Here is a 115,343-nt window from a genome sequence, read left to right as displayed (position 1 = left end):
TGTGCTGACTCTGGTGTTTTTGATTGTGGTGTCAACTATTCCGCCGATCGGCAATTACGTGAAAACTCCTGTGGGCGTGGTGACGCTGATTTCGCTGCTGGTGGCGCTGATTCCGACAACGATCGGCGGTTTGCTGAGCGCGATCGGCATTGCTGGGATGGATCGCGTCGCTCAATTTAACGTGATAGCGACTTCTGGGCGCGCCGTGGAGGCTTGCGGCGACGTGAATACGTTGATTTTGGACAAAACCGGGACAATCACGCTGGGGAACCGTTTAGCCGAGGAATTCATTCCGGTAAACGGTCATTCGCTGCAAGAAGTGGCGCAGGTGGCGCTGACTGCGAGCGTGTTTGACGACACGCCAGAGGGAAAGTCGATCGTCCGTTTGGCTCAAAAATTGGGCGCACAGGTGGAGTTCGATCGCGAAAACGCTCAAGGATCTACCGGGCTTGATTTTTCGGCTAAAACGCGGATGTCGGGCACGGATTTGCCGGATGGTACGGAGGTGCGCAAGGGTGCGGTGGATGCGGTGAAGGGTTTTGTGCGATCGCGCGGCGGCAATATCGGCTCCGATCTCGATGAAGCTTACGAGCGAGTTTCGCGGCTAGGAGGCACACCGTTAGGCGTTTGTCAAGGCAACGACATTTACGGGATTATCTATTTGAAAGATATCATCAAACCCGGAATTCGCGATCGATTTGACCAACTGCGAAAAATGGGAATTCGCACCATCATGCTCACCGGAGACAACCGAATTACAGCATCAGTAATTGCCGACGAAGCAGGCGTTGACGACTTCATCGCCGAAGCAACTCCCGAGGACAAAATCGAAGTAATTCGCAAACAACAAGCAGAAGGCAAATTAGTTGCAATGACGGGAGACGGAACCAACGACGCACCCGCACTAGCCCAAGCAAACGTCGGACTTGCGATGAATTCCGGAACCCAAGCCGCGAAAGAAGCTGCAAACATGGTGGACTTAGATTCTGACCCCACAAAACTCATTGACTTAGTGACAATTGGCAAACAATTGCTGATTACTCGTGGCGCGCTAACCACCTTTTCGCTAGCCAACGACATCGCCAAATATTTTGCAATTATTCCGGCAATGTTTGCCCCAGTTGGCGCTTTAAACATTATGGGTTTAGCCAGCGGTCAATCCGCAGTTCTGTCCGCATTAATTTACAACGCTTTGATTATCCCCGCTTTGATTCCGCTAGCACTAACCGGGGTTAAGTTTCGACCGTTGAGCGCCAATCAACTGTTGCAGCGGAACATTTTAATCTACGGATTGGGCGGAGCCATAGCACCGTTTATCGCCATCAAAATTATTGATGTTTTCATTGCTGCGATCGGGCTAGCATAGAAGTTCGGCAGCGGATTTTGTAACGGATTTAACGGATAAAATGGAGAATCAAAAAAAAGAACATCAATCAAAAGATACTTGCTGCAATTTGTCAAGAGATTTAATTTGAAAAATAGGAGTAATTATGAAACGAAACGATTTGCTGAATAATGTTTTGCCGAGGAATTTTCTAGAAACAATTGAGTTAGGACAAATGCTTTGGCAGCGCCACCCAATCCCGGTGCAACTATTTCTGGTAATGTGCTTTAACTTGATAATTGCACCCGCTGTTTATGCGGCTGCGGATGAAGGTTTGACGAAAAAAGCTGCCTGGGGTTTAAGCCTTTTGGGTTTAGTAATCGTCGGACTCGCAGTTTATTTGTTTGTCGTAATTTTTCAGCCAGAAAGATTTTAGAAAAATATCTGCATTCCGACTCTTAGAAACCGGGTTTTGTACCTAATCTGCGGGCTAAAACGAAATATTTTCGCAAAAAACCCGGTTTCTGGGCTCCAAAGACATCCGTTACATCCGTTACATAATCCGTTGCCGAACTTCCTTCATTGAGGTAATTTATGAGAGAATTAATCAGAGCAATTCGCGTGACTTTAGTTTTGTGGGGAATCACGGCAATTATCTATCCCTTAATCCTGCTAGTAATCGGTCAAGTTGCCTTCAATTCCCAGGCAAACGGCAGCTTAATTACTCAGCAGGGAGTTGTAGTCGGCTCCTCCTTAATCGGTCAACCTTTCAGCTCGGAAAAATATTTTTTTCCCCGCCCCAGCACGACAAATTACAGTAGCTTTCCGACCAAAGATTACGACCCCACAAAGGCAGAAAATACCACTCAAAGAACGGGCGTTTCTGGAGCTAGCAACATTGCTCCTAGCAACTCCGATTTGCTGAAGCGAGGCAATGAAAAAGATGGTTTTCAGGGAGTACAAGTTGAATTAGCCCGCCTCAACCAAGCTGGTATCAAACCGACTGCCGATTTAGTCTACACTTCTGGTTCTAGTCTCGACCCGCACATTAGCGTAGAATCAGCTAGGGTGCAAATTGAACGGGTAGCAAAAGTGCGATCGCTAAATCCCAATCAAGTAGAAATGTTGGTAGCCAAAAATACAGACGGCAGATTTCTCGGCATTTTCGGCGAACCGGGAGTTAACGTCCTCAAACTGAATTTGGCTCTTGATGGTTTATAATACTCAGTAGTCAGTAGTCGGTAGTCATTAGTCAGTTGTTATTGGTTATTGGTTATTTGTTATTTGTTATTTGTAGCAACTGCCAACTGTCAACTAACAACTGCCAACTGCCAACTGCCAACTGTCAACTAACAACTGCCAACTGCCAACTGCCAACTGCCAACTGTCAACTAACAACTGTCAACTGCCAACTGTCAACTGCCAACTGTCAACTGTCAACTGTCAACTGCTATGATTCACTCTAGCCAACTTCCCCACAATCCAGACGCAGTTTACGCCCAACCGAACCGCGGTTACGATCGCACCCGGCGCCGGGGAAAGCACAAAATATTTATCGGGATGGCCCCCGGTGTCGGCAAAACTTTCCGAATGCTAGAAGAAGGCCACAGACTCAAATCTGAAGGCATTGATGTCGCCGTCGGACTGTTAGAAACTCACGGGCGGAAAGAGACAGCAGCTAAAGGCGAAGGACTAGAAATAGTGCCGCGCAAACAAATGCTGCGTGGCGAAAAAATGCTCACAGAAATGGATACAGAGGCGGTGATAGCACGCCGCCCTCAACTAGCTTTAGTAGACGAATTAGCTCATACAAATATTCCCGGTTCTCTGCGAGAAAAACGATATCAAGATGTCGAAGAAATTCTGAATGCTGGCATTGATGTTTTCTCCACGCTCAATATTCAGCACATAGAAAGTCTTAACGATTTAGTAGCCAGAATTACCGGAGTTATAGTGCGAGAGCGAGTACCCGATCGCATCCTAGAAGCTGCTGATGAAATAGTCGTGATCGATGTCACACCGGAAACTTTAGAAGAAAGGTTGTTAGAAGGGAAAATTTATGCTCCCGAAAAAATTGAACAATCATTAAAAAACTTTTTCCAGCGCCGTCATTTAATTGCTTTGCGAGAACTCGCCCTGCGAGAAGTCGCAGACAGTGTTGAAGATGACGCAGCAACCTTAAAAGGTCAAGTTTGCAACATTCACGAACGAGTTTTAGTATGCGTCTCCACTTATCCCAATTCCTTGCAACTGCTGCGGCGGGGCGCGAGGCTTGCTAACTACATGAATGCCCCATTTTATGCTGTGTTTGTTGACGATCCAGACCGATTTTTAACAAAAGCAGAAAGCTTGCACGTTGAAACTTGTCAGAAGCTTTGTCAAGAATTTAACGGGGAATTTTTGCGAGTAAACGGCAATAAAATAGCCAAAGCGATCGCAGATGTAGCCAAACAGTATCGGATTACTCAAATTGTGATCGGCGAAAGCCAGCAATCCCGCTGGAATTTGCTGCTGCGGGGCTCGTTGACTCAAAAGTTAGTGCGATCGCTCAAACACGTAGATTTGCACATCATCGCTACCGAAAAAAGTGGGGTTCCTAATTAGTCAGTTGACAGTTGACAGTTGACAGTTGACAGTTGTCAGTTGTCAGTTGTCAGTTGTCAGTTGTCCGTTGTCCGTTGTTAGTTGTCAGTTGTCAGTTGTCCGTTGTTACAAATAACAAATAACAAATAACAAATAACAAATAACAAATAACAGATAACAAATAACAGAGAACAGATAACAGATAACAGATAACAAATAGATATAACTTTCGGAGGATAGCAGACTCTAGCTTTCGGTGGATGTGCCTGAAGCTTTTACCTGTCAAGATCGCACGTGTTAAAGCTGATTAAAAGTGCGATCGCTATGGTACATCATTACATTCTCAACTTGCTAGTGATTGGCATCCTCCTGCTCACCGTCACCTTGGGCTCCGGATGGATTTCGCGATTGCCGGTATCTTATGCCTTAATTTATCTAGTTGTCGGTATCGGATTGGGGCCCTACGGCGTCAAGCTGATTGAATTGCGCCCCGAAGCTCAATTTTTAGAAAGACTTACAGAATTTGTAGTTATTGTTTCTCTGTTCAGTTGCGGCTTAAAAATGAATCGCCCGCTGCAACTTTGGGCATGGAATTCGACAGCGCGGCTGATTGGTTTTCTAATGCCAATTTCAATTTTTGCTGTTGCGGCGATCGCTCATTGGTTTGTGAAATTAGATTGGGGCCCTGCGATTTTACTGGGAGCAATTCTCGCTCCCACCGATCCAGTTTTAGCCTCAGAAGTTCAGATAGCTGATATAGAAGATCGCGATGAATTGCGTTTTGGCTTAACATCGGAAGGCGGGTTAAACGATGCTTTAGCTTTTCCCTTTGTTTATTTTGGCATTTATGCGATCAAAGATAACAACTGGCCGAACTGGTTTTCTCAGTGGGCAGCAATTGACTTGCTTTGGGCGATCGCCGCAGGTATCGTGATGGGCATTTTAGTAGCTAAAGCAGTCACCTGGATCGATTTAAGACTCCAACGCTACAGACCGGCCGACGAATTAATGGAAGATTTCATCGCCCTCAGCACAATTCTGCTCACCTATTCCCTCACAGAAGTAGTCAACGGCTACGGATTTCTGGCAGTTTTTGTAGCAGGAATTGTGGTGCAGGGCAGTTACCGCGACCCCGAAAAACCGCTTTCCCAACTGCATTTTACCGAGCGCATAGAAAAGTTAATGGAAGTAGGAACAATTTTAATATTGGGTTCCATGTTGCGCCTAGAAGCTTTGGTGGCACATGGAAGCTACGCCCTTTTAATAGCTGGATTGTTAATCTTTTTCATCCGACCTGTGGGAGCTTGGATCAGTACGATCGGCAGTCGTTTGCATCCGGCTAGCAGGTTGCTGTGCGGTTGGTTCGGCATTCGGGGCGTCGGTTCAATCTATTATCTTACCTATGCTTTTGGTCACGGTTTAAAAGGCGAAACAGCCGAAAAAATTGCCTGGATAACCTTTACTACAATCGTGATTTCTGTGATTGTCCACGGCATTAGTGCCACCCCGTTAATGAACTGGTACGAACGCCGAATTAAACCTAAAGTACCCGATTTAATTTAATTTAGCCACGCATCCTATACAGATTGTCTGCGATATTTGTAGGGACACGGCACTGCCGCGTCCTTACCCAGATTTGCCGCTAAACAGGTTTCACCCCAACTAATAAAGCGAGTTCCCGCCACTTCCAATAACAGTCTACATCATCAAAACCAATTTCTCTAAACCAGCCCAGTTGTGTTTCCACATCCAGCAATTTATTAGACGGATCGTCGGGCGAATCGCTAATACCCAGCGCCTCTCGAAACTTCTCATGTAAAGCCTGTGTTGCGGACGCTACGTGCTCCAAATTGCCAAAAATGCCTCCGGGTTCCAAAAGCTCGAAAATCTCGGCGTAAAGCGAACGTTTGCGATCGTCCTCAACATGATGAATCGCAAAACTGGAAACGATCGCATCAAACCGGCCCAAATCCGGCAGATGTTCGTCAAAATTGTGCTCGATTACCGTGACATTTTTGTCATCAGCAAAGCGAATGCGGGCTTTTTCCAGCATTGTCGGCGAAAAGTCGATCGCCACACATTCAACATTCGGGCGATCGCACTTAAGCAAACCCAACAACCGTCCATCACCCGTACCTACATCCAGAATCCGCTTCACAGTTTGCGGCACTTCCTCCAACAAAACCGCTTCACCTTCCGTGCGGTGAGGAATACCATCAGCCTTAGCGAGATACCACAAAGCGTGTTCCGCCGAACTCCAAAGATTCACTTGACTCATAATTTTTTAACTCTCATAAACATCGCCATTTTTGCGAGTAAAAACCCAACCATTCTCGTTAGATTTAGCAACTAAATCATCATCGGGGTAATGGACTTCATCATCAGGAGTGCGATCGCCAATTTCCAGATAAACAACATTAGCATTCGAGCGGTTAACCAAATGATGCCCATCAGCATCACCCGCCGGAAAACCCGCCGCCATACCAGGTTGCAGCACTTCTTCACCCGAATCAGAAATCAAAGTAACCTCCCCTTCCAGAACATAGACTAACTCATCTTGACGAGAATGCCAATGTCGGAGAGCAGAACAACTTCCCGGCGCCAGCCGCACCAAATTAACCCCAAAATTCAGCAAACCCGCAGCATTACCCAAACGTTTTTTCACTCTTCCCGCCACCGCATACTGGAATTCTTGGGGATAATTCGAGCCTGTACTGTCCGGCACATTTTCAGGATTGATAATCATATAACACTCCTTCCAGCAGTTGTGAACTCTTTATCTTCTTTCTCTTCCTTCGCGTCCTTAGCGTCTTCGCGGTTCGTTATTCCAAAGGTTTCAAAGTAGTAGGATTTTCCCGAATCGGCTTAATGAAACGACTAAGGCTAAATTAGCCCCCAATCCTAAAATCCAAGCCGCCCACAGAGCAACAATTCTAATTTCTGCTTTCATTGCTACAAAACATAGTTTAATTTCAGCTAATCACAATTTTATAACCGCTGCCAGCCGCCAGTCAATTTAGCATCCTACCTCCGACAGTTGCCCCAACTCATTAAGAATGTGTTATAAATATTGAGATTCATTAAGAAATATTGCTCAAATGCTCCTTTCCCCCTCTGGCGCCAGCAAACTCAAAGAATCTTTAAAAGAAAAAGTATTCTTCGGGAATGAGCCAACCCCCGAACTCATAGCCATCTTACTGATTTACTTCGTCCAAGGCATTCTCGGACTAGCTCGTTTAGCCGTCAGCTTCTTCCTCAAAGACGAACTCGGCATGAGTCCCGCCGAAGTCTCAGCAATGCTGGGCGTCGTCGCCCTACCTTGGATTATCAAACCCGTGTTCGGCTTCATGTCCGACGGTTTGCCCATATTCGGCTACCGCAGACGGCCTTACATCGTCCTCTCCGGGCTGTTGGGAACCTCAGCGTGGGTTGCCCTCGCAACAATTGTACACACGCCGTTAGCCGCTACAGGGGCGATCGCCCTGAGTTCCCTTTCCCTAGCAGTCAGCGACGTAATCGCCGACTCCCTAGTAGTCGAAAGAGCCAGAAAAGAAACCGTTGCCGACGCCGGTTCCCTGCAATCATTATCTTGGGGCGCATCAGCCCTCGGCGGACTAATTACCGCCTACCTCAGCGGTTCCCTGCTGCAACACTTCAGCACCCATACCATCTTTTTAATCACCGCATCTTTCCCGCTCATCGTATCAGCAACAGCCTGGTTAATTGCCGAAGAAAAAACCAACAAAAGAACCGACTTTGAAACAGTCAAAGACCAAATAAAACAACTACGGCAAGCTATTACTCAAAAAGTAATTTGGCTGCCCACCGCCTTTCTCTTCCTTTGGCAAGCGACCCCAAGTTCCGACTCCGCCTTCTTCTTTTTCACCACCAACGAACTAGGCTTTAAACCAGAATTTCTAGGTCGAGTGCGCCTCGTTACGAGCATTGCAGCCCTCGTCGGCATCTGGCTATTCCAGCGCTTCTTCAAAACAATTCCCTTTCGAGTAATTTTCGGCTGGTCAACAGTCATTGCAACTGCCTTAGGCATGACTACGTTATTATTAGTAACTCATGCCAACCGAGCATTAGGAATTGATGACCAGTGGTTCAGCATCGGAGACAGCCTGATCCTAACAGTAATCGGACAAATCGCTTATATGCCCGTGCTGGTACTCTCCGCACGATTGTGTCCGCGAGGTGTCGAAGCAACCTTATTTGCTGTGCTGATGTCAGTCACCAACTTAGCCGGACTTATTTCCTATGAAGGCGGTGCAATTTTGACTCACTGGCTCGGAATTACCGATCGCAATTTCGACAACCTCTGGCTGCTAATAGTCATCACCAACCTGTCCACACTGCTGCCCCTCCCCTTCCTAAATTGGCTGCCCGCAGACAGTACAGAAAGCGGCGATCCAAACTACCAACAATCTCTCCCAGTATTAGAACCAGAACTGGGCTGTACCAAACCCGGCGGACAGCATTTCATGCCCGAATACTTTCCCGACTTAGTACCGACATCAATTCCCGAAACCCGCACTGTTGACAGTTGACAGTTGTCAGTTGTCAGTTGATAGTTGTCAGTTGATAGTTGTCAGTTGTCATCAGCTAGAGGGAAGAAGGAAGAAGAAAAAAAAATCCCCATCTCCCCATCTCCCCATCTCCCCCTCTCCCCTTCCCCCTCTCTCTCAGCGCCCTCTGCGGTTAAATCAATAAAAGCTTATTCCACCCATGCAAAAACTACAAATTTCCCAACCTCAAACAGCCGCCCCAAACTTATCATACGATCGCAAAGACTGGCAGCGCGGCTACGAATCTCAACCCAACGAAGCCGACTACTGGATTGACGACATAGAAGGCGAAATTCCCGCCGGCTTGCAAGGCACATTCTTTCGCAACGGGCCCGGATTATTGGATGTCAACGGCCAGCGCATCCACCACCCGTTTGACGGCGACGGGATGGTTTGTGCGATCGCAATTACTGAAAGCCGCGCCCATTTCCGCAACCGATTCGTGCGTACTGAAGGCTACCTCGCCGAACAAAAAGCCGGAAAAATCCTGCACCGAGGCGTATTCGGCACACAGAAAGCCGGAGGCTGGCTAGCCAACATCTTTGATGTCAAAATCAAAAACATCGCCAACACCAACATCATTTATTGGGGCGACAAACTGCTAGCACTCTGGGAAGCAGCACAGCCCTACAGACTCGATCCCCGCAGCCTAGAAACCCTCGGATTAGACACCCTAGACGGCATCTTGGAACCCGGTGAAGCCTTCGCAGCCCACCCCAGAATTGAAAAAGGGAAAAATGGAGCAGGAGATAGATTAGTCAACTTTTCAGTCAAGCCCGGTTTGTCGAGTACAATTACCATTTACGAATTCGACGAAAGCGGCAAACTTTTGCAGCGTCACGCCCATGCAATCCCGGGTTTTGCCTTTTTGCACGACATGGTAATTACCCCTAATTACTGCATATTCTTCCAAAATCCCGTCAGCTTCAATCCCCTACTTTTCCTGTTAGGATTTCGGAGTGCGGCCCAGTGCATTCAATTTTCGCCAAACAAGCCCACGCAAGCAATTTTAATTCCCCGCAACGGCACTGACGACGTGAAGATATTAGAAACCGAACCTTGTTTTGTCTTCCACCACTGCAACGCCTGGGAAGCAGACGGCGAAGTTTTTGTTGACTCAGTTTGCTACGCATCATTTCCAACTGTAGAACATGACGGCGATTTTATGGAGATTGATTTTGACAGCATTCCCGCCGGAGAATTGTGGCGATTTCAGCTCAATTTAAACGAGAAAACTGTCAAGCATCAAGTTGTTGAAACTCGGTGTTGCGAGTTTCCAACTTTGCATCCAAATAATGTCGGACAACCTTACCGATATCTTTACATCGGCGCGGCCGATTCTCCCACCGGGAATGCTCCTTTGCAAGCTATTCTTAAAGTAGATTTCCTGACGGGAGAAAGGCAAGTCTGGAGTGTCGCACCGCGTGGCTTCGCGGGGGAACCGGTGTTTGTTCCCCGTCCCGATGCTGTTGCTGAGGATGACGGCTGGCTGCTAGTTTTGATGTATGATGCAGCTAATCATCGATCGACCTTAGCGATTCTAGATGCCAGCGACATCACCAAAGGCCCCGTAGCGCGCCTACATTTAAAACAGCACATTCCCTACGGTTTGCACGGCAGTTTTACACCAAACGTACTGCTTCCTATCGGTTCGTAGTACGTTCGTAAGAGTCGGCAATTAAAATCGCGACTAGACAAACAAAGTCCGCCTCTTACACGGTGCCCAGAAACCGGGTTTTTTACGAAAATACTTGCTTACTACCCGAAGTATTGGTAAAAAACCCGGTTTCTTTAGTCTTTGTGCATAATTTCTGAACAATTAAATACATAAAATATCCATAATTAATGCAAAATGTCAACCAACTTAATATCAAAAAAACACTTATTTTAATTTGCAGCATCGCCGTAAGTTTGGCAATTATCTTATCTATTTACTCTCACAATGCTAACGCCCAAGAGCCTTACAAACCCTCTCCAGACAGCACTGTAGCCCCCAAAGGCTTGGTTGAGGTCAAAATGACGGTAATTGGAGTAGATCCCATTAAGAATGAATTAGAAACCCGTTTGCAGTTTGAACTCAAAGGTATCTATAAAAAAGGGCCAACTTACCCGGCTCAAGACTTGTTAATGACAGTTAACGGCGCAAATGTAGAGGATTCGGAAATTACCTTTAAAGAAGGCAAACCGATGATGGTTCCAGCATTAAAGTTCAACTTAGTCAAGGGAAAAATTAACAATTATCCGTTTGACAGGCACATTGCTAAAGTAGCTATTTCGCTCGACCCGCTGGCTTCGATTGGTAAAAAGTTTGCTCCGTTTGAACTAAATCCAGTGCCGCTGGAATTTAAGTTTAATGCCGATGTTCCCGGTTTTGACATCAGTTATATGCCGATGGAAGAGAACTCGTCTATCTTTATCTATATCGATGTTTATGCAACTCGCTCGGTTCCGGTGAAATTCTTTGCCTTAGTGATTATTGTCATCATGTGGGTACTTTCAATTATGGCGCTCTTGCTAGCATTGAAAGTGATGCAATCTGGCAAGTTGCCGGAAGTGGGAATGCTGAGTTGGACTGGTGTGATGCTGTTTGCTTTTCCCGCTATTCGCAATGCTCAGCCGGGGGTGCCGCCAGTGGGAACTGCTAGCGATTTCCTGTCGTTTTTTTGGACAGAAATTATTGTGGTGGTGGCGTTGGTGATTATCGGTAGCTGTTGGTTGAAGCGGTATCATCCGCCGATTGAGTGATAACGGGAATTGGGAATTGGTAATGGGTAATGGGTAATGGGTAATGGGTAATTGGGTAATGGGTAATTGGGAAGAATCAACCGGGCATCACATCACAACGAATGACTAATGACTAATGACTACTGACTACTGACTAATGACTACTGACTACTGACTACTGACTAATCTCAATTTTTTACCTGCAAATTCTCAATATCCTTAGCGGGTACGCCCAAGCCGCGCAAGATAGTAAAAGCAATAATTCGATATCCCGACGGATTGGGGTGAACTCCATCGGCTGCTAACAAATTCAGAGTTTTTCCGGCGTGTTTTTGATAGGTGCCGATTACTTCCCGAAACGGTGCATTTAAATCGATAAACAAGCACTGGTTTTGCTTCGCAATTTCTCGCATCGCGGCAACATATTCTTGCAATCTGCGATTTTCTGGGCCGTCGAGAATCTCGCGGATGGGAGTAGGAGAAAGCAGCACGACTCGAATTCCGGCGGCTTTTGCTGCCAGTACCATTTGAGTTATTTTGTCTATATATTCTGCCAGAGGTACCCCCGCTGCTAAGTTGCCTTGCGGATAAAACTGAAGCTTTTGGAAGTCGAAGAAAGCGTGCCAAACGTCGTTGACTCCGGCGTTAATCGTGACTAAATCTGGCTTTTTGTCGATCGCATCTTTCTGAAAACGCGCCTGCATATCTGTCGCCTTGTTGCCGGAGATGCCAGCGTTGACGATTTCGATTTTACGATCGGGATACAGCGCATTTAGATAGCGTTGCAGCAGCCAAACGTAACCTCCGGGATATTTCGCGGCTTCGGTGATGCTGTCGCCCACCGTCACAATTTTGCGCTTGCCGGCGAGCACGTTTTGGATTTCGGGCGGTGGACTAGCTTCGGATACGGGTGTTGTAAACACGGGAAATAACGAGTGAGGAATGTTGAAGGCAATAATAGCAGCAATTACGGCGAGGGCAATTCTGACTAACAGTTGCCTTAGCGGGTTTTTGGGACGGGGCGATCGCACATTTGGAGACATTGCGCAGTTTGTATTAAATTGATACTTGAGGAAATTGTATGATGAAACTACAACAGTTATTACAATCCAAGCGTGAGGATATCCTGGCGGTGGCGCTGCGACATGGGGCGTTTAATGTACGGGTGTTTGGTTCGGTGGCGCGGGGTGTTGTCGATGAGAGTAGTGATATTGACCTTTTGGTGGATTATGATTTACATAAAATTTCGCCTTGGTTCCCAGGGGATGCTCTTGATGGATTTGCAAGATATACTAGGTTGTAAGGTAGATATTATGACGGAACAAGGATTAAGCCGTTTGATTAAGGATCGGGTTTTTGCGGAGGCGAAATATTTCGTCAATTTTAGTTTAAAGGAGGCTGTATGATGACTTTACAAGAAATTATTGATCAGGTTCAAAGTTTATCAATAGAAGATCAGGATCAGTTGTTTGAGTTAATCCGTAAGCGACGGGTCGAGAATCGGCGGGCTGAAATTTTGGCGAATGCTCAGGAAGTGATGGAAGCTTTTAAGAATGGGACAGCAAAGAGGGGAAGCGTTGATGATTTGATCGCAGATTTACTAGGAGATGATGATGGAAGTTGTCTGGAGTAGTGGATTTAATCGGTCTTTTAGGAAGATCACAAAGAAAAATCCACAATTAAAGGCTCAAATTGCTAAGGTGTTAAGGCTATTGGCAGATGATCCATTTACGCCATCTTTGAAGTCTCACAAGTTAGGAGGGGAGTTAGCCGGATTATGGTCTTGTTCTGTTGCATATGATTGCAGAATAATTTTTAATTTCTCTGAAGATGAGGAATTGTTAGAAATGGTGATTCTATTGGTTGATATTGAAAGCCATGATGAGGTTTATTAATATGTAGCTGCGCCTTGACCCTATGCCCTACGGCTCCAAGCCCCTTGATTTCGATTACGATAGAAACAGGACTTACGCATTTCAAAGTAATTCTTTTTTGCCCATGAGTTCCGACCTAGTTCCCCTCCTTCCCAAAGTATCACTAGAACGCCGCGCCGGTGCCTTCTGCATCGACGCGATCGCCGTTTGGCTGCCCAGCTTGCTTCTCGGCACTAATCCGATCGCCCAAACCATCTTTTTTGTCCTCCTGTGGTTGATAATGCGTGTAGCCATCGTCAGGAAAAACCAAGGTCAAAGTCTCGGGCGGTGGGCCCTGGACATGAAAATTGCCGATACCAGGTTCCAACGGACTCCGGGCTTCCAAGAATTGTGCAAGCGCGAGGCATTGCTGGGCATTTGCGCCGCCCTAGCCTTTGCGGGTGTAGGCGGACTCACATCTACCAACGCCGCCGTCTTGCTGCTGATGCTGCCGCTGGCGATCGACTGTAGCGTCGCCTTCACCGACAGTGACAGGTTTCCCCAAGCTTTTCACGATCGACTCAGCGGGACGATGATCGTCGGAGCCCGTCGCGGCTACTCCCTCGACATCAAAGTTAGAAGATTGCTTGACCAAGTGCAGAGCAATGTGAGAAGATAATAAATTGTGTTTAAATTAGTCGAAATTTATTTAGAATTATGGCTAAAGGCGTCCGCATCATAATTACCCTAGAGTGTACTGAGTGCCGAACCAACGCGAGCAAACGCTCCAAAGGCGTGTCTCGGTACACCACCTCCAAGAACCGCCGCAACACGACGGCGCGGCTGGAACTCAAAAAGTTCTGCCCCCATTGCAACAGGCACACTGCCCACAAAGAGATCAAATAGTCATTAGTCATTAGTCATTAGTCATCAGTCATCAGTAGTTGGCAATTGATATTGACCCGCGAACAGCAGATAACTAACAAATGCTTTCCTGACGGCTAGCAACTAACGGCTAATAACTAGGAACTAACAGTTAACAGTAGTCAACAGTCAACAAAGAACAAACCATGACTTATTTTCGCCGGCGCGTTTCGCCAATCAAACCAGGAGACCCGATCGACTACAAAGATGTCGATTTGCTCAAAAAATACGTCACAGAACGCGGTAAAATTTTGCCCCGCCGGATTACCGGTTTGACCGCAAGACAGCAGCGCGACCTGACCCGTAGCATCAAAAGAGCAAGAATTGTAGCTTTGATGCCCTTCGTAAACCAAGAAGGTTAAGCAGATTTTGGATTTTGGATTTTAGATTTTGGACTGGAACCTCAGACTTGCGCGAAAACAACGTCTTTCTGCCATAAAGAATGCAGCGAAATTATCGCGAAATCGGCTTGAGAGTCGCTCAGGCGCAAGTCTCGTTCAAAAGTCAAAAGTTAAAAAAAAAATAAAAAGCGCAACTTTTTAAAGTTTAACTTGCACAATTGACCAGAAAAATTGCCAACATCCAAAATCTAAAATCGTAAGAAAAGAAACTCGATAAGTGGCAACAGTAAAAATCCAAAATCTCAAACATAAAGCTGGCAAGTGGAGAAGGGAACGTTAGTAGAATTTAGAGTGCACGGCGACCGCCGTCTGGCAGTTGCCGATCGCCCCGACGGCAAGAAAAACTGGGTTGTCGTAGACGAAAACGGTCAACCGCACAGCATTCCGCCCAAACAAATCAGCTACGAAGCAGTCGGAGAAACTTACAAACCCTCCGATATTTCCAAATTTCTTAAAGAAGTAGAATCTTACTCAGATCCGTCGAGTCTAGAAGTAGCTTGGGAACTGCTAGTGGGCGACGGAGAAAATACAGATCCGGAATCCCTGGCAATGTTGCTATTTTCCGATCGCACAGCGGCCCAGTGCTACGCTGCCTACTGTTTGCTGTCAACTGATAAACTGTATTTCAAACAAAAGGGCGATCGCTACGAACCACGATCGACCGCCCAAGTAGCCGAAATCAAACACCAGCAAGAAGTAGAACAGCAGCGACATCAAGAATCCCAAGGATTTTGGGATCGAGTTAAACAGCGGCTGGCTGGGGAAAATAATCTAGATTGGCTTCCTAGCGATCGAACTCGCCTCGATGCCCTAGAACGCTTTGCCACCCTCGGAGAAGAAGCAACTCATCGCACGCCGGCATTAGAAACTTTAGCCAGCTTACAACGTCCCGAAAACCCCGAAGCGGCATTTGGCCTCCTAGTTGATCTCGGCCTGTGGAGTCCCCACGAAAACCTGTTTTTGCGGCGCAGCCAAATTCCCCTACAACTCTCGGCAAAGGTATTAGAAGTGGCCGAAAGCTGCCTAGAAAATCCCGCAACCGACTCCGAAACAGATCGTCTCGATTTAACTCACCTCAAGGTTTACACGATCGACGACGAAAGCACCACCGAAATCGACGACGGCCTCAGCTTAGAATTCCTCGAAAACGGCCAGCAGCGACTGTGGATACACATCGCCGATCCCACCCGCTTGCTTTCCCCCGGAGACGAACTCGACCTCGAAGCCAGAAAGCGTACCACTACAGTTTATTTGCCCACGGGCATGATCCCGATGTTTCCCCCAGCTTTGGCAACTGGGCCGATGAGTTTAATTCAAGGTAAAGAGTGCAGCGCCCTAAGCTTTAGCGTCACCTTAGACGAAACAGGCGCCGCCCAAGATTACAGCATCCACATCAGCACGATCAAACCCACCTACCGCTTAACCTACGATGACGTAGACGAAATGCTGGAGTTGGGAATCGAAGCAGAACCGGAAATAAGCGCGATCGCATCTGCGGCCAAACTGCGCCAAAAATGGCGGGAAGCCCAAGGTGCAATCAGCATTTTCATGCCCGAATCGGTGATCAAAGTCAACGGCGACGAGATCAAAATCCACGTCATCGACGACTCCACCGCCAGACTGCTAGTAGCCGAAATGATGATTTTAGGTGGGGAATTAGCCGCCCGCTACGGTCAAACTCACAGCCTACCAATTCCCTACCGCTATCAGCCCCAGCCCGAACTCCCCCCAGAGGAAGAACTGCTAGCCGTGCCCGCAGGCCCCGCCCGCGCTTGCGCCGTGCGCCGCTGTATGCCCCGCAGCGAAATGGGTCTGACCCCCGGACGGCACGCAGGCTTGGGTTTAGAGTCCTACACTCAAGTTACGTCTCCCATCCGCCGCTATACCGATTTGCTGACTCACTTCCAAATTAAAGCCCATCTGCGGGGCGAACCCCTACCTTTCTCAGCCCAAGAAATACAGGATATTGTGATGTGTCTGGGCACCGCAGTTAGAGAAGCCTCTACCGTGGAACGCCAAACTAACCGCTATTGGGGATTGGAATATTTGCGGCGCAATCCTGATGAAGTTTGGGAAGCTTTGATGCTGCGCTGGTTGAGGGAAGATAGCAATCTTGCTTTGATTTTGCTGGAAGAGTTGGGTTTGGAATTGGCGATGCGATTTGGTCGATCGATCGAAATAGGCGATCGGCTAGAAGTCAAAGTCACTCACTGCGATCCGCGATCGGATGTGATTAACTTCCAAGAAGTGATTCTTGAAGCGGCACAATAGGATTTTAGATTTTGGATTTTAGATTTGGGATTTTGGATTGCCAAAATCTTAGTGACAGGAGTTATGTGCTTGTGGCTAGAAACGAATAAGCTTAAGTTAGCAATCTAACCCGAATTTCATCTTACGAACTTAGGGGAGCCCACTCTTCAACCCGCCTCCGCGGGTTTTGTTTCTGTAGGGGCGGTTTCAACCGCCGTCTTAACTAAAATCTAAAATTTAAAATAGCCAAATGCCCAATTCAATTAATCAAGTTCAGCCGCCGCTGGAATTCATACCCCCAGCCTACAATCCGCTAGTCGTCCGGGTTTGTCAGCAAATACTCCCTTGGTGGCTGCGATTTAAGACGAATATCAGCCACATTCAAGCCGAAAACGTCGATACTCTCGCCGAACTATTCCACCAATTTCAAAATCAGAAAGTTCGCTTCTTGCTAGCCTTCCGCCACCCCAACTCAGACGATCCCTACTGTTTGGGACAACTAATTTGGAAACTCGTTCCCCAGGCGGCCCGCGCCAAAGGCATTCCCCTGCAATTCCCCGTACATTCGCACTTTATTTACGATCGCGGAATTCCGCTGTGGGCCGGTTCTAGCGTCGGTTGGCTGTATTCTCGCCTCGGCGGTACTCCGATTGTGCGCGGCAAGATCGATCGCGCTGGATTGCGATCGGCCCGCGATTTATTTGCCAATAGCCAATTTCCGATCGCCGCCGCCCCAGAAGGCGCCACTAACGGTCACAATGAAATAGTTAGCCCCCTCGAACCGGGAATTGCTCAAATGGGCTTCTGGTGCGTTGAGGATTTGCACAAAGCCGGACGGACTGATGAAAAAGTGTTAATTGTGCCGATCGGCATTCAATACCGCTATGTCAATCCACCTTGGCAACCCCTAGAAAAACTTTTAACTCAATTAGAAATAGATTGCGGACTACCAGCCCTAGAGCGCACCGATCTCGCCGATTTAAACGCGGCAAATCCCGCTCCCACAAACCAAAATCACCAATTCCAATATCTGCGCCTGATTCGACTTGGCAGCCATTTGCTAGGAGTAATGGAACAATTTTATACCCGTTTTTACCATAGAAATTTTCACCCAAAAGCATCTGCTGTAACAGCATTATCAATTCCAGAAACAACTGCAAATTATTCTGGGAATGAGCAGATAATTCCTCGACTTACAGCACTGTTAGATGTAGCTTTGCAAGTAGCAGAAGAATATTTTAACTTGAAGCCCAAAGGCAGTTTGATAGACCGCTGCCGCCGTTTGGAACAAGCAGGCTGGGACTACATTTATCGAGAAGATATCAAAGATATTGCAGCACTTTGTCCTTTAGAAAGAGGATTAGCCGATCGCCTCGCTGAAGAAGCAAGTCTGCGAATGTGGCACATGAGACTTGTCGAAAGTTTCGTCTCCGTCACCGGCAGGTACGTCCAAGAAAAGCTGACCGCAGAACGTTTGGCAGAAACCACTTTATTGCTGTGGGACGTACTGACTCGGATCAAAGGCGGAAATCCTTTCGGCCGCCCTTCTTTGGGCAAACAGCGGGTGCAAATGACCGTGGGCGAACCGATATCCGTGGGCGATCGCTGGCAGGGATATCAAACCAGTCGCAGGTTAGCAGTTGCCGAACTCACTCAAGACTTGCAATCAGCTTTAGAACAGATGATTAAATCTTAAATTAGGCAGATCGGCAAGCAGTTCGAGAACAGAGGGAAGAGAGAAAAGGGAAGCAGGAATATAGAAGCAAGAAGCCGGAAGATATCTTGCCTTTCCGTTCCCGCTCCGTTTGTGCTTCGTGAAGCAAACAAGTTGTTATCAGCTTGAGGAAGATGTATAATAAACCCCTAATATCAGTCCCGGTTAATCATTCATAATAAAGTTGTTCGCTCTCCGTCCTTGAGGATTTTGAGGAGTTTAATGCTCACTACAAACTTAATTATAATTATTGAACCGGACTAGATATAACAATAAATGCTTGATAATTAACCACCGAAAATAACCGATGAATAACAAACCTATCGATTTGTCTACTAACTCAATTAAGGTAAAACTCCTGAATTATTTAGCCCAGGAATTGCTTACCCCACTCACTTCCGTCATCGGCATGGCGAGCGTATTGAACCAAGAAATTTACGGCCCATTAACCAGCAAGCAAAAAGAATATATCGACGTGATCCAAGACAGCAGCCAGTCTTTGCGATCGCTAGTTGAAGAAATTTTGGGACTGGCAGAACTTGATGAATCCGCTTTCACATTAAAGCGAACCGCAGTCGATATAGAAAGTTTGTGCCAGCAGGTTGTGACAAACCTGTTGCAGGCGGCAAGTAGACGAGAGCAAGAAATTAATTTGTCGATGGGGCCCGGGCCGCGCATCTGGTTAGCCGATAAAGATAAAGTTCAGCAAATGCTGCACCACTTAATTTTTAGCATTATTCAATCTGCTGGAGCAGGCAGCGTGATTCGAGTCCACGTTTCTCGGAAAGAAGATGGTATCAATATCGGAGTTTGGGTTTTTCATCCTTGGTTGGGAGAAAGTTTGCCCCATGCTAAACTCTACTCCGACTACTTGCTGAAGGTGGGATCGGCTAGCGGTGCGCGATCGAACTCCGAAACCTGCTCGGGGGATCTCGAATCGCAACTCCCGAGACAGACACAGGACTCCCAGCGATTAACGCTGGCATTTTCTGAGTTGGCGGCTTTGGTTGCCCAAAATGCCGCGGATAGCGCCCCAGTGTTAGCTGGTTACGGGGCAAGGGAACGCTTGGGGCTGCTGCTTTGCTGCCAGTTGGTGGAAATTCAAGGCGGCCAACTCTCGATTCAGGGCACTCCGGAATCTGGATATCGCTACGTGCTCTGGCTCCCGTGCATCAATGCTACGGAGTTGTTGGAAGGCTAAAAGCGGTTGATAGTTGACAATTGGCAGTTGACAGTTGATGGTTGATGGTTGTTATTGGTTACTTATTATTGGTTACTTGTTATTGGTTACTTGTTTGACAGCCAATAACGAATAACGAATAACGAATAACGAATAACGAATAACGAATAACAAATTTAAAGAAATGAATTCAGTTTGGCAACAGTTAACTATGGCAAATTTGCCGCTCTCTCAGTGGCAAAGTGGCAGTTATTTATTGAATTGGGCGATCGGCAATGCACGCAGTTGGCGGCAGAGTAGCTGGCTGATGCAGTGGGCTGAGCCCCTGGGTTTTGGTTTGCTGGCCTTGACGTTTGGTATGGGCCCGTTTGTGAACAATGCCCTGGTGGGGGTGTTGATGGGGGCTGGCGCTGCATTTTGGCTGCTGCTGACTGTTTCGGACGATCGCGCGATCGTCCTCACACCCATTCACTTGCTGGTACTTTTGTACTGGGGCATTGCTACCGTCGCCACCGCCATGTCGCCCGTCAAAGCCGCCGCTTTTACCGGTTGGAGCAAGCTAACGCTGTATTTGCTGTTTTTTGCGCTGATGGCGCGGATCTTGCGAGATCCCCGCTGGCGATCGTGGTTAATTGCCGTATATTTAAATGTCGCTCTAATTGTCAGTTTCTACGGCGTGCGCCAGTGGATTGATAAAGTGCCGCCATTAGCTACTTGGAACGATCCGACTTCTACTCAAGCCAATCTCACCCGAGTTTACAGTTTTTTGGGCAATCCAAACTTGCTCGGTTCCTATTTGCTGCCGGCAATTGCCTTCAGCGCCGCCGCACTTTTTGTGTGGAAAGGATGGGGAACCAAACTTTTAGCGCTGACGATACTGGTGGTGAATTGCGCGTGTTTGCGCTACACCGACAGCCGGGGTGCTTGGATCGGTTTTGTGGCTCTGCTTGTGGTGTTTTTAGTGCTGCTTTGGTACTGGTACAGCCCTTTGATGCCTAGGTTCTGGCGGACTTGGGCGCTGCCGTTAGGGTTAGGAGGTTTGGCTGGGGCGTTAATTTTGGGAGTGGCTTTGGTGGAGCCTCTGCGCGATCGAATTTCGAGTATGTTTGTCGGCCGCGGTGACAGCAGTAACAATTTTCGGATTAATGTTTGGACGGCGGTGACTCACATGATTCGCGATCGGCCAATTATCGGCATTGGGCCGGGAAACACTGCTTTTAATAAAGTTTATCCGCTTTATATGAAGCCAAAATTCACTGCTTTGAGCGCTTATTCCGTGCTGTTGGAAATTACCGTAGAAACTGGTTTTATCGGTTTAATGTGTTTCCTGTGGCTAATGACTGTTACTGTCAATCAAGGTTTGTCGCAGATCAAAAAAATGCGGGACGCGCAATTTAACAGCTCTAACTCGCAGGAAGCATCCCCAAATCTTAAATCAAATCAGGCGTTTTGGTTGATTGGGGCGATCGCAACTTTAGTCGGCATGATGGCGCACGGTTTTGTCGATACCGTTTGGTACCGACCAGAAGTTAATATGCTGTGGTGGCTGATGGTGGCGATTATTGCTAGTTTTTACAGAAATTCTCAGCAGCAGCAAGATTCAGCTTTGACTGAGGGCGAGTAGAGACAAGTGCTGGCGGGGTTTTCCCCCCGCCCGATGCGGGTACTAGCCAGAGAGATGCTGTAAATGGCGGTACCAGGTGGCTGTAGGAAGAACCCAATTATCAATAGTGATACCAGTTCAAAAAAAGAATGCAGCTTTATACAAGCTGCAAACCATCATAGTCATAAGTCATTTCCAATTCTTCAATTCTTTAATCTAAAATCTCAAATGGTATAAGGTGCGCAGTGCGCACCTACATAACACTACAACATACTACATACCTGTTGGTGTAAAGTGCTGATGTCGCACTCTAAAAAATTTCTTGAAAATAACTCTTATTGTTCGCTCTCAGAAGGCATGACGAATCCCGGACACGGATAATAACGGCCTCTATCTCTGCACCACTGCTGTCGATACGACTGATTCGAGTCGAACAGCGTTTCGACTGATTCATTCAGTGTGGGTTTAACAGTCGCAGGAGTTGGCAGTGCTGTTGAGGCTTGACTTAGCTCCAGTACCGTTATAATTGCCAGTATGGTTGATGAAAGCAAAACTGTGCGTTTCATTTATTTGTTTTTTCCTCTTTTAATCGTTGACGTGCCATTCCTATCCATATATCCTCATCGAATTCTTGAGAATCCGCATACTTTAGACAAATTTTCCACTGCGGTAGCGCTTCCTTCGTCTTTTTCATCCCTTCTAGGGCTTGCGCTTTTAAGCAGTAAGTTGCTGGTCTTTCACTATCAAGTTTAATCGCTGCATCCAGATGTTGCAATGCCTCTGAATATCTACCCTGTTTCAGCCGAGCCCATCCTAAATTTTTGAGTAAAGAATATTTTACTGGCTCGTCCTTAGCAAATTTCAAGCCTTGCAACAGCAAGTGAACGGCAGCAGGATAGTTTTTCTTCTCAATTATATACAATCGAGCCAGATTGCTGTAAGCAGCCGGCATACCTAGTTTGGCAGCTTGCAGATATTTTCCTTTGGCGCATTCTAAATCTTGCACCTCTTCGCAAAGCCATCCCAAATTGTAAAGAGCTGTTCGGCTTTTGGGGTCTATGGAGAGCGCTAAATCATATGCTTGTTGAGCATCAGCCAATCGATTGGCTTTGTAGTTCTCAAAGCCCCTATTGTTAAACAGCGATGCGAGTTCCGGTAACCCAAATTGCCAGCCGCCCAAGCCTACTGTTAATATCAGTATGAGGGCCGCCCACTTGGAATGATTATGTTTTTTTTCTGGCTCTTTCATAACATTAAAAATGTTAGCTAATGGTGTCGTTTTTAGCATATTTCAACTTTAGAGTTGGGTGATATTTTAGTTGCGAGATTTAATAGCCACCCTCATGGCATCATCATCTTACGAAATGAAGGAAGGCTTGAGCCCTTTTCTCATTTCTGGTTTGCAACTCCACAGCCAAATGTTTGCTTAATGCTGCGACTACGTAGATGTATTCGAGCATAGATTAATTCTTCGTGAGACTCCACAAGGAATCCGGATATTTTCAGGAAGAAGCAAGAAGGAAGGAAGCCGGAAGCCGGAATCGTGAGGCGAGAAGCTGGAATGTTGACGCTCCAATAAGTAATAATACTTAGTCTGGGCGGGCGACAGTATGTATCTGCAAGCTCTTGTGCAAACAAACATTTGCATACTTGGGGCGCTGCTCAGAGCAACGGCTCACAATAGTTTGATTATTTTTTTAGTCTCTACGGTAGTATCAGAGCGCACCAATTGAGTTTGCAGGCTGCGCTCTGATAGCACTGGTTAAGGTGTTGAATTTGAACCGGAGAAAAATCAGAAAACTGCTATTTCACGTTATAACTTTCAGACTGCAATCAAGAACAATTGCTTTGACGAGCAATGTGAATTCATACTCAACTTCAGCAACGCCTAAAATTGCTTCATCGCGCGCTGCATATCCCGGTTGTCTTCGCGTTTCTTCAAATCTTCGCGCTTGTCGTACAATTTTTTCCCTTTACCCAAACCGATATCAAGCTTTACCCAGCCGCCTTTCAAATACATTTTTAACGGCACTAAAGTCAAACCTTTTTCTTCGACTTTGCCGATTAATTTGCGGATTTCTTGCTTGTGCATCAGCAATTTGCGGGTGCGGCGCGGTTCGTGATTAAAATAGTTGCTAGCACTTCTCCAGGGGGAAATATGAACATTGATCAGCCATATTTCGCCGTCCCGAACTAAGCCATATCCGTCCCGCAAATTGGCTTTTCCTTCTCGAATAGATTTGACTTCGGTTCCCTTCAACTCGATGCCCACCTGATATGTCTCTATAATTTCATAGAGATGGCGCGCTTGTCTGTTGTCGCTAAGAATTTTGTACCCTGGACTTTTTTCGCTCATTTTTACCTCCGCTAAAATCATTATAACGCTAGCATTTCTGTAGAGAAAATAGAAGCTTGACAAAACTTAATTTACAGGTCTAGGCATTACCAATTTTGCTGAGCTAAGATGTCAGCAACCTGAATGTCAAGCGGTATCATGCAGCGCACGAATAGTCCAGATTCTAGAATTTCAGATTCTGTTACTCCCCCTCAGGCGGTTAATTTGGTTTGGCTGGCTCCTTTTTTACTGTCGCTCGCTTGGTTTTTAGCCAATATATCTGCTGTTAAGTGGCTGTTAGCCTCGTTTGTGGAGATACCGACACCGTACAAGATAGTAATTGGTTCTCTGATTGTAGCATTAGTAGTGCGATCGCTCAGTCAGGGCGATCGCCCGCCCGCATTTTCGGCAAACTTCGTTTTGAGGCGCTATCCGCTGCTATTGATGTTGGGTGCGAGTGTTTGCTCGATCGCAATTCAGTGGATAATTGAGATCCCACAACTTACCGTACTGCTATTTATTCTCGGAACTTACGGGCTGTACGGCTTGTTTACCCAGGCGAACGTTTGGCAAAAAAACTTGCCAATTGCCGGCTTGCTGGCTGGTATTTTACCCTTCAACACTCAGTTTAATAACGGATTGGGCTTGCCGGCGCGAGTCATAACTGCTCAGATAGTAGAACAATTGCTTTCAACCCTGCACGTTGGCGCTATTTCTTCCTACGATATCATCGTCTTGGAAAACGGCATCGCTCACGTTGACGTGCCTTGCAGCGGCATTAAAACCCTATTGGCGGGGACGCTATTTTTGCTAGCTGCTACCTGGTTAGAAAGCCGCAAATTAAGTTGGAAATGGCTAGCAATATGCGCTACCAACTTCTTAATCTTAGTATCCGCTAACGCTTCGCGGGTTGCCGTGTTAGTGCTGGTTGCTCAAGTTTGGCAACAGCCAACCTATGCAGAAATCCTGCACGTACCCCTGGGAATTGTCGGTTTAGTTTGCGCTTGTTTTTTAAGTTGGTTGATGCTGCAAAAAATTCCCAAACTTCCAGCAACCCAACCAATTGATTTTGACTCGCAACGGGATGCAGAAATTCTCAAAAATCAGCCTCTGGCAAAACCAGGACTAATTGCAGTCGTGGCTGTTTTGGCAGCATTTTCTCAATTGTATCATGTAGAAAGTGACAAATTAGCGATCGCCCCGCTGAAATTTCCGCAACAAATCGTATCCGAAGCAATCCCGCTGAATCCCAGCGAACAAAAATTCTTTGGCAATTACCCAGACACGCAAACACAAAAAAAGAGATTTGTGTCAGGCAACTTGCGCGGTTCCATGCTCACAGTAGCCAGCACCTCTTGGCAGACTTATCACGCACCAGAGCTGTGCTTTGTAGCCAGCGGCATCCCCGTCAATCGCATAGAAAAAAAACAGCTAACTCCTGCCGTAACTGCCCGCTGGCTATCTCTAAAAGACAACCAACTATCCGCAACCTACTGGCTGCAATCTTCCCAACAAACTACCGACAACTTCTTGTCGCGCATCCGCAGCGACATCACCCACAAAAATCATACTTGGGTGCTAATTTCCATTCTCTTTGACAGTTCCGTAAACCCAGAAAGTCCCGAAATCCAAGACTTCGCGACTACTGTACACAACACCGTCAATAATAGCTTAACAGCAGGAAAAAATGAAGAAATTAAAACAGGCATTTAATATAATTTTTCAGTCAATCTTTTGGCTGTGGAATTTGACATTTTTGTCAATTGTTTATCTGGGAATTTTGCCCTACCTAGCAATCCCGTTAGTGCAAGCCACAATAGACGGAATTATCCCCCTTGAATTTTCATTAACGCTAACAGCATTGATAGCAGTGCCAACAATATTTACCGTAGTCGGAGCAAGGCGTTTTAGAAAGCAACCGCTACAGCTAATGCGCTTGTTTTACGGAGTAGAAGCACCCTTATTTTTGCTCTGTTCAATTAGGTTATTCTTGCTGCGGGAACTGAATCCAGCTAGCTCGCAAATTATCGCTACAATCGTTTTGTGCATCGCAGCATTTTTTGTAGAAATGCTGTACGGCTATTTGGGAAAAAAAGCAAACCTTCAAGATACCTCAACACCTCAAGAAAATCCGAAAAAACCGCACCATTTGACTAGATTCATTGGAGAAAAGCCCCGTGCATGGATACAGTTAGGATTTCACAGCTTAATGCTGCTAGTTGGCATTTGGGCGGCAACCTTGCTAATGTTTTACGCACTACCAGTCGCTACTGTGACAATAGTTGGATTTTTTAGTTTTACCTGGGTGAAACCACTGATAGACTCCCTGGCATACAGTTCGTTAGAGATTATTTGGTGGCTGCCATTATACTTAATAATGTTTGGTTTTACCTCCAGCTTATTCGTGGCAATGCCTTCGCTTTACGGCTTTCTCTACATCCAATCTGGACGAAAAATATTACACAACTTTGCTTCCCAATACGGCAAAAATCAGGCAATCATGGGAAGCTTGGGCGTGATGGCAGCTTGGCTGGCAGTTTTCGCAGCTTTGCAGCAGCAGCCGCAAATTCAAGCATTAAAAATGCTGGCGACTCCCGCAGCGAATGAGACTGCACGTCAAACTTTATTAGCCAAGTCTGATATGATTCGATCGGGCTTAGTTAACGCTTATTTATCTCCTTACCGCTACCTCAGCACTGTGGGAGAAAATAACCACATTTCTGAGATTTACAAAAATACTTTGAGTTTGCCAGATAAATCGGCTAAAGTTGTCCAGAACAGCTACAATTATTTAATGTCGCCGTTTTTGTATCAAGGCTATAGGGCTGATGTTGAAAAAGCGGAAAAACTCTATGCTGGATTCTTCGATACCGAAATTCAAAAAGGCGACGCAGCAGCAGTAAAACACGCGGTACAATCAACATCTAACCGCGAAGAAGCTAAAGCAGGTTTGCTAAATGTCAATCAGGAAAAAGTATGGTTGCAGTCGCAAGAAGTTACAGTTAAAGAAAACGGCGATTGGGCTGATGTTCAACTCTACGAAGTTTACAAAAATCAAACGCCCAACTTGCAAGAAGTATTCTATTACTTTTCGCTGCCGGAAAGCGCCGCAGTCACAGGAGTTTGGCTGGGCGATACTGGCGATTTGAAAAGACGTTTTGCATTTACTGTGTCGCCCAGAGGTGCCGCCCAGCAAGTTTACAACCAGCAGGTGAGAGAAAATGTAGACCCGGCTTTGCTCGAACAAATTGGCCCGAAACAATACCGCTTGCGAGCTTTTCCAATTCCGCCTAAACGAGAGTTTTCGCGCACGCAAACTGACGCACCAACGGAGATGAATCTGTGGCTGACTTATAAAGTCATGCGGCAGCCGCAGGGTTGGGCGATGCCGAATTTAGCTGAAAAACGCAATATTTTTTGGAATCAAAATACTCGCCGAGTTATAGCGGGAAAAGAGATTAAGTACAGCGGGAAGGAGGCAAAAGAAACTTGGTTGCCGGGATTTGTGCCAGCAGTTTCGCAGCAGAAACTAATACCGCGTCTGACGAATTTGCCTGGAGGAAATACGATTTCTGCTAAGCCGCTGGTTGATGCAAATTACTCGCTACCCGAGGGCAAAAAGTTTGCAGTGATTCTGGATACTTCCCGCAGTATGGCGGGAGAAATGAAGGAGGTTAAGGAGACTTTTGAATGGTTGAAAGCAAATAGTTTAAAAGCAAATACGGTTGATTTGTATGTGGCGAGTGCAGCGGGGATGCCGCCGAAGTTGGTGGAAGATTTGCGGAGTTTTGATGTAGGAAAGTTAATGTTTTATGGTACGCTCCAACTTAAGGATATTCTGCAACAGTTTGCGAAGTTGCGCGGCGATCAAAGTTATGATACTGTATTCTTGGTGAGCGATCGCCACAGCTACGAGTTATCGGACGATCGCAAAAACACCGTTTCTCTAGCTGCACCCCTATGGACAGTGCATCTGGGAGGCTTACCACCCGGTTATGACGACGCAACTTTAAAGGTGATTCAAGATAGCGGTGGCGGAGTTTCTACCGATATCACAGAGGCGATGCAGCGAGTGGCGACGACAGCAGCATCGGGTAAATCTGTAGTTAATGTTGTTGATGGCTATGTTTGGAGTTACAGCAAAACTCCGAAGGTGGCGGCAGGGGTTCCGAAAATCACAGATGATCAAAATGAAGGTTTTAAACCGATAGCTGCGCGGCAGTTAATCACCGCACTTAGCAAAGAGAAAAGTTCCAATCAATTGACTCAATTGGATGCAATGCACTCGCTAGCTAAAACCTTTAAAGTCGTCACGCCTTATTCTTCGATGATTGTGTTGGTTAATGACGCGCAAAGACAGCAGCTAAAGGCGGCGGAAGCTAAAAACGATCGATTTGAAAGAAAGGTAGAATCTGGTAAGGAGGAGTTGACGAAACCTAGCAATCCTTTGAATGTTTCTGGGGTTCCGGAACCGGAAGAATGGCTGCTTTTGGTGGTTGGGGCGATCGGGCTTTTGACCGTTTTCTTCCGTCAGCGGCGCGCGAAAGTGATAGGTTGAGGGTGAAAAGTGCGATCGCCCAGGGACTCAGAAACCGGGTTTCTTCACCAAATCTCGGTGAGGATGTCCAAATTCTCGCAGAAACCCGGTTTCTTGCCTTCGCGCAAAGACTCAGAAACCGGGTTTCTTCACAAAATCTCGGTGAGGATGCCCAAATTCTCGCAGAAACCCGGTTTCTTGCGATCGCCCAGGGACTCAGAAAACAAGTAAATTATGACTAATCGATATCGACAAAAACGATCTCGCCCTCAATCTTTACCGGATAAGACTCCAGGGAATCGCTGGGTGCATTCAAACACTTACCAGTATCTAACATAAACCGATATTTGTGAAACGGACAAGTAATGATGCCGTTATTTACTTTCCCCATGTCGATCGGATATTCTAAATGAGTGCAAGCATTGCGGTAACAAGTGACATTTGCGCCTTGGCGATTCAAAATCAGCGAAGTATCCTCAACTTTTACCTTCAATACACCCCATTCGGGAATCTGATTTAGCGCTGTTATTTCTACCCACATATGATTTTTTGCTTTAAATAAATTATGACAGACTGATTGGCGATCCTGAAGTGCTATTATACTGATAATTTGTCACTCAAAATTCAAATTATGGCAAAATTACCAAACCAAACTATCAGCACTATTTTCAGATTGCAACAGCGGTTAGTTGCACTTCTGGATACAGCAACAGCAGCAGAATATTCCCTCTTACAGCAATTTGGCGAAACAGAGGAAACAATGCCTGAGTTAGAAGCAATTGATAATGTTAACGAACGCCTGAGAATTCCCTACAACCGTTTGCACAGAATCTTGCAACAGGTGGCAGAATCTCAACCAGCAGCAACACCCGATGTGCTAGACTTTTTGTATAGGACGATAGACCAGGGAGAGGCAATCGCCGATGCCTCAGAAGCCAGTATTCAAGAAATTAAAAGGAGTTGGAACCTGCCATGACTCAACAGCCCAGAATACCAGATTTAGAGACAAGACAGCAAAATGTTGCTAGGATGCGAGAATCTTGTCGCCTGCTTGATGTTTGGACGCTAAAATTAGATGAAGTCCTCGCAATGTTAGAAGCTGATAATCGCCGTCAGCGACAGGAACGTTTAGAGGGCAAATATCGGTGAGTGCAAGAAAAGGTAGCCGAGTCATAAATTACGTTGGCGATGCTTACATTTATTAGATTGAGTGATTAGGTTCAATCTGAAATATTTGTTTTCAACCAATTCACAAAATCAGCAAATGTCATTTCTTCCGTTAACACTAACTCCCGTTTATTCTCTAAATGCAGGTGAGGAACATTTTCACCTGCATATTCTGCCCCAATCCTGCCATACTTGAGCCGAATAGCACGGGGGTCAGGACTATTGTCAAAACCAGCTTCTACGCGATCGCCTTCTAAGACATAATACCGATATTTTCGTACTTCATCGCTGAACAACTCTGTAATCAACACCCGATAAATCCTATATTTAGCCTCAAGCCGCAAAATAGCCCTTAAGGGTGTCACATCATTAACATACTTTACCCCTTCAAAAGTAGCTTGAGCAAGGGCAATTACATCAGCAAAATATTCTGTAACTTTCGCGTCCAATCTCCTATCCCCTTATAGCAAAATTCCCAATCGGCTAAGTCAATCTCCCACAAATTATTAACCTTCGATTCAAGATTTATGATAAAAACTTCATCTTCAGAAACTCGCTGGTTAAAAGCGAGATAATCCATGCCATAAGTAGCCTGATACTGACCATTTCTTTGTCGAAGTTCAGCAAGTTTCGTTAAAATCTGCTCGATGGTATAGCGTTGGATTGCCAAATCCATAGCCGCCTGCAAATCACCCAAAGCACTCAACACTTCAACATATTCATCTTTGATTGATACTGTCACCATAATCTGACAACTGCCTCAATAAATTTATTTCGTACTTTGAACTTCCAGCGACTTAATCATTATCAAATTATAGTAACAAGGAATAAAGAGGAATAATAAGATTAACAGTCCTCTTAAGCGATCGGCAAACTGTCCAATGTCTCCTAGTCCAATGTCTCCTACGGATGAATCTGACTCAAAATCACCCGCAATCTGTCATAATCATCCTTCAACAAAACACTTAAATTCCTCCCAGCTTCCACCAACCAAGATCGATCGCGCATCCGCAACTGATAAATCTCCCGAATCGTCGCCGCTATCAGCGCATCCACCGGTGCATTCGTCACTCCCAGCAGCGTCCTCAAAAAATCCAACTGCACCGTAAAATCAATCATCTCATGCGGTTCGCAGCGATAAACCGCCTGGTGAATTTGTGGCGGGCGCGGCGGCAAATACTGATAAATTGTACCCCTCGATGGGCCGTGGCCGTTCAACCTTTCCGGCGGCTTCTCAAACCCCACAATCGCTACTCGAAACTCGGTTTTGAGCATCGCAAAAATCTGCGGTTGTTCTTCCCGCAACTCTTCCAGCGACAAACCCAAGGCGCGAGCTCTGTGCACGGAGTCGATCGGGCTAGTGGTAGCATAGTAAACCACGCCGTAGATTTGATTTTTTGACTCTTCATCTTCCGCCTTCACCCAACTCCCAAAAGGCGGCATCACCGGAAAACTCAAGTCATCCGGTTCCAAACATTGAGCTAAAAACTCCGTAGTTGCCGTCTCAATGACTTCAGCAATGCGATCGGGATGGCGTTCTTTGGTTGCAAACTGGGGTAAAGGTAAACGCATAGTTTAGTCAGTTGACAGTTGACAGTTGACAGTTGACAGTTATTATTTTTGAATCTCTCCCAATAATCAGTAACCAATAATTACTGACTACTGACTACTGACTATTGACTACTGACTAATTACTATTTCGCGCGGCCAGCCGTAGCATCCACGAGATCCAACTGCGACAGGCGGAACGTGATCAGCTTGTCCCAATTGCCACCTTCAAACAGTACCGCGACTTTCCCGTCGGTAACTCGCTGCACAAGTCCTTGAAAGCCGTAGTAAATCTCGCCCTTATCTTTAACTCGAACTGCCGAACCTGGAAAAATCATAATTGTTTCAAAGTTAAGTTTGACTGTTTATAGTTTACCGTTTCTGGTTTCTAGTTCCCAAGTAGAGCTTGGGAACTAAGCCAATCTTCGCCAACAGCAGACAAAGCTGGGAAACGAAAGTTTGTGAGACTTCTCCCACAAACTCTTGTGGGGCAGGCCGGAGAGTCTGCCCTTGACGAACTTTTGGATGAGATGTCTATTAGGCTAGGGCTGCTACAGAAACTTTACCAGCAATCCGACCCGCGATCGCCCGCAACTCCCTAGCCGAAGCAGAATCCGGTTGCCCCACCACAATTGGCACACCCGAATCACCACCTTCCCGCAACGGAATTTCCAGCGGAATGCGGCCTAACAGCGGCACTCCCAACTCAGCAGCCGTCCTTTCCCCGCCGCCGGAACCGAAAATATCGTACTGCTTGTCGGGCATATCCGGCGGCACAAAATAACTCATATTTTCCACAATTCCCAACACCGAGACTCCCAACTGTTGGAACATCTTCAATCCCTTGCGGGAGTCCAACAAAGCCACCGTCTGCGGCGTCGTCACAATCACCACACCAGCCATCGGCACCGCTTGCGCCATTGTCAACTGCGCGTCTCCTGTACCCGGAGGCATATCGACAATCAGATAGTCTAAATCGCCCCAATTCACCTGATACAGGAACTGCCGGATGATCCCGTTCAACATCGGGCCGCGCCAAATTACAGGTTGGTCTTTCTCAATTAAAAACGCCATCGACACCAATTTGACGCCGTAGTTGAATGCGGGTTCGAGGCTTTCCCCACTTTTTCCGTCCCTAACCATGACTTTCGCGTCACCCAAACCCAACATATTCGGGTCATTGGGCCCATAGATATCGGCATCCAGCAAACCGACTTTAGCGCCGGTTTGCGCCAGGGCTACAGCCACATTTACCGCCACCGTGCTTTTGCCGACGCCGCCTTTACCGCTGGAAATTGCGATAATATTTTTAACGCCTTCAATGCCTTGCCGATCGACCATTCCTTTCTGCTGCGGAGTCTCGGCTGTCACCTCCACGGTCACTTTTTCCACTCCCGGCAACTGTTTGACCGCTTTTTGGCAATCTTCAACAATAAATTCTCGCAGCGGGCAAGCAGGCGTTGTCAGCACTAAAGTAAAACTGACGACACCGCCGTCAATTTTGATGTTACGAATCATGTTCAATTCCACCAAACTTTTTTGTAGTTCGGGGTCTTGCACAGGTCGCAGGATTTCTAAGACTGAACTAATATCGAGTGTATTGGGCATTGTGTTCTCCACCATAGCTCTGCAATTTTGTCAACGAATTTTCGATCGCAGGTTTAAGTATATTTTTGTTGCTATTTTTTAATGTAACTTCATTGCGATCATTTGCAGACCTGCGGTGGCATAATTACAGGACTACTGGATTTGGGAATCATCGCCCATCTAAAACTCAAATCTGACAACAGAAATTTTATGACAGTTTCTACAACACTTAAAACCGCCACTTCCCCGTTTTTGCCGCCCGCTGACTCTAGAGCTAGAGTCAGCAAATTTATGAAAAGCCTACAAGACGAAATTTGTCAATCCCTCGAACAGCTCGATGGGGGTGGCAAATTTAAAGAGGATTCTTGGGAACGCTCCGAAGGCGGGGGCGGACGTTCTCGCGTCATGCGCGAAGGCAATGTGTTTGAACAAGGGGGAGTCAATTTTTCCCAAGTTTGGGGCGAAAGTTTGCCTGCTTTGATTCTGGCCAAGCACCCAGAAGCTGCCGGTCACGATTTCTACGCCACTGGTACTTCGATGGTGCTGCACCCCCGCAATCCCTATTTGCCTACGGTTCACCTGAATTTCCGCTATTTTGAGGCGGGCCCGATTTGGTGGTTTGGCGGCGGTGTCGATTTGACTCCTTATTACCTGTTGGATGAGGATGCAGCTCATTTCCACAAAACTCTGAAAGCAGCTTGCGACAAACACCACTCGGACTATTATCCGACTTTTAAACTCTGGTGTGACGAATATTTCTACCTCCCGCACCGCCAAGAAACCCGCGGCATCGGCGGTCTGTTTTTTGACTACCAAAACGCTCAAGGCCCGCTTTACCGCGACCAGAATGTCAAAGGGAAAGCTGCTGAGTACAGCAAGAATGCCGGACACCCGGAACCCAGAAGCTGGGAGTCGCTGTTCGCCTTCGTACAGGACTGCGGCCGCGCATTTTTACCGGCTTACACCCCGATTGTGGAAAAGCACCGATCGAAAGCATACGGCGATCGCGAGCGCGATTTCCAACTTTACCGCCGCGGTCGTTACGTTGAATTTAACTTAGTGTACGATCGGGGCACGACCTTTGGCTTGCAGACCAACGGACGCACCGAATCGATTCTGATGTCCCTGCCGCCTTTGGTACGCTGGGAATATTGTTTCGAGCCAGAACCCAACTCTCCAGAAGCTGAACTATACTCAAAGTTCTTAAAACCGCAAGATTGGGCAAATTGGATGCCTCAGCAGTCACCGACCTGAGTTAAACTACTGGGAAAGTAACCACCGCGATAAATAGTAATAAATTTGAGGGAAGGGTCAGTGATTCATATTGATCAAAAAACCCACACGCTTCAAGACGGTACAACAGTTATCGTCTTAGCACCGACAGGACGGTTGGACATCACGACAGCTTGGCAATTCCGCCTCAAGTTGCAAGAGTGTATTTCCAAACTCAGCCGCCATGTCGTAGTGAATCTTGGTCAGGTTAACTTTATAGATAGCTCTGGTCTGACCTCGTTGGTTGCAGGTATGCGCGATGCGGATAAAGTTAAGGGCAGTTTCCGCATTTGCAATGTTCATCCAGAAGCCAAACTGGTGTTTGAAGTCACCATGATGGATTCTGTCTTTGAAATCTTTGAAACCGAAGAAGAAGCTCTAGAGGGGGTGCCGCGCGCAAGTTAAGCACTCCTGCTTGTATAGATTGCGGTGTAAGGGCAATTTAAGCTTGAGACTCGCCCAGCGCGCAGGAACCCAGCAAAATAATAGGAAGCAGGTAAAGTCTTGCCTGCTTCCTTCTGCATTCCTGAAAAATTTGAGAAGACCGGGCGGTTGAAACCGCGTCTACACAAACTTTCACGTGCCTCCGCAGGTTGAAGAAGACCGGGCGGTGAAAATTACGTGATCTTCTTCTTTAGTCCGCGGAGGCGGACTTTGTTTGTCTAGACGCGGTTTCAACCGTACGTCTGATCTTTGTTTGTCTAGACGCGGTTTCAACCGCCATCTGATCTGATCCCAAGCGTATTGGCCAATATCTCAGAAGCAAAATCCTGACGCTTCACAAATCTAAAAGGGCCCATTAAAGCTCCCCAGATAGCCTTGCCTGTCGTGGGGCTAATTCCTTTGTCGTAGCTCAGAAATTCCTCGTCTGCGGCTTCAAATCCCAAGTCTACTTGGTAATTTTGCCCATCGTAGGTAAAGCCGCAGCGACTCCCCGCAGGCAGAGATGCTCGAAAGCGATAGCGATTTGAGCCTAAATTTTGCACCGCAATGCCGAGGGTGCAGCCCGGGAGGAGTTGGATTTGGTCGCTAGTTAGCTTTTCGAGCAACTCCCGATCGCGACCGGCTCCTTTGACGGCTGCAATGTCCTTAAACATATAATACTGAGCTTCTATCTCTCCGGGCGCTGTCTTCACCTGTCTCAGTTGCACTATGCGCGGGCGGTAGGGCTTGTCTAGTTCCAGAATGTTCGCTTGTTCGGCAAACAGGGCAATGCTGGGCTCGGAAAATAGAGGCACGGGCAGGGGTCTTTGCCACATACGAAGGTGTACGTACCAAGCTGGGTCTGCTAGCGCTTGTTCCCGATTGTCAAATTCGCCCGCCATGTACTGGGCTAAAGCTGTTAATTCAGGAGAAATTTTCATGTTTGTTTGATTTTTGAGGGTTTTAGCTTGACAATTAAAAAATATTGTGCTAACAGAGAGCAGAGTCGGCAAAGTCACAAGATTAGATGTTTGACCGATCCCGGCTAAGGTATGATTGTAAAGATACTTGGCTTTTGTCCTGGTATTGCGACATATTAATTGTTGCTGCCGATCGCCCGCAAAATCTTCTCCATAAAATTTTGCCTCGCTGTCTCGGCGGCACAGCTAAAAAAACTGGCAATTTTTGTTAGCCCGATCGCCGATCGACTCCCACGATTTTACTCACGCCGCGCCGTCCCATGCCGCTGCTGCAAAATTATTTATCTATAAGACTCAGGTGAACAATAACCGTACTGTTTCAGATACTAAGCGTAGTTTCTATACGATTCACACTCGACCGATCAACTCAATTTACCGACGAGTGGTGGAAGAGTTGATGGTAGAAATGCACTTGCTTTCGGCGAATGCCGATTTTCAATACGACCCGATTTATGCTTTGGGCGTGGTGACAGCTTTCGATCGATTCATGCTCGGGTACGCCCCAGAAGCAGACAGACTTTCGATTTTTAACGCTTTGTGCAAGTCCCTAGAAGACGATCCCGATCGCTACAAACATGACGCTCACCGCTTGGAAAGCTTGGCAGGCCGACTTTCCGGCTCGGAGTTGCTGTCGTGGCTCGATCGCTCCACCAGCTTTGAAGATGCAGGAGATTTGCAAGCGTCTTTAGGGGCGATCGCCGGCAACGCTCAATTTAAGTACAGTCGCTTATTCGCGATCGGCTTATTCTCGCTGTTAGAAAAAGCTGACCCCGACATGGTAAAAGACCAAGCAACTCGCAACGACGCGATCGCCAAAGTCAGCGCGGCATTGCACCTGCCTGAAGACAAAGTTAGCAAAGATTTAGATTTGTACCGCAGCAATTTGGAAAAAATGGCCCAAGCGCGAATAGTGCTTCAAGATGTCATCCAAGCGGAACGCAAAAAACGGGAAAAGCGAGACACCACCAAAGTTACCGCCAGCCCGACTGCCGACTCTTCTGACAGCAGCAATTAATCGTTTGAAGGAAGAAGGAAGAAGGAAGAAGTTTTTTATTAAATAAAAAAATACAAAACTTCTTCCATTTAAATTTTTGGTTCTTGAATTCTGACCAAGAATTTCTTGATGGTACAAGCCCCCGGATTGATCCGTGGAATCAATCCAAAATGTAAAATCTAAAATCCTCAAGCCCCCGCATTTATCCGTGGGGTTAATCTAAAATCTAAAATCTAAAATCTAAAATCGATTGACAGATACCTTCTGCCTTCAGATAAATAATGTTGGTGGCTCAAAAACTAGAAATCCCGCTTTCTCAAGAGAGCGGGATCGACTTAACTGGCAAAGTGAGCGGTTGGTGGCGGTACTAAGGCTGCTGCTCAAAATTAGTGGCGTTAGCTTGCAGCCAAGTGCTTAGCTGTGAAAGAACTTCGTTTCCAGAAGACTTTCCCAAAGCTGTGGGGTTTGGGGTATCTGGCCTGTCCAAGTTGCGGGCGATCGCGGAGTTGACTTCTTTGGAAATCAAATCGTGAAGTTGCTCTTTCGCCCTAGCCCTTTGAAAGTGAGCTCCCTCTTCCGTAGTAGCGTACAGAGGTGGCAGCCTATTTAAAGCATAAGCCGCAATATCTCCCACATCCAGACTCAGGTCGCTCGTCGCCTCAATTTCAGCCACCCTAGCGATCGCATCGCTCAGCACCAACTCTTCCATCACGTTGATGAACTGTTTGCGCGGCAGAACCACAACTTCCCCGGTCAACAAAGCTCCCATCAGGCGATCGAGAGCCATGTACTCTTCGATCGACAATTCCGAAGCCGTATTGCAGATCCGTCCCACCTCAGCTTCCATAGACGGCGTTAAATAGCCATCTTGCAAAGCCTGTTCCACAATTTTTTCAATACTCATATATGCTTCCCGCTCAACGGCATCATTAATACAGTTTTGTTTTGTAAAGACGCGATAGCTGGCGTCTGGAGATTCGAGTTTTGAGTGCCGAGTTGAGAATTTTCATACAAATCCTAACTCAATACCGATCGCCCAGAAAAGTTATCAGCAGACCCCAGCCACAAACTTACCCCATAATTGACGGCTTTATTCATCAAAATCGGTAAAATTTACTACTCAACTCCCTGAAGCCGCCAAGGTACCGGATCGACGGACTGCCCGTGCACGTAAAGTCCCCAGTGGAGGTGAGGGCCTGTCGAAGCCCCCGTAGACCCCAAAGCACCGATTACTTGACCGGCTTTCACGAAATCGCCTTCCTTGACATCAATCCGGCTCAGGTGCATCAAAATACTTGCTACCCCTTGACCGTGATCGATACCGACGACATTCCCGTGGATTTTGAACCCTTGGGATTCGCGTCCCACCAGAGACACCCGACCGGCGGCCGGTGCGACTACAGCAGAACCGTAATCACCGGCGTAATCGACGCCGCGGTGGTAGTAGTCTTTAGCAAATACTCCATTATAGTACCGGCGTACCCCGTAAATAGTGGTAATTTCGCCGGAGTTGGGGCGCAACAATTTGCCATCCCAGAATTTTTGGGGTGTCACCAGTGCTTTAAATGCGTCTACGCGATCGAATTCGGCATCTGTACCTTCGGAGTCTTTACCCGGGGGTAGCCAGATCGACTGAGTGGGAAAATCTCGATCGCGCACCTGCACGCTCAACTTCTGCACTTGTCCGTCGCCTGAGACTTGAAGCAGGCGGGCACCGGGTTTCTCTAGCGGCGTCGTCGGTACCAGGGCCCGAAAGCGGCCGTTGCCGATCGCAAACGCGGGGTAATTTTGCTGCTGTACAGAAACTTTGGGAGTTTCCCCGCCCTTAGCGTCAACCTGAATGATTACTGACAGCGTATCTCCCAGTTCGGGATTTGGTGGCGTCACCACTACCTGCAAAGCTTGCACCGGCAGGGCAAAACTCAGAAAGCCCGCCACAATTGGCGCGATCGAACTAGCCTTCTTATGGTTTGCTGTGAACTGCCACCACCGCTTTACCAGGCCCGCAACTATTTGGGTACTTAGCCCGCAGTTACCTGGATTCACACTCATTGTCATAGTTAGCTGTCCTTAACCTTTGTCTAGCTGAGATATTTTAACTATATAGAAACCGAGTCATTTTTTTTGACTAAAAGCCAAGTTCGGTCTCTAGAGTCCGAAGACAAAAATAACCAGTCAGCTAGAGATTCACTTCACCGCACACGACATCATTAAAACCCAACCTACATCCAGAATTAAGCAGTCATTTTGAGGGAGCCAGAGCAGCAATATAATTAAGTGTCGCAAACTTAAATCTTGATTTTTGGCCGAGCCGGGAATTCTTAGAAAAAAACACAAAACTCTAAAACTAATTATCCAGTATAGCGGGTAAATCGGCTGGTTGGGCTTGACTAAAAACGATTTTAACTAATCTTTTTTTGCCGCGAGTCGATCTCTGAACGTACAGCGCGATCGAACCGCCTCTCGACACTCATGCGATCTAGGTGAAACACTACCACCAATCAAGCAGCAATGCGCCGATCGACTTGCCAGAGGTTAATCTTTTTTTGCACAGTTTAACTGCGTTCTCTCGGAAAATAGTTGGTTCTATAGTTGCAGTTGCCCTTGCTCCCCAACAGCAGCCAACTGGTCAAACACAGTCAACTCATTAGATACTATAATATAACTTTATAATTTTTTCATAAAGTTGTGCAAGAAGACTTCCGACTGATCGTTGACTTAGTTCTAGTTCTCGCTGCTGCCGCAGCAGGAGGACTCTTTGCATCGCTGTTGCGACAGCCGGTAATTCTCGGCTATCTCCTGGGAGGGATCGTAGTTGGGCCCGCGGGTTTGGGGCTGATTAAAGAATTAATTCAGGTAGACACCCTGGCAGAATTCGGCGTTGCTTTTCTGTTGTTTGCCTTGGGAGTTGAGTTTTCTTTCGCCGAGCTCCAAAAAGTTAAAGCGATTAGTTTGGGCGGTGGGGGCTTGCAAATTGTGCTGACGATCGCCATTACTACTGCAATTTCCTTGGCTGTAGGCTGGGTAGAATCGCCCGCTCAAGGCGTGTTTTTAGGAGCGATCCTGTCGCTTTCCTCGACAGCAGTTGTACTCAAGTGCTTGATGGAGCGCAATGAAGGCGGTACTTCCCACGGGCAAGTCATGCTGGGAATATTAGTAGTTCAAGATTTGGCATTGGGGCTAATGCTAGCAGTTTTGCCGGCGCTCAACCAGCCCGCAGAGGCGATCGGCATGACGGTAGCGTGGGCCCTGCTGCGGATCGGCTTATTTGCTGCCGGTGCTGTAGTCGCGGGCATTTGGCTCGTCCCGCAATTGCTGCGCTACCTCGCAAAAACAGAAAGTCGGGAACTGTTTTTGCTGGGAGTTGTGGTTTTGGCTTTAAGCATTGCCCTGCTGACAGAATATTTGGGTTTCTCGATCGAGATGGGCGCCTTTGTGGCGGGTTTGATGATTTCCGAGGTGGAATATGCCGACCAAACTCTAACTTACGTTGAGCCTTTGCGAGATATTTTTGCATCCTTATTTTTTGTCACCATCGGAATGTTAATCGACCCGGTGTTTCTCTGGAACCATCTAGAATTAATTCTGGGACTGGTATTTCTAGTATTTGTCGGCAAATTCTTGATAATAACGCCCATCGTCCGACTATTTGGCTATCCGCTAAAAACAGCATTAATCACAGGTTTGGGCTTGGCTCAAATCGGAGAATTCTCCTTTGTGCTCGCTAGTTCCGGCCAAGCCTTGGGACTGGTTTCGCGAGACGTTTATCTGTTAATTTTAGGAACGACAGCAGTCACTCTGGTACTGACGCCGTTTGTATTGAGAAGCGTGCCGCAGTTATTCAATTGGGCGGAAAATTTCGGGCCTTTGCAGCGCTATTTTGACGAAACATCTCAACCTGTGGAAATAGCTGAAAATTTGCCGGAACAAAATCATGTTGTGGTTTGCGGCTACGGGCGAGTTGGCAGAACTTTAGTCAAAGTGCTGCAAAGTCGCAACTGTTCAGTTGTGGTGATCGATGAGTCGGAAAGCAGAATTCAAGAGTGCAGAGTGCTAGGAATTCCCTACGTTTACGGGAATGCTGCCAGCTTGCACGTCTTGGAATCTGCGGGGGTGGAACGGGCCGCATCAATGGCGGTGACGCTTCCCGATCCTATGAGCACTCGTTTGTGTCTGAAGCGGGCTTTAGAATTAGTCCCGGATTTGGATATTGTGGTGCGGGCTAACAAAGATAAAGACATTGAACTGCTTTACCAACTGGGCGCATGGGAAGTCGTGCAGCCTGAGTTTGAGGCGAGTTTAGAATTGTCTTCCCACTTGCTGGCTGGGATGGGAGTCTCGGCAATGGCGATCGGGCGAGAAGTCCAGCAAATTCGCAGCAGCCGCTATCTGGAATTGCGGCCGCGACGCGAACAAGAGGCGGTTTCGCGGGATTTGAAAGTGGCGGTTCGAGATATGAACAGCGAGTGGTACAGTTTGCCCGAAGGTGCTCCGATCGCCGGCATGACTCTGGAAGAAACTAACTTGCGGCAGTTGACAGGGGTCAGCGTGATGGCGATCGTCCGCGAAGATGGCGAGGAAATTGATTATCCTAACGGGAAGGCTGCTTTGCTGTCGGGCGATCGGGTTTTGGTAGTCGGAGAACCGGAAGAACTTGTCAGTTTTGAGTTGCTGGCGAAGGGGGAAATTGCCGTTCCGCAAGGCGACAGTTCTTGTCAGTGGCTGAGGCTGCCAGAAAACAGCCCTTGGGCGGGCCAAAAACTCTCAGAGGTAGATTTGCTGACTCAGTATGGGGTGCAAGTGCGGGCGATCCGCCGGGAAGGGAAGTTTACTCGCTGGCCGGACGGAACTACTGATTTGCAAGAGGGCGATCGTTTGCTGCTGTGCGGTGGTTTATACGAGTTCGGCTTGATGCAGCGGACGGCCTCGCCTCCGGTGCCGCAACCTGCCTTAAAGCTGCCTTTTGTTACCGCACAGGTTAGCGAAAAGCTGTTTAGCGATTAGTCATTAGTCATTAGTCAGTTGACTGTTGACTGTTGACTGTTGACTGTTGACTGTTGACTGTTGACTGTTGACTGTTGACTGTTGTCAGATGTTGAAGGAATAGGGAAGAAGGAATAGGGAAGGAGGAATAGGGAAGGAGGAATAGGGAAGGAGGAAGATTTTTCCGATCTCCCAGTCTCTCCCTCTCCCCATCTCCCCCTCTCCTCACCCGTTGGGTTTGATATAGGCAATTGCCGATCGCGAGATCAGAATTTGTGTTTCTGAGGCATCGAGGAGGCAAATGCAGCTATGATCCTGCCAAAAAATTCTGCCCGCTAGCAAGTCGCCGGTCATGAGTTTGATTTCTACCTGTTCTTTGTCTTTGATGTAGCTTTGTATTAGGCGAATGCTGGGCAATCCTGTCTCAAATTCGGACATACTGGGAAATGGGTAATTTGGTCATCACATTATCTAATAGTCCTGGGGGCACTCGATCGGTCAGAAACCGGGTTTTTTTACGAAAATACTGGATCGAAGCCTGGAATACCGATGAAAAACCCGGTTTCTTTGGTATTGCGTAAGTCCTGTCTAATCAGTTTTAACCAAAAGAGGTTTGTTTTTATGCCGATCGAGTTTGCGAAGTATCACGGACTGGGCAATGATTTTATTCTGATTGACAACCGCCACTCGTCAGAACCAGTTTTAACACCAGAACAAGCTGTGTCCATGTGCGATCGACATTTCGGGATCGGCGCAGACGGCGTGATTTTTGCTCTTCCGGGTCAAAACGACACTGACTATACGATGCGGATTTTTAACTCCGACGGTTCGGAACCGGAAATGTGCGGCAACGGGATTCGCTGTTTGGCTAAGTTTATCGCCGATTTGGAAGGTGAGAAGGCGAAAACTGAGTATCGCATCCACACTCTGGCGGGTGTGATTAGCCCCGAATTGCGATCGGATGGTCAAGTCAAGGTGGATATGGGACTTCCCCGGCTGCTGGCTGCGGAAATTCCGACAACTTTGGCTGCACCGGATGCCAAAGTTATAGATGTGCCGATCGAAGTTGCTGACAAATCTTGGTCTGTTACTTGCGTCAGTATGGGCAATCCTCACTGCATTACCTTTGTAGACGATGTTTCGGCTGTTGCTTTAGAAACTGTCGGGCCTGTGTTCGAGCACCACCAAGCCTTCCCGCAGCGTACAAATACGGAATTTATTCAAGTTATACGATCGAACTACGTAAAAATGCGGGTGTGGGAAAGAGGCGCAGGTGTTACTCTAGCTTGTGGGACTGGTGCTTGTGCTGCTGTGGTGGCTGGGGTGTTGGTCGGAAAGTGCGATCGGACAACTGCCGTTGAACTCCCCGGTGGCGTTTTGGAAATCGAATGGGCAGAAGTTTCTGGGCGGATTTATATGACTGGGCCGGCACAGCGAGTATTTACTGGTTGTCAGTAGTCAGTTGACAGGTGACAGTTGTCAGTTGACAGTTGTCATCAGTCAGAAAGAGTTTTTTGTGGAATTGACAAACAAGGAAAATTATTGAATTCAAAATTTTTCTTTAATTATGAAGAATGCTCAATGACTAATGCCTTGTGCCTTCTGAAGTCATTGGCTGAAAACTGATTACTGATGACGGATAACCAATGACTAATGACAACTGTCAACTGTCAACTGACAACTGTCAACTGACAACTGTCAACTGACTAGAATCTAAAATCTAAAATCTAAAATTTACTAGGTGGATGTGCATGGCTGGAGGTATTTATCTGATTCAGGACGACGACAGGCTGGTAGAAATGATGGAACAGCCCTACGACTCGGAAGACCAGTTACAAGACTTGCTAGTAACTTATCCTAACTTGATCGCCGGAGACCAAATCGATCGCGCGACGGCGCGCAGGTGGCTGTTAATTTCGCGGGAAGCAGCAGTGCCCACCGAGGAGGAAAGTGCCGTTCAATGGTCGCTGGATCATTTGTTTATCGACCAAAATGCAGTTCCTACTTTGGTGGATGTCAGGCGAACTCCGAATGCTGCACTCCGGCAAAAAGTTTTGGGTCAGTCGATCGACTATGCTGCTAATGCGTTGGTTTATTGGCCGATCGATTCCATTATTGCTCTGTTTGAAGCTAATTGTCGCGATCGGGGTCGCGATCCAGAACAGATTTTTGAAGAGTTTCTCGGTGCGGATGCTAATGAAGACCTATTTTGGCAAAAGGTTAAAACCAATTTGCAAGCGGGTAAAGTTCGCCTAGTATTTGTAGCTGACGAGATTTCCGCTGAAATGCGCCGAGTTGTCGAATTTCTCAACGAACAAATGGACCCGGTTGAAGTTTTAGCCCTGGAAATTAAGCAATATGTGAGTGAAGATGGTTTGAAAACTTTGGTTCCCAGAGTCATCGGTCAGACATCCGAAGCACAGCAGAAGAAATCCAATGCAACGCGCGAAAGAAGGCGCTGGGATGAATCGTCATTTTTTGCGGAAATCAAAGCTAGACGGGGCGCGGACGAAGCGCAAATGGCAAGAGAAATTTACCTTTGGGCGAAAGGTCAAGAACCCGAAGTTCAAATCCAGTGGGGAACGGGGGACGCCTACGGCGGTTTCGCCGCCCAATTGCCTCAAAAGGGCAAAAAACCATATCAGTTATTCACTGTAGATATTGCTGGCAGAATGGAGATTTCTGCTGACAATTACGGTTCCCGGCCGCCATTTAATGCAGAACAAAATTGGCTGGAATTGAGAAATAAGCTGAGTTCTATCGGTCTGTCGCTGCCTACAGAACCTGGGGAAAGAAGGTCGCCGAGTCTCGCTTTGTTTACTTTGCAAGATGAATTTGCCCTCCAGCAAGTTATGGAAACTTTTAACTGGGTAGTTGACCAAATTAAAAGCTTGTAGTCATTGGGAATTGGGCATTGGGCATTGGGCATTGGGCATTGGGCATTGGGCATTTAAATTAGACATCGACCATATTTCTTGTGGAACAGGCATCCTGCCTGTTCAAAACTGGCTTTTCTGGAGATGTCTATTGTATATTCAGGGCAGGCGGGACACCCCACAAGACTTTGATTCTTTTTTGATATACAATTTAAATGCAGAGCAGCTTATCACCAACAACTAACCAATAACCAATAACCAATAACCAATAATTAATAGCGAATGTTGGCTTGTTTCAAACGCCGCAATGCTTCTCCAAGTCGATCGCAATCTGCAATCAAACTAATCCTCACATATCCTTCACCACCAGGCCCAAAAGCATTACCAGGAGTCAGAACTACACCCGTTTGCTGCAAAACATTCAGGGCAAAATCAGTCGAACTCATGCCGCGAGTACAAGGAACCCAAAGATACATTGCAGCCAGAGGTTTAGGAATATTCCACCCCAATTCTGCCAATCCTGCAACCATAAAATCGCGACGAGTCCGGTAGCGTTCCTGCACTTCGTGCAAGTAACTGTCGGGCAATTGCAGCGCTGTTTCTGCTGCTGCTTGCAAGGCGGAAAATATGCCGTAATCTAGGTTAGTTTTTAAGGTGCGTAAACCTTGAATTATCTTGCTATTTCCTACTACAAAACCAACACGCCAGCCAGCCATATTATAGGTTTTAGACATCGTGTGAAATTCGACACCGATTTCTTTGCCACCGGGAATTTCTAATAAACTTGTCGGTTGATAGCCGTCAAAAGCTAACTCCGCATAACACAAATCGTGAACCAGCAAAATTTGATGTTTGTGCGCGAAAGCCACAATATCTTTGTAAAATTCGCGGGGTGCCGTCGCTCCGGTCGGATTACTGGGATAATTAAAGTAGAGAATTTTTGCTTGTTCAGCTACGCTGTCGGGAATGTCGCCTAAATCAATTACCCAGTCGTTTTCTGGTTTGAGGATGATGTTGTGAACTTTGGCACCGGCGATAATCGGGCCGCGAAATAATACCGGATAAGCGGGACTTGGTACTAATACTAAGTCGCCGGGATTGATATAGGCGATCGCAAAATGTGCTAAACCTTCTTTAGAACCCAATAAAGGTAATGCTTCGCTTTCTGGATCTAATTCAACATTGTAGCGGCGACTATACCATTTAGTAATTGTACGACGAAAACTGGCAGTTCCTTCAAACGGTGGATAGCCGTGATTTGCGGGATTTTGGATAGCTGCGACGGCGGCTTCTACTACTGGTTGAGGAGTGGCACCGTCGGGGTTTCCCATTCCTAAATCTATTAAATCTAGTCCTTGTTCACGGGCGCGGGCTTTGAGTTCGTCGAGACGGGCAAATACGTAGGGCGGTAGTGTTTGCAACCTGTCAGCAGGGCTAATCCAATCCAATGTCATTTGTTGTGTATCAGTTATTAGTTGTTTTCCGGGTTCGTAGTCAGGACTTCAGTCCTTTCTAGCACAATACGGTTTAGTTAAGTTAACAATGTTTATTCCCCGGAGATCCCCCTAAATCCCCCTTAAGAAGGGGGACTTTGAGAGCTTTCTTGTCCCCCCCTTCTTAAGGGGGGTTAGGGGGGATCTGTCTTAATGGAACCGTATTGCTTTCTAAAACAGTTTTTTTCAGGACTAAAGTCCTTACTACAAACTGTTTTAATTCTTGATTCTCAATTCTCCCACAGGTGCGGTAGTAGAAACCATCGCCGCCATTAATTGTTCGGGAACGACTTTAAATGGCAGTCTGTGGATGTCGGAATTGGGATTGCAAGCTATTTCGGCGGCGCGCTGCAATTGTGTGAGGCTAACGTCTCCGAGTCCGAGGTTGTCTAAAGTTTGAGGTAATCCAATCTCGGCGTAGAATTTTAGCAGTTGCTGTCTCGCGGTGGCCGCGAGTTGATTATTTTGCAGCATTTCTTCTAAGCGTAGTTGCACTAAAATACCGTAGGCGACTTTTTCGCCGTGCAATGTGCCGTGACTTGCTAATAGATGAGTTAGACCATTGTGGACGGCGTGGGCGGCGACGGTACGACATTGGGCTCCGCCAATTCCGCCGATTACTCCTGCTAGCAAGACGACGGCATCTGTGACTTCTTGCCAGGTTTCGCTACCAGGTTCTTTGAGGGCGGTGGCTGATTTTTGGAACAGGATATCGCGCAGGATTCTAGCTTGTTGGACTGCGGCAATGATCATTGTTTGTTCGGAGTGTCCGCTGCTGACTGATGCTTCGTACCATTTGGCGATCGCATCTCCGATTCCTGCTACTAATGTCCGCTGCGGTGCAGTTTGAATTAAGCCGTAATCCAGGATTAATAAGTCGGGACATCTGGTTAATGTGACATCGTATTGGAACGCACCTTGTTCGGAATAAATGTTAGAAAGGGCTGTCCAAGCGGCGCAGGTGGCTGCTGATGTGGGTATTGTGACGATCGCCATTTTGCACTGATGGGCGACGAGTTTGGCTGCATCCAAAGCTTTGCCGCCGCCGATACCGATGATGAAGTCGGCTTGATGGGTTTGGACGGCTTCGCGGAGGGTTTCGAGGCTGATTTCGCTGCAATCTTTGCCGTAGGCTGTGTGGGCGGATTGTAGCTGCTGCTGTTCGAGGATTGGTTGCAGGTAGGGTTGGGCGGCGGCGAGGGAGTTGCTACCGCCGACGATGAGGGGCCGCTTTCCGAAACGGGCGATCGCATCTCCGGCTTGTGCAAGGGCTTTTTGACCCCGCAATACACAGGCGGGAGCAATTGTCAAGGAGTAAATTGCAGTTGTGGCGGTAGTTTTGGTGCTTTGGGTGTGAGTCATCGAACCACTCGATAAGTGACGGGAATGTTTACTGTAACAGGATTCCTGGATTTCCTAGGATAACTCTAACCTGTGTTGGGCGATCGGGTAAGTTTTGTAAAGTTTTTATTAAGTATTGTGGTTGGGGTGGGCTGGGGGAGTTGAAGGGCGATCATGAGTATTCACGCAACTGTAGACTGCCAATTCGCTCGTTTTAATGATGTATATTGGATAGTGCTGAAAGGACAGATGCTTTGTTTCAGCATAACAATTGTAGATTGAGGGGCTTTACACTGTTTGATGCGTTCTTTGTCGATCGCGATTCTCAGGAAAAGAGCTAGTCACGATATGCTCTGCTTTGATACCCGCCTCAATCAGTGATTGGCTTAAACCTTCCTCGAAATTATCCTCTTCAATTACAACTTGACGATCGACTAAACGAGCATGAAACAGAATCGTGTCAATCCAGCGCTGTTTATCCCAGCCTGTCGCGAGAATCAGAAAGTGACCCGAATCGACATCACAGACGGGGTAAAGCTCGATCGCCTGTAAACTGGGTTGGGCGCGAGTTGCTTCTTGCAGGGTTTTTTTGAGAATGTCTGCATAGCTTAATGAGTTATCCATTGGAGAATCACCTCTTGACTTGGTTCGTAAACTAATAAATTGATTTTATTTCGCTGGACGGCTAGCTAAAGAATTGGTTTTTGAAAGTGCTTAATTAGGAAAGAACAGCATAAACCTTGATTAAGAAAAGGAAAGTCTAACGGGAAGTAAGAAAGGGTTGACATACATGAGCAACTTGAGGTATTTTGTAATTATATGATGTATTACACTGCATCTGCAACACAATTATAGGTTAGCTGGCTTCGGTTACAAGTGTTGGTTAACTAAGCTGCTAGTTTTTCATTTTAACTCGTCGGAGTCGTTTTTATATGCTGCAAAGATTATACGTACATAACTTCAGATGCCTAGAGAATTTTGAATTGATTCTCAAAGAGATGTCATCCTCCCTTTTGATTGGGAAAAACGGTGCTGGTAAATCGACCATTGCCTCTGCATTGGAAGTGCTTCAAAGCGCTGGTCGAGGCATCAATAGAATGCGCGACCTTGAGGACAAGGGTCTGATTGGGCCAAAAGATTTTAATCGAGGAAGATCTGATGTTCCAATTCGATTTGAGATAGAAGTATTACTGGACAAGAAACTATATAAATATATCCTTGCATTGGAATTACCAGAAAACTTTAGAGAGCTTCGAGTTGTTGAAGAGCAATTGTTAATTGCAGGAAATCCAATTTACTCTCGCAAGGAAGCCCAAGTCACTCTTTACACCAGCCCCAAAAATCTTGAAGCTCAGTTTCTAGTAGATTGGCATCTGATTGCCCTTCCTGTTATTCAGGCGCAATCAGCAACCGATCCGCTGCGTATTTTCAAGAGTTGGCTTGCAAGCATGATTATTTTAGCTCCGATTCCAAGTTGGATGACTGGAGAATCTACCGGGGAAACTTTGGAGCCAAAACGAGACGGTTCAAATTTTGGAGAGTGGCTCTCTGGTTTACTCAGTCGCTACCCCGCCGCTTATACACAGACTGACAGATACCTCCGAGAAGTTATGCCTGATATTCAGGATTTTCTGAATGAACAAATTGGTAAAGACTCTAAAAGTATGGTTGTTCGGTTTGAAGCAAAGAGTGCCAATCTGAGTGTTGACTTTAAAGACTTATCTGATGGAGAGAAATGTTTTTTTCTTTGTGCTGTTGTGTTGGCTGCTAACAAATACTATGGGCCACTTTTTTGCTTTTGGGACGAACCAGATAACTATCTTTCCCTGTCAGAAGTTGGGCATTTTGTTACGTCACTACGACGCTCATTTAAGGATAACGGTCAGATTGTAGTGACCTCGCATAATGAGGAAGCAATCCGAAAGTTTTCAAATGAAAACACCTTTGTACTCGATCGCAAAAGTCACCTAGAGCCAACCTTAGTTAGGTTGCTGGGCGATCTACCTATCAGTGGCGATCTTGTAGATACTTTGATTCGTGGCGACATAGAATTATGAGAGTGAATAAGTATCAACCCCATCTTCTTGTGTTGCCAGAAGATGATGCTAATCGCCAAATCGCCAACGGATTCATTCTCAACTCAAACATTAATGAACCTGCCATTCAAGTTTTGCCGATTGCTGATGGTTGGGGGAAAGTTGTGGATAAGTTCAAAGAAAACCATATCTCTGAAATGCGAAAATTCTCAAAAAGAATGATTGTCTTGCTTATTGATTTTGATGAAAATTACGAAGATAGGTTGAGTTATGTAAAGAAGCAGATTCCCGATGATTTAGAAAATAGAGTATTTGTGCTAGGGGTATTATCTGAACCAGAGAAGTTAAGGAGCAATCTTGGAAATAATTTTGAATGTATCGGAGAAAATCTTGCGAAAGATTGCTCTAACAACACGAATGAATTATGGGGACACCATCTTCTCAGGCATAATAAAACTGAGTTAGATCGGATGATTTTATCTGTTAAGCCATTTCTGTTTAATTAAGTCATAGCAGATTCTTGGAGTTACATTAGTGAGCAACAAATGCTCAAATTTTCGGTGAAACACGATCGATCGCCCTTTTCCCATATCCCAGAAAAATACAGCCATTCAAATCAGAAAAAACACGAATACCCAACGCTGACTAACCATCGCCTTGAACCTCAATAGTATAACTGTAGCCCTGTTCAGTCAGAAACAGTTGGCGGTGTCGCGCAAAATCCTCCTCGCAAGTTTGTAGCGAGACTAATGTATAAAAATTCGCAGTATGTCCATCGGATTTAGGGCGGAGAATTCGTCCGAGGCGCTGCGCTTCTTCTTGGCGAGAACCATATTTACCCGATACCTGAATCAACACATCGGCATCGGGTAAATCGACGGCAAAGTTGCCCACACGAGATAGAATTAATCCGGGAATCTCTTTGTTACGGAATGCTTCGTATAGCCGATCGCGCTCAGCCTGTTTTGTCTTCCCCGTAATCAGTGGTAATTGGGTAACTAGGGCGATCGCATCCAACTGTTCCAGAAACTCACCAATAATTAAAATACGGTGTCCCGCTTCCTTTTGCAACAAACTTTGCACCACATCCAACTTACCCGGATTTTCCGCAGCAATCCGAAACTGATTGCGGCGGGGCGCTAGGGCATATTCCATTTTTTCCGCCTCATTTTGGGCGACGCGAATTTCGGTACAATTGGCTGTAGCAATAAATCCCTGTCCTTCCAATTCCCGCCAAGGTACGTCATAGCGCTTGGGGCCAATTAGCGTGAAAACATCCCCTTCTTTCCCATCTTCGCGAATCAATGTCGCAGTCAAACCTAACCTGCGTCGCGCTTGTAAGTCGGCGGTAATCCGAAATATCGGTGCAGGTAATAGATGCACTTCATCGTAAATAATCAGTCCCCAGGATTGCGCGTTAAATAACTCGAAGTGGGGGAATTCATCATCTTTAGTCGATCGATAACTGAGCATTTGGTAAGTCGAGAGAGTTACAGAAGCCGTTTTTTTGCTGTTGCTGCTGTACTCGGCGATCGCATCTTCAGTTAAACTCGTTTTGTCCAATATTTCCCTGCGCCACTGGTGCACCGAAGTCAAACTGCTGGTGAGGATCAATGTTTTTTGCTGTACCAAACTCATCGCAATCATCCCCACAATCGTCTTACCAGCCCCGCAGGGTAGGACGATCGTACCGCTGCCGCCTCTAACCTCTCCGCTCTGATAGAATGCTTCTACTGCTTCCTTTTGATAGGCACGCAAATTAAAGGGTAAGTCGCTTCCTAAAGTTCGATCGCGCAACGTAATTGCCAACTCCGCACCTTCGACATATCCGGCTAAATCTTCCGCCGGATAACCCACAGCTAACAAAGCCTGTTTGAGTACACCGCGATTCCCCGCATCAACTTGAAAACAAAGATCCGAAATCCGCTTACCTAACAGCGGTTTTACGCGCTCATCCCGCACTAGCAACTCCGTCAGCGGGCGATCGGCAATCCGCAGTTGTAAATCGGGATTTTCCGCATCAATCCTTTCAATTACCGTCAATCCGTAGCGCGTACCAAGCAGTGCAATTTCCTGCGCTACCGACTCAGGAATGTCATATTTAGCATACTTTCGCAAAGCTGCGATCATTAATTCAACTAACATTCCCGCCGCCCGCGCATTCCACACGCTTAAGGGCGTAATCCGATAGGTGTGGATGTGTTCGGGACTTTTGATTAATTCGGCAAAGGGTGCGATCGCTTCTCGTGCTAGTTGTGCTGTGGGGGCGTGAACTTCTAGTAAGATCGATCGATCGCTCTGGACGATTAAAGCATTTTCAGCAACATAACTCATAAATAGTTGATAGTTGACAGTTGATAGTTGACAGTTGGCAGTTGACTGTTGGCAGTTGATAGTTGATAGTTGGCAGTTGATAGAAGGAAGAGGGAAGACGGAAGAAGTTTGGTAGAAAATAAATGTTTGGTTTATTTGCTCCAGTCTATGTCAAAGGTGCGTCGCGATCGAGATTGTATATCTTTTTTAGGGATTTATCGCCAGCGACGCACCCTACAAATACTATCTCTTAAAACTCTTGTGGGGTGGGCATCTTGCCCGCCCCAAATCTGCAATTCTAAATGCAGCAACAGCTTATTTATCGCTCTGGGGTAAGACGTAGCCCATCTGCCGCAGGGCGGTGCGAAATTTAGTTTCCTGGCCCAATTGAACTGCTAAAGTGCGATCGCCCGCCAACTGACAGAATTTTTTGGTACGGGAATCATTCGCAATCAGCAATGCTAAATGGGCGGTAGTACACTCGATCAATTTTACAGTGCCTAAATCTTGCAAACTATTCGATCGCTCTGTAACATCGGTGAGAAATTGCTGTACAGTTTGTGGTAGCGGTTCAATGCTCCTTGCTTCTAAAAACTCTGTAAACTCTGCTAGCGGATATCCGTTTTCAATTGCTGCGAAGATTTTTGGTCGATCGAGCCGCCACACAACATCCGAGACTTTTTTAGTATAGATATCGAGGGCGATCGCATCCGATGTCTCGACACCATCTCCCGCCGCAATAATTTCTAGATTAGGCAATACCCGCAGCGTTTGACGGATCGCAATTGCTGGCGGAGTGTAATTGTCAGTCAAGCCTAAACAGTAAGCCCCCAAACCCGTCAGGCGAAAAGCGATTAAGCCATCGTAGCGGCTGAGGAATTCCAAATCGTCGGTTCCCCAAAGATCCTCATAATCGATCGGTACCAGGCACGGATCGACATAGCCAACATCAATCATTCCCAGAGTAGCAGCATACTCAAACAAAAAACAGCGCATATATCGTTCTTGCAGAATATACCAATCGTAACTGCCCAAATCTCCTAAGTTCCCATACCCAGCTTCAGAAATATACAGATAGTAGGGTTCCTCCGTCACTTCAAACTCATGCCCTGTTGCCAGCATATAACTGCTAAATGCGTCAAACAGAATCCACTTGCCCACAGGACATTGTGACAGAATAGAGGCGATCGCATCTCTCCGATCCGCCACCGCCGTCATCCCGTTTGCGCCCCTGCCAGTTTGTCCTTTAATCGCATCAATGCGGCGAAATTCATCAAAAGTTTTTGTCTTTAACCAGCACTTCCATGCTGTTTGTAAACCTTTTGCGGGTGGTTCTTGCAAGGCTTTCAGTCCCGCTTTGGTCAAAACTAGCTTTTTGCCCGATCGTTCGGCTAACTTGCTCCCTTGGGCGATCGCAGCCCAAGCAAAGGGCTTGATGTTACCAATCTCGCCAAATATCTCACCATCCTCTAGGGCAGCTTTGCGCTGTGCATCGTTATAAAAATCGCCTCCTTGCAATACGGCGGCGATCGCTTTCATGGTTGTGGCACTAGGTAATGAAGTTTTCTCGCTGACAGCAACTTTGCCCGACTGAATCAGACGCAAAACTGCTGCAAAATCCTTTGGGGCTGCCAGTTCCATTTCAAACACAGTCACAGGCAGTTCCCATTTTTCTATGTCTGTTTCGCCTGTACTGTAGTTGTATTTTTCGGCGCTAACCTCAATACTATTTGGTAGCGTGTCGCCAACCAGATTTAAGCTCGTTTCTTTAGGTTTTGGAACGAACCTCAGCAATTCTTCTTCGAGATCGTCGGGTATCGTTCTGCCATATAAAAATAACCGTAGTAGCGATGGTTCTTGTTGGTATCCATAGCGATCGCTCTTACCCCAATCTGGTTCTTGTCCGTATTTCGCCCTAAACACATGAGGATGATAGTAACCGTCCTGCCCATGTATAACTTCAGCTACGGCCGCTTTCTGAATGTCGTCTAATTGCATCCAAACTTGCTTAAGGTTCTGTCCCTGCATTTGCTCTTTAATGACAGCAACAAGGTCAGCTTTACGGGTTACTTTAGTATTGTCAGGTAACAGTGCCTTGAGCTTTTTTAAATCGTCAACAATTATTCCTTCGAGTGCCTGTTGGAGTGTAATGATATCATCTATGATTGGGTAACGCGGCATGATTTTTGGTAATGCGCCCGCTTCAAAATTGTTTTTGCCACCCAAATATAACAACTTTACGGGATACAAAACTTTAACTTTTGTTACAAAATGAGTGGGTCGTAGGGTGCGTCGCCACAGAAAATCCCTCGCCTTGCATATCGACAATCTCATAGCGACGCACCTGGGTTCTTCAAGAACCCGTATAAACAAACGCAATACTTATTTGGGAGCAAAAATTTGTAAAAATTGTATATGCTGTTGTGCGTTTAAATTGTATATGACTTATGATAAATTTAGGAATATAGCTAATCTCAAGGAAATAGCAATGCTGACTAAACAAGATTGGGACTGGTTAGCAGTGTGTTCTCATTATCAAACGGCTGTCACAGTCCAGACACTTCTCAAAGCAGGAAAATCTATGGAAGCAACCGCAGGCTTAGAATCTCTAATTGAAGCAATGGGAAGAACCGAAAGACGAGCATTAAAAAGCCAGTTAATTCGTTTAATGCTTGATATTATTAAATGGAAATGTCAACCTCAAAAACAAAGTTCTAGCTGGGCTATCAGTATTCTCTCCGCTCGCCGGGAGATAGAAGATATTCAGGAAGAAGTTCCTAGTCTGAATCGTGATGCTGTTGAGTCTATTTGGGGTAAATGTTTTCAAGCAGCCGTGAAAGAGGCTGAAATCGAAATGAGGAAAGTTAAATGTCACTTAACATCCCTTTCTTGGTCTGAAGTTTTTGAGGATGAATATACTTTGTCTGATGACCTATAAAGTTGAGATTTTGCGTGACAGCAACCGGGTTTCTCAACCCAACCTGTTTACTTATGATAAACTTATCATAAATTTAGGAATATAAGCAATATCCAGGAAATAGCAATGCTGACTAAACAAGATTGGGACTGGTTAGCAGTGTGTTCTCATTATCAAACGGCTGTCACAGTCCAGACACTTCTCAAAGAAGGAAAATCTATGGAAGCAACCGCAGGTTTAGAATCTCTAATTGAAGCAATGGGAAGAACAGAAAGACGAGCCGTAAAAAGCCAGCTAATTCGCTTAATGCTTCATATTATTAAATGGAAAGTTCAACCTCAAAAACGCAGTTCTAGTTGGACTATTAGTATTCGTTCTGCCCGTCGAGAGATAGAAGATAGTCAAGAGGAAATGCCGAGTTTGAATCGTGATTTTCTTGAGTCTATCTGGGAAAAATGTTTTCAAATCGCGGTGAAGGATGCCGAAGATGAAATGGGTTTAAAATGTCACTTAACATCCCTATCCTGGTCTGAAGTTTTTGAGGATGAATATACTTTGTATGAGGGCGATTTATAAAATTAAAAGCCCTACCATTTAATTCTCAATGGCATATTTGGCACCATAAAATCACCCGGTTCAATAGTCGTCATACAGTCCTTCGTCTTCGGATGCGTAGCCTTTCAAAAAAGCATCGTGGCTGCGAGTAATAACTGGGTCAATTAAATAGTCTTCCCCGTCGAGTACAAAAAACTCTGTTAATTGGGCAGCGGTTAAATCATGTTGGGTTGTTATCTCCACAGACGGTTCTAGTATTTTAGGGGATTCTAATAAGACCCTAAGAAAATCCATTAACGATCGCTTGGGATGCGGTGGTTATGTTGGCGAAATACTAGACTCAGAACTTTCATTTGGTGACTGTTTTACTTTTTGTCCTTGTACTAAGAATTGCACAAAGTCAAGCACTTCCTGTTGTCTTTCTGTCGGAAGCAGTCGCAGATTTTCTAACAAGGTTTTTTCGAGATTGCCGATTCTCAAAAAATTTACTGGGTATTTGAAAGTTTTTGCTGGTCTGTTCATAACAGTTTAACCGTCAGAGTGAAATGGATTTACTTGTACGATTATAGCTGAGCAGTCCTGTCTGTGTGCGATCGCCCCGGAGGCCAATCAATTTTAGCTTTTTGTAAACTGTCTGTTCCGGTTCGCCCTCACCCAAGACTTGATTTTTGATTCGAGATTTGAGATTGAACCCCGAGATGTGAGATAATGTTAGCCGATCGCAATTTACGCATTACTCTACAGTCGCCAGCGGGCGCGGTACAGTAAAAACACCCGCAGCGTGGTGTTACCCCAAAATTTGTACAATTCCTAATTATTACAAACCAGACGATATGACTCAACAGCCAACTATCACCTACCGCACTGAAAGCGACTCGATGGGAGACAAACAAATCCCATCTACCGTTTATTACGGCATTCAAACTCTGCGCGCCGTTGAAAATTTTCCAATTAGCGGTATCAAACCTTTATCAACTTACATCGATGCTTGCGTTTTAATTAAAAAAGCTGCGGCAGTTGCGAACGGTCAACTGGGCTGTATTCCTGAAGATATCAGTCAAGCATTGATCGCAGCCGCAGATGAAGTTTTAGCGGGAAATTTGCGCGATCAATTTGTGGTTGATGTCTACCAAGCAGGCGCGGGAACTTCTCACCACATGAACGTTAACGAAGTTCTTTCTAATCGCGCTTTGGAAATTATGGGCGATGAAAAAGGCAACTACAAGCGTGTCAGTCCCAACGATCATGTAAACTACGGTCAATCGACAAATGATGTGATTCCGACTGCAATTCGGATCGGCGGTTTGTTGGCTTTGGAAAAAACTTTGTTTCCGGCTTTATCTGGGGCGATCGCAGCCCTTGACAAAAAAGCCGAAGAATTCCAAGATATCGTCAAATCCGGCCGCACTCACCTGCAAGATGCCGTCCCGATTCGACTTGGCGAAACCTTCCGCGCTTGGGCACAAATTCTCAGAGAGCACAGCGCCAGAATTGCCACTGCTTCCGGCGATTTGACATCCTTGGGATTAGGCGGCAGCGCAGCGGGAACTGGTTTAAATACTCATCCAGAATACTGTGAAAAAGTCGCTCAAATTCTCTCGGAGTTAATCGGAAAACCCCTAAAACCCGCACCGCATTTAATGGCAGCAATGCAGAGTATGGCGCCGTTTGTCAATGTCTCCGGCGCACTGCGAAATCTCGCTCAGGATTGCGTTAAAATGTCCCATGACTTGCGTTTGATGGATTCCGGGCCGAAAACGGGTTTCAAGGAAATTCAACTGCCTCCCGTGCAACCTGGTTCGTCAATCATGCCGGGGAAATACAATCCTGTGATGGCAGAAATGACTTCGATGGTGTGTTTTCAAGTTATGGGTTACGATAGCTCGATCGCCCTTTGTGCCCAAGCAGGACAATTAGAATTGAACGTGATGATGCCCCTGATCGCCTACAATCTGATTCACAGCATCGAAATTTTGGGCAATACCATCAGCGCCCTGACAACCAAATGCCTGGATAAAATTGAAGCTAAGGGCGATCGGTGTCTCGCTTATGCAGAAGGCAGTCTCGCCCTCGTTACCGCCCTGAATACTCACATCGGCTATCTCAACGCCGCCGCCGTCGCTAAAGAATCTCTCGAAACTGGCAAATCTTTGCGGCAAATTGTGCTAGAACGCGGTTTAATGAATGCAGAAGACTTGGCAACAGTTCTAGATTTAGAGAAAATGAGTGCGATGCCGAAATCTTCTGCTCAGGCTTAGTCCCTAGCAAGCGGTTAGCATCATAGGTGAAAGTTAAAGAATTCAGAATTAAAATTTTTTACATTTAATTCGGAATTTTTTTCAAATCTAAAAATTGGGGAGCAAAATTTATGCGCGCAGGTTCCTTTGGCAAATTAACTCAAGATAAAGAGAACACAACTCAAGTAACATTTCATTATGTGGAAGGCCACACAGAAACTTTTACTATTCCGATGCCAGCACAAGAATTTCAAGAGGAAGTGCTGAATTTGTTAAATCAACCTTGGTTGACTTTTCATTTGATAGATCAAACGGTTTTTATCTGCACTGCCCGGTTGGTGAAAGTGGAAGTTAAACCTGCTATCCCGGAACTTCAAGGTCAAGGAATTTTCTCTAATTCCCTGCGAGTTAGTACCATGCAGCGGGCTGCTTCTGGCAGATTACCGATGAATACATAATGGGGCATGGGGCATGGGGCATTGGATCTGAGGATTAATCATTGGTAATTTGTTGTAATTACCAATTATCAATTACTAATGCCCCATCTCAAATAACCAATAACCAATAACCAATAACCAATAACATCATGTCTTCTGTTAGTTTAATTCGTGCTAATTCCTACGATCTCGAAAATCTCCAAGCATCTTTAGAAAATTTGCTCGCACCCTTGGGCGGAATCTCGGCTTTTGTCAAATCGGGCGATCGGGTTTTACTCAAACCCAATCTCCTCACCGGTTCTCGCCCTACCAAAGAATGCGTCACCCGCCCGGAGTTAGTTTACTGCGTGGCGAAAATGGTAATCGAAGCGGGAGGAAAACCGTTTTTAGGGGACAGTCCGGCTTTTGGCAGCGCGATGGGTGTAGCCAAAGCCAACGGTTATTTACCACTGTTGGAAGAACTCAATTTGCCAGTAGTAGAATTTCAAGGAAAACGCTACAAAACAGTCAGCGAAGATTTCAATCATCTGCGAATTTGCAAAGAAGCAATGGAAGCTGATGTCGTGATTAATTTGCCAAAACTCAAATCTCACGTTCAATTAACGGTGACAATGGGCGTCAAAAATTTGTTCGGCTGCGTGCCCGGGAAAATGAAGGCCTGGTGGCACATGGAAGCTGGCAAAGATAGCGCCAGATTCGGTCAAATGCTGGTAGAAACAGCCCGCACAATTAACCCAAATTTGACAATTTTGGATGGAATTATCGGTCACGAAGGTAATGGCCCTAGCGGCGGCGAACCTAAGTTTTTGGGAATTTTGGGCGCGTCTGATGATGTGTTTGCGCTGGACAGGACTTTAGTAGAAATTATTAATGTCGATCCGGCGGTGGTTCCGACTGTGGCTGCGGCGATGAGATTGGGACTTTGCTCAAATTTGGAGGCGATTAATTTTCCGCTTTTGCACCCGGAAAGTCTCAAGGTTTTGGATTGGAAGTTGCCGGAAAATATGATGCCGATCGACTTTGGGATGCCTCGGGTGATTAAGTCTACTTTCAGGCATTTTTATATCCGGTTTATCAAAGAACGGATGGCGGCTTACGCGGGAAAATAACAGGTTTGTAGTATTGGTTTGTAGTAGTGAGTCGGCGGTTGAAACCGCCACTACACAAACTAAGTCTGCCTCCGCAGACTGAAGAGTAAAGTTATCTGATTTTTTATTGTTGATTTTCTAGGGCAGCCAGCGGGGGCGGAATCCTTTTAAAGTCAATTCTTCAGGTGATGGAGAATTATTAGATGCCGGTACGTTTTTTAAGTTTAAAAGTATGAGAGTTGAAGAGGCGATCGCACTTCCGCCATCTGTCCTCAAATCTCCTGGGACAGGTTCCGATTTTTTGGTAACTATCCGGTCTAATAGCAATTCTAACCCATCGGGCGACAAGCTCATTTTTGTCTCCACTTGGTCGGGTAAAACTAACAGGGATTTTACTTGAAATGTCTGCAAATTAATTGCTTCTAGGGTGAGTTGTTCAGAAAAATCTTTCCCTGGCTTCCGCCTGGTTAACAAACAGTAAAGCTGAGGATTTCTGGGGTCAAACTGACAGTTGAGGAATTCTCCGGCGGTGCGGATCAATTCTTTTTGCAATCCCTGATTTGTTACTAAAAATATTGACTGCGTAAAATCGCTGTTATACTTCAGCATTGCCGATTCTCTGCCGTCGGGACTGAAGCTGAACACTCTCCGAAATGATGGTATGAATTCTAAAGGTTTGACGTTTGGTGTCAGGGATAAAATGGCGATGCCGTCTGCTTGGGGATTGGCGAAAGTGGCGCTGTCTGGGGCGATCGCAAATTCTCCGGCCGGGCGACTCAACAGCCGCTGCGGAATCGGGGAAGTGGACGATCGCACTACCCACAAACCGATGTCCTCTGCATTGCCCCTCTTTGCCCGCTGTATCGCGATCGCCTTGCCGTCAGGAGACAAATCGAATTTGAGATTTTCATAGTCTTGATTGCCTAAAATCTGCTGGATGCTGCCCGGTTTTTGAGCCGGATCGGAACTTCTGCCTGTAGTGACGGCATACAAAGATTGTTCGTACAAACCAGGCTTGTATTTCGACCATTCGCTAGCAGAAAATAATATGCGATCGCCCGCCGGGTAAATTCTATAATCTTTAACAACTAAATTCTCAGGACTTAGAATAATTTTTTGTTTGCGGGTGAGATTGTAGAGTATTAACCGCCCTTTTTCTGCGGCTTCTGTGCCCGTATAAACAAAAGCTCGATCGGGCGTGCTAAATTGACTGGCAAAAGGTGCGATCGCATTTCCTTGTTTGTCAAAGCCTATTTTCTCCCGTGCTTTTTGCAGTTCAATTTTATAAGTGCGATCGTACTGAGGAGGCGCGATCAAAGTATATACCATCCGCCGCCCCGACCAACTAATTTTTCCCGGCAGAGCTGGCTCGACGTGCAGATTTGCTTCTACGCTTGCACGATCCATCGGGCGGCTGAAAGTCAGGATAAAAGCCGTATCTCTTGCCCCTACTTGTTTGTTTTGCCAACTAAAATCTCGTACTTTCGGTAAAGATCGATCGCCCCCTAACAGCAAAAACCCGATCGCTAAACTCAGCAATAGCATCAATGATACAGCCGCACTGTCGATCGGCTCCAATCTTGTTAATTTTCTCAAAAATATACCAAAGCCTGAATTTAGACTAGACTTATTCCGAAACTTGTGGCAATCCAAACCAGCAATCTCAAGTACAAAGTGACATTTTAGGCGAGATCCTCAAATCTATCGATCGATCTGTTAAATTAAAATCCTGCTCGTCTACAGGAAAGTTATCATGAACAAAAACCTACTGACTTTACTGGGCTGCTCCGGTTCTGTAGCCTTAATGCTCTTAGCGGTAAATCCCGCCAATGCTAGCACCCGAATTTCCCCAAATCCCACCATCGAGCCCAATGGCGAAATCGCAGTCAATCCAGGAACCAATCAAGACGAAAGCCAATCCTCCCAGCCAGAAATCAACTCTGACAAAATAGGAAACCTCGCCGTCATAACTTTAGGCTGCGACTGTAATGGCTGTCGAACCCAAGTCCTCCAAATGATCGAACAAGGACGGCTGACACTTCCTCAGTAATCCAGACAGTAATTTACAAAGCAAGCAAAACCGAAGTCACAGAAAACAACAACCCACTAATTCTAGATTTAAATACTCACAAGTTTCAAGTCAAAGGTGAAAATAATCAATTATTATTTTGGCTTTTGGCTTTTTATTTGTGAAACTGACAATTCACAACAGAAGAGAGAAATTCAACCATACAAAACTTCTTCCACAGGCGGCGTGGCATCTTTGGGGTCGAAATTTTTGAGTTTCAAAGCTTGCAGCAAAAACAGCCAGATATAAAGCGGATTCAACAAAACATACCGCTGCCATAAGCGCCGGGGTTCCTTAACCATCCGAAACAGCCATTCCAAACCTATCTTAGATAAAAACTCAGGAGATTTAGCCAAATTACCCGCATGAAAATCGTAAGCTGCACCTACAGCAATCAGCGGCATTGATAACTCGTTCCGGTATTCGTAAGCCCAAACTTCTTGTCGCGGACACCCCAAACCGACAAAAGTAATTGCTGCACCGCTGTTGCGAATTTCCTGGGCAATTTCTTGCTTTTCTTGCGGTGAAACGTGCCTAAATTTAGAAGGCTGAGTTCCCGCAATAATTAGCTTGGGAAAACGCTCGCAGAGATTGCGAGATAAAGCCTCCAGTACAGAAGCTTGAGAGCCGTACAAATAGACAGATAATCCTGTTTCGGCGGCGCGTTCGCAGATTTGTAACATCGCATTCGGCCCGCAAACTCGATCGGGCAATTCCGTATTGTAAAGCAAATTTAACGCCCATCTTACCGGCTGTCCATCTGGCAATACTAAATCAATGTGATTGATCCGATAGCGGTGAGTGCTGTCAAGCACCCCAGTCATTACCCCGTGCACCGCTAAAGCCGAAACTGACATTGGTTTTCCGGCGGTGGCTGCCGCAATAATTTTGCTAACAGCCGCTTCATAATTAACGGCATTTACTAATATACCCAGTACATTCTTTTTCCCTTTATCAATCATGGAAGACCTCTTTAAGCCAACGCTCGCAGTTACAATCATAAATCTCCTGTAGGATTTGTTTAACGTTGTATTCAATCGTTTACAAAAATTGCCAACAAATTGTTTTTTATCCCCGCTCACTCCTGCGCACCCTCTTTGAGCCAACGCTCGCGGTTACAATCATAAATCTCCTGTAGGATTTGTTTAACGTTATATTGCATTTTCCAGTCAGGATAGTGACTGGCGAATTTTGAATTGTCGCTAATCCACCAAATGTGATCGCCCATGCGATTCCCTTCAGCATAAGTCCAATTAAATTTGCGTTCCGCAATTGCTTCGCACATCTGAATTGCTTCTAACATCGAACAATTGCTGTACCTGCCTCCTCCTGTATTATAAACTTGGGCGCTCCTGGGAGCTTTATAAAATTCATAAAATGCCGCAATTAAATCAGCGCTGTGAATGTTATCGCGGACTTGCTTGCCTTTGTAGCCAAACACGGTGTAGGGAGTTCCCGTCACGGCGCACTTCATCAAGTAAGCGAGGAAGCCGTGCAATTGAGCTCCCGAGTGATTCGGCCCTGTCAGGCAGCCACCGCGAAAACAAGCGGTGTTCATATTAAAATAACGGCCGTATTCTTGAACTAAAACGTCAGCCGCTACCTTAGAAGCCCCAAACAAACTGTGCAGGCACTGGTCGATAGACATATCTTCCCGAATGCCGCTTTCGTAAGTGTGACCCGATTCAATTTCCCACCTGTGTTCTAACTCAATTAAAGGCAATTTGTTCGGCGTATCGCCGTATACTTTATTAGTAGAAGTGAAAATGAAAACTGCTTTGGGACAGTACAAGCGAGTTGCTTCTAAAAGATTGAGAGTACCGTTAGCGTTGACGGTAAAATCTATTTTGGGAGCGCGGGCAGCCCAATCGTGGCTCGGTTGGGCTGCTGTGTGAATTACTAACTCGATCGACTCTCCGTAACGCTGAAAAATATTGGTAATAGCTTCGTAGTCGCGAATGTCCACATCTAAGTGATAATACTTGGTTCCCAAAGATTTTTCTAGCTGTTGGCGGTTCCAGTTCGTAGAACCATCGGCACCAAAAAAGAACTGGCGCATATTGTTGTCGATGCCAACTATGTCTAAGCCTTGTTTGGCAAAAAACTTACACGCCTCCGACCCAATTAATCCCGCCGAGCCAGTAATGATTGCAACGCTCACGTTTCACCGCCTGAAAAAATATGGTTTTCTTTGTTTTGTGCGATCGAACAAATCGGAAGTTATTCTGATTTTCCCTTGCATACATCTTTGCACAATTGAGCAAAGAATTGACCTTTTATATTCCAATCATAGATTTCCCTGACGCGCTTTTGACCTGCTGCACCCAAGCGCGATCGCAATTCACCATCCTTAGCTAAGCATACTATAGCTTCTGCAAGACCTTGAACGGCGCTCACTGGGTCAGTAGCAACCACTTTAATCCCAGTTTCAGCAGTCACTTGAGTAGCCGGGCCCCCCAAATCCAAACAAATCGTCGGACGCCCAACCCCCATCATTTCCGTGCAGACAAAACCGCCCGAGTCATGCAAACTCGGGTGCAGGAGAACGTGAGACTCCCCCATTTTAGAAAGAGTTTCCGTGCGCGGTAAAGACCCCCAAAAAAATACTTGATTTCCCAGTCCCAATTCTATCGCCAAAGCTTCTAAACGCTGCCTTTCCGGGCCATCTCCCACAATCCAGTATTCCGATTGTTCTACCGAAGCCTCCGCAAATGCACGGAGTCCCAAGTGCACCCCTTTCCAATGTAAGAGACGACCGACGCTAATAAATCTAACAGGCTGTTCCGGCGGATTTGGAAATTTCGCTAATTCCTGAATCTCCTGTTGCGATAAACCGACTTGCGAGAAAATTTTCACGTTTTTTGCTTTGAGAAATCGCAATCTGGCTGCGGTTTCTTCCGTAGTAGCCAGCGCCACGGCACTGCGGCGCGCCGTCAGCCCCACAAACGGATCGCGTTCTCCCGCGCTTTGAGCCAATGCTCGCAGCGTTTCGTAAATTTTGCCCCGGCGGCTAAAATCTTGCCAAAAAGGCTTTGGTGCTGCCTCTGCACCGCCCACAGGCCCCCAAATAAAAGGATGCGGCAGCAGCGCCAAGAAACTTGGAGACCAATGCTTGACATAAGTTACATGATGTACTAAGTCAAAACCGATTTCACGATCGAGCTTTCGAGCAATAAAATAAGCCCAGATTTGCCACAAATAATAGTGAAGTTGCAGCAATCCCTGTTTCCCCTTCCAATCTTCGCTCCACCCAAACGGATCGAAATAAACAAAGTGCAGGTTGGGTACCGGATTGCGCTCTAATTCTGCTTCAATGTACGATCGACAAAACGTCCGTGTAAATACCCAACTTTCATGATGTTTAGCAGATTCGATAACAGTATTCCATCCCACTCCCTCTTCAGAGCCGAGATTAGGTTCGCAAGCAAACGCAGATAATAAAACTTTCATTGGTAATCGGTAATTGGGCATTGGGCATTGGGCAAACAGGGCAAACAGGGCATTGGGCAAACAGGGCATCGGGCATTGGTAATTGGGAATCGGTAATTGGGAATTGCTAATTGGTAATTGGTAATTTAAATCCGTTACCAGAAACAATTGGTTTAAAGCCTCCACCCTTAAAGGCGAGAAATTAAAATAAAACTATTCATTACTCCAATCCTCGGACTTTTAGGTCAAGTGCTGTCAACTGTCAACTGTCAACTGTCAACTGAATGAAATCCGTTACATCCGCTACACAATCCGTTGCCGAACTTCACTTATTACCCATCAAAAAATCAGTAACTTCAACATAAGCCTTAGCAGCAGTTTCGGGAGTTTTTTGAGAAATAAGCTGTCGCGAACGCTCTCCCATCGACTCAATTAAATCAGGATTATCAAGAAAAACTTGCATTTTATCCGCCAACTCTCTAGCATTGCTAGGATCGAAAATATAACCGTTTTCCCCAGACACAACTAACTCGCAAGAAGCCGCACCGTTAGAACACAATATCGGTTTCCCAAACACCATCGCCTCCGGTACAACCATACCCCAGACATCCTCAAAAGTAGGAAAGACAAAAATATCAGCAAGCTGAAAATAAGCTCCCAGATTGCCGTAGTCCACCCATCCAACCCAGTTTACCCGATCGGCAAAACCTGCCTCTGCCACAAAAGCTTGCAATTCCTCTAGCCGATCGCCCTTACCGACAATCAGTAAACTATAATCAGAATATCCTTGCTGTTCCAGAACAGCGCAAGCCTCCAAAAGCGTCTTAATTCCCTTGCGAGCCGTAATCCGTCCCACATACAAAAAAACCGGCTTTTTTAAATCCAAACTTGGCAAATCTTGAGATTCCAGAGGTTTCAGCAGCGCTGCCGCATCCGGCACCAAATAAGTTCTCGTAAAAACTTTATTTTCCGGTACATTCAGCACCTCAACCAAATACCTCTTCCCCGCGGCGCTGTTAGAAACAAAAGCATCAGCAAACCGAGCTAAAATCCGCCTTACCGCTGTCCGAAAACTCGAATCTCGAAAATCAGTATTCGGGGAACTCCCGTCATAAATAATCGCAACCCGCCACTGACAAAGCGGCTTAAAGATAATTACCAAGACAGTCCACAGAGAAAAAGCTTGGGGAAACACAACATCAGGTCTAAATTTTAGCAAATGACCGATAATCCGAGGCGACACTGCAATAAAACCGCGATCGTAACCTGTTTCTATCTTTTCCGTTTCAATAAACTTAGTCTTTCCCACCAACTGAATAGCCGAAGCTCCCGGCAACGTCGGATCGAACCCCGGCCAAACACGACCGGTATAAAATACAGTATGCTTAAAAATTTTCGTAAATTCTCTCAAAACAGGCTGCCAGTAAGCTCCCAGTTCCACTTCCGGGACAAGCCAAGCAATGCGAAGTTCATCCATGCGGTTCACCTTTAGTTATAGCGACGACAAGGAAGGTGGCAGTGTTGCCAAAAATCTTACCCATTCCCTGTGGTTGCAAAAATAATATTAGCCGCGATACCCTACAGGGCCTCGGCGGATTGAGGTCAAAATCAACCTCACATAGGGTAACAGCCAATATATCGGCCACAATATATTCGTGTGGCGCTGTACGAGCACTTTCGACTCTTTTGGCCCATAACCCTTGGGTTGCAGTACCTTTTTAAATCGATCGAGCAAACTCATGTTCGGATCTTCCCAGCAGTTACCCTCCGGCGGGTTAGTCGAGCAGGTTCCCACGTATCCGGGAACCACCCAAACTGTACAATTTTGTTGCACCGATCGCAAACCGTAGTCAATATCGCCCATGCTGTGGATAAAAGCCGGGTCTAGGTTTCCCACTACTTCAGCTACAGATCGCGGCATCAAAACACAGTTACCGTTCATCGTACTGCACTGCTGAGGTTCTGCGATCGGTTCCAGCAAGCGAAAATGCAAAGGATGCCACCAGCTAGTCCGCAACCAGCCTCCGTAAGTCAGCGCCCCAGTTACCGCATCGCGAGTAGAACCCACCGCAATCGCTCGCGTGTGGCCTTGCTGGGCCAAGCTGCGGGAAGTAGCCAGCATACTATTCAAGGCTTCCGGTTCCAGTACAGTATCATCGTTGAGCCATAAGTAATAGTCATAATCCTGCTTCATCGCTTCAGCAAATCCTTGCCGCATTCCCCCATTCCAAAACAAATTCCCATCTCCACCGAGCAACTTAACCTGCGGATAAGTCTCCCGCACCGCTTCAGGAGTACCGTCAGTGCTGGCATCATCCACTAAATACACCACCAGCAAGACATCTGCTGGCAGCACCTGATTGAATAGCGCCGCGAGACTAGCTAAGGTCTTTTGCTTGCGGTTGTGGCAAGTTATGATTGTTGCTATAGTGCTGTGTGGTTTCATCAATCTATAATAGTGTCATTCAATATTATTGTAGTCTGGAAAAAATTATGAGGCAAATCCTCAAACAAATCGGGTACACAATCCTCAAGCCTTTGGGATTCGATGTCCCGCGAAAAGGCATGAGAACATCTATGTACGGTGTGCTCGATCAGTTCATCAAGTTGGGTTTTCAACCACAAACGATTCTAGATGTCGGCGTTGCCTACGGAACTTTTGAATTGTACGAAAAATTTCCACAAACCAACTTCTTGCTGGTAGAGCCTTTGATCGAATACGAGAAAAATTTAAAAGAAATTTGTCAAAAATACAAAGCTCAGTATATCATGGCTGGCGCCGGCGCTCAAGCCGGAAATATTACGATTAACGTTCACCCTCAACTTTACGGATCTTCTACTCTCAACGAGTCAGAAGGCAGTCTGGCAGACGGTGTGCCCAGAGAAATTCCCCTAGTTGTCCTCGATGATGTCTGCCGCGAAAAAAACTTAAAAGCGCCTTATTTATTGAAGGTTGACGTGCAAGGCGCCGAGTTGAATGTTTTAGACGGCTGTCGTAAAGTGCTTGAGGATACTGAAGTAGTCATACTGGAAGTATCCCTGTTTCAATTCTTTGTTGGAGGCCCGCAATTATACGATGTTGTCAGTTACATGAAAGAGCGGGGATTTGTCACCTACGATATTTTTGGCGGTTACATCCGCCCTCTCGATGGAGCTTTGGCTCAAGTAGATATGGTGTTTGTTAAAGAAAACGGACAATTTAGAAAGTCTAATTTCTTTGCGACAGCAGAGCAGCGGAAACAGTTGGTTTAATTGGCTGCACTGTTGGCGGCGCCCGCGAGTTCGGAAAACAGCGACAAGTAGCGGCGAGCTTGTATCTCTGAGCTGAATTCTTGTTCGACTTTCTGGCGCGCCCTGGTGCAGAGTTGTTGGTGTCGATCGCGATTTTCCAGTACCCATGCAATACCTGTAGCTAAATCTTCTGTTTCATAAGGTTTAGCTAAATAGCCATTGGAGCAGTGCTCGATCAAATCCGGCATTCCCCCGATATTGAATCCGACGCTGGGAATGCCGCAGGCTGCCGCTTCCATCACCGTATTCGGCAAATTATCGTAAACAGAAGGAGCAACAAAAACATCTGCTGCTGCATAAACTAAGGCTAGGGAAATATCATCAGCAAATTTACCTAAATAATGTGCCTTAAAACCAAGTTCGATCGGATTTTCTGGTTGAGAAGAGCCAAAAACTAGCAATTCTATGCGATCGCTCCAACCCGATTTACTCAGGCTTTGCAAAGCCGGCACCAGCAAGTTAAATCCTTTCCAGCGATCGCCCGTACCGCTAGCACCACCAAAAAGTACAATTTGTTTATCTTGAGGTAAATTCAGGATTTCTCGCGCCCATTCGCGATTTATCGGTTTATACTTTTGAGTATCGATGCCGTTAGGAATGACTTCAACGCGATAATCTTGGCACAAAGAACTAGAACTAGCACATTTAGCCAACCAAGCACTAGGACTCACCAAAGTTAAATTAAGATTTTTCCACGCTTTTGCTTTCCGCCGCCACACCCACCGCGACAAATCCGAGTCTTGGCTGCTGTGCAGTTGCGGACAGCTACCGCAAGATTCAGTATAGCGATCGCACTTTTCGCTATAGTGGCATCCACCCGTAAAAGGCCACATATCGTGCAGCGTCCAAACTAGGGGCCGATCGAACTTCGGAACTGTTTCTACCTGCATATAACCGCCGCAAACCCAGTGCAAATTAATAATATCAGGTTCGAGTTGGGCAACTTTCGCAGCCAGGGAATCGGGCAGCCATTGAGGAGAAAAAATCGCAGGAATTCTTTCCGGGTAAAGCCGCAATGGCGAATTTGATAAAACTGAAATAATCTTATCAAAACTCTTAGCAATCCCCTGCTCTGACGAGATGACATTCGCGCCGCCGCTTTTCTGATTTTTCACCAGCATTTGCGAAGACACGCCAATCCCCTGCAAACCTTGGTGCAGTCTGTAAGCAGCGCGGGCTGCACCGCCTTCAGTGTCAGAACTATTGAGAACTAAAACCTTCATCTCCCCTGCCATCTAAATTTATCTCTGATTTAACTGGGTTTTTTTCAACAGTCTGTGGACTTTTTTTTGCACCTTCTTGAGCAGCGGCGGATCGTAATCGTACAAAGTATTTTGAGTAAAATTATCTGCTTGCGCGTCCCGGATTGCAAAGGGCGGGTGTTTCATCGGAAATGCGATCGCCTCGGCCGCCATATTATTGTAAGGACTGCTAACATCCGCCGTGTGAGTTCCTCCCGCACCGTGTCCGATATTAGAAGCCAAATTGACATTAGACAGAATATTCATACCGTTTTGAATAAAGCTAGCAAATGCCCATTGGAAATCCCAAGTATCTATTTTCCCCTCATAACAAAGCTGAAAAGTATTTGTCCACACTTTTACAGCTTGCGGATCTCCCAATATGTCCACCAAAAAATTACCATCGCGAATTTCCGGCCACAGCTTCATGTCTAAATCGTAGTGCTGCCAAGCTCGCCTCCAACTCGCCCAGCTCCAACAGTGATTGTAGCGAGAAAAGTAGTAGCTGTAGTCAGTTCTTTTGCGCCCGAACTGCACATTTTGACCGGAGATTGACATGATCCGCCGATCGTCTCGGTAGCGATCGAGCAATTCTTCAGCAAAACGGAAAAACGTCGGATGGGGCAAACAATCATCCTCAATAATAATCGCCTCTTCCACCTGCTCGAACACCCAATCTATACCGCTAGAAACCCGCCGCCGGCAGCCGAGATTTACGTCAGCGTAATTTTTCAACACTTCGCAGTCCCAGTCTACTCGCTCAATAATCGCACGAGTCCGATCGCAATCTCGGTCTTCTCCTGGTCTATCTGCACGGGGCCCGTCAGCAACTACTAACAGTTTCTGCGGCTTAACTTTACGAATTTCTGCAAACACCCTTTCGGTTTCTGCGGGGCGTTTAAAAATAATAAAAGCAACGGGGGTTTTCAATTGCCAATCGGGCATTTACTTACTCTACTATTTTGATGATTGTATGCAAGTTTCGCTGCGGACAAAAACATTTCCGAGTATTTACCAGAAAGAATTGGTTTAAAGCCGGAACCCTGATCGGGATCAATTAAAATCAGACTATTCATTACTCCAATCCTCTGACTTCTTTTGTCAAGTGCTGCCAACTGCCAACTGTCAACTGCCAACCATCAACTGCCAACCATCAACTGCCAACTGTCCCAGGTCAACTGTCAACTGTTAAGCCGATCGCAAATCGCGCCAAGAAGTAGATGCTAAATCTACCAGTCTCATTTCTCCCGCAGTACCCGCAAAGTGCAGAAAAAAAGTATTGATCAAAGCCGTCGTCGCGCACTCGCTAGCCCGTTTGTCTACCAACCGCGGCGGCACCCCTTTCGCTAAAAGTTTGCTTTTAGCGCGATCGAACAAACTTGCTGCTGTTTGCGGTTTTGGCAGCAAAAATGGGTAATACAAGGCTTTGTGTACGTTCCAGACAGTGCTGAAGCGCGGATCGATCCATTGCACGCGATCGGCTTTTAACAGTTCGTAAGACAGCCAAGGCATTTCACCGAATCCTGTTTCTTCGCATTCATGGTAAACTTTTTCTAAAATCGAGCGGTGGTGAGACGGCGACAGTACCATAATACCATCTTGGACAATGCGATCGAATTCCGGCGAAATACCGTATTTAACATAAGTCTCCCGCTCGTCTTTTTCGTCGGTAATTCCCCAAGTTTCAAACAATCTGTCTCTAGCTTCCGCAGATAACTGCTCGTTAGGTGTTGCCCATTCTGCCGCCGCACCTACTCGATCGACAGCCACCCCTTCGGCAATACACGGAGCATTTGCCCAGTTGATCAAAACGTCTGCATCTACCCAGACTACTCGCTCGTATTTCTGGACGGATTCTTCGCCGAGGATCAGGCACTTTTGCCAGCAGGGCGATCGGTTTTGCGCTCGTTCAGAATCATCTAAAGGATTTGAAATACAAATAATATCATATCCGTGTCTGTCAGCATACTTTTGCCAGTTTGGTTGGCAGAATTTTTTCCAAGTTTCCAAATATCTTTTGCCAATTGTCAGCGTTACTATGGCTTTAGAGTTCGTCATCTTTTCCTGCTATCCTCCACCATTTTAATTAATAATATCAGCAGTCATGTGAGATTTAAACTCATCAAAAGTCTCAACCATCACAGCCGCTATAAATGCCAGTGTATCAGTGTTTGTCTGATAGGGCAAAAATCTGTAGCGAAAAGCAGCCATTTTCGGGTTGCTCTCTTGATAGATAATGTCTTGTGCAAAGTTGCCCCACCGCTCATCGATTAAATCCATTGTCATGCCAGCATGGCCCGAAGGCAGCAGCATATTAGAGCCGTGCAGGCCTATTACCAAACGGCTATCAGCATAGATTTGACAGATTTCCTGCTCGATTTTTTGATTAAACATCTCAACCCTACAATCTTCAATCCATTCGGGGAACTGAGTCTTTGTACCTAAACCTGCGACTGCAAATTTTGCGGAGGGTACGCGCGATCTAATTCCCTCAAACAACCTCCGCACCTGCCAATTTTGCACCACCAGCCCCGCTGACAGCAAATTCAGCTTTCTCAGAACTCGGAACAGCAAACTGTCGATCAGAAGGCGGTCTTCCCGCCAAATAAAGGTAATTTGTGTTTCTTCTTCCTCAAAGTTGTGCTTGGGAACTCTCGTAAACCTGGTGATGTCGAACTGACTCGGATGAGAATAGGCTTCGCTGACATAAATTTGCTCGAAGCGTTTCGTTTCTTCCTCTACAAACTCACCGAAGCTAGGATAGTAATCGCGGCCATTTTTCAAAGAAATCGCTACTGTCCAGATTTCAGCGACTCCATCGGGAACCATCCACCTCAAGAACTTAGGCACTATTACCACTAACCCGCAGTCGGGGTTGCACTCCAAATGTCTTTGGGCGTTGAGTAACTTTAACAGCGAGTGACCGTAAAGAAAGTCGATACAGTTTAAAATAATCACCCGCTGGCACGGCTTAAAAATTTCTTTGGTGATTTCCAGTTTCTCGCTGCGGGGATTTTGAAGTGAATTCAATAACGGTTTTCCCAACCATTCCCCAGCGTAACTGTTGCCAGAAAAAACCTCGGCTTTTTTTAGATCGAGTTGCAGCGAGTGGTTGTAGCTGTGACCGACTCTGAGTACATCGATTATTTCACTACCGGAGCCGTTCGACTTAGATTCAACACAAACGTGCATACCCTGCCACAAAATTTTTGCAGGCTGTAGAGCCTTCCCAGAGATGGGGCAATTAGATTTATGCTGAATGTGGGGTTTAATTTCAATCATTTTACTAATCCTATCAACCGAGAAGCTGCCTTGTACAAGTTAAGCGATCGCCAAATTAATTTACCAAACGGGCGCAATTCCTTAATCAAGAAATTGACTAAGATAATCACGTAAAAATAAGTAATCAGAGTAGCCGCAGTTGCACCAAAAGCTCCATACTTAGGAATCAGCCACAAGTTTAACCCCACATTTAAAATCGAGCCGATTACAGTCAAGTAAAGACTGTAGCGCAACTGACCTTCGATGGTAAAATAGGTATTGCGCGCTACTCCAAAGTTACTCCCAAATTGCGCCCAAACGTAGATAGCCAGTACCGCTGCTGAGTTAGCATACTTATCACCGTAAAGCAGGTGTACTATCCACGGAGAAAGTAATGAAATCGGGATGGCTACTCCCAACCAAAAAAGCATCATCGTATCGCAGTAAATTTGAAATTTATCCAGGTATTCTTGATAATTTCTCTCCCTCAAATTTGCTAATTTGGGAAAAATAGAGGCAGATATTATCATCGGCAAGAAATCGCAGACTTCCGAGATTTTAACAGCCGCCGCATAATATCCCAGTTCAACATTTTTATCCATTGCACCCAGCATGAGCTGATCTGTTTTCGAGTACAAAAAAACTGCCAATCCTGACAGCATTATCGGCCAACTCTCCCGCAGCAGTTCTTTGCCGCGCGCCCAACTGAATTGCCAATCCTTAATTTTATTTCCCGTAAGCTGATAAAAATATACATAAGCCATTCCTACCATTGCCACCTCGGCCAATCGAATGCAGGCGAAAGCAAGCAGCGGCGCTTTAATTAGCACCAATCCAATTCTGACTCCGGCTACCAAAAAACAGACTGCATTCTTCGCCAGCACTGTATATTTTGACTGGACTTGGGACTCGAACCAAAAATTTATCGCCTCAAAAGCCTGAAAGATAGTTCCGGCGGCGATGATCCCCACCAGCCAGCGTGTCAGGCCCTCGTCAGGCTTGAATAGCGAAATCACCGCGACAGTTAAGAACAGAGTGATGCAGCCGCCTGTAAATTGCAGCCCGAAGGCAGTCCCCAGCGTTTTGTTTTTGCATTCAGGATTGCGGGCGATATCGCGGATGATGATGCTGCCCAACCCCATTGTCGCTACGGAACTAAAGATGGACACAAAGGCGATCGCGTAGTTGAGCAAGCCAAATTGAACGGGGCCCAGATAGCGGGCCACCCACAGCCCTACCACCAAACCCAGACCCATCTGCAAAATTTGGTCTGTGAACAGCCACGCCAGATTCACGAGTACCTGACGCAGACCTGGCCCGAGTTTTTGACTTGCCGCAGTTAGCTTATCTAACATCAGAAAGTTTTGAGTCCTTATAATAAATAAATATCTTTCTTGAGCGATCGAGAATCAATTAACAACCCGGATTGTTACGATAGTATCATAACCTTTGGTAGTAATTGAAAATTAACTGAAAAAGTTCTAGCTGTTCTGGGCGAGATTTTTCCGATGGTTTGAGTAGCACGGCCCAGCATCGGGAGAATGCAATATGTGCGGCAGGTTTGGTTTAATTGCAATCAGCCGATCGCTCCGAGCAGCCGAGAAACTGCTTTGTATAAATTTAACGAACCCATAATTATCTTTGCGAACGGTTTTAATTCTTTAATGTAAAAGTTCACTAAAATTGTTACATAAAAATAAGTGATTAAAGTTGCAGCTATTGCTCCCAAAGCTCCATATTGAGGAATTAGTAGAGCGTTCAATACTATATTAAAAATTGCGCCTGCTACAGTCAAGTAAAGATTGTATCGCAGTTTACCTTCGAGAGCAAAATAGGTATTTCTAGCTATCCCGAAGTTGCTGCCAAATTGAGTCCACACGTAGATTGAAAGCAGCCCGCCCGAAGCTGCATATTGCTCGCCGTAAAGAGTCTGGACTATGAAAGGAGCCAGCAGACAAATTGGCACCGCCACTCCCAACCACAAAAATAACATGGCATCCGTATAAATCTGAAACTTTTTTAAGTATTCAGCATAATTTTTTTGTCTTAACTGTGCGAGTTGGGGGAAAATAAAACCTGCGACAATCAGCGGCAAGAAATCGCTAACTTCCGACAGTTTAACTGCAACTGCGTAATATCCCAATTCTGTTTTATCTAAAGAACCGAGCATAATCAGATCGATTTTGGAATAGATGAAAACCGCCAAGCTAGATAGCACCAGCGGCCAGCTTTCCTGAAGCAGTTGTTTGCCTCGCTGCCAACTGACTCGCCACAACTTGAAATCATTTCCTTTGCTTTGATAGACAAGGGCGATCGCCAATCCCCCCAAAGCCACCTCTGCCAAACTCGTCCAAGCAAAAGCAATCAGCGGTGCTCGGACTTCAATCAATGCGATGCGGATGCCTGCTATCAGTAAAGATACGGAGTTTTTCGCAACCGCAGTATACTTAGATTCAACTTGGGACTGAAACCAAAAATTGATGGTTTCAAAGGATTGAAACATCGTTCCGGCGGCAACAATCCCCACCAACGTGAGAGTTAAACTGTCGTCGGGATTCAGGAGCGCCGTCGCTGTCACCGCCAGCAGTAAAGTAATGATTCCCCCTGCCAGTTGTAGGGCAAAAGCAGTTCCCAGAGCCTCTTCCTTGCATTCGGGATCGCGGGCAATATCCCGCACTACCAGAGTACCCAATCCGATCGCCGTCGCGGAAGCAAACAGAGACACAAGGGCGATCGCGTAATTGAGCAACCCAAATTGTGTCGGCCCCAGATAGCGAGCCACCCACACTCCCACAAACAGGCCCAGACCCACCTGCAAAACTTGGTCAGTCAGCAACCAAACCAGATTGTCAATTAGCAGACCCAGGCCGGCGCCGAGCTTTTGACCTAGCGCAGTTAGCTTATCTAACATCAGAAGTTTTTGAGTCCTTATCAGAAATAAATATACTTTTCGAGCGCTGGGGAATTAATCAAAAACCAGGCTCATTCATATGGTATATCACAGTTATCTGGATTTTTAACTTCTGCAACTTAATCGGGATTCAATCTGGATACAGGGGCGGCGGCAAATCCCGTTCGTAAGTGCGGCTGCCAGTGGATGGAGATTTGCTACTATCGATCGAGAGTCTGACTGTTAATAACACGTAAGCAAGCCAAACATCGCCAATATCACCGATCGAACCTTCAGTAATATTATTTAACATGATAAACACCAAGTAAACGATCGGTATTCCCGATTCAGATAGCGGGCTGCGGCTCAGTTGTCGCACTGCCAAAACTAGATTAGTGACCAGCGAAGATAAGATTAATAGAAGTCCCGGATAACCGAAAGATAGCAATACTGCTATAGCACCGTTGTGAGCAGTTCTTGGTTGAAATCCATTAGCAGTATATATGAAATAAGCTGGAGTTTGCTCGCCAATTTCGTCTTGCTGAAAAAAACCATCAAATCCATAGCCAAACCAAGGGCGCTGATTGGCTGCTGCAATCAATTGCGGCCAAAACTCCGTCCGCCCAGTCAGCGTCAAATCTTTTCCCAGTCCCCCGACCACAATCGCCTCTAAGTTGTCTATGATATAAACGCTGGTAATAATCCCCAAGACAGTAAACCCGACAATAGAAGTAAAAGCCCATTGAAATTTTAACCGACTCAGAAAACTTAAAGACGACACGACAACTATCAGCATCAAACTATTAACGAGAGACCCCCCGGAGCTAGTAGCTCTCACCAAGTAAAAAGAAAAAAACATGAATCCCAGAGCTATCCAGCGTTCTTTCTGAGTTTTAGCACCTTGGGAATAGTGCAGGTACCAAAGTGCTGTACTCATAACCATGAGGCTGCCGAAAGCATTTTTGTGGCCGGTAATTCCGGCAAATTCAGCTCCTATACTCGGCTTCCGCAAAACGCTAACTATGGCGAGGGAGGTATAGCCCCACCGCAGCAACCCAGACAATTCGCGCCACTCATATCGCGCACCCACATAAAAACTAAAAATCGTAAAACCTGTAAATGCTATCGCGGTTTTCAGCGTGATCTCGGGAACTAGCGACCACAGCGTCGATGTTATTGGTAACAAACAATACAGGGAAAAGCCTGGATTTCTTGAAACTAAGAATGATAAGGCTTCGACAAATTGATTCTTGAAAAAACTAATAAATCTCCCGGAGAGAACAAAGATTACCCAGGGATAAAAAACCCAGGGAAGTTTAGCCACATTACTGTCACCTGCCTCAGCAAGATTGATAAAATGTAGGTAGTTAAATGGAGGCAGGTTGACGTGGGGAGATACGAATACGTAACAAACAGCAAACCATTTTTCCCAGAGCAAACCTATTTTTTTTTGTGAAGCTAACTGAAAAATTAAAATTGTGACGATCGCTGCCACACAGGCAAATAAATACAGCAAGTAAGTATTGCCGAAAATTAGCTCCCGAATCATTCTGGCCATAATTTTTTACCCTTTTTGACATAAAAATTAAGTGAGTGGCGGGCTAATTCCACCAACTTAACAAGAAACATCGGCTGTTGTCGCCGATCGCCCGCAATGCCCGGAGGCGCTGCACCTAAATAGTCTGTAGGTGTCCGCTCACACGAGCGGCGGAGGCTGCGAAAATTCGACGATAGTCAGCGAGTACCCAGTCGCGCCAGGAAAATCTAGAGGCTTCACTCCCGTGAGTCACCATTGTTGTTGATTTTTGGGTAGTGCTGCCGATCTGATGGCATTTGAATTGTGACAGATTAGACTAATGAAGGAGCCCAAAAGAAAATAAATAGCCTGTGGTTAACGCCGATTTTCGCAAACAAATTACCGCGCCTGTCTTGAGTTTGACATGGTGCGCGATCGCCTTAAACGTGATTGGCGCCGGATTTCCCGTTTCTGCGGCGGCGCAAGTGCGATTGCGGCCTGGCGCAGTCACAGCACCATCTGGGGGCAGCGGACGATCGACCGACAGCTACAAACTCGGCGGTGGCGATCGCATCCAAATCGAAGTCCTCGAAGTACCAGACCTCACCCGCGGCTACGAAGTCCTTTCCGACGGTTCAGTCAACCTGCCGCTGATCGGCCTGATTTCCGTCCGCGGCCGCAGCTTAGTAGAAGCCACCACCATCATCCGCAACGCCTACCGGCGCATCCTCAAAGACCCCGTAGTTACAGTCAGCCTCGTCGCCGCTCGCCCCCTCAACGTCGGAGTCATCGGAGAAGTCACCAGGCCCGGAAACTTCATCATCAACCTGACTTCAGGCCCCGGGGTGACGCCCAGCGTGCAGTATCCCACCGTCACTCAAGCGATCAGACTCGCAGAAGGTGTCACGGGTGTCGCCGACATCCGCAACATCCGCGTCCGCCGCCCGCAAGCAGACGGCCCGGATCGAGTGCTCAACGTCAACCTGTGGAAATTCTTGCAAGAAGGAGACATCTCTCAAGACATCATTTTGCAAGACAGAGACACGATCGTGATTCCCACAGTCGCCAACTTCAACCAAGCAGAAGCCCGCCAATTTGCGATCGCCAACTTTTCGCCGCCGCCCGAAAAACCTCGATCGATCTCGATCGTCGGCCAAGTCACCCGCCCGGGGGCTTACGTCGTCATCGGCGGCAACACCACAAGCGACCTCAGTCGAGAAGGCTTCCCCACCGTCATCCGCGCCATTCAATTAGCCGGCGGCATCACCTCCGAAGCCGACATCCGGCAAATCCAAGTGCGCCGCATCACCAGAAGAGGCGAACAAATTATCCCGGTCAACCTGTGGCAGTTCCTAGAGTCCGGCGACGCCACCCAAGATACCATCTTGCAGCAGGGAGACACGATCTTCGTTCCCAAAGCCACAATCGTCAACCCCGCAGAAGCTGGCGTGCTGGCTAACACTAACTTTGCTCCCCCCGGCATTAACATTTTCGTAGTAGGAGAAGTCACAACATCCCTCGATCCATTGAGGCTCCCAGCTAATGCCACCTTGAATCAAGCTTTAGTTTCCCGAGGATTTTTTGGCTACGGCAATACCAGAGCTAAAAGAAAGACTGTTGAGCTAGTCCGCCTCAATCAGGACGGTACAGCTACTAAACGCACGATCGAAGTCGATTTAACTCAAGGAATTAACGAAGAAGTCAATCCTCAACTTCGCAACAACGACATGATTATCGTATCCCGTAGCGGTCTGGTGAACTTCCTAGACCGCATCAACAATATTGTCGCGCCTGTCGGGCCAGCTACCGGAGTGTTAAATTTTCTAAGCATTCTCCGATCTTTGTTCAGGTAAGAACTCTGCGGGTGAAGTGGATAATTCCTGGCAAAGGCTAGAATAAACTAAACAATAGGATTGGACAGTCGCGGCGCGGCAGCTTCAAAAATATCAACATCAAAAATATCAACATCAAAAATACCCAGACTCAATATGGATAACAGACAAGATTACCAACCCTTCACATCCAAATCAAATGGCAAACTGCCGGAATTCTCGACTCAAAAGTACAGAGATAACTTCGTCGAGGAGACAGAAGAAGAAAAGCTAGACTTGTCCTGGCTCGCAGGCGTCCTGCGCCGCCGCATCCTGGTGATGGCAGCAGCCACCATTGCTTTGAGCGCCCTCGCCGGAACAGCGATCGTCATCACTTCTAAAAAAATGACGCTTGAGTATGAAGGCTCCTTTTCCCTGTTAGTAGAACCAGCCACTGCTGAAGGTTTGCTATCCAAACAATTAGACAATACCGTCGCTGCCGACTTAGCAAAAATTAATATAGAAGGAATTAGCTTAGTAGACTACGAAACCCAAATTAGGATTTTGCGTAGTCCCAAAATGATGGAGCCAGTAGTTAAGGAATTGCGAACTTGGAATCCCAACATGACCTATAGCGAGCTGATGTCAAAACTGTCGATCAGCCGCCTCAGTTACACAAAAGATGGCAAACAGCAAGGCACAAAAATTTTAGAGGTTCGCTACAAAGATACAGATAAACAGAAAATTTACGGCGTCTTGGAGAAAGTTTCTAAAGCTTATCTAGAGTACAGCTTGCAGCAGCGGCTGACGGGAATCAATCAAGGCATTAAATTTATCGATATGGAGATGCCCAAGCTGCGAGAAAGAGTGGAAGTTCTGCAACTGCAAGTCCAAAGACTGCGGCAGCAGAGCAACTTGTTTGATCCCCAGCTAGAGGGAAAATCTTTGTCAGAACAAGTTCAAAGCATTCGGGGCCAGCAAGTGGGAATCCAAGTACAGCTACAAGGGATTCGCAACCTCTACCAAAGCTATGAAAAATTACTAAAGCAAAATAACCCCCAGGGTCTGCTGATGACCCAAGGACTAGCTTACGCGGGACTGTTAGGTCAAATCCAGAAGATAGACTCGGATCTGTCGATGAAATTAGCTCAGTACAGAGAAGATAGTTTGCCAGTTGTCGCACTGCGAAAAAGTCGGGAACAACTGATTTTAACTGCAACTCAACAAGCAAAAGAAGTGGTGATGGGAAACTTGGAGACCCAAATCCGAGAATTGGAAGCGCGCGATCGCGAAATGACTGCTTTGCAAAAAAATATCAACCAAAAAATTAGAAATTTTTCAGTGACAACCCGACAATACGACAATTTACAGCGGGAACTGCAAGTAGTTACTAAGAGTTTTTCCGACTTTTTGGCAAAACGAGAAGCCTTGCGGATCGATGCGGCTCAGCAACAAATCCCTTGGGTGCTGATCAATCCGCCGGAAATTCCGCTAGACAAATTCGGCAGACCGATCGCAGCTACCGTCAAACAAACCAAAAAACAGTTAGCGCTGGCAGTAATTTTAAGCAGTCTGGTGGGCATAGCAATCGGCTTGCTCGTAGAGGTGCTCAATACTGTTTTCCACACTCCAGAAGCAGTGAGAATGGCCACCAAATTGCCGGTGATCGGGGTGATTCCGTTTACCAAAAAAGTCAAGCGCCGACCGCCAGCCAGATCCAGAAAACTTACATCAGCTCGATCGCAGTCCAAGTCTAAAGTGGAATTTCTCGAACCTGTCGAAGTTATACCGACTGCTCCGATGCTGGGGGGACAAAGTATTTTTAGCGACTTGGACTATCCATTTGTAGAAGCATTTCGATCGCTCTACACCAACATTCACTTGCTGAGTGCAGGGAGGACGCTGCGATCGCTCTTAGTCGCCTCAGCCTCAGCCGGAGACGGCAAATCTACAGTAGCTTTGCACCTGGCCGCCACAGCAGCAGCAGTCGGACAGCGAGTGTTGTTAGTCGATGCAGATTTGCGCTGCCCGCAACTGCACGCTAAGCTAGGTATCCCGAACGTGCGCGGCCTGGGCGATGCCATCTCCACCGATCTCAGCCTCAACGACGCGATCGTGCGAGCGCCCAACCAAGACAATTTGTTCGTACTCACCGCCGGCCAAATTCCCGCCGATCCGATCAAGCTGCTTTCTTCCAAAAAAATGCAGTATCTGATGGAACAATTTCAAGCATTTTTTGACTTAGTGATTTATGACACCCCGCCGCTAGCCGGCTTGGCAGACGCCCACTTGATCGCAGCTCACACCGACGCTACGATTATGGTGGTGCAAATTGGTAAAACAGATCGATCGCAAGTTCGCAAAGTTTTAGAAGAATTAAAAATTTCTGGAGCTTCCGTCTTGGGAATCGTGGCTAACGGCTGCAAAAACTCGAATCACAGCTACCGCCAGCGCCCGATCGGTATAGAGACGCTCTACGATCAAAAACTGTCGCCTTTAGGTACAAAAAATCAAAATTAGGCAAATTTTGATGCAGGCGACTGCGTACCACCGTCCTCGACCGGAATTTCACCACCAAGCTGCACCGTCATTTTTTGACAAAAGTACCATTTGAGAAAGAAAATGATAGACTAACGGACAGAGCCTCGTGTGTCAACCGAGATTGCGCGGATCTTTACTATTTCGCGATGATTATTCAGAAAATGATTGGGAAATCAGCAAAAGTGGGTAAACTACATCTAGCAGAACGCAATCTCAATCAGGAAAAGACACTTTTGAAGGTAAACGTTAATGCAAACGTTAATGTGAACGTTTCAACCCAGAAACTTGGTAGGGATTATTCTATGAGTACAGTTATGGTTGTTGATGATAGCGTGACTCTGCGGGAGATGATCGCCGACTTGCTCAAAGGTAGGGGGCTCAACGTCACAGTAGCTAGTGATGGGGTAGAAGCTCTAGAGCAAATCAAGGCAAACCGCCCGGATTTAGTCGTTCTGGATATCGTGATGCCCCGGATGAACGGCTACGAAGTCTGTCGCCGGCTCAAAAGCGACCCCAAAACTCAGAATTTGCCGGTGGTAATGTGTTCGAGCAAAAGCGAAGAATTCGATCGCTACTGGGGAATGAAACAAGGAGCCGACGCTTACATCGCCAAGCCATTTCACCCTCAGGAATTGGTGGGCACGATCAAGCAACTGCTGCGGGGTTGAGGTAGAGGAAGAGGGACAGAAAAAAATGTCTTGAGTGGTTCCAATTTCTGATCCCGCAGCCTCTCTAAACTACTCGATTGACAATAGTCCAAACATCCCCGTCCGATCGCACGTAGGGAACAGAAATACTCTTAAAACCAGTAATAAAAGGCTTGTAATAAACCTGCCAATAGCTGGGGCTAATTTTGTCGGCGATGGCTTTAAGTTCCTTCACTTCCCCCGCCAATTGGGCTGCCAGTTCGTTAATCCGTTCCGCGTGTCCCGAAGCCCGCGCTCTGCCTTCTTCAACTTGCAGATCCATCGGACTGCTTCTCGGTTGCAGGTTTACCGATTGCTGCTGTTTCTGATTCAGTTGAGCAGACAGAGCGGCGATCGCATCATCTATTCCCTTGACTTCTGCTGACACTTCTGCTGTTTCTCTGGCGTGACGGCGGTAAGCATCAGCGAGCGCTTGGGGCGAATCACCGACTGGGGCGATCGCACCAATGCTAAGCTGCTGGCGTTCTCGGCGCAAGGCCTCAATCTCAGAGCAAATTGCCTCTATGTCTGTCTGAAGTTTGTCCACCAAATTACCGTGGTTTTTGGATATCTTTAGCATATTAACATAAACCAATCACTCGCTCGGCCTTGAAATGGCATATTTTGGGCGATGCTCAAAGCCCACCCCACAAGAAAAAGTTCAATTGCTTTAAAATATAAAAATTTGTATTTTTGAGTTGAGCGGTTCCCGTCGAGATCGAGTTTGGTGAATCAGCATTATACGTTTGATCGTTCGGAATGCAAGTCCTCAAAATTTGATGAGGACTTGCATTCCGAACGATCAAACACAATTACCATTACCAATTGAGTTATTTTAAATTGCGATCGCCTGCTGCCTCAAACTGACTATAGCCTCTACCAAAACATCGGGTGGCACGGGCTTAGGCAGATGCCGATCGAAACCCGCAGCAAAAGCCCGATCGCGGTCTTCATCCCTAGCATAAGCCGTCAGGGCGATCGCCCGAAAATTCTCTCCGGTTTGAGTTGCCAAAGAGCGCAGCCTTAACAGCAGCGAATAGCCGTCTTCCTCCGGCATTCCGATATCGCTGACCAAAACATCCGGCACAAACGCCGCAGCGGCCTCAAACGCCTCAGCAGCCGACGATGCAGCCCTGACAGCAGCCCCGGAATCAGCCAACACAAACATCATAAATTCCCGCGAATCAGCCTCGTCATCCACCACCAAAATTTTAACTCCCAGTAAATTACCACCGCCAGCAAACACCGGCGCTGACTCGCGGGCGATCGAAGTTACCGGAATTGAAGGAAGGCGGAAAGTAAAAGTCGAGCCGAGATCCAGTCCCGGACTCTGGGCCCAAACCCTGCCGCCGTGAAGTTCCACCAACTGCCGGACAATTGAGAGCCCCAGCCCCAAACCGCTATAATTGCGAGTAATTGTAGCATCAGCTTGCCGGAAAGACTCAAACACATAAGGCAAGAAATTTGCAGCGATGCCAATTCCGGTATCGGTAACAGCCAGCTCAACCTCCGAATCAACTCGCTGCAAACGGATTTCCACTCGCCCACCGCGTGGCGTAAACTTAATTGCATTCGTGAGCAAATTCCAAATTACCTGCTGCAAGCGGCCCGGGTCTCCCGACACCAAAAATCTCGGATTTAGCTCAGATTCAGGATTGCCAGAAACCTCTCCGGTCTGGCAAAATTCAGCAGTATCGCAGCCTAAATCGACAATTGCCAACAGCACCTCGATCGACTTAGCATCGGCTGCTAAAGCCACAGTATTCAGCGCTCCTTCCACCATCGAAATCAAATTTACCGGACAAGGCTCCAAAGTCAACTTGCCGCGAATAATTCTCGAAATATCCAGCAAATCCTCAATCAATTGAGTTTGCAACTTAGCATTTCGCTCGATCGTTTCCAAAGCCCGCGCAGTAGCATCGGGACTGAAACTGCGGTGCCGCAGCAGTTGCGCCCAGCCCAAAATCGCGTTTAAGGGCGATCGCAATTCGTGAGAAAGAGTTGCTAAAAACTCATCTTTCATGCGATTTGCCTGCTGAGATTCCTCGTAAAGCCGCGCGTTTTCGATACTCGCCGAAACTGCTTGAGCCAACTGCATTAAAATACTTTCGTCATCTTCGGCAAACTCCCCCTCGTACTTATCCGACAACTGAATCAATCCCAGATTTCTGCCGTCGCGAGCCGTCAGCGGTACCGCCAGCCAGCCCCGCATCGGCGGGTGATTTCCCGCAGCCTCGCCGAAAAAGAGCCAAGCCGGGTGAGCCTCTAACTCGCTTTGAGTCAGGCGCATCGCCTGTTGCTGCTGGCAAACTTCCTGGTAAATGCCCGTACCGTCTGGCTCTTGGCAGTAATCTTGCCACGGGGCGTATTTTTCTGACATCGAAAACTTGCTAATTCCCGCATCCCAGTTGGCGGCAGGGTTGAGGTTGACGGCTGCTTGGTGGACTTCTAGAATTTGGCGGGCGCTATCTGCTGCTAATTGAAGTATTTCTGCTACCGACAGCGTGGAGTTGATCGCAACTGAGGCGGAGGTTAACTTTTGCAGGCGGTGCAAATACGATCGCTCGCGCGCCAAAGCCTGCGATCGCTCGTATTCTAACTGTTTGCGACCCGTAATGTCGATCGCCACCCCAAACAGCCGCACAGGTTTACCGGATGCGTCAAAAGACACCCGCCCCTTGTCGTGAAGCCAAATCACCGAGCCGTCGGGGCGCAGGTGGCGGTGCTCCGACTCGTAAACTCCCGAGCCGCTGAGTGCGGCATCCAAATCTGCCAAAAAGCTGTCGCAGTCATCTGGGTGCACCGCATTCTTTTTTTCCTCAAAAGTACCAACGGTGCTGTCTGGGCCCAAACCAATCTGTGTTTGGGCATTGGAAGAGCGGCGGACTTCCCCGGAAGCAATATCCCAGGTAAAAGCGACGGTGTTAGCTGCTTCTAGGGCAAAGTGCAAATTTTCCTCGCTTTCCTGTATTCTGGCGAAGGATAACTTGCGATCGGTAATATCCCAAACCACGCCGATCGATCGCACCGATTGACCCGTACCATCATCAAAAAACTGTCCCCTACCCGCGATCCAGTGCAAGCTGCCGTCAGGCCAAATCACTCTAAATTCGTGCTGGTATTCTATTTTATTTTCTAAAGAAAAGGCAATCGCGCGGGAAATAGAGGCCTGGTCATCCGGGTGAACGCAGGCACAAAACGCTGCGTAAGTTCCCGCAAAACTGCCTTTTTCCAACCCGAATAACAGTTCGTGTCCCTCCGACCAAACCACCTCGCCGGTTAATATATTCCAATCCCAAGTTCCCATTTGCGAGGCGGATATCGCCACCCTCAGCCTTTCCTCAGAAATTGCCAACTGCGCCGACGTTTTCGCGTATTTTTCCCGCAACTGCTGTTTTTCCAAGGTTTCGCGCACGGCCCCCGCCAGCCGCTGGAAGTGCCGCCCTTTGAACACGTAATCGCTCAAACCCGCTTTCATCGCTTCGACTGCCACTTGTTCGCTGCCGCTGTCGGTACACATAATTACCGGACAATTTGGGTGGTGGCGTTGAACTTGTTTGAGAATAGTTAATCCGTCGCTCCAGTGCAGTTGGTAGTCGGTAACTACCACGTCAAAACCCCCTGCTGCCAGGACTTCTTCGAGAGTTGGGGCATCAATCACCGACTTGATTTCTAAATCTGAAAAATTTTTCCTCAGTTCTCGATCGATCATCAGGCGATCGTTCGGGTTGTCGTCGATCAACAGAATAGATAGCATTGGCTTTTTACTTTTTGTATTGGCGCAAACATTCTTAAATTCAAGAATATGTTATTAAGCGATCCGACATTTTTGATATTTAGTTAGCTGGTTAATTCGACTTGCAAATGCGTTGACTATATTTACTTGTATCTGATTATATAGCCTTTCTCAGAAAGATCAGGTACGCGAACGGCATTGGGCAAACAGGCCAAACAGGCCAAACAGGCCAAACAGGCCAAACAGGCCAAACAGGGCAAACAGGGCAAACAGGTCATTGGCCAAACAGGTCATTGGCCAAACAGGTCATTGGCCAAACAGGGCCTTGGGCATAGGGCATAGGGCATAGGGCATAGGCCAAACAGGTCATTGGCCAAACAGGTCATTGGCCAAACAGGGCAAACAGGCCTTGGGCAAACAGGCCAAACAGGCCAAACAGGTCAAACAGGCCAAACAGGCCAAACAGGCCAAACAGGCCAAACAGGCCAAACAGGCCAAACAGGCCAAACAGGTCCTTGGGCATTGGGCATTGGGGCGCTGATTCCCGGTTTCTACCCAAAATTACGAACAGGAACGAGAAATCTAGTCGTTTAACCGGGTTTCCGAGGTCGCAAGTGCGATCGCGAACTGTACCAGTTTCTTTGTAGTTCACTTACATAAAAAGTGCTATAATTAACTCGTTACCAAGAAGAGTATGGCGAACGATAAAACAAGTAATAAACACTCAAAAACAGCCACTACAAACCAGAAAATTCTCTAGGTTCAGGCAGTTGGGTATGGTTGAGCCAATATTCGCCAAAACTCTGCATCATTTCCGATAAAGAAGCAAATCCGACAGGTTTAACCAAATAAGAATTCACCCCTAAATCATAAGCTTGATTGATATCAAGTGTTTGCCTAGAAGAAGTAAGCATCACCACCGGCAAGCGTTTTAGTTCCGGCTGCTGCTTCAGCCAAACCAGAACCTCGTGACCCGATCGCCTGGGCAACTTCAAATCTAGTAAAATTATCCTTGGTAAAGGATAGCGCTCGCGATCGCTGTATTCTCCGTCACCATTTAAATAAAAAACCGCTGCATCTCCATCTCGGACAATTTGCAGCGAAGTATTAGTAAAAATCCGATCACGAAACGCCCGCTGCATCAACAGAATATCAACGGGATTATCTTCCACCAGCAAAATCGTCTGCGTTTGCGTCATCCTTTCCTCAGTTGTATCCAAAATCGACTGCCGTGTCCTAATTGAGATTCAACCCCAACTTGACCGCCCATGCGATCGACTGCTTTTTGTACAATAGCTAATCCTATACCAGTTCCGGGGTATGACTCGATACCGTGCAGGCGTTCAAACACGCGAAAAATGCGTTTTTGATGTTCTGGAGCAATACCGATGCCGTTGTCTTCTACCCAAAGACGGACTGTGCGATCCTGTTCTAGGGCTTCGCTAACGGGCAATGGGCAACCGGCAATCAGTAACTGCGAATGCTCCCACTGTCCCACTGTCCCCCTTTCCCACTCTCGCGCTGTCTGTCTGTCTGTCTCTGGCTCTTGAGGCAGCTCAATTTCCTGGGCCCATATCTGCACTTGCGGCGGTGCGCCTGCCACAAATTTTATAGCATTGGTGAGCAGATTTGCGATTGCTTGAACTAAAGTAACGCGGTGGGCAATTACCGGAAATAAGGGCGATCGCACGCTGATTTGAGCGCCGCGGGATTTAGCGTCAGCTTGTACCATCGCAATTGCCTCGGCGACAGCAGATTCTAAGTCTAGAACTTGCAGCGATAAATCAGTGCGGCTCAGGCGGCTGTAAGCTAGCAAATCTTGGATCAAATCTTCTAATTGTTGCCCACAATTCACAATTTGGTGGGCGTATTCTTGACCGAGTTCGTCGAGGAAATCGCGGTAATCTTCTAACAAAGCTTCAGCCAATCCCTGCATTCCGCGCAGGGGAGCACGCAAATCGTGGGCGACGGTATAGGTGAAAGCTTCTAATTCTTCATTAGCTGCTTGAAGTTGATTGGTGCGGAGTTCCACTCGTCTTTCTAACGTAGCGTTGAGCATCCGAATTTCGGCTTCTGCTTGTTTGCGCGCAGTTACGTCAATGGCGGTACTAATTACTAAACTTCTGCCGTCGGAAAGCTTGCCTAGAGATGCTGAATAAAAGTCCCAAATTCGTTTTTCGCCTGTGGCTGTGGTAATTATATATTCGCCTTCATGAATGCCAGCGTTTAATTGGTGCAGCGCTTCGATATCTGCTTGGACTAGCGATTTGCGGCTGCCGTAAGCTTTTTCTGTCCAATCTTCAATTGTGGGAATTTCTGAGTATTCATAGCCTGAGAGTTGTGTCCAAGCGGAGTTAATTTGCAAAACTTCTCCGTTTTCAGCGTGCAGTATAATCGGCAGCGGAGTGTTGAGAATGACGCGGCGAAAACGTTTTTCGGTTAATTCTAGGGAATTGCGATCTTCTGCTAGCTGTTCTAACAGTTGATTTTGCTTGATTTCGGTATTGTCGCGCAAAGTGCGATCGCGCTTTACCAAATAGTAAACCAAAACCATCAACAGCAAATCTACCACACTAGCAACGGTAAAAGTCACGATTGTCAAATTAGCGCTGGCTTGAGATTCTCTAGCGCGCTGCTGCAATAGCAGATTTTCCTCAGCTACCATTACAGCTACCTGCTGCCGAATGCCGCCCATGATTTGCTTTCCCCTACCGGTTTTTACCAGCCGCAGGGCTGCTTCTAAGTTTTTTTTGCGCCGCAGATTGATGCTTTCTTCAAGTTCGGCTAATTTAGAGTCGATCGCAATTTTTAAGTCGCGAATGCGCTGTTGCTGCTGGTTGTTGTCGGCGGTTAGCTGCTGCAATCCGTTTACTTGTTGGTTGATGCGGGCGATCGCGCTGTGATACGGTTCTAAATAACGTTCTTCTCCCGTCAGCAAATAACCGCGCTGTCCGGTTTCAGCATCTTTTAAGGTGGAAAGCGTGGCTTCGAGTTCGGTTAAAACTTGGTGAGTTTGGCCCACCCAGCGTTCGTTTTCAACTAACTTGAGAATATTGCGGTAGGAAGTTGCCGCATTTAAAATTAGCAGCCCCAAGGCCATGCCGATGCCTGCGGTGATTTGGCTAGTCAGCGATTTGTTCATGAAATACTCGCCGCGCGATTCCTGCTTTTTTTTATTTTACTTGGATCTGGGCGATGAATTTTTGGCTCCGGCAGACACGGCGGCAAAAGCAGATAAATTCAAGGGTCAAATGTGCGACGATCTTGTTTTTAGTGTAGTCTCGATCCTGCTCGCATCCTCCTTAAGTAGGAGACAGCAAACAGACAATCTCTCGCTGCTAGCAAAGCTTAATTTGCCATTTTCTGTGGCATCACTTTTGCTGCTTTGACAATTTGCGATCGCGGCGGAAAAAAAGGAGTTTTTACCTATTGACTTGACTTGATTTTTGCGGTATATTTTAGATAATGGAAGTGGTAACTTAAGTTTTAAAATTGCCACTATTCCCATTATCTAATAATACCTTGTCAAGCCAGCCGCGTCAAGCTTTTTTACCCGAAAAAAAAGGCGAATTTTTAATGATTTGTGAAAAAAATAATTTTTTGGACGAAGCGGAGAAATTGGTAGGGGAAAGCGCAGATGAACGCAGATTAACGCAGATAATTTTAAGATGGGAGAGGGAATGGGGGCAATTGGAGTTTATAGTCTGTTTGCGATAGACTTGAATTGCAAAAATAATTAGGACGCTGCTCAGAGCAACGTCCCACAAATTTTTTTTTCTTGTGGGATGGGCTTCTAGCCCGTCCGAAAATTTGATTAAAAGAACTTTTGCAATTCAAGTCTGATTTAGACGATCGCACTGCACAGAGAAAATGATGATTCCGAGTGCAGTGGCGAAACAATAGAATTACGCAATAACAGCGGCTTTCATGGCCAAAATGCGATCGATCGCATCCTCAACCACCTTATCAGGAGTCGAAGCACCCGAAGTCACGCCGACGACAATATTACCATCAGGCAGCCAATTTTGGGCTACGACCAAATCTCCCCCTAAAGGCTTGTGTTCGATGCGATTTCCGGGTAAAATGCGCTCAGCACAATCAATGTGGTAGGAAGGAAGAGTTTTGTCGATCGCAATTTCCTGCAAGTGGGTAGTATTAGAAGAATTAAAACCCCCAATCACCAACATCAAATCCAACTTTTCCTCAACCAAACTCAACATAGCATCTTGCCGTTCCTGAGTCGCATCGCAGATAGTATTAAAACTGAGAAAATGTTGATTAAGATTCTCAGGCCCAAACTTCCGCATCATCGTCTTTTCAAACAACTTACCAATATTCTCGGTTTCGGTTTTGAGCATAGTAGTTTGGTTAGCAATCCCAACACTTACCAAATCCACATCTGGGTCAAAACCAGCCGAATAAGCCTTGCTAAACTTAGCAAGAAACTCATTTCTGTCGCCCCCATGCAAGATATAATTGCTGACATATTCAGCCTCATGCAAATTCAGCACAATCAAATACTTATCAGCAAAAGAACTGGTAGCAACAGTTTCCTCATGCTTGTACTGACCGTGAATAATCGAAGTATAATCTTTCTTCTTGTGCTTCTCAACAGTATTCCAAACCTTAGAAACCCAAGGACAAGTAGTATCAACAATCTTGCAGCCCTTCTCATTCAGCAACTGCATTTCTTGCACGCTCGCGCCAAAAGCCGGTAAAATTACCACATCGCCGCTATCGACAACCGAAAAATCTTTCAGTCCCTTGTCAACAGCAATAAAACCAACTTCCATATCCCGCAAATGCTGATTTACAGAAGGATTGTGAATAATCTCATTAGTAATCCAAATCCGTTCCGACGGGAAATGCTGGCGAGTCTCGTAAGCAATAGCCACAGCGCGTTCCACCCCCCAGCAAAACCCAAAAGCCTCAGCCAGCCGGATCGTGACTGCACCGCGTTGGAGCCTGTAATTGTTGTCGCGAATTTGCTGGATCAGACTGCTCTGATAAGCCGTCTGCATCACGCCAGCTACCTCAGCTTCGTGTCCGAAACCCTTGCGGTGGTAGTTTTCAGACTGTTGGAGCGATCGTTTAAAAGCTTTAGTATCCATGCGGTATCGAGTTGAAATCTAGGTTAATTACCTTTGATTTTAGAACCATTGGACAATTCTCATCTTAAATTTAGAAACCCCGCCTGCAACAATAGCAAAACGGGGCAACACAGATATTGTTGATTCTGACTGCAACTTAGAGCTTCAAACCTTCTGCTGCACAAAATCTGGCAAAGAAACCCGGTTTCTTAGAAAAATCAGGGTTGGGAGCCCATAAATCTACAAAGAAACCGGGTTTCACAGGCCTGAGTACGTCAGTTATGTCAAAGTTTCAAACCTTCTTCGGCGCAAAAGGAGAACCCGATTCAAACGAACTGAAACCGCCGGCAAAATCCTCACCGTAAGCTTCTTCCCCGTGTTGGCCGATATCCAAACCTTGGTCTTCAGCAGATGATGGCACTCGCAGCTCCATAAACTGCCCTAAAATTTTCAGGATCGCAAAAGTGCCGACACCGGCAAACACGTAAGTAGCTAGAATGGCGACAAACTGGGTCAGGATTTGCCCCGGATTACCGGCAAACAGACCATCAACTCCGGCAGCGTTAACCGCTTTAGTCGCAAACACACCAGTCAGCATGACGCCCACAGTCCCGCCGACTCCGTGAATCGGGAAGGTATCCAAAGAGTCGTCAAATCCCAGCTTAGCTCGCAAACTAACGGCAAAGAAGCAGCAAACGGCAGTGATCGATCCGATCAAAAGCGCTCCCACTGGGAGCACGTATCCAGCCGCAGGTGTGATGCCCACCAATCCCGCTAGGAAACCACTAGCAATTCCGACTGCTGTCGGTTTGCCTCTGAGTACCCATTCGATAATTGTCCAAGTTAAGCCAGCGGCTGCTGTAGAAATCATGGTGGTGACAAAAGCTACTGTTGCTAAGGAACCGGAGCCCAAAGCGCTACCGCCGTTGAAGCCAAACCAGCCAAACCACAGCAGCCCAATTCCCAGCAAGACGTAGGGTACGTTGTGGGGGGTGTGGGGCTTGTTCAAGTGGTCTTTGCGGGGCCCGATTACCCAAGCTGCGACTACGGCTGATACGCCGGAACTGATGTGCACGACTGTGCCGCCGGCAAAGTCCAAAACTCCGATCGCCTCCAGCCAACCTCTACCCCAAACCCAGTGGGCTAAAGGAGAGTAGATGAAGGTAGACCATAGCAGCCCGAACCAGAAATAGGTTTTAAATGTTACCCGTTCGACGATCGCCCCGGAAATCAGCGCCGGTGTGATGATGGCGAACATCATCTGGTAAACCATGAAGACTTGGTGGGGTATTGTCGGTGCGTAGCCGATCGGATCTGGTTTGTCGGCGACGACGTTGTTCAAAAACATCCAGTCGAAGCCGCCGATCACGCTTTCGAGTCCTTGGCCGAACCCTTTAGCATCCAGACTGCCGGGGGTGACATCAAAAGCTAAGCTGTAACCCCACAGCGTCCATGTGACGCCGATCAATCCCATCATCACCAAACTCATCATCATGGTGTTGAGGACGTTGCGCGATCGCACCAGTCCTCCGTAGAAAAACGCTAGCCCGGGTGTCATCAGCAGTACCAGTGCTGATGACATCAACATCCACGCTGTATCGCCTGTGTCGATCGGACTCGCCACCACCGCAGCAGCATCAGCAGCAGGAGCAGCATCTTGAGCTAAGGCATTGTTCATCAGCGGCCAGCTTAACAGCCACAGTGCGAGAATCCCGATCGTTAAACTTTTTTTGATCACGTTACTTTTACCTTCTAATACCCAGCAATTTTTAGGGAAGACCGAGCCGATTTTTAGATGTGAGGATTTCAGATGCAATAGTTATTTCGTTTTAAGTCCCTGTTTGAGCGGAACCAATCTTTAATAGATAATCCCCAAATCCTCAAGACTCGGACTTTACATAGCCGAACTCATCTAAATTCGTCAAGTGTCTATCCAATACTTTCCGCCTTTTGGATTGCACCATTTGTCACAACAGTTGTTCTGTATCACATTATACAAATTTCTTGATTATAATATTTTCTTAATCTATCCCCAGGTACTTGACATCACTGGTCGAAGCAAAGTAAGCGGGGAGGGGGAGAGGGAGAGAGGGGGAGAGTGGGGGAAAATCTTCCTTCTTGCTTCAACATCAGACTAACGACTAATGACTAATGACTAATGACTAATGACTAATGACTAATGACTAACGACTAATGACTAATGACTAATTTTTCAACTGCATCTGACCAAACATTTGCAGGGCCGATCGCCAAACCAGATAACCTCGATCGTTGAGGTGCAAGCCGTCTGTGCTGAGTTCGGTTGGCAAATTGCCGTCAGCATCCGCAAACAGTGGCTGCAAATCCAGATACAAAACATTTTCAGAAGTAGCAATTTCTTGGAGCCGCCGATTGATTGCCCGAATCCGACTGTTAGGAATTGCCAACAATCGATCGCGATTTTCCCAAGTAGCTTGTTCCCCGCTGTGCGGCAAAATCGACTGCACCACCACTTGTGCTTTCGGGTGAGCCCACCGCAAATCGCGGATAATCTGCCGCTGATTGTCCAAAATCCCTTCGTCGCTGGCCCCCCGCAACAAATCGTTAATCCCGATCATCACAAACACCGTATCGGGCACAGTTCGATCGAACAACTGCAACCGCTTCAGCAAACCTACGGAAGTCTCCCCCGAAATCCCTTGATTCAGCCAAATGCGATCGGGCGGTAACAGCTTCGTGGGAAACCACATACTCAGAGAATCCCCAGCCAAAACACTGAGTTTTGGGGGGCGATTGGCCGCCGCCGCCTCAGCTTCCCGCCCCAACTGCGTCACCCACTGCTGGTAAGACCATTTGTGTCGCGGCCCGGCAACAGGCAAGTCTGACACTGCCTTTGCAGAGTTTGTCGCCGTCGTCGTCGGCTGTCGAATTAGTTCCTCAGTGCCTTCTGCCGTTACCGCAGCACTCGCAGGAGAGCTTTCTGTCAAGTTGTGTCCCCGCAGCAGTTGAGCGACTGCGAGTATCAGTACCGCGTTTGTCAGCAGAGATAGCACAGCCCAAACCGGAACAGTTTTCGATCGGCTCATCTCCATCCCCAAGAGGGATTTATGAGTTCTACTTCTGCTAACTCCTCCAAACTTCTCCATAAACTCAAGCGATTTGCAGGCACCACACTGAATAATTGGCACTGATTGCTGCATCAAATTTTACCGTTAAATTTTCGCCTCGATTCTTGTAAGAATCAAGCACTGTGCTGTGTTGGGCGCGACGGCGATGCAGAACTTTACTTTTTCGCACTACTCTACCATAAAAAATCTGCCTACCAAACTTTCTTGCACAGAAATCATACGATTTTAGATTTTAGATTTTAGATTTTAGATTTGGGAATTACTTACTGCATCAAAATTTAGAGCTTTTCTACTGTTGCATTTTTTTTTACCAGGCTGCCCGACGCAAAAACCCGGTTTTTTTAAGTAATTGCGTGATTTTAGCAAGATAATTAGAACGATAAACCGGGTTTAAAAGGGTCAAGAGTGTGTGGGGGACTGCATCTGTGGGCGGGGGATTTCAGATGTTGGTTTTTCAGAATAAAGCCCTAGATTAGCGCAAAAATCGCCGATCGAGGGCCATAAAGCTGAAGAAAGTCGATCTCTTCGCGCGCTCTACAGTTTGGTAGCCCTGCCCCCAGAACCCCCAGCAGAACCGCCGTAGCCGCTCTCACTTCTGTTGCCCGAGCTAGTTTCCTTGACAAACCCGGTGTAAGCTTCCATCCCGTGTTCGCCGATATCCAAACCTTCAGCCTCCTCTACAGCAGAAACCCGGATACCCAACAAAGCTTTGAGCGCCGCCCAAAAAATCGTACTCAGCAGCACGGTCATCCCGCCTACAGAGATAATCCCCATCAACTGCGGTATTAGTTGATCGAAACCTCCGCCGACAAACAATCCCGCTTTCGGGCCTGCGGTATAAATTCCAGTTGTCGGCCCGTCAGCAAACAGCCCAACTGCCAGAGTTCCCCAGATGCCGCAGACTAAGTGAACTGAAGTTGCTCCTACAGGGTCGTCAATTTTCAAGTTGTCGAAGAAAGTTACTGCGAAAACTACCAGGATACCGGCGATCGTGCCAATAATGGCAGAGTTGGGTATGTTGACCCAAGCGCAGCTCGCTGTTACCCCGACTAAGCCGGCGAGGATGCCGTTGATAATCATCGACAGGTCAGGTTTTCCCAGGTACAGCCAAGCTGTAATCATGGCAGCAACACCTCCGAAAGCACCAGCGGTATTGGTGGTGATCGCAATGTGGGCGATCGCATTTGGATCGACTGCCATTGTCGAACCGGGATTGAACCCGAACCAACCCAACCACAGAATCAAACAGCCCAGGGTGGCAATGCTCATATTGTGTCCCGGCATCGCCACAGTATCCCCGTCGCGGTACTTGCCGATCCGCGGCCCCAAAAATGCCGCTCCCATCAAAGCAGCCCAACCGCCTACCGAGTGAACCACTGTCGAACCGGCAAAATCCCAGAAGCCAGCTTTTGCCAGCCAGCCTCCGCCCCAAATCCAGTGTCCGGTAATTGGGTAAGCAATGCCTACTAACAGCAAGCAGAAAATTAAGAATTCCAGGAATTTAATTCGCTCTGCAACTGCCCCAGAAACGATCGTGGCAGCAGTTCCGGCAAAAACTAATTGGAAAAAGAATTTAGCGTTGAGGGGTACTCCCGTCCAGTTTAGCGAGTCGAAAATGCCTTGATAAGCGTCTCCTGTGGCGGGGCTGTTGTCAGCTACATTCCACAGAAAAAATCCGCCGCTGTTGCCGATAAAACCGTTGCCGTCGCTGAACATTAAGGCAAAGCCGATCGCCCAATATGCGATCGTAGACAGCGCAAACACAATCAAGTTTTTTGCCAGCACGTTAACTGCATTTTTCTGGCGGCAAAAACCAGTTTCCAACATCCCGAAACCCGCGTTCATAAAGAACACTAGCATCCCAGTCACCATTACCCACATCGTATCCATGCCCACCTTGAGGCTTGCTAATTGTTCCTCGGTGGTTGGCGCGGGAGGGGTTTGGGCTACCGCCGCATATCCCCAGATTAAGACGATGATGGCAGCTAAAGGTATGCAGGCTTGCCAACTGGGGCTCAGGCGGGCGATCGTCCTTTGTAATTTCTTGAACCTGCTGACTTTCGTCAAAAACTTAGCTGCTGGGACATTCAAAGACTCCCGCCTGACTTGTTTCGAGTTTTTCTTTCCGACAGTCATTTTAATCACTTTCGCCCTCTTTACAACTAATCAGCTCAGCAATATTCCGAAAACTTTCCAATTTTACTACAGAAGTTTATAGATTATTGTTCAGATTGAGATAATTCTGATAGCCTATATCTTCTAGCAGACTTTGTTTTTTCATTACAGATTCGGACAAGTTTTTGCGGTAAGCCAGAATTCGCTCTAGCAATTCTGGCTGGGAAACTGCTAATATTTGAATTGCCAGCAAGCCAGCATTTTTAGCATTGCCGATCGCCACTGTTGCTACGGGTATCCCGGCTGGCATTTGGACGATCGAGTACAGGGAATCTATTCCTTGCAGGTGGCGGCTCGCTATCGGCACGCCAATTACCGGCAAAGGTGTTAAAGATGCTACCATACCCGGAAGGTGCGCTGCTCCTCCAGCACCTGCGATAATTACTTTAAAGCCCCGTTGGTGGGCGGTTTGAGCGTATTCCACCATGCGCTCGGGAGTGCGGTGGGCCGAGACAATCGCTACCGAGCAAGGTACATTGAATTCTTCGCAAACTGCGATCGCATCTTTCATGGTTGGCAAATCCGAATCGCTGCCCATGATAATTCCAACTGTCGGTTCATTCATGCAATTTTAAGATTTCAGACTTCAAATAGATGCTAATCATAAATTATTCTATTCCCTCAAGCTTATAAATTTTCCCGTAAATAGTGATGACTGAAGCCAAAACCCCAACTACTGCCCGCACAGATATTGTCAATGCTCGCCTCCCCGGTTGCCAGGATTTGCAGATGCTTGCTGTTGACGCAACGGGCATCATTCAAGAAGTTTGTCCGATGGACGCCGTATTTAAACGTATTTCTCCTCCCAATTTGCAATTGCTTGATGCAGCAGGCGATTGGCTTTCTCTGGGCGGTGTTGACTTGCAGATTAACGGAGCTCTCGGTTGGGCTTTCCCCGATTTAGAAAGCAAGGATATTGAAGTTTTACCGAAAATTTGTCAATTTTTATGGTATCAGGGAGTCGATGCTTTTTTGCCGACTTTGGTGACAACTTCCCTGGATAAGTTTAGGCGATCGCTCAGGGCGATAGCTGATTATATCCGCACAGTAAAAACCGCCGCTGCCGCCACCAATCAACCCAAAACAGCGGAAATTCTCGGCGTTCACCTCGAAGGCCCTTTTCTCAACCCCCAGAAGCGAGGAGCTCACCCAGTTGAGTTTTTACTACCGCTAACTATAGAAAATGTCAAGCAAGTTTTAGGAGATTGTGCCGATATTGTCAAAATAATTACTTTAGCACCAGAATTAGACAGCACTGGCGAAGTCATTCCCTATTTGCAAAGTTTGGGAATTGCCGTTAGTCTCGGACACTCCCAAGCGACGGCAGAGCAAGCGGAGCAAGCATTTGCCCAAGGAGCTTCAATGGTAACTCATGCTTTTAATGCGATGCCGAGTTTGCACCACCGAGAACCGGGTTTGTTGGGCGCGGCGATCGTTTATCCGGGCGTCAAATGCGGTTTAATTGCTGACGGGAGGCACGTTTCTCCGACAATGATCGATTTTTTGCTGCGCGCTGGCAAGTACGAAACAGGCGTTTTTTTGGTCAGCGATGCTTTAGCTCCTTTGGGTTTGCCTGACGGTGTTTATCCTTGGGATTCCCGACAAATTGAAGTCAGAAAAGGTACAGCTTGGGTAAGATTAGATTACCACTCGCCCCTGGAATCTGCTACTTTGGCAGGTACAACTCTGCCACTGTTGGCGGGAGTGCAGAATTTGGTGAAGTGGGGGATTTGCGATGCCGAAAGTGCGATCGCCCTAGCAACTGAATCTCCCAGAAAGGCGATGGGACTTTCGGGAATTATCGGCAAACCGGCAACTCAAATGTTGCGCTGGAATTTAAATGAGGTGACAAAAGAATTGACTTGGCACAGACTATTTTAGATCTGAGAATTGAGATTTACGGTTTGAGATTTGAAGTTTTAATCTAGAATTTAGCTAAAATCAGTTGTGGTAAGTTGTGCGTTTTTCGCTCCAGATTGGTATATAAGACCAATTGGGTCAGATTATTAGGAAATTATGACTTTCTGAAATGCTTGCGTTAGATTGCTTCTTCCTTCTTCCTTCAGTCAACTATCAATTGTCAACCCAACGACTCCCCTCGACTTCGCGGGCGGGCAAGTCGGGAGCGGACAAGCTGTCAACTATCAACTGTCAACTGTCAACTATCAACTCTTCCTTCTTCTGCTATAATATCTAACCGTTGGCAATAACTCAGCAGCAGGCAAACCGATGAATTTGGTAGACGACAAGACTATAGTTAAACAGTATTTTAACTCGACGGGATTCGATCGCTGGCAGCGAATTTACGGCGACGGTGAAGTCAACAAAGTGCAGCTAGACATCCGCACCGGGCACCAGAAAACAGTGGATACAGTCATCGAATGGCTGAAAGCAGACGGCAATTTGCCCGGGCTTGGTATCTGCGATGCCGGCTGCGGTGTGGGATCTCTGAGCATTCCTCTGGCTGAGGCTGGGGCAATGGTTTGCGCTAGCGATATCTCTGAAAAGATGGTAGCAGAAGCCTACGATCGATCGACAGCCGTCCCCGGCAAGCTGTACAACATCTCCTTCGCCGCCCAAGATTTGGAAGCTTTAACGGGCCAATTTCACACCGTTATTTGCCTGGACGTGCTGATCCACTATCCTCAGAGTAAGGCTGCGGAAATGATCGCTCACCTAAGTTCGATCGCCCAATCGCGATTAATTCTGAGTTTTGCTCCCAAAACTTTAGCACTTACCGCCCTCAAAAAATTTGGCGAACTTTTCCCCGGCCCGAGCAAAACTACCCGCGCTTATCAGCACCGCGAAGCAGATATTATCAAAATCCTAGAAAGCAACGGCTTTGTTGTCAATAGAGCAGCCCTAAATAGCACTAGCTTTTACTATTCTCGCTTGCTGGAAGCTGTTCGCAAATAAACTAAAAATATTGGCTTAAAACTGACTCTATCGTAAACGTAGGGTGCGCAGCGCGCACCTTTCCTTCACCCAGTTACGCCAACAATTAACCTCAATCACAAGTGATTGACGTTAACTTATATCCTAATTGCCAATTCGCCATTAAATACTATAGCAGTTCTCAGAAAGATGAGGTATGGCAAATTCTCCTACAAGCACCAGGGATCAGACACACTGCGGGCGATTATTTTTCCCTCCAGAAACCTCAGTCAGCTTATAGGAACTACCAATTACCAATTACCAATTACCAATTCCCAATTCCCAATTCCCAATTCCCAATTCCCAATTCCCAATTCCCTAATTCTCAAACACATTGCTCGAAAACATCTCTGTCAAAGTGCGTAAGTAAGGTAAAAATACCATCACATCCGCAGCGGGAAGGCGATCGGATATTTCCCAAAATAAAATCAGCAGCATATCCTGCACTAACTCCCAACTTACATGAAGTTTGGGGTAAAGCATCACACAAATTGGAAACAATTCTTGCTGTATCGGGCCAATGCTTTCTGCCAAAACGCACCAGCACAAATAGCTTTGAAAAATCTCCACATCCCGAATACCAGAAATTTTTACCTGCGGATCGCTCAAATAACCGCTGCTGCTGCGGTATCCTTGATGCTGGGAACTAGCTCTATCGTAGACTGCACTAGCAATCTGAGTCGTGTGCTGCAACAAATGCTGAACCGCTAAGAGAGCTTTTGAATTCGGGGGCTGATTCGCCGCACCCTCGTTAATCTCTCCGTAGGGAATGTGCAGGTAGTCGTCTACAACTTTTAAGTAGGGTGCAAATTCCGATCGCTCTGACTCCGAAAGACATCCTAACAAAATTTTGCTAGTGTATTGAAACTCCAACGTTACAAATCCCAGCACTAACGGATCTGTCTCTGAGTATTTCCGCCTCACTTCGACAATATCTTTTCCCACCAGCACTGACAAGCGGAAAACAGGTTCTCTATCGCCGTAAGCGTCTATTGCTTTCCGATATAAGGTGCGAGTGTCGGCGGCAATTTCTTCCTGATTAATTAAGCTCGGATCGATCGCGTGCCGCTCTATTTGTTCCCCTAAAACCGCTTCTACCCTACTCCAAGCTATCTCGGTGGCTACTTTCAGCGTATCTGTTAATTTGTCAACTATTTTTGCTCGATTTCCCTCAAAATTACTTGACTCTGGGCTGTGGGGAATTTGCCGCGGCGCTTGGTTTTCTCGTGCCGCCACTGTACTGTAATATTTTTTTGCCCAGCTAAATGCTAAGGAAGAAACGCTGATGCCTTTAGCCTCTGGGAGTTTGTGAGTCTCCGCTCCGGTAATACCCTGTGACGCAAGACTCTCGCCCTGTTGAATTTCGCCTGCTGCTGGTAAAGACTTTAAAGATATTTGTGAAATACCCGTCATGAGAAACCTCGTTTTTTTATAAAGTCGCACCCGATCGATTCCCCTAATTTTTAACGTTGTTAACTACAATCTTCTGCATTTGTTAACTGACAGTCATCCGCCATTGTGCTTAAAGTTATCGGCCATTTGGCTGTACTGCCTGCATCTTGATACGAGCTGCACGTTAATAAGGCTATTGATTGTGCGATAGATCACAGTCACCATGCGATCGCCACCCTTTTTTTTTTACTTGAGCTGTAAACACGGCAAAAAATATAATTAACTTGTCTTAAAACGTGAGAATTAAAGTCAAGTCTGCCTCGAAAAAACTGAGCCTTGAAATAGTCGATATGTTTTGGCAGCGCTGCCCTCTATCGCCCTAAGTTATCAAAAAATCTAGGCTACATCACGAGCCGGTGCCTTTGATTAATTTATTTTATTAGGTGGATTAGATTTTTTTTTCAGCCTTGATGTTTTTAGGAAACCTTAACACATACAGCCAGCGACTTAGATAAATAAATAATTAAAACTGAGATGAGCATCAGATCGCTCTGCGTTTCGTGAATGCCATTGCCAGCGTTTTTTTGGAATCAGTTTTTTGGCTTCCCCGTCAAGCCTTAGCTCTCGCGTTCTTGTTCCCCGCAGGGGTTCCCGTTCCCCGTAGGGGTTCGGTGAAGGGTAGGGTATGGCAGCTATACCGAGCAGGAATCGCCCGCCATTGCTTAGCATCCATTCGATCGCTCCATCACGCTTCTAAACCGGAATCTCGATCGACTCACCCGCTCGATAAAACATCTTAGCAACAGGGAGTGGTTCGAGTCGTCTGCCCTTTGAGGGAGCTTCCCCCTACAACGATAGATGAGGTTGATTCAGCCCCACGGGCGATCGCTCCTCAAAAACAGCACGGCCGCTAGCTGTTTAAGCCTATGCCTTCGGGTAGGATTAATAGGACGAGAGGATGTGGAAAAAATGAGCGCCAGCAATTCAACAGAAATCAAGTTCGGAACCGATGGGTGGCGAGGACTGATTGCCCGTGACTTTACTTTTGCCAACGTGCGAAAAGTCACCCGGGCGATCGCCAGTTACCTAGAAACCGCTTACACCAAAGACCGCCCAGTTCTAGTATCATACGATACCCGCTTTCTGGCAGACGAATTCGCCCGCACGTCGGCGGAAGTATTGGCAGATTTGGGATGGACGGTGATGGTGGTCGATCGAGATTGCCCGACACCAGTCATCGCCTACAGCGCCAAGCATCTCAACTCCGCAGGCGCCCTGATGTTCACGGCTTCCCACAATCCCGCACCTTACTGCGGCATCAAATACATCCCCGACTACGCGGGCCCGGCTACCCCGGAAATTACTGATACCATTGTGGCAAATATTGCTGGCGCTTCTGACGCCCCAGCCAAAGGCAACCACAACGATAAAATCTCCACTTTTGACCCGAAACCCGAATATCTGAAGTTTCTTTATACTTTGATCGATGTAGAGCGGATTCGCTCTGCTAAGTTGAAGGTGAAGTACGACGCTCTTTATTCGACTTCTCGCGGCTATCTCGACGGCGTTTTGGAACACTGCGGCTGCGATGTCGAAAGTTTTCACACCTACCGCGACGTGCTGTTTGGTGGCGGAATGCCTGAGCCCAAGGGCGAACAGTTAGTCGAGTTGGTGGAAGCTGTTAAGAAGGATTCGGCAGATTTGGGTTTGGCTACCGATGGCGACGCCGATCGCTTTGGTATAGTTGATGAGTTGGGAAATGTCTTGACTCCAAACACTGTGCTGTTGCTGTTGGCCCGCCACTTGGTGAAGAATAAAGGCTTGACTGGGGCGATCGTCCGTACTGTCGCAACTACCCACTTGCTTGACAATCTGGCCGCCAAATACGGTTTAACAATCTACGAAACCGCAGTCGGTTTCAAATACATCGGCGAAAAAATGCGGGAAACTGCGGTGCTCATCGGTGGCGAAGAGTCGGGCGGTTTGAGCATTTTGGGTCACATCCCCGAAAAAGACGGGATTTTGGCTGATATGCTAGTTGCTGAGGCGATCGCCTATGAAGGCAAACCGCTTTCTCAGTTAGTCGAAGAAGCCATCAAGGAAGCCGACGGCCCCCTGTTCAATAAGCGCTTGGACTTGCACCTAGATGACGCGCACAAAACAGCCGTTTTGGACTCTTTTACTAAGAATCCCCCCACAGAAATAGCGGGTATTGGCGTTAAGGAAATCGGCCGCAAAGACGGGATTAAACTTTATCTTGAAGACGGCGGCTGGGTACTGCTGCGGCCTTCGGGAACCGAACCTTTGATGCGGGTTTACATGGAAACCAACTCTTTGGAAAAACAAACCAAAGTTGCGGAATACATGGAAAAGGTAATTTCCCACTTAGAACCTGCTTAACTTTCAACTTATCCCAATGCGGGGGTTTTCCCCTACGCCTTGAGATTGTAGGGTGCGCCCAGCGCACCTTACGTATTCTTTAGAACTCTGGCAAGGCATCTGAACATGAATCATTGATATTGGTCTGCCAATTATATATTTGCCCTCAAGCTGCATTTGTTAAAGTTTGAGCCTGGTAATTTTCTATTTTTTTAAATTTTAAATTAATCAAAAAAATTCCTAATTTTCCCCGTATCTACTTGACTTTTTCTGGGATTTTGTTGTATATTATTTAATAATGGGATGGTTGCCAAAATATTATTTTGACACGGATTTCGATTATAAAGCAAGTATATAAGTTAAATTATTAGCTTGTCAAGCCTTTTATGAAAACAATTCCTCTGCTCGCCATTAGTTTTTTAGTAGCAATTTTAGCCAGCGCGATCGGCATAATCTCAGTGCAGAACGCCGCCCCGGTAGCCTTAAACTTTATCTTTTTTAAATCCATACAAATGCCCGTAGGATTAGTATTGGCGATGAGCATTAGTACGGGACTAATCGGCGGTGCGCTGCTGCAACCGCTGTGGAACCTTTCGGATTCCCCTGGTTCGGGTCCTAAATTTCCGGCAAATCCCGAAGACTCCGAGCCCCTAGAATATTAAGTTATTGCTGAATGTTTAGAGTGAGTAAACCTGACCGTCAATCAGCAGCCGAGTAATTCCCTTAGCTAGCAAGTAAGGCGCTGTTTTTTGCAGCAGCCTGCCGTCAGGAATCTTGAAAACTCTTTGATTGCGAGTAGCAAATCGGCGGGCCACTCGGTGATTGTCAAACACTGCCAGGGTTTTCTCGCGAATTTCCGCCGCCGGAATTTGACCGAGTTCGCCAAAAGCTTTCAGAGGCCTTGTGATTAACTCTGCCGCTCGATCGACTACCAAATAGCAAATTTTGGGCACAGACGCTTCGCTTAAAGGCAAAACTTGAATCGGCCCTGTCGATCGCAGCTCGTTAGACTCCCCCGACATCGAACCCAGCAGACTTGCTTCAAACAGAGAATCTTCATCCTCTAAATCTTCTTCATCCTCATCCTCGTCCTCATCCTCATCCTCATCCTCATCCTCATCCTCGTCGAAATCGCTAAAATCTTCACCTGCAAGCATTGCCTGCATTTCCCCAGTCACAGCAGCGCGGTGACTACTGCTAGGAGCAAGATTCGTGGTTGCGGCATCTGGTAACTCAGAAACCTCGAAATCCGAGTGTAAACTTCCTCGAATTTCCGGCTCCGCAACAGGTTCAACGGCTGATAAACCACGCTTTCGGATGGTTGGCCTCGAATTTGCGACTGGCTGCGGGACTGAGACTGACTCGGACAAGGGGGCATCTGTAGGAGCGGTTTGGCGATCGCCCGCAGTCGCCTCTGTCGCCTCTGCCGCTTCATCAACGCTGCTGCGATCGGACGAACGCTTTTGTTTTTTCTGGACTAGAAATTCGTATTCCGGCTCCGACAAAGCGCCCTGAAGGATGCGCCTCACTGTCGAACTGCTGACTCCGTAGCGCCTCGCCAAAGAGATCGTATTCTCGTCCGACTGTCGGTACAGCCTGAGGAGTTCCTGTTTGTCTGAATCGGATAGTTTTGTGGGCGTCATGCCAAGTTTTCCAGCAAAAAGACGTGAAAAGACGCAGGAAGTGCGATCGGCGAACTGTGATTTTTCATCGTCGATTAGGAATTGAAAGATGTCGGCAAGGGCAAAAAAGCTTTCGCGTTCTCATCCCTTGCCCCAGCAACCCCAATCTCAAATCGCTACGCGGTGCGACGAGTCCGCCTGCTCTGACGAGAACGGGTTGAGATGTCATGTTCCAAGATAGCTCCAATTCCGAACAGGATGCCGCTGAAAACAAAAAAGACTTCCAGCAAACTGCCGCTTTGATAACTACCCTCAGCCTGAGTATCGCGCCATTTAAAGTACATATCTGCGATGTAAAGCGAAAAAGTTGCCGCCGCAATCATCCTCCAAGATTGGGAAAAACGTCCTCCCCAAAACGCCAGCAGCAGTGCAGTAGCAATAATCAGCAGAAAAACGTCCCCGACGATGTAAAACAAATTAATCGCATAGGCGTAAGGCGACAGTTGCTTGTCAAGTGCTATTACCCATGCGGGAGCTTTAGTTGCTTCTGTTTCTTCTTCGGGTGCGGATTTAGCAGCCGGAGCCGCTCCTTTTCCCTTAGATTGAGACGAATTTTCAATAGCAGGGGCTTTTCCTTTTCCTTTTGCTGTTGGTGCAGATCCTGTCACCACTTCCTGGGCCGGCGGAGCCATTCCTAGCTGTGCCCTCCAAGAGTCAGGTGCAGCAACCCAGATAGCAACAGCAATCCCAAAGGCTGCAATTCCCGCTAACAAACCCCACTGCCAAATTTCTAGATTCAGCCGCTTGGAAGTCACAGCTACAACCATGCCCCCGATCAGCACCACATAGCTGCCCAGATAAAACGCATCTGCTGGGGAAACGTCCGGGTCTAACTCGAAATAGAGTTCCCAAATCCCGAACAGCACGCCGGCTATAAAATAGAAGAGCATCCCCAGGCCAATGCCCAGCCAGACGTTGCGCCCGCTGACCATGTGCGGGCTTCTCCAGTTTCTAAAACAAACTAAAGCCGCTCCCAGGTATGCTCCGCATTCAAAAATATAAGTGCCGATCGAGTACCAAGGCGGTAAACCCTCTTCTTGTGAGAGGGGGACGCTGAACAGCAAAAAGAACAGCAGCGCCGTTACAGCCCAGACAATGCCTACAATCACTAGAGTCTGAGCTGAAAGTAAAGATGGAGATGTAGATGACTTTTCTGAAGTGCTACTCATAGGGATTTCACGAGACCTAACTAGCGGTTGAACGCACCCCATCTCAATTTTTGATTATTGTAGATGAGGATTATTTCGCCAAAAAACCTTGATCTGACGCTCCCGGAAAAACTGGCGTCCTCAGCCTGTATGGAGGGACTTTTGCCCTCCTACACTCTAGAAAGACTAAGCAAGAATAATTTCTCTTTACTAATTCCAGGAATTAGTCGTTAGTCGATCTTTTTTCCGCAAATATAATGATAGAAATACGGTTTCTGTCTTCACCGTTAAGGCTGTTGCCCTACCAAATCTATTTCTGAAATTATACCCTCAAATGTTACTTTTTCTGTTTTTTTTGCTTTCGTACTCCCCTCTGGTATCAATTGATTGTGGGTGGGGACTGCGATCGAAATTTACTTAAATTGCCAGATTTTAGGTGGCATCAAAACCTAATCAACAATTTGTTTGTCAATAGAAATTGGCAATCCTACCTGCTCCATCGCGTACCCCCAAAGAGTGCAATTATCTCAGCTCAATTATCTCACCCCAATTGTCTGAGCAATTGTCAAAGATTTTTTATGCTGCAATCCACAACTTGTTGAGGGCTGATTGTTTCAGCCAATCTAGAAACTGAGTGCGATCCGGTGCTGGCATATCTTGCAGCACATCGCTCACTCCCTCAGCGAAGCCCGTATCGCCAAAATATGATTTGCCCAAACGGTAGAGTTCTTGCAATAAGGTCTTGAGATGCTGCTCTTGCCAAGGGGGCACCTTATGATTTTGCAAGGGACTAACGGTTAGCCAATTTTTGATCGCATCCGGGGAGTCTGCCTGGGGGAAGTTTCCCTGCTGAAATACCTTGGCGATATCTTTCTGAAACGATGCGGCTTGCCTTGCACCTAAGAGGTCTTCTACATCGAAGTAAACAGCTTGGAGGAGCAGCAGACAACCCTGTGCGAACAGTGGTGCTTTGGCCGATTCTGTACCTGCTGGTTCTTCACCTGCAAGCTGATCCAAACGAACTTTTCCCCAGACGCTGTATCTATCCGGCTCTTCTAGCAGAACGCACGCTTTGCCTCGGTTGTCGGTTAAATCCCGCCACAAGGCTCTGGCGTCTTCTGCTTGCTTGCCGTTGAATGCGCTGATCAGGCGAAAAGTCTGCCCCTGATAATTGAGAATGGGAATTTGTTGATCCCGTTTTGGGTGTTGAAAATTGGTTATTTCAACATCCTGCCGTTTCAGAATAAACATGACACTGCGATTTGACTCCTGTCATGGCCGAGGTGCTGTGCTTTTGACACTCCCCAAGCCTTGAGGCGAGGGGATTCTTGATTCAGCGAACCTACTTAAGTTAGCAGGATTGCTCCCGATCGCTCAGAGATAATTCTCTCCTCAAGCGTTCCGATACTTTGTTGCTAACAAATGCTAACAAACTAAGCTGAGATTGTCTCTCAACCCGGGCCTATAAACTAATGCAACAAGGAACATCCTGGGCGCACAACTTACGACTGCTGTACTGGCAACGCTTGATTTTCGCGATCGTGCTGATCGGGCGATTGACTGTTTTGCTTTGATGCCGTAGAGGAAGCTTATAGAGAGGCTCCGTACCATCAGGGATTTTCACCTGAGTCTTTCAATCCTAGTTCTACCACATTTTGCTCAAAGATCAAGTCAAGCAGAATGCTAGCCTATCAGCAAATTAGTCACTCCAGCTCAACTCATGCCTCAAATCTGAGGACGATATCTAATTTTTCGGTAAATTTTTGACAACTGTGCTGTTTGCAGGTGAGTCCCTCCAGCTTTTGTGACCGAAAAATTGGGTTAAAAGCCTCGTCCTTCTAGGACGACTTTTGATCATTTGATAGTCAACGCAAAGTACGATATTGTAGTTATGGCAATGCGGTAATACGCCTTCTTCGAGCCAGGATTGGGTTCTCCCCAACTACAATGCTCAGCTTTGTGCGACATAGTGTAGGAAAGAGCTATAGCCTTTCGAGCTCTCATATGAGGTACGCGAACGGCATAGGGCTATGGGCATAGGCCTCCGTGGGCATAGGCCTCCGTGGGCATACCTCACCACGCTTGAGAACCGCTATATAAGCAATTGAATAAATCGTTTCAAACGCGGTCTGGCCTGGAGTGTGCGCTTGTGGACGTATCCAAACGGGGAACTAGCAATAGTTCTAGGGAGGACGGATGAAGCAAGAATCCTCGAACATCTCTAGGTCGAGGAGTGTCAAATACACTTCTGGTGGACGCAAGGGGACTCGGATCGCTTTGGTTTTTTCCCCCCTAGCCATCGCGCTCCACACCGTATTTTTGTAGATCGAACTGGTTTCTGCGCAAGTCATAAAATATTTACTTGCTCGATCGCACACTGTACGGATACAATAATGATGTTGTTAGCAATTTTTGAGTTGGGTGCGTAACTCAGTTGGATAGAGTAGCTGCCTTCTAAGCAGCGAGCCGCAGGTTCAAGTCCTGCCGTACCCGTTAACACAAACTAATCTTATTAAGAGTTGGGCCTGTTTTCTACCGTCAAGGAGAGAGCTGCCCAAATTTTATTTGTTTCGTAGTTGTTTCCGAACCCGCCCGCATCAGAAAAACATTCAAGTCCGCCTGCTTTTCCGCCGGTCAATCTTCCCGCTCCCATGCCGACACTGCTACTTTTCTGAGTAGATGTTTGTCACAGCCGATGTGTTATCATAAAAAGTCTGCTGTGTCAATAGCCGATCGCCCGGAAGTTGAAATAGCAGCAGCCGGTTGTGGGTCGAGTAGCCCTCAGAGGTTATCCTTATTAATCAGGCTAGTTTCCGACAGGTTTTGGATAATGTTCCCAGCAATTGTATTTCCTATTTTTTGCCAAAATTTAATGCTATTACTCGACCGCATGGCGATCGACCGATTAGAGCCCGTATTTGCGCAAGCAACCGGAATGCCGATAATTGCATCGGAAAATACGGCAACAATTGCACTTTTATTGGTTGCTATATTAATTCTGGGTTGGGGATTTTATCGCGCCAAAGATGCAGGCAAACTGGGAATTTTGGCTTGGTTGCAGTCAGTGGCGCTGATGAGTCCCTGGCTGCTGTTCTTTGGTTTGTTCGCCGCCGGGATTTACCTGAATCTAGTTGCGGTATTGTTGCTGCTCGTGGCATCCACGGGATTGTACATTTATCTGGGCCGTCAGTTGCGTAAGGCGGCAGCCGATGCAGTGCTGGACTCGCGCCTCGATCCTGCTAAGTTCAAGTCCCAAAGCAATGGTTTGTCTGCCCCAAACGAACAGCCGCCAGCAAAAGAAAGTATTAAGATCGTCACATCGCCTGCAACTAATGAATTAGAAATAATTCCCGTTCCAGTTGAAGACCTCCAGGCAATTAAAGGCATCTTTGGCATCGATACTTTCTTTGCCACAGAAACGATTCCCTATCAAGATGGGGTAATCTTGAAAGGCAATCTTCGGGGAGAACCCGAACAAGTACACGCGCGTTTGACGGCGAGTTTGCAAGCAAAATTAAACGATCGCTACCGGCTATTTTTAGTAGAAAATCAGGACGACAAGCCGGTAGTGATTATTTTGCCCAGCACAAACGACCCGCAGCCAACTACCGTATCTCAAAAAATCCTGGCAGTCGTGCTGCTGCTGGCAACAATTGCTACCAGCTTGGAAACAGGGGGTTTGCTGCTCGGTTTCGATTTCTTTAATTCGCCGGGTCGATATCTAGAAGTTATGCCAATTGTGGCAGGAATTTGGGCGGTTTTAGGGTCTGGCGCGATCGCTCGCCGAGTGGTGGCAAATAAGTACAATGTTGGTTTGAGTTGGCCGTTTTTTATACCAACTTGGCAGATAGGTTCTTTTGGGGCGATCGACCGTTTTGAGTCGCTGCTCCCCAACCGTAAAGTTTTGTTTGATATCGCTTTTGCCGGGCCAGCCGCTGGGGGAACAGTTTCTCTGCTAATGCTGGTAACGGGTTTGCTACTATCGAGCCCAGGCAGTTTGTTTCAAATTCCCGCAGAATATTTCCAGGGCTCGGTTTTGGTGGGAATTTTGGCAAAAGTAGTTTTGGGTTCGGCCTTACAGCAGCCGATTGTTGACATTCACCCGCTGGTAGCGATCGGTTGGTTGGGCTTGGTAATCACGGCGATTAATTTGATGCCGGCGGGACAGTTGGATGGGGGTAGAATTGTACAAGCAATCTACGGCCGCAAAATGGCAAGTCGCGCTACTTTGGCAACTTTTGTGGTGCTGGCGATCGCTTCTTTAGTTAATCAGGCGGCTCTATATTGGGCGATCGTGATTCTGATTTTACAGCGGAATCTGGAGCGGCCGAGCCTCAACGAGCTGACTGAGCCTGACGACGCTCGCGCGGCTTTGGGTTTGCTAGCTTTGTTCTTGATGGTGGCAGCACTGTTACCGTTGACTCCGGCTTTGGCTGGGCGTCTGGGAATCGGAAACTAATACCATTTTCGATGGGCGATTTTCGATTGGGGCTCGGGAATGAGTTACTGGATGTGGGTTTGGCTCGCGGGCCTGCGGTTGCATGATGTTGGGGCGGTGGGCCGCGAGCAGCCGCGCGGGTGGGGGCGATCGGCTCTCTGGTTGCGGTAAATTAGTAAAATAAAGAAATTGGGCGATCGCACTGGGGAACTGAAGGGCGATCGTGTTCCTCAATACTAATTTCCAATTAACAGCGGCGCCCCGGGTCATTTATCTATTACCAAAAGTTGATTTTTTTAATCCCCAAAATTTGTTTAAACTCGATAGATAAAGTGAAAATAAATTATCTGAGCATCTAGGATAAAGTCATGGCTAATCAACTTCCTCCTATATTGGTAACTTTTGATGCAGATGTTTTGATGGCTGGCAGAACCCAAGTGTGGCAAGAATATGCCAAGGTGGGAACTTGCTATATCCCGGAAGTAGTGTACGACGAAATAGATCGTCTCACAGGCCAAGCAGTAGAACCAGCCATCGAGCAAGTTGCTAGGGAGTTTATGCGCTTTTTTGGCGCCAGCGGCTGGATTGCAACTGACGCTCAAGAGACGCACCGCGCTCTGGAACCTTCGATCAAAAATCAAAGCAAGCAAGCAATGCTCGTGGTAGCGACGGCTCAGTGCGTTTACGGTTTGGCTCAAGAACACCAGGAGGCATTGGTGATTTTTGTGTCGAACAGCCAGCCTCTGCTGAAGCGGCTGGCTTCTGTGGGGGCTGCGAATCTCTGCGGGATTACTGGGGCGATGGTGTTAAATTGGGCGCGGAAAGGGGAACGCCCGCCGACGGCGACTCAGCAATTGCAAAGTTTGATGCGAACTTTAGCCGATCGCAAATCGACTCAGCGCTCTAACAGCAGAATTCAGGATGCTGCTGTGGGCAAAATCGGGACTTCTACGAGCAAGTTAACAGGAACGCGCGGCATTTCTGAGTTGAAGTCGCCCAGCACTTCTAGCAAAACTAATAAAACGGGTTTCACTGGAAACCGCAGTGCGACTTCGCGCCCCAAAACGCCGCCGCGCAGTCGCGAAGAGTCGAGAGATTACGAGCCCGCTGTATATCGCGTTAAACATATTACGGCTCCGAAAAAAAGGGACAGTGGTTTTCTGTCTAATGTGTTCAATCTTTTGGGAGCATTATTTTTCTTGACGGTAGCGGTGGGTATTTTGTGGCGAGTGTTCGATGTTAAGGGTTTTAGAAAGACTTTTGTGCCGGCTCTACCGCAGCCTGTGCAAAAATTTGTTAAGTCGATCGACCCTAAATAAGAGAGAGGGACAGGAGTTGAATTGGAATGAAATAATTAGTGGATTAGCCTTAGCTTTGGCGGGTTTTGCCTATGCTTTATTCTTTTTTGTAGTTCTTCCCGTCAGATATTACGATTCTGGGATATCAGTTTGGGCCATAGGAATTGCGATCGCCCTTACTGTAGCAATGAATTGGCTACTATCTGAATCGTTGCTGACTGGGTGGAGTTGGGTAGCTGCATTATTTGGTTTTCAGATACCGCTGATGATTTTTTGTAGCCTATTTCTGGGAGATGGGCTGTTGCTGCCAAGTTTGTTGTTTTTCGGAACAATGGTAATAGGAGTTGCGAGCGTTTATACTAATTTTTCGCAACAAAAAACACTGTTAATTGTGACTGTATGTACAGTATTTTTCCTAACTTTAATGTACTTATCTCTCATTGGTGGCTATGCGCTTAGAGGCAAAAATCCGTTTCAGGGTTCTTCAAAGCAGATGCTACCACTGTTGAATCAAAAGGTAGAAATTTGCACCGACGATCCGAAACAATTGCAGTTGAATGGTAAAACGGGCGAACTCACTCAGATCGATCGCTATGAAGTGACAGTCAAGCTAGATGACGATAAAATATTCTGGCCCTATGTCCAGGTTTGGTGGGAAGATGTCAAGGCTGCTAACTAACAGAAATCCTCAGAATTGTTCATTTCGATCCCCGCTTTCTGTCAAGCAATTTTAATAAACCCGCACTTACTAAACCGAAGAAAATTCCCAGAAACAGACTCAATCCAAGAACTTGATGCGTAGACATCGGATTTTGCGGGCTGGCTGGGCTGTTGATTTGGCTGGCATAGATGCTGGCGGCGACTCCGCTGGTGCCAATGCCCACGCCCACTGTACCAATGGTAAAGTTTAAAGTGCGATCGCTCTTAGCCCTCTCAATCTCGATAATCCCCTCTACAGTCTCGATCGCATTTTCCAACAACCGCAATCCCGCACTCAAACTTCTATTATCCGCTTTAACTTGCGTGATATACTTGTCTTCAGCAAACTTGCTGAAATCCGTCATAAAATCTAACTCATTTTCTTGATTTCTCATTGTCTTGGCTATTGTTTTTAGCCGTTTATCGTAGTTTTTGAGATTAGTTTTAATTGTATTTTCTTGTTCTTCCAATCGACTAATATAGTTAGCATAAATCGAGAATATTGTCAAGCAATTAACCAGATTTTCCTGCAATTGTTTGAGGTCAACTTTAGCAGCATTGACTTGTTCTGGCAGTTGGATGACTATTTCTTGAATCTTCCGCGAAGCATCCTTGAGGTCAGACTTAAGTTGGCGGCTTTGTTGATAAGCCCATATCACCTTATTGCGGTATCCAAATAATCGGAGAAACTGCGGATAAAGTTTAGTTATTTTGTCACGGGTAGTGGGAATTGAGGCCTCGCCGCTGTTAGGAAATAAGCAAATTAACACATGATAATTTTGGCTGATATTGCCTCTGTCTCCCGGAGGTAGCCACAATTCATAAAGATTTGCTCCTAAAAATTGCCCTGACGTTTTTAAATCCCTATCCCATTTAGCATTCGGGACTAACTTAAGTTTTTTGTAGCAATTTTTGGCAGTTTCTAAAGCATCTTGGCCGCCAGTCAATTCACCCCAAACTAGCCAACTTTGACCGATAGTAGCAGGTTGACTCAAGCGCGAGATGATTGTTGATTTCAGCCATTCTAAACAATCGATTTCTTTTGGTTCAAATTTCTGATCGCTGTCGGGTTCTATTTTGCCGGATAAGTCAAACTGCACCGCATAAGTATCGCCGAATTTGACAGGATAAGCATAGCCATCGAGGGGAGATTCAAATGCTTTTACTTTTTTGTTGCCGAGTAAATCGATGTAATCACCGATTTCGGTTTCAGTTTGTTCGAGTTGTGCTTGCTGGGGCTGGGAGAGTTTATCGCCATAGATTTTTTGCCAAAACTGCTGGCGGTTTTGGCTGATTTTGTCCTCAGTTTGTCCGATACCGTCGGCTAAATCGTAGACAAACAAATCGACGGTAGGGTAAATCAGCCAATTTTCGTTAGTCATGGGCGAAACTGTCTGCTATTGACAATAAAATTGTATCCCGACTTGCTTGCACTGAATCCCCAGCTTGCAAGATTTTTCCCAGAATTTTTCTTAACCCTCGCGGCTTAACTTTGGTATCGATTTGCTGGATGATTTTTGGCAAATTTGTTAAATCGCTGATATCGCTGGCGACGTTACTAATTTCGGGATTTGTAGTGTTTTCTTTTTCAGATTCACTATCCGGTAAAACATCTAATCCTTTGCTGCGTTCACTGCTATGATACATCAACCAATTATGAGTCTTTTCATAAGCAGCTAGCAGAGGGGGATGCAATTCTGCAAGTCTTTCGATATCGATAGTTGTGAAAGTTTGATCAATTTTATTAAACTCTGATTGAACTGCTGCGGGTAGCGGTTCTGTTTGTTGGAGTACAGCGCCAATAAAAGCAGTAAAAATATCGTCTTTGTTGTTTTTCATTATAATCCCGTTAGAGTGAAGGCTGCCCAGTAATACGGATGTTGATAGGGTTGGTCTAATCCCATTTTAGCCAAGTTTTGCCGATTGCTTTTAAAGAATCGGCGCAGGCTAACTTCATCTTCAGAAAGTTCGCTGCTGTTTTCGGAAATCTTGTCAATTTCCCGCTGACACCAAGCGGCTAAATCTTCGCCTGTGGCTGATTGCAGCCATTTTTGAGAATTTGCTAAGGCGACGGGTAGGGAATCGCCACCTTCTCGCCACCGTCGGTAAAAGTCTATCATTAATAACGTACTCGCCCCGGATTGGACTGGCCACAGGGTACTGACGACACAGCCAACTCCCGCGCGCATGAAACCGCTGATTAATCCTACATATTCGGCGAGAATTGTTTGCTTGTCTGTGACTGCGGTTTCGCAGGCGGAAAGGCAGATTAATTTGTAGTTACTGAGGTTGAGTTGGATGATTTCTTTGACTGTTAATCGGTGAGTATCGCTTAAGTATAAAGTTGATTGTTGAGGATTGTCAAAATCATAGCTACCGTGTCCGGTAAAGTGAAAAATGTGGTGCGGCTGTGGCAATAATCTGGTGACTTCATCGAGGGTAGCTGCATTTTCTCCCCGTCGGGTAGATTTGGCAAACATTCGGCAAATGATTTCGGATTCTATTTCGGCGGCTGGTAAAGGAAGCAATTTCTTTCGTTGGCCGTTTTCATCAATGATGATACTGTCGGGATTTTCGATACTGAGGATAGAGTTTTTATCGTTTATAGCCGAGGCCTGATCCCCCCTAGCCCCCCTTAAGAAGGGGGGGACAAGAGTGTTCAAAGTCTCCATTGTGTCGGGGAAAACTGGAGTGTTCAAAGTCTCGATTGTGTCGGGATAAACCGGAGTGTTCAAAGTCCCCCTTCTTAAGGGGGATTTAGGGGGATCAGAACTTGGAGATAAGCGAGAAATTTCGGAATTCAACCGATGTTTCAAACTCAGCCCAAATTGAGCACTAGGCAAATAGGTAATCACAAATTCACTGCTAAATAAAGCATGAATCGGGAAGCGGTGCAAGTCGCGGTGAGGAATCAGAATTAAGTTGGTAATACCGTTTGATTGTAATTGCTGTTCAATGTTGGAAATCTGCAAAATATCTTTGAGCAGTGCAAATTTACTGGGCATTTCGGCGCGCCAAGGATGGTTTTGTTTATTGGCGTTTTCCTGGGATTTATCTTGATAATCGGCATATTGTTGATTCCAATCTTTCACCCATTCTTCAAATTCATCTGGGGATTTGGTATAACAGTCTTCGGGTGACAGCAATTCATCGGATTTAATGATGAATGTTGTTAATGCTGCATCGCTGAGATGCCAGTAAATCGCGCAGGTTGTGGGATTGAGAAGTTGCTGAATTTGAGGGTGAGTGACTGTTGCTTCTGTCTCTTCTTGGTAATGGGGAATTGGTAAAGCGTTTAGCAGCCAAGATAAGCAGACATTTTTATCTTGTTCTGCTGTTTCTAATGCTTCGGTTAATTGCCCAGACTGCATGAAAATATTTACGGTTAATTGTTCAAACCTAACCAATTTGTCGGCTAGTTGTTTTTCGCTGAGTTGGGAATAGTTTTTATCTGTTAGTAAGCGATGTAATAAATCGGTTGCATCTCGCTGTATTTTATTGGCTTCCTCAGTTTCCTTTAAGCCGACTAAGGTTTTGATTAAAGCCTGCAAAATTTCTAGATGTAGTTCCAGAAAAGCTTCTTTAGTTAAAGTTTTGAGGGCTGCTTTGTAGCTGGCAGCAGCTTTACTCCAATAGGTGTGGGGAGAATTTAGTTTTCCTCGATTGTAGTGAGCATTTCCTAGTGCTTTATGCAGCTTTCCATAGCCTTCGGGGTGGGTTTTTTCTTGGCAATACTCCAAGCCTGCTTCTAATGTGAATATTCGCCCTTCATAGCCGCGTCGATTTAGGTTGGGATTTGAAATAGTTCTAGTTACTGGTGGAGAAGCAGGGAATTGTAGCTGCAACATTTCATAAATCAAGTGGTTATATCTAGGTGCGCTTGCGACGGTATTACCCCGATTAATCCATGCTTCGTGAAAATCTGGTTTGATTTCTAAAGCTTTGTCGTAGGATGCGATCGCCTCTTCAAACTTTCCTAAATTATACAGTGCAATGCCCCGATTGTACCAGGCTTCGTGATCATCGGGTTTGAATTCTAAAGCTTTGTCGTAGGATGCGATCGCCTCTTCAAACTTTCCTAATTTATACAGTGCAAGGCCCCGATTGTTCCAGGCTTCGTGTTTATCTGGTTTGATTTCTAAAGCTTTGTCGTAGGATGCGATCGCCTCTTCATACTTTCCTAAATTACGCAGTGCAATGCCCCGATTGTACCAGGCTTCGTGTTTATCTGGTTTGATTTCTAAAGCTTTGTCGTAGGATGCGATCGCCTCTTCATACTTTCCTAAAT

The 115,343-nt window shown here is 46.7% G+C and carries 103 protein-coding genes and 1 tRNA gene (1 of these 104 running past the window's edge); 49 read left to right on the top strand and 55 right to left on the bottom strand.

Annotated elements, in window-relative coordinates:
- The 5 genes from kdpB to QUB68_RS04050 all read left to right on the top strand — a co-directional run.
- Positions 1–1,366, top strand: partial view of a potassium-transporting ATPase subunit KdpB gene (kdpB, locus tag QUB68_RS04070; RefSeq protein WP_332989625.1) — the 3' portion only. 740 nt of this gene lie to the left of the window's left edge; the window shows 1,366 of its 2,106 coding nt (coding positions 741–2,106); its start codon lies off the left edge, out of view; the stop codon is at positions 1,364–1,366.
- Between the two features lie 124 nt (positions 1,367–1,490).
- Positions 1,491–1,760 carry a K(+)-transporting ATPase subunit F gene (kdpF, locus tag QUB68_RS04065; RefSeq protein ID WP_332989624.1) on the top strand — a complete coding sequence of 90 codons (270 nt, stop codon included), beginning with the start codon at positions 1,491–1,493 and terminating at the stop codon, positions 1,758–1,760.
- 158 nt (positions 1,761–1,918) lie between these two features.
- Complete coding sequence (gene kdpC / locus QUB68_RS04060; RefSeq protein ID WP_332989623.1) at positions 1,919–2,545, top strand: K(+)-transporting ATPase subunit C; 627 nt, start codon at positions 1,919–1,921, stop codon at positions 2,543–2,545.
- A 231-nt stretch (positions 2,546–2,776) separates the two neighbouring features.
- Positions 2,777–3,928, top strand: a complete 1,152-nt coding sequence (locus QUB68_RS04055) for a universal stress protein (RefSeq protein ID WP_332989622.1) — start codon at positions 2,777–2,779, stop codon at positions 3,926–3,928.
- Positions 3,929–4,201: 273 nt separating this feature from the next.
- Positions 4,202–5,470, top strand: a complete 1,269-nt coding sequence (locus QUB68_RS04050) for a cation:proton antiporter (RefSeq protein ID WP_332989621.1) — start codon at positions 4,202–4,204, stop codon at positions 5,468–5,470.
- A 79-nt stretch (positions 5,471–5,549) separates the two neighbouring features.
- Here QUB68_RS04050 and QUB68_RS04045 read toward each other — a convergent pair whose 3' ends face one another.
- Both QUB68_RS04045 and QUB68_RS04040 read right to left on the bottom strand, forming a co-directional pair.
- Positions 5,550–6,185 carry a class I SAM-dependent methyltransferase gene (locus tag QUB68_RS04045; protein ID WP_332989619.1) on the bottom strand — a complete coding sequence of 212 codons (636 nt, stop codon included), beginning with the start codon at positions 6,183–6,185 and terminating at the stop codon, positions 5,550–5,552.
- A 6-nt stretch (positions 6,186–6,191) separates the two neighbouring features.
- A complete protein-coding gene (locus QUB68_RS04040; protein WP_332989617.1) occupies positions 6,192–6,653 on the bottom strand; it encodes a cupin domain-containing protein in 462 nt (153 codons plus the stop codon).
- Between the two features lie 352 nt (positions 6,654–7,005).
- Here QUB68_RS04040 and QUB68_RS04035 point away from each other — a divergent pair, with 352 nt between their 5' ends.
- The 3 genes from QUB68_RS04035 (at position 7,006) to QUB68_RS04025 (ending at position 11,220) form a co-directional block, all read left to right on the top strand.
- Positions 7,006–8,457 (top strand): folate/biopterin family MFS transporter, encoded by a 1,452-nt coding sequence (locus QUB68_RS04035; protein WP_332989615.1) that lies wholly within the window; start codon positions 7,006–7,008, stop codon positions 8,455–8,457.
- 178 nt (positions 8,458–8,635) lie between these two features.
- The gene (locus tag QUB68_RS04030; RefSeq protein WP_332989614.1) at positions 8,636–10,132 is read left to right on the top strand and encodes a carotenoid oxygenase family protein; all 1,497 of its coding nucleotides are present in this window, start codon (positions 8,636–8,638) and stop codon (positions 10,130–10,132) included.
- A 188-nt stretch (positions 10,133–10,320) separates the two neighbouring features.
- Positions 10,321–11,220 (top strand): DUF4436 family protein, encoded by a 900-nt coding sequence (locus QUB68_RS04025; RefSeq protein ID WP_332989612.1) that lies wholly within the window; start codon positions 10,321–10,323, stop codon positions 11,218–11,220.
- 167 nt (positions 11,221–11,387) lie between these two features.
- On the opposite strand, the gene QUB68_RS04020 is transcribed toward QUB68_RS04025, so the two are convergent.
- Positions 11,388–12,242: an SGNH/GDSL hydrolase family protein gene (locus QUB68_RS04020; protein ID WP_332989610.1), complete on the bottom strand. Its 855-nt coding sequence runs from the start codon at positions 12,240–12,242 to the stop codon at positions 11,388–11,390.
- A gap of 38 nt (positions 12,243–12,280) precedes the next feature.
- Here QUB68_RS04020 and QUB68_RS04015 point away from each other — a divergent pair, with 38 nt between their 5' ends.
- From QUB68_RS04015 to QUB68_RS03970, 10 genes are all read left to right on the top strand, one after another.
- Positions 12,281–12,502, top strand: a complete 222-nt coding sequence (locus tag QUB68_RS04015; protein WP_332989608.1) for a nucleotidyltransferase family protein — start codon at positions 12,281–12,283, stop codon at positions 12,500–12,502.
- 99 nt (positions 12,503–12,601) lie between these two features.
- Positions 12,602–12,832, top strand: a complete 231-nt coding sequence (locus QUB68_RS04010; protein ID WP_332989606.1) for a hypothetical protein — start codon at positions 12,602–12,604, stop codon at positions 12,830–12,832.
- Entirely contained in the window at positions 12,807–13,094 is a 288-nt protein-coding gene (locus tag QUB68_RS04005) for a type II toxin-antitoxin system RelE/ParE family toxin (RefSeq protein WP_332989604.1), read from the top strand. Before QUB68_RS04010 ends, QUB68_RS04005 begins: the two co-directional genes overlap by 26 nt.
- 103 nt (positions 13,095–13,197) lie before the next feature.
- Positions 13,198–13,731: an RDD family protein gene (locus QUB68_RS04000; protein WP_332989602.1), complete on the top strand. Its 534-nt coding sequence runs from the start codon at positions 13,198–13,200 to the stop codon at positions 13,729–13,731.
- Positions 13,732–13,769: 38 nt separating this feature from the next.
- Positions 13,770–13,958: a 50S ribosomal protein L33 gene (gene rpmG, locus QUB68_RS03995; protein ID WP_332989600.1), complete on the top strand. Its 189-nt coding sequence runs from the start codon at positions 13,770–13,772 to the stop codon at positions 13,956–13,958.
- A gap of 164 nt (positions 13,959–14,122) precedes the next feature.
- Positions 14,123–14,338, top strand: a complete 216-nt coding sequence (rpsR, locus tag QUB68_RS03990; protein WP_265238843.1) for a 30S ribosomal protein S18 — start codon at positions 14,123–14,125, stop codon at positions 14,336–14,338.
- A 300-nt stretch (positions 14,339–14,638) separates the two neighbouring features.
- Positions 14,639–16,648, top strand: coding sequence for a ribonuclease catalytic domain-containing protein (locus tag QUB68_RS03985; protein ID WP_332989598.1), 2,010 nt, complete (start codon positions 14,639–14,641; stop codon positions 16,646–16,648).
- Positions 16,649–16,877: 229 nt separating this feature from the next.
- The gene (locus tag QUB68_RS03980; protein ID WP_332989596.1) at positions 16,878–18,323 is read left to right on the top strand and encodes a 1-acyl-sn-glycerol-3-phosphate acyltransferase; all 1,446 of its coding nucleotides are present in this window, start codon (positions 16,878–16,880) and stop codon (positions 18,321–18,323) included.
- Positions 18,324–18,648: 325 nt separating this feature from the next.
- Entirely contained in the window at positions 18,649–19,542 is an 894-nt protein-coding gene (locus QUB68_RS03975) for a sensor histidine kinase (protein WP_332989594.1), read from the top strand.
- 163 nt (positions 19,543–19,705) lie between these two features.
- Positions 19,706–21,145 (top strand): IctB family putative bicarbonate transporter, encoded by a 1,440-nt coding sequence (locus tag QUB68_RS03970; RefSeq protein WP_332989592.1) that lies wholly within the window; start codon positions 19,706–19,708, stop codon positions 21,143–21,145.
- A 314-nt stretch (positions 21,146–21,459) separates the two neighbouring features.
- Here the strand turns inward: QUB68_RS03970 and QUB68_RS03965 are convergent, their stop codons facing one another.
- From QUB68_RS03965 to smpB, 3 genes are all read right to left on the bottom strand, one after another.
- Positions 21,460–21,690, bottom strand: a complete 231-nt coding sequence (locus tag QUB68_RS03965) for an Osc7112_2153 family protein (RefSeq protein WP_332989590.1) — start codon at positions 21,688–21,690, stop codon at positions 21,460–21,462.
- The gene (locus QUB68_RS03960; RefSeq protein ID WP_332989588.1) at positions 21,687–22,373 is read right to left on the bottom strand and encodes a tetratricopeptide repeat protein; all 687 of its coding nucleotides are present in this window, start codon (positions 22,371–22,373) and stop codon (positions 21,687–21,689) included. The genes QUB68_RS03965 and QUB68_RS03960 overlap by 4 nt, the downstream gene beginning before the upstream one ends.
- 639 nt (positions 22,374–23,012) lie before the next feature.
- Positions 23,013–23,480 carry an SsrA-binding protein SmpB gene (gene smpB, locus QUB68_RS03955; RefSeq protein ID WP_332989586.1) on the bottom strand — a complete coding sequence of 156 codons (468 nt, stop codon included), beginning with the start codon at positions 23,478–23,480 and terminating at the stop codon, positions 23,013–23,015.
- Between the two features lie 123 nt (positions 23,481–23,603).
- On the opposite strand from smpB, the gene xrtO reads away from it, so the two are divergent.
- The 3 genes from xrtO to QUB68_RS03940 are packed head-to-tail and all read left to right on the top strand — an operon-like array spanning position 23,604 to position 28,238.
- Positions 23,604–25,172: an exosortase O gene (gene xrtO / locus QUB68_RS03950; protein WP_332989585.1), complete on the top strand. Its 1,569-nt coding sequence runs from the start codon at positions 23,604–23,606 to the stop codon at positions 25,170–25,172.
- A complete protein-coding gene (locus QUB68_RS03945) occupies positions 25,147–28,017 on the top strand; it encodes a TIGR02921 family PEP-CTERM protein (RefSeq protein WP_332989584.1) in 2,871 nt (956 codons plus the stop codon). The genes xrtO and QUB68_RS03945 overlap by 26 nt, the downstream gene beginning before the upstream one ends.
- Positions 27,939–28,238: a hypothetical protein gene (locus tag QUB68_RS03940; protein ID WP_332989582.1), complete on the top strand. Its 300-nt coding sequence runs from the start codon at positions 27,939–27,941 to the stop codon at positions 28,236–28,238. The genes QUB68_RS03945 and QUB68_RS03940 overlap by 79 nt, the downstream gene beginning before the upstream one ends.
- Here the strand turns inward: QUB68_RS03940 and QUB68_RS03935 are convergent.
- Positions 28,235–28,537: a Rieske (2Fe-2S) protein gene (locus tag QUB68_RS03935; protein WP_332989580.1), complete on the bottom strand. Its 303-nt coding sequence runs from the start codon at positions 28,535–28,537 to the stop codon at positions 28,235–28,237. The two genes, QUB68_RS03940 and QUB68_RS03935, sit on opposite strands and share 4 nt — an antisense overlap.
- Before the next feature lie 90 nt (positions 28,538–28,627).
- Between QUB68_RS03935 and QUB68_RS03930 the strand changes: the two genes are divergently transcribed.
- Together QUB68_RS03930 and QUB68_RS03925 are read left to right on the top strand one after the other, a co-directional pair.
- A complete protein-coding gene (locus QUB68_RS03930; RefSeq protein ID WP_332989579.1) occupies positions 28,628–28,972 on the top strand; it encodes a hypothetical protein in 345 nt (114 codons plus the stop codon).
- Positions 28,969–29,145 (top strand): hypothetical protein, encoded by a 177-nt coding sequence (locus QUB68_RS03925; protein WP_332989577.1) that lies wholly within the window; start codon positions 28,969–28,971, stop codon positions 29,143–29,145. Before QUB68_RS03930 ends, QUB68_RS03925 begins: the two co-directional genes overlap by 4 nt.
- A 71-nt stretch (positions 29,146–29,216) precedes the next feature.
- Here QUB68_RS03925 and QUB68_RS03920 read toward each other — a convergent pair whose 3' ends face one another.
- From QUB68_RS03920 to QUB68_RS03900, 5 genes are all read right to left on the bottom strand, one after another.
- On the bottom strand, positions 29,217–29,612 hold the full coding sequence (locus tag QUB68_RS03920) for a hypothetical protein (protein ID WP_332989576.1): 396 nt from the start codon (positions 29,610–29,612) through the stop codon (positions 29,217–29,219).
- A complete protein-coding gene (locus tag QUB68_RS03915) occupies positions 29,576–29,908 on the bottom strand; it encodes a hypothetical protein (RefSeq protein WP_332989574.1) in 333 nt (110 codons plus the stop codon). The genes QUB68_RS03920 and QUB68_RS03915 overlap by 37 nt, the downstream gene beginning before the upstream one ends.
- Positions 29,909–30,066: 158 nt before the next feature.
- Complete coding sequence (locus QUB68_RS03910; RefSeq protein ID WP_332989572.1) at positions 30,067–30,735, bottom strand: HAS-barrel domain-containing protein; 669 nt, start codon at positions 30,733–30,735, stop codon at positions 30,067–30,069.
- 122 nt (positions 30,736–30,857) lie between these two features.
- Positions 30,858–31,049: an NAD(P)H dehydrogenase subunit NdhS gene (locus QUB68_RS03905; RefSeq protein WP_106149246.1), complete on the bottom strand. Its 192-nt coding sequence runs from the start codon at positions 31,047–31,049 to the stop codon at positions 30,858–30,860.
- Positions 31,050–31,248: 199 nt separating this feature from the next.
- Positions 31,249–32,319, bottom strand: a complete 1,071-nt coding sequence (locus QUB68_RS03900) for an Mrp/NBP35 family ATP-binding protein (protein WP_332989570.1) — start codon at positions 32,317–32,319, stop codon at positions 31,249–31,251.
- Between the two features lie 189 nt (positions 32,320–32,508).
- Between QUB68_RS03900 and hemF the strand changes: the two genes are divergently transcribed.
- Both hemF and QUB68_RS03890 read left to right on the top strand, forming a co-directional pair.
- Complete coding sequence (gene hemF, locus QUB68_RS03895; protein WP_332989569.1) at positions 32,509–33,552, top strand: oxygen-dependent coproporphyrinogen oxidase; 1,044 nt, start codon at positions 32,509–32,511, stop codon at positions 33,550–33,552.
- A 60-nt stretch (positions 33,553–33,612) separates the two neighbouring features.
- On the top strand, positions 33,613–33,975 hold the full coding sequence (locus QUB68_RS03890) for an STAS domain-containing protein (RefSeq protein ID WP_006631392.1): 363 nt from the start codon (positions 33,613–33,615) through the stop codon (positions 33,973–33,975).
- 308 nt (positions 33,976–34,283) lie between these two features.
- Here QUB68_RS03890 and QUB68_RS03885 read toward each other — a convergent pair whose 3' ends face one another.
- Positions 34,284–34,934, bottom strand: coding sequence for a chromophore lyase CpcT/CpeT (locus QUB68_RS03885; RefSeq protein ID WP_332989568.1), 651 nt, complete (start codon positions 34,932–34,934; stop codon positions 34,284–34,286).
- A 337-nt stretch (positions 34,935–35,271) separates the two neighbouring features.
- Between QUB68_RS03885 and psb29 the strand changes: the two genes are divergently transcribed.
- Positions 35,272–35,988 carry a photosystem II biogenesis protein Psp29 gene (gene psb29 / locus QUB68_RS03880; protein ID WP_332990153.1) on the top strand — a complete coding sequence of 239 codons (717 nt, stop codon included), beginning with the start codon at positions 35,272–35,274 and terminating at the stop codon, positions 35,986–35,988.
- Between the two features lie 346 nt (positions 35,989–36,334).
- On the opposite strand, the gene QUB68_RS03875 is transcribed toward psb29, so the two are convergent.
- Complete coding sequence (locus QUB68_RS03875) at positions 36,335–36,871, bottom strand: late competence development ComFB family protein (RefSeq protein ID WP_332989566.1); 537 nt, start codon at positions 36,869–36,871, stop codon at positions 36,335–36,337.
- Positions 36,872–37,083: 212 nt separating this feature from the next.
- Entirely contained in the window at positions 37,084–38,025 is a 942-nt protein-coding gene (locus QUB68_RS03870) for a M23 family metallopeptidase (RefSeq protein WP_332989563.1), read from the bottom strand.
- A gap of 630 nt (positions 38,026–38,655) precedes the next feature.
- Between QUB68_RS03870 and QUB68_RS03865 the strand changes: the two genes are divergently transcribed.
- Positions 38,656–40,971 (top strand): cation:proton antiporter, encoded by a 2,316-nt coding sequence (locus QUB68_RS03865; RefSeq protein ID WP_332989561.1) that lies wholly within the window; start codon positions 38,656–38,658, stop codon positions 40,969–40,971.
- Between the two features lie 204 nt (positions 40,972–41,175).
- On the opposite strand, the gene QUB68_RS03860 is transcribed toward QUB68_RS03865, so the two are convergent.
- Complete coding sequence (locus QUB68_RS03860) at positions 41,176–41,388, bottom strand: Hfq-related RNA-binding protein (RefSeq protein WP_332989559.1); 213 nt, start codon at positions 41,386–41,388, stop codon at positions 41,176–41,178.
- 183 nt (positions 41,389–41,571) lie between these two features.
- On the opposite strand from QUB68_RS03860, the gene dapF reads away from it, so the two are divergent.
- Together dapF and QUB68_RS03850 are read left to right on the top strand one after the other, a co-directional pair.
- On the top strand, positions 41,572–42,408 hold the full coding sequence (gene dapF, locus QUB68_RS03855; protein WP_332989557.1) for a diaminopimelate epimerase: 837 nt from the start codon (positions 41,572–41,574) through the stop codon (positions 42,406–42,408).
- A gap of 293 nt (positions 42,409–42,701) precedes the next feature.
- Positions 42,702–43,847 carry a hypothetical protein gene (locus tag QUB68_RS03850; RefSeq protein ID WP_332989555.1) on the top strand — a complete coding sequence of 382 codons (1,146 nt, stop codon included), beginning with the start codon at positions 42,702–42,704 and terminating at the stop codon, positions 43,845–43,847.
- A 251-nt stretch (positions 43,848–44,098) separates the two neighbouring features.
- Here the strand turns inward: QUB68_RS03850 and QUB68_RS03845 are convergent, their stop codons facing one another.
- The 3 genes from QUB68_RS03845 to QUB68_RS03835 all read right to left on the bottom strand — a co-directional run bounded on the left by QUB68_RS03845 (position 44,099) and on the right by QUB68_RS03835 (position 47,284).
- Entirely contained in the window at positions 44,099–45,280 is a 1,182-nt protein-coding gene (locus tag QUB68_RS03845; protein WP_332989554.1) for an aspartate aminotransferase, read from the bottom strand.
- A gap of 255 nt (positions 45,281–45,535) precedes the next feature.
- Positions 45,536–46,681, bottom strand: coding sequence for an iron-containing alcohol dehydrogenase family protein (locus QUB68_RS03840; RefSeq protein ID WP_332989553.1), 1,146 nt, complete (start codon positions 46,679–46,681; stop codon positions 45,536–45,538).
- A 267-nt stretch (positions 46,682–46,948) separates the two neighbouring features.
- On the bottom strand, positions 46,949–47,284 hold the full coding sequence (locus QUB68_RS03835; RefSeq protein WP_332989552.1) for an element excision factor XisI family protein: 336 nt from the start codon (positions 47,282–47,284) through the stop codon (positions 46,949–46,951).
- A gap of 308 nt (positions 47,285–47,592) precedes the next feature.
- Between QUB68_RS03835 and QUB68_RS03830 the strand changes: the two genes are divergently transcribed.
- Positions 47,593–48,717 (top strand): AAA family ATPase, encoded by a 1,125-nt coding sequence (locus QUB68_RS03830; protein ID WP_332989551.1) that lies wholly within the window; start codon positions 47,593–47,595, stop codon positions 48,715–48,717.
- Positions 48,714–49,202: a hypothetical protein gene (locus QUB68_RS03825; RefSeq protein ID WP_332989549.1), complete on the top strand. Its 489-nt coding sequence runs from the start codon at positions 48,714–48,716 to the stop codon at positions 49,200–49,202. The genes QUB68_RS03830 and QUB68_RS03825 overlap by 4 nt, the downstream gene beginning before the upstream one ends.
- Positions 49,203–49,341: 139 nt before the next feature.
- Here QUB68_RS03825 and QUB68_RS03820 read toward each other — a convergent pair whose 3' ends face one another.
- Positions 49,342–51,030 carry a DNA repair helicase XPB gene (locus QUB68_RS03820; RefSeq protein WP_332989547.1) on the bottom strand — a complete coding sequence of 563 codons (1,689 nt, stop codon included), beginning with the start codon at positions 51,028–51,030 and terminating at the stop codon, positions 49,342–49,344.
- A gap of 294 nt (positions 51,031–51,324) precedes the next feature.
- Positions 51,325–53,190, bottom strand: a complete 1,866-nt coding sequence (locus QUB68_RS03815) for a hypothetical protein (protein WP_332989545.1) — start codon at positions 53,188–53,190, stop codon at positions 51,325–51,327.
- 307 nt (positions 53,191–53,497) lie between these two features.
- Between QUB68_RS03815 and QUB68_RS03810 the strand changes: the two genes are divergently transcribed.
- Positions 53,498–53,947, top strand: coding sequence for a DUF29 domain-containing protein (locus tag QUB68_RS03810; RefSeq protein ID WP_332989543.1), 450 nt, complete (start codon positions 53,498–53,500; stop codon positions 53,945–53,947).
- Positions 53,948–54,052: 105 nt separating this feature from the next.
- Positions 54,053–54,502: a DUF29 domain-containing protein gene (locus tag QUB68_RS03805; protein ID WP_332989541.1), complete on the top strand. Its 450-nt coding sequence runs from the start codon at positions 54,053–54,055 to the stop codon at positions 54,500–54,502.
- A gap of 60 nt (positions 54,503–54,562) precedes the next feature.
- Here QUB68_RS03805 and QUB68_RS03800 read toward each other — a convergent pair whose 3' ends face one another.
- Both QUB68_RS03800 and QUB68_RS03795 read right to left on the bottom strand, forming a co-directional pair.
- The gene (locus QUB68_RS03800) at positions 54,563–54,724 is read right to left on the bottom strand and encodes a hypothetical protein (RefSeq protein ID WP_332989539.1); all 162 of its coding nucleotides are present in this window, start codon (positions 54,722–54,724) and stop codon (positions 54,563–54,565) included.
- 75 nt (positions 54,725–54,799) lie between these two features.
- Positions 54,800–55,003, bottom strand: coding sequence for a hypothetical protein (locus QUB68_RS03795; RefSeq protein ID WP_332989537.1), 204 nt, complete (start codon positions 55,001–55,003; stop codon positions 54,800–54,802).
- Positions 55,004–55,314: 311 nt separating this feature from the next.
- On the opposite strand from QUB68_RS03795, the gene QUB68_RS03790 reads away from it, so the two are divergent.
- The 3 genes from QUB68_RS03790 to QUB68_RS03780 all read left to right on the top strand — a co-directional run bounded on the left by QUB68_RS03790 (position 55,315) and on the right by QUB68_RS03780 (position 58,264).
- Complete coding sequence (locus QUB68_RS03790) at positions 55,315–56,739, top strand: aspartate ammonia-lyase (protein WP_332989535.1); 1,425 nt, start codon at positions 55,315–55,317, stop codon at positions 56,737–56,739.
- A gap of 110 nt (positions 56,740–56,849) precedes the next feature.
- The gene (locus QUB68_RS03785) at positions 56,850–57,176 is read left to right on the top strand and encodes a hypothetical protein (protein ID WP_332989533.1); all 327 of its coding nucleotides are present in this window, start codon (positions 56,850–56,852) and stop codon (positions 57,174–57,176) included.
- A gap of 128 nt (positions 57,177–57,304) precedes the next feature.
- Positions 57,305–58,264, top strand: coding sequence for a DUF362 domain-containing protein (locus tag QUB68_RS03780; RefSeq protein WP_332989531.1), 960 nt, complete (start codon positions 57,305–57,307; stop codon positions 58,262–58,264).
- Positions 58,265–58,381: 117 nt separating this feature from the next.
- On the opposite strand, the gene QUB68_RS03775 is transcribed toward QUB68_RS03780, so the two are convergent.
- The gene (locus QUB68_RS03775; RefSeq protein WP_332989529.1) at positions 58,382–59,839 is read right to left on the bottom strand and encodes an Ig-like domain-containing protein; all 1,458 of its coding nucleotides are present in this window, start codon (positions 59,837–59,839) and stop codon (positions 58,382–58,384) included.
- A gap of 157 nt (positions 59,840–59,996) precedes the next feature.
- Between QUB68_RS03775 and QUB68_RS03770 the strand changes: the two genes are divergently transcribed.
- Positions 59,997–60,293 carry a hypothetical protein gene (locus QUB68_RS03770; RefSeq protein ID WP_332989528.1) on the top strand — a complete coding sequence of 99 codons (297 nt, stop codon included), beginning with the start codon at positions 59,997–59,999 and terminating at the stop codon, positions 60,291–60,293.
- Positions 60,294–60,466: 173 nt separating this feature from the next.
- Here QUB68_RS03770 and QUB68_RS03765 read toward each other — a convergent pair whose 3' ends face one another.
- From QUB68_RS03765 to QUB68_RS03745, 5 genes are all read right to left on the bottom strand, one after another.
- Complete coding sequence (locus QUB68_RS03765) at positions 60,467–61,312, bottom strand: WecB/TagA/CpsF family glycosyltransferase (protein ID WP_332989526.1); 846 nt, start codon at positions 61,310–61,312, stop codon at positions 60,467–60,469.
- A 77-nt stretch (positions 61,313–61,389) separates the two neighbouring features.
- Positions 61,390–62,472 (bottom strand): NAD-dependent epimerase/dehydratase family protein, encoded by a 1,083-nt coding sequence (locus tag QUB68_RS03760; RefSeq protein WP_332989524.1) that lies wholly within the window; start codon positions 62,470–62,472, stop codon positions 61,390–61,392.
- 59 nt (positions 62,473–62,531) lie between these two features.
- Entirely contained in the window at positions 62,532–63,761 is a 1,230-nt protein-coding gene (locus tag QUB68_RS03755) for a glycosyltransferase family 4 protein (protein ID WP_332989521.1), read from the bottom strand.
- Positions 63,762–64,065: 304 nt separating this feature from the next.
- The gene (locus QUB68_RS03750) at positions 64,066–65,217 is read right to left on the bottom strand and encodes a glycosyltransferase family 4 protein (RefSeq protein ID WP_332989519.1); all 1,152 of its coding nucleotides are present in this window, start codon (positions 65,215–65,217) and stop codon (positions 64,066–64,068) included.
- Between the two features lie 87 nt (positions 65,218–65,304).
- Positions 65,305–66,186 carry a glycosyltransferase family 2 protein gene (locus QUB68_RS03745; RefSeq protein WP_332989518.1) on the bottom strand — a complete coding sequence of 294 codons (882 nt, stop codon included), beginning with the start codon at positions 66,184–66,186 and terminating at the stop codon, positions 65,305–65,307.
- 47 nt (positions 66,187–66,233) lie between these two features.
- Between QUB68_RS03745 and QUB68_RS03740 the strand changes: the two genes are divergently transcribed.
- On the top strand, positions 66,234–66,992 hold the full coding sequence (locus QUB68_RS03740) for an FkbM family methyltransferase (RefSeq protein WP_332989516.1): 759 nt from the start codon (positions 66,234–66,236) through the stop codon (positions 66,990–66,992).
- Here QUB68_RS03740 and QUB68_RS03735 read toward each other — a convergent pair.
- The 8 genes from QUB68_RS03735 to QUB68_RS03700 form a co-directional block, all read right to left on the bottom strand.
- Positions 66,989–68,254, bottom strand: coding sequence for a glycosyltransferase family 4 protein (locus tag QUB68_RS03735; protein WP_332990151.1), 1,266 nt, complete (start codon positions 68,252–68,254; stop codon positions 66,989–66,991). The two genes, QUB68_RS03740 and QUB68_RS03735, sit on opposite strands and share 4 nt — an antisense overlap.
- A gap of 18 nt (positions 68,255–68,272) precedes the next feature.
- Entirely contained in the window at positions 68,273–69,217 is a 945-nt protein-coding gene (locus QUB68_RS03730) for a glycosyltransferase family 2 protein (protein ID WP_332989514.1), read from the bottom strand.
- Positions 69,199–69,348: a hypothetical protein gene (locus QUB68_RS03725; protein ID WP_332989512.1), complete on the bottom strand. Its 150-nt coding sequence runs from the start codon at positions 69,346–69,348 to the stop codon at positions 69,199–69,201. Before QUB68_RS03725 ends, QUB68_RS03730 begins: the two co-directional genes overlap by 19 nt.
- Before the next feature lie 112 nt (positions 69,349–69,460).
- Complete coding sequence (locus QUB68_RS03720) at positions 69,461–70,330, bottom strand: hypothetical protein (RefSeq protein ID WP_332989510.1); 870 nt, start codon at positions 70,328–70,330, stop codon at positions 69,461–69,463.
- Positions 70,331–70,354: 24 nt separating this feature from the next.
- Complete coding sequence (locus tag QUB68_RS03715; protein WP_332989509.1) at positions 70,355–71,554, bottom strand: hypothetical protein; 1,200 nt, start codon at positions 71,552–71,554, stop codon at positions 70,355–70,357.
- Positions 71,551–72,888 (bottom strand): flippase, encoded by a 1,338-nt coding sequence (locus tag QUB68_RS03710; RefSeq protein WP_332989507.1) that lies wholly within the window; start codon positions 72,886–72,888, stop codon positions 71,551–71,553. Before QUB68_RS03710 ends, QUB68_RS03715 begins: the two co-directional genes overlap by 4 nt.
- A 221-nt stretch (positions 72,889–73,109) precedes the next feature.
- A complete protein-coding gene (locus QUB68_RS03705) occupies positions 73,110–74,444 on the bottom strand; it encodes a flippase (protein ID WP_332989505.1) in 1,335 nt (444 codons plus the stop codon).
- Between the two features lie 130 nt (positions 74,445–74,574).
- Positions 74,575–75,981, bottom strand: a complete 1,407-nt coding sequence (locus tag QUB68_RS03700) for an O-antigen ligase family protein (RefSeq protein ID WP_332989503.1) — start codon at positions 75,979–75,981, stop codon at positions 74,575–74,577.
- Between the two features lie 329 nt (positions 75,982–76,310).
- Between QUB68_RS03700 and QUB68_RS03695 the strand changes: the two genes are divergently transcribed.
- The 3 genes from QUB68_RS03695 to QUB68_RS03685 all read left to right on the top strand — a co-directional run bounded on the left by QUB68_RS03695 (position 76,311) and on the right by QUB68_RS03685 (position 80,959).
- Positions 76,311–77,792: a polysaccharide biosynthesis/export family protein gene (locus tag QUB68_RS03695; protein WP_332989501.1), complete on the top strand. Its 1,482-nt coding sequence runs from the start codon at positions 76,311–76,313 to the stop codon at positions 77,790–77,792.
- 135 nt (positions 77,793–77,927) lie between these two features.
- Positions 77,928–80,270, top strand: coding sequence for a GumC family protein (locus QUB68_RS03690; protein ID WP_332989499.1), 2,343 nt, complete (start codon positions 77,928–77,930; stop codon positions 80,268–80,270).
- A 323-nt stretch (positions 80,271–80,593) separates the two neighbouring features.
- Positions 80,594–80,959: a response regulator transcription factor gene (locus tag QUB68_RS03685; RefSeq protein ID WP_039886668.1), complete on the top strand. Its 366-nt coding sequence runs from the start codon at positions 80,594–80,596 to the stop codon at positions 80,957–80,959.
- Between the two features lie 64 nt (positions 80,960–81,023).
- On the opposite strand, the gene QUB68_RS03680 is transcribed toward QUB68_RS03685, so the two are convergent.
- From QUB68_RS03680 to purE, 10 genes are all read right to left on the bottom strand, one after another.
- Positions 81,024–81,557, bottom strand: a complete 534-nt coding sequence (locus QUB68_RS03680) for a hypothetical protein (protein WP_332989497.1) — start codon at positions 81,555–81,557, stop codon at positions 81,024–81,026.
- A gap of 255 nt (positions 81,558–81,812) precedes the next feature.
- Positions 81,813–84,734 carry a response regulator gene (locus tag QUB68_RS03675; RefSeq protein WP_332989496.1) on the bottom strand — a complete coding sequence of 974 codons (2,922 nt, stop codon included), beginning with the start codon at positions 84,732–84,734 and terminating at the stop codon, positions 81,813–81,815.
- A 361-nt stretch (positions 84,735–85,095) separates the two neighbouring features.
- Complete coding sequence (locus tag QUB68_RS03670) at positions 85,096–85,236, bottom strand: hypothetical protein (protein WP_332989494.1); 141 nt, start codon at positions 85,234–85,236, stop codon at positions 85,096–85,098.
- A 214-nt stretch (positions 85,237–85,450) separates the two neighbouring features.
- The gene (locus QUB68_RS03665) at positions 85,451–85,912 is read right to left on the bottom strand and encodes a response regulator (RefSeq protein WP_332989492.1); all 462 of its coding nucleotides are present in this window, start codon (positions 85,910–85,912) and stop codon (positions 85,451–85,453) included.
- Entirely contained in the window at positions 85,909–87,855 is a 1,947-nt protein-coding gene (locus QUB68_RS03660) for a sensor histidine kinase (RefSeq protein WP_332989491.1), read from the bottom strand. The genes QUB68_RS03665 and QUB68_RS03660 overlap by 4 nt, the downstream gene beginning before the upstream one ends.
- Before the next feature lie 763 nt (positions 87,856–88,618).
- Positions 88,619–89,824: a 4-hydroxy-3-methylbut-2-enyl diphosphate reductase gene (locus QUB68_RS03655; protein WP_332989489.1), complete on the bottom strand. Its 1,206-nt coding sequence runs from the start codon at positions 89,822–89,824 to the stop codon at positions 88,619–88,621.
- A gap of 271 nt (positions 89,825–90,095) precedes the next feature.
- Positions 90,096–91,541 (bottom strand): ammonium transporter, encoded by a 1,446-nt coding sequence (locus QUB68_RS03650; protein WP_332989487.1) that lies wholly within the window; start codon positions 91,539–91,541, stop codon positions 90,096–90,098.
- Between the two features lie 466 nt (positions 91,542–92,007).
- Positions 92,008–92,928, bottom strand: coding sequence for an SGNH/GDSL hydrolase family protein (locus QUB68_RS03645; RefSeq protein WP_332989485.1), 921 nt, complete (start codon positions 92,926–92,928; stop codon positions 92,008–92,010).
- A gap of 516 nt (positions 92,929–93,444) precedes the next feature.
- On the bottom strand, positions 93,445–95,046 hold the full coding sequence (locus tag QUB68_RS03640; protein WP_332989483.1) for an ammonium transporter: 1,602 nt from the start codon (positions 95,044–95,046) through the stop codon (positions 93,445–93,447).
- Between the two features lie 76 nt (positions 95,047–95,122).
- Positions 95,123–95,650: a 5-(carboxyamino)imidazole ribonucleotide mutase gene (gene purE, locus QUB68_RS03635; RefSeq protein ID WP_332989482.1), complete on the bottom strand. Its 528-nt coding sequence runs from the start codon at positions 95,648–95,650 to the stop codon at positions 95,123–95,125.
- An 86-nt stretch (positions 95,651–95,736) separates the two neighbouring features.
- Here purE and nagA point away from each other — a divergent pair, with 86 nt between their 5' ends.
- Both nagA and bchM read left to right on the top strand, forming a co-directional pair.
- Complete coding sequence (gene nagA, locus QUB68_RS03630) at positions 95,737–96,966, top strand: N-acetylglucosamine-6-phosphate deacetylase (RefSeq protein WP_332989480.1); 1,230 nt, start codon at positions 95,737–95,739, stop codon at positions 96,964–96,966.
- A 348-nt stretch (positions 96,967–97,314) separates the two neighbouring features.
- Positions 97,315–98,001 (top strand): magnesium protoporphyrin IX methyltransferase, encoded by a 687-nt coding sequence (gene bchM, locus QUB68_RS03625; protein WP_332989479.1) that lies wholly within the window; start codon positions 97,315–97,317, stop codon positions 97,999–98,001.
- A gap of 336 nt (positions 98,002–98,337) precedes the next feature.
- On the opposite strand, the gene QUB68_RS03620 is transcribed toward bchM, so the two are convergent.
- Positions 98,338–99,432, bottom strand: coding sequence for a hypothetical protein (locus tag QUB68_RS03620; RefSeq protein ID WP_332989477.1), 1,095 nt, complete (start codon positions 99,430–99,432; stop codon positions 98,338–98,340).
- Between the two features lie 837 nt (positions 99,433–100,269).
- On the opposite strand from QUB68_RS03620, the gene QUB68_RS03615 reads away from it, so the two are divergent.
- The gene (locus QUB68_RS03615) at positions 100,270–101,811 is read left to right on the top strand and encodes a phosphoglucomutase/phosphomannomutase family protein (protein ID WP_442923038.1); all 1,542 of its coding nucleotides are present in this window, start codon (positions 100,270–100,272) and stop codon (positions 101,809–101,811) included.
- Between the two features lie 365 nt (positions 101,812–102,176).
- The gene (locus QUB68_RS03610) at positions 102,177–102,452 is read left to right on the top strand and encodes a LapA family protein (RefSeq protein WP_332989472.1); all 276 of its coding nucleotides are present in this window, start codon (positions 102,177–102,179) and stop codon (positions 102,450–102,452) included.
- Between the two features lie 15 nt (positions 102,453–102,467).
- Here the strand turns inward: QUB68_RS03610 and QUB68_RS03605 are convergent, their stop codons facing one another.
- The 4 genes from QUB68_RS03605 to QUB68_RS03590 all read right to left on the bottom strand — a co-directional run bounded on the left by QUB68_RS03605 (position 102,468) and on the right by QUB68_RS03590 (position 106,971).
- Positions 102,468–103,433: a hypothetical protein gene (locus tag QUB68_RS03605; protein WP_332989470.1), complete on the bottom strand. Its 966-nt coding sequence runs from the start codon at positions 103,431–103,433 to the stop codon at positions 102,468–102,470.
- Positions 103,434–103,588: 155 nt separating this feature from the next.
- Positions 103,589–104,641 (bottom strand): hypothetical protein, encoded by a 1,053-nt coding sequence (locus tag QUB68_RS03600; RefSeq protein ID WP_332989468.1) that lies wholly within the window; start codon positions 104,639–104,641, stop codon positions 103,589–103,591.
- A gap of 555 nt (positions 104,642–105,196) precedes the next feature.
- Positions 105,197–105,871: an Npun_F0813 family protein gene (locus QUB68_RS03595; RefSeq protein ID WP_332989465.1), complete on the bottom strand. Its 675-nt coding sequence runs from the start codon at positions 105,869–105,871 to the stop codon at positions 105,197–105,199.
- A gap of 932 nt (positions 105,872–106,803) precedes the next feature.
- Positions 106,804–106,971 (bottom strand): hypothetical protein, encoded by a 168-nt coding sequence (locus QUB68_RS03590; RefSeq protein WP_332989464.1) that lies wholly within the window; start codon positions 106,969–106,971, stop codon positions 106,804–106,806.
- 68 nt (positions 106,972–107,039) lie between these two features.
- On the opposite strand from QUB68_RS03590, the gene QUB68_RS03585 reads away from it, so the two are divergent.
- The 4 genes from QUB68_RS03585 (at position 107,040) to QUB68_RS03570 (ending at position 111,035) form a co-directional block, all read left to right on the top strand.
- Positions 107,040–107,113 (top strand) — tRNA-Arg (locus QUB68_RS03585).
- 397 nt (positions 107,114–107,510) lie between these two features.
- Positions 107,511–109,079 (top strand): site-2 protease family protein, encoded by a 1,569-nt coding sequence (locus QUB68_RS03580; protein WP_332990149.1) that lies wholly within the window; start codon positions 107,511–107,513, stop codon positions 109,077–109,079.
- Between the two features lie 347 nt (positions 109,080–109,426).
- Positions 109,427–110,377: a PIN domain-containing protein gene (locus QUB68_RS03575; RefSeq protein WP_332989463.1), complete on the top strand. Its 951-nt coding sequence runs from the start codon at positions 109,427–109,429 to the stop codon at positions 110,375–110,377.
- A 16-nt stretch (positions 110,378–110,393) separates the two neighbouring features.
- The gene (locus tag QUB68_RS03570; RefSeq protein WP_332989462.1) at positions 110,394–111,035 is read left to right on the top strand and encodes a hypothetical protein; all 642 of its coding nucleotides are present in this window, start codon (positions 110,394–110,396) and stop codon (positions 111,033–111,035) included.
- Positions 111,036–111,054: 19 nt separating this feature from the next.
- On the opposite strand, the gene QUB68_RS03565 is transcribed toward QUB68_RS03570, so the two are convergent.
- From QUB68_RS03565 to QUB68_RS03555, 3 genes are all read right to left on the bottom strand, one after another.
- A complete protein-coding gene (locus tag QUB68_RS03565) occupies positions 111,055–112,437 on the bottom strand; it encodes a hypothetical protein (RefSeq protein ID WP_332989461.1) in 1,383 nt (460 codons plus the stop codon).
- On the bottom strand, positions 112,430–112,894 hold the full coding sequence (locus tag QUB68_RS03560) for a hypothetical protein (RefSeq protein WP_332989460.1): 465 nt from the start codon (positions 112,892–112,894) through the stop codon (positions 112,430–112,432). Before QUB68_RS03560 ends, QUB68_RS03565 begins: the two co-directional genes overlap by 8 nt.
- On the bottom strand, positions 112,894–115,343 hold a 2,450-nt coding region (locus tag QUB68_RS03555), incomplete at its 5' end, for a CHAT domain-containing protein (protein WP_332989459.1). The genes QUB68_RS03560 and QUB68_RS03555, both read right to left, overlap by 1 nt.

This window comes from Microcoleus sp. A006_D1, from assembly GCF_036702805.1.
Lineage (GTDB): Bacteria > Cyanobacteriota > Cyanobacteriia > Cyanobacteriales > Microcoleaceae > Microcoleus.
Note: the sequence above shows the minus strand (reverse complement) of the source record. Positions and strands in the feature narration are given on the sequence as shown.

Bases quoted from the DNA above. Each gene is read 5' to 3' on its own strand.
- QUB68_RS03860 (WP_332989559.1), bottom strand. From the start codon at position 41,388: ATGTCCGAATTTGAGACAGGATTGCCCAGCATTCGCCTAATACAAAGC.
- QUB68_RS03840 (WP_332989553.1), bottom strand. From the start codon at position 46,681: ATGACTCACACCCAAAGCACCAAAACTACCGCCACAACTGCAATTTAC.
- hemF (WP_332989569.1), top strand. From the start codon at position 32,509: ATGACAGTTTCTACAACACTTAAAACCGCCACTTCCCCGTTTTTGCCG.
- QUB68_RS03610 (WP_332989472.1), top strand. From the start codon at position 102,177: ATGAAAACAATTCCTCTGCTCGCCATTAGTTTTTTAGTAGCAATTTTA.
- kdpF (WP_332989624.1), top strand. From the start codon at position 1,491: ATGAAACGAAACGATTTGCTGAATAATGTTTTGCCGAGGAATTTTCTA.
- QUB68_RS03755 (WP_332989521.1), bottom strand. From the start codon at position 63,761: ATGAAAGTTTTATTATCTGCGTTTGCTTGCGAACCTAATCTCGGCTCT.
- nagA (WP_332989480.1), top strand. From the start codon at position 95,737: ATGACTGAAGCCAAAACCCCAACTACTGCCCGCACAGATATTGTCAAT.
- QUB68_RS03780 (WP_332989531.1), top strand. From the start codon at position 57,305: ATGTCTTCTGTTAGTTTAATTCGTGCTAATTCCTACGATCTCGAAAAT.
- QUB68_RS04020 (WP_332989610.1), bottom strand. From the start codon at position 12,242: ATGTCTCCAAATGTGCGATCGCCCCGTCCCAAAAACCCGCTAAGGCAA.
- QUB68_RS03975 (WP_332989594.1), top strand. From the start codon at position 18,649: ATGAATAACAAACCTATCGATTTGTCTACTAACTCAATTAAGGTAAAA.
- QUB68_RS04035 (WP_332989615.1), top strand. From the start codon at position 7,006: ATGCTCCTTTCCCCCTCTGGCGCCAGCAAACTCAAAGAATCTTTAAAA.
- QUB68_RS03565 (WP_332989461.1), bottom strand. From the start codon at position 112,437: ATGACTAACGAAAATTGGCTGATTTACCCTACCGTCGATTTGTTTGTC.
- bchM (WP_332989479.1), top strand. From the start codon at position 97,315: ATGAATTTGGTAGACGACAAGACTATAGTTAAACAGTATTTTAACTCG.
- QUB68_RS03965 (WP_332989590.1), bottom strand. From the start codon at position 21,690: ATGAAACGCACAGTTTTGCTTTCATCAACCATACTGGCAATTATAACG.
- QUB68_RS03730 (WP_332989514.1), bottom strand. From the start codon at position 69,217: ATGCCCGATTGGCAATTGAAAACCCCCGTTGCTTTTATTATTTTTAAA.
- QUB68_RS03715 (WP_332989509.1), bottom strand. From the start codon at position 71,554: ATGATTGAAATTAAACCCCACATTCAGCATAAATCTAATTGCCCCATC.
- QUB68_RS03925 (WP_332989577.1), top strand. From the start codon at position 28,969: ATGACTCAACAGCCCAGAATACCAGATTTAGAGACAAGACAGCAAAAT.
- QUB68_RS03970 (WP_332989592.1), top strand. From the start codon at position 19,706: ATGAATTCAGTTTGGCAACAGTTAACTATGGCAAATTTGCCGCTCTCT.
- QUB68_RS03815 (WP_332989545.1), bottom strand. From the start codon at position 53,190: ATGCCGCGTTACCCAATCATAGATGATATCATTACACTCCAACAGGCA.
- QUB68_RS03835 (WP_332989552.1), bottom strand. From the start codon at position 47,284: ATGGATAACTCATTAAGCTATGCAGACATTCTCAAAAAAACCCTGCAA.
- QUB68_RS04015 (WP_332989608.1), top strand. From the start codon at position 12,281: ATGATGAAACTACAACAGTTATTACAATCCAAGCGTGAGGATATCCTG.
- QUB68_RS03680 (WP_332989497.1), bottom strand. From the start codon at position 81,557: ATGCTAAAGATATCCAAAAACCACGGTAATTTGGTGGACAAACTTCAG.
- QUB68_RS03870 (WP_332989563.1), bottom strand. From the start codon at position 38,025: ATGACAATGAGTGTGAATCCAGGTAACTGCGGGCTAAGTACCCAAATA.
- QUB68_RS03930 (WP_332989579.1), top strand. From the start codon at position 28,628: ATGGCAAAATTACCAAACCAAACTATCAGCACTATTTTCAGATTGCAA.
- QUB68_RS03620 (WP_332989477.1), bottom strand. From the start codon at position 99,432: ATGACGGGTATTTCACAAATATCTTTAAAGTCTTTACCAGCAGCAGGC.
- QUB68_RS04000 (WP_332989602.1), top strand. From the start codon at position 13,198: ATGAGTTCCGACCTAGTTCCCCTCCTTCCCAAAGTATCACTAGAACGC.
- QUB68_RS03980 (WP_332989596.1), top strand. From the start codon at position 16,878: ATGCCCAATTCAATTAATCAAGTTCAGCCGCCGCTGGAATTCATACCC.
- QUB68_RS03915 (WP_332989574.1), bottom strand. From the start codon at position 29,908: ATGGTGACAGTATCAATCAAAGATGAATATGTTGAAGTGTTGAGTGCT.
- QUB68_RS03660 (WP_332989491.1), bottom strand. From the start codon at position 87,855: ATGAACAAATCGCTGACTAGCCAAATCACCGCAGGCATCGGCATGGCC.
- QUB68_RS03600 (WP_332989468.1), bottom strand. From the start codon at position 104,641: ATGAGTAGCACTTCAGAAAAGTCATCTACATCTCCATCTTTACTTTCA.
- QUB68_RS03735 (WP_332990151.1), bottom strand. From the start codon at position 68,254: ATGAAGGTTTTAGTTCTCAATAGTTCTGACACTGAAGGCGGTGCAGCC.
- QUB68_RS03850 (WP_332989555.1), top strand. From the start codon at position 42,702: ATGGCTGGAGGTATTTATCTGATTCAGGACGACGACAGGCTGGTAGAA.
- QUB68_RS03770 (WP_332989528.1), top strand. From the start codon at position 59,997: ATGAACAAAAACCTACTGACTTTACTGGGCTGCTCCGGTTCTGTAGCC.
- xrtO (WP_332989585.1), top strand. From the start codon at position 23,604: ATGTCAAGCGGTATCATGCAGCGCACGAATAGTCCAGATTCTAGAATT.
- QUB68_RS03615 (WP_442923038.1), top strand. From the start codon at position 100,270: ATGAGGTTGATTCAGCCCCACGGGCGATCGCTCCTCAAAAACAGCACG.
- QUB68_RS03575 (WP_332989463.1), top strand. From the start codon at position 109,427: ATGGCTAATCAACTTCCTCCTATATTGGTAACTTTTGATGCAGATGTT.
- QUB68_RS03785 (WP_332989533.1), top strand. From the start codon at position 56,850: ATGCGCGCAGGTTCCTTTGGCAAATTAACTCAAGATAAAGAGAACACA.
- QUB68_RS03690 (WP_332989499.1), top strand. From the start codon at position 77,928: ATGGATAACAGACAAGATTACCAACCCTTCACATCCAAATCAAATGGC.
- QUB68_RS03560 (WP_332989460.1), bottom strand. From the start codon at position 112,894: ATGAAAAACAACAAAGACGATATTTTTACTGCTTTTATTGGCGCTGTA.
- QUB68_RS03825 (WP_332989549.1), top strand. From the start codon at position 48,714: ATGAGAGTGAATAAGTATCAACCCCATCTTCTTGTGTTGCCAGAAGAT.
- smpB (WP_332989586.1), bottom strand. From the start codon at position 23,480: ATGAGCGAAAAAAGTCCAGGGTACAAAATTCTTAGCGACAACAGACAA.
- QUB68_RS03710 (WP_332989507.1), bottom strand. From the start codon at position 72,888: ATGTTAGATAAGCTAACTGCGGCAAGTCAAAAACTCGGGCCAGGTCTG.
- QUB68_RS03945 (WP_332989584.1), top strand. From the start codon at position 25,147: ATGAAGAAATTAAAACAGGCATTTAATATAATTTTTCAGTCAATCTTT.
- QUB68_RS03645 (WP_332989485.1), bottom strand. From the start codon at position 92,928: ATGGAGAAGTTTGGAGGAGTTAGCAGAAGTAGAACTCATAAATCCCTC.
- QUB68_RS03705 (WP_332989505.1), bottom strand. From the start codon at position 74,444: ATGTTAGATAAGCTAACTGCGCTAGGTCAAAAGCTCGGCGCCGGCCTG.
- QUB68_RS03665 (WP_332989492.1), bottom strand. From the start codon at position 85,912: ATGACGCAAACGCAGACGATTTTGCTGGTGGAAGATAATCCCGTTGAT.
- QUB68_RS04040 (WP_332989617.1), bottom strand. From the start codon at position 6,653: ATGATTATCAATCCTGAAAATGTGCCGGACAGTACAGGCTCGAATTAT.
- kdpC (WP_332989623.1), top strand. From the start codon at position 1,919: ATGAGAGAATTAATCAGAGCAATTCGCGTGACTTTAGTTTTGTGGGGA.
- QUB68_RS03745 (WP_332989518.1), bottom strand. From the start codon at position 66,186: ATGAAACCACACAGCACTATAGCAACAATCATAACTTGCCACAACCGC.
- purE (WP_332989482.1), bottom strand. From the start codon at position 95,650: ATGAATGAACCGACAGTTGGAATTATCATGGGCAGCGATTCGGATTTG.
- QUB68_RS03750 (WP_332989519.1), bottom strand. From the start codon at position 65,217: ATGGATGAACTTCGCATTGCTTGGCTTGTCCCGGAAGTGGAACTGGGA.
- QUB68_RS03725 (WP_332989512.1), bottom strand. From the start codon at position 69,348: ATGAATAGTCTGATTTTAATTGATCCCGATCAGGGTTCCGGCTTTAAA.
- QUB68_RS04010 (WP_332989606.1), top strand. From the start codon at position 12,602: ATGATGACTTTACAAGAAATTATTGATCAGGTTCAAAGTTTATCAATA.
- QUB68_RS03595 (WP_332989465.1), bottom strand. From the start codon at position 105,871: ATGTTTATTCTGAAACGGCAGGATGTTGAAATAACCAATTTTCAACAC.
- QUB68_RS03805 (WP_332989541.1), top strand. From the start codon at position 54,053: ATGCTGACTAAACAAGATTGGGACTGGTTAGCAGTGTGTTCTCATTAT.
- dapF (WP_332989557.1), top strand. From the start codon at position 41,572: ATGCCGATCGAGTTTGCGAAGTATCACGGACTGGGCAATGATTTTATT.
- rpmG (WP_332989600.1), top strand. From the start codon at position 13,770: ATGGCTAAAGGCGTCCGCATCATAATTACCCTAGAGTGTACTGAGTGC.
- QUB68_RS03905 (WP_106149246.1), bottom strand. From the start codon at position 31,049: ATGATTTTTCCAGGTTCGGCAGTTCGAGTTAAAGATAAGGGCGAGATT.
- QUB68_RS03830 (WP_332989551.1), top strand. From the start codon at position 47,593: ATGCTGCAAAGATTATACGTACATAACTTCAGATGCCTAGAGAATTTT.
- QUB68_RS03765 (WP_332989526.1), bottom strand. From the start codon at position 61,312: ATGATTGTAACTGCGAGCGTTGGCTTAAAGAGGTCTTCCATGATTGAT.
- QUB68_RS03720 (WP_332989510.1), bottom strand. From the start codon at position 70,330: ATGACGAACTCTAAAGCCATAGTAACGCTGACAATTGGCAAAAGATAT.
- QUB68_RS03605 (WP_332989470.1), bottom strand. From the start codon at position 103,433: ATGACGCCCACAAAACTATCCGATTCAGACAAACAGGAACTCCTCAGG.
- QUB68_RS03845 (WP_332989554.1), bottom strand. From the start codon at position 45,280: ATGACATTGGATTGGATTAGCCCTGCTGACAGGTTGCAAACACTACCG.
- QUB68_RS04005 (WP_332989604.1), top strand. From the start codon at position 12,807: ATGATGATGGAAGTTGTCTGGAGTAGTGGATTTAATCGGTCTTTTAGG.
- QUB68_RS03670 (WP_332989494.1), bottom strand. From the start codon at position 85,236: ATGCCCAAGGACCTGTTTGGCCTGTTTGGCCTGTTTGGCCTGTTTGGC.
- QUB68_RS03580 (WP_332990149.1), top strand. From the start codon at position 107,511: ATGGCGATCGACCGATTAGAGCCCGTATTTGCGCAAGCAACCGGAATG.
- QUB68_RS03655 (WP_332989489.1), bottom strand. From the start codon at position 89,824: ATGGATACTAAAGCTTTTAAACGATCGCTCCAACAGTCTGAAAACTAC.
- QUB68_RS03900 (WP_332989570.1), bottom strand. From the start codon at position 32,319: ATGCCCAATACACTCGATATTAGTTCAGTCTTAGAAATCCTGCGACCT.
- QUB68_RS03675 (WP_332989496.1), bottom strand. From the start codon at position 84,734: ATGCTATCTATTCTGTTGATCGACGACAACCCGAACGATCGCCTGATG.
- QUB68_RS04045 (WP_332989619.1), bottom strand. From the start codon at position 6,185: ATGAGTCAAGTGAATCTTTGGAGTTCGGCGGAACACGCTTTGTGGTAT.
- QUB68_RS03700 (WP_332989503.1), bottom strand. From the start codon at position 75,981: ATGGCCAGAATGATTCGGGAGCTAATTTTCGGCAATACTTACTTGCTG.
- QUB68_RS03795 (WP_332989537.1), bottom strand. From the start codon at position 55,003: ATGAACAGACCAGCAAAAACTTTCAAATACCCAGTAAATTTTTTGAGA.
- QUB68_RS03640 (WP_332989483.1), bottom strand. From the start codon at position 95,046: ATGACTGTCGGAAAGAAAAACTCGAAACAAGTCAGGCGGGAGTCTTTG.
- QUB68_RS03910 (WP_332989572.1), bottom strand. From the start codon at position 30,735: ATGCGTTTACCTTTACCCCAGTTTGCAACCAAAGAACGCCATCCCGAT.
- QUB68_RS03875 (WP_332989566.1), bottom strand. From the start codon at position 36,871: ATGAGTATTGAAAAAATTGTGGAACAGGCTTTGCAAGATGGCTATTTA.
- QUB68_RS03740 (WP_332989516.1), top strand. From the start codon at position 66,234: ATGAGGCAAATCCTCAAACAAATCGGGTACACAATCCTCAAGCCTTTG.
- QUB68_RS03960 (WP_332989588.1), bottom strand. From the start codon at position 22,373: ATGAAAGAGCCAGAAAAAAAACATAATCATTCCAAGTGGGCGGCCCTC.
- QUB68_RS04025 (WP_332989612.1), top strand. From the start codon at position 10,321: ATGCAAAATGTCAACCAACTTAATATCAAAAAAACACTTATTTTAATT.
- QUB68_RS03940 (WP_332989582.1), top strand. From the start codon at position 27,939: ATGGCTGCTTTTGGTGGTTGGGGCGATCGGGCTTTTGACCGTTTTCTT.
- QUB68_RS03810 (WP_332989543.1), top strand. From the start codon at position 53,498: ATGCTGACTAAACAAGATTGGGACTGGTTAGCAGTGTGTTCTCATTAT.
- QUB68_RS03590 (WP_332989464.1), bottom strand. From the start codon at position 106,971: ATGACTTGCGCAGAAACCAGTTCGATCTACAAAAATACGGTGTGGAGC.
- QUB68_RS03790 (WP_332989535.1), top strand. From the start codon at position 55,315: ATGACTCAACAGCCAACTATCACCTACCGCACTGAAAGCGACTCGATG.
- QUB68_RS04055 (WP_332989622.1), top strand. From the start codon at position 2,777: ATGATTCACTCTAGCCAACTTCCCCACAATCCAGACGCAGTTTACGCC.
- rpsR (WP_265238843.1), top strand. From the start codon at position 14,123: ATGACTTATTTTCGCCGGCGCGTTTCGCCAATCAAACCAGGAGACCCG.
- QUB68_RS03820 (WP_332989547.1), bottom strand. From the start codon at position 51,030: ATGAGTTATGTTGCTGAAAATGCTTTAATCGTCCAGAGCGATCGATCG.
- QUB68_RS03685 (WP_039886668.1), top strand. From the start codon at position 80,594: ATGAGTACAGTTATGGTTGTTGATGATAGCGTGACTCTGCGGGAGATG.
- QUB68_RS03885 (WP_332989568.1), bottom strand. From the start codon at position 34,934: ATGAAAATTTCTCCTGAATTAACAGCTTTAGCCCAGTACATGGCGGGC.
- QUB68_RS04030 (WP_332989614.1), top strand. From the start codon at position 8,636: ATGCAAAAACTACAAATTTCCCAACCTCAAACAGCCGCCCCAAACTTA.
- QUB68_RS03935 (WP_332989580.1), bottom strand. From the start codon at position 28,537: ATGTGGGTAGAAATAACAGCGCTAAATCAGATTCCCGAATGGGGTGTA.